The organism is Streptomyces sp. NPDC016469 (genome assembly GCF_040632905.1).
Taxonomy (GTDB): domain Bacteria; phylum Actinomycetota; class Actinomycetes; order Streptomycetales; family Streptomycetaceae; genus Streptomyces.
Genome location: NZ_JBEYCQ010000008.1, coordinates 167,342 through 273,911 on the forward strand (window position 1 = coordinate 167,342; position 106,570 = coordinate 273,911).

Sequence of the window (106,570 nt, forward strand, 5' to 3'; positions counted from 1 at the left end):
GGAGGGGTCGATCCCGGCGGACCGGTACTGCGCGGCGGCGTAGGCGCCGAGCACGTCGCGGGCGCTGTTGAGGCGCGCGGTCCTGCGGGCGGCCTCGTCGCGCAGGGCGTCGACCGACTCGGCGGCGGCGGTCGCCTCGGACTTCGCGCCGTTGTACTTCTCGGTGGCGACCTCCGCCTCCCGGTACAGCCGGTCCACCTGGGCCTTGACCTGCCGTGCGGTGGGCGCGGGGTCCGCGTGCGCGGCTCCCGGCAGCACGGCGGCCGTCGCGGCTCCGGCGACGGCGAGGGTCGCCGCGGTCCGGGCCGCGGAGGCGGTGGTGAGGCGCTGCCTGGGTTTGCGATGCGCTGCCACGGGGGCGGGCGTCCTTCCGTACGACGGCCCGGCGGGGTCTACCGGCGGGCTTCTCCGGTGGCCGGCGAGGACGGTTCCTGGTCCACGGCCACCGGGAAGGGACGCTAATCCCAGGTCACGGGAAGGTGTCGTCATGACGGTTATTGCCCGCTCTTGGCGTGGCATTGTCGCCGGATGACCGCCTATGAAGCGTGAGTGACCGGGAAAAGGGCCACAGAAGCAGGCAAAAAGTGCATTCATCATTCAAGCGGCCCGTAGGTCCCACCCTGCCCGGAGCGGTTCAGGGAGAGGGCTCTAGGGTGCGGAACCATGCGCGTACTCATCGATTTCGTCGTCGCCCTGCACATCATCGGCATCGCCGCCCTGCTCGGCGGCTTCCTCGGCCAGATGAAGGCGATGAAGGCCGGCACCGCCCGGTTCGTCCCCGGCATGCTGCACGGCGCGCTCACCATGCTCGTCACCGGCGTCGCCCTGGTCGGCCTGGACCAGGCCGACGACCACCCCGTGAACAACGTCAAGATCGGGATCAAGCTGCTGTTCCTGGTCGTGATCCTGGGGCTCGTCTACGTCAAGCGGGACGAGGAGAAGGTCGAGAAGGGGTTCTTCGCGGCGGTCGGCGCGCTGACCCTGGCGAACATCTTCATCGCCACGCTCTGGACCTGAGCGGCGGTACGCGGGAGAGCCGGCCCGCGCGGGCCGGCTCCCCTTCCGCGGTCAGGCGGGGCGCACACTCCCGTAGATCGGCATGTAGTAGATCGACTCCTCGCGCACGTTCGCCCCGGGCTTCGGCGCGTGGATCATCATTCCGTCGCCCTTGTAGATCCCGACGTGGCTGATGTCGTCGTAGAAGAACACCAGGTCACCGGGTTGCAGGTCGGCCGTGGCGATCCTGGTGCCGACATTCACCTGGTCCCAGGTGGTACGCGGGATGTCGACGCCCGCCGCCTTCCAGGCCGCCTGCGTCAGCCCCGAGCAGTCGTACGAGGAGGGGCCGGTCGCCCCCCAGACGTACGGCTTGCCGATCTGGGCGCGGGCGAACGCGAGGACCTTCTCCGCCTTCGTGGACGCGCTGCTGCCGGAGCCGGCGTCGGAGCCCGAGCCCGTCTCCGTACCGCTGCCGCCCGACTCCTCGGCCTTCCGCTCGGCCTCCTTCCTTGCGGCGGCCTGCTTCTTCGCCAGCTCCGCCGCCTTCCGCTTCGCCTCCGCCTCCTTCTTCCGCTCCAGCTCCGCCAGGCGCGCCTTCTCCTCGGCGGTCAGCTTCGAGAGCAGCGTCCGGGCCTCGGCCAGCTTCGTCCGGACGTTCTCCTTGCTGGTGCGCAGCGCGGCCTGCGACTCGGTCAGCGTCTCCAGGCTCTCCACGGCCTCGGCCCGCTGCTCGGACGCCTTCGCCTGCTGCGTACGGAACTCCGTGACCGCCTGCTGCTGGCGCTCGGCCATGCGGTCCATGAGGTGGGTCTGGTCGAAGAACGACTGCGGGTCGTCGGCGAGGAAGAAGGTGGCGGTCGGTGCGAGGCCGCCGTTGCGGTACTGGGCGGCGGCGTAGTTGCCCAGCGTTCTGCGGGCGTCGTTCAGCTTCTCGGTGCGCTTGGCCACGTCGTCGAGCAGCGTGTCGACCTTGGACCGCTGCTTGTCCGTGGCCTCCTTGGCCTGGTTGTACTTCTGGGTCGCGTTCCCGGCCTGCCGGTAGAGGTCGTCCACCTTCTTCTGGACTTCCTCGATGCTCGGCTTCGGCGTCGGCGCGGCCATCGCGCTCTGCGAGGACAGCAGGGTCACCGAGGCCAGCGCGGCCGAGGTCAGCCCGACGGCGGGGATGGTGGAGCGCACCCGGGGGCGCGGTTTGCGATGCGACGCCAAGGCCGGCATCTCCTTCCGTGGACCGCCTACCGGGTTAGCTGTCGGGTTCGGGCGGAACGGAAGGCTGCCCTACGGTCCGGTGGGGGAGGACCGATTCACCCCGGTGCTGCGTGTGGGTCCCCGGTTCCGGGCGGGCCCGGATTCGGCGTGGAGGCACGTTCGGCGTGGGTCGCCTCTGGGGGTACGGGCCGTCCGAACGTGCACGCTAGCCAACTCATGGGGCCGCTGTGAAGGTTGGTGTGCGATATGCCCGATACATTTTCGTGACCTTCTCGGAGCGGGCCGCGCTGTCAGTCGGGCGCCTTAGACTCGGACAGCGATGAGCAGCCTCTTTGACGACAGTTTCCTGGCCGGCCTCCAGCACGAGGAGGAAGGGCCCCCGCCGCCCCCCGAGGACTCCGCACCCGAAGCGGTGCCGGAGGACCTGTTCGCGGGCGTGTTCGACGGGCCCCCGCCGGTCCGTGACGCGTACTACCGCGACGGCGCGCACCGCCCCGTCATCGACCCCGAGGCGCTGCTCGACGGGCTGAACACCGAGCAGCGCGCCGCCGTCGTGCACGCCGGGTCGCCCCTGCTCATCGTCGCCGGTGCCGGCTCCGGCAAGACCAGGGTGCTCACCCACCGCATCGCGCACCTGCTGGCCGAGCGGGGCGTCCACCCCGGCCAGATCCTGGCGATCACCTTCACCAACAAGGCCGCCGGTGAGATGAAGGAGCGCGTCGAGCAGCTGGTCGGGCCCCGGGCCAACGCCATGTGGGTCATGACCTTCCACAGCGCCTGCGTCCGCATCCTGCGCCGCGAGTCGAAGAAGCTCGGCTTCACGTCCTCGTTCTCGATCTACGACGCGGCCGACTCCAAGCGGCTCATGGCCCTGGTCTGCCGCGACCTGGAGCTGGACCCGAAGCGCTACCCGCCGAAGTCCTTCACCGCCAAGGTCTCCAACCTCAAGAACGAGCTCATCGACGAGGAGACCTTCGCGGGCCAGGCTGCCGACGGCTTCGAGAAGACGCTCGCCCAGGCGTACGCGATGTACCAGGCCCGGCTGCGCGAGGCCAACGCGCTGGACTTCGACGACATCATCATGACGACGGTCCATCTGCTCCAGGCGTTCCCCGACGTCGCCGAGCACTACCGCCGCCGCTTCCGGCACGTCCTCGTGGACGAGTACCAGGACACCAACCACGCCCAGTACACGCTGGTACGCGAGCTGGTCGGCCCGGCCGGTCCCGAGAACGCCCCCGCCGAGCTGTGCGTCGTGGGGGACGCGGACCAGTCGATCTACGCCTTCCGGGGCGCGACCATCCGTAACATCCTCCAGTTCGAGGAGGACTACCCGGACGCGACGACGATCCTCCTGGAGCAGAACTACCGCTCCACCCAGACGATCCTGTCCGCCGCCAACGCGGTCATCGAGCGCAACGAGAGCCGCCGCCCCAAGAACCTCTGGACCAACGCCGGCACCGGCGCCCGCATCACGGGCTACGTCGCGGACACCGAGCACGACGAGGCGCAGTTCGTCGCCGAGGAGATCGACCGCCTCACCGACGCGGGCGACGCGAAGGCCGGCGACGTCGCCGTCTTCTACCGGACGAACGCGCAGTCCCGTGTGTTCGAGGAGATCTTCATCCGCGTCGGCCTGCCCTACAAGGTCGTCGGCGGCGTCCGCTTCTACGAGCGCAAGGAGGTCCGGGACGTCCTGGCCTACCTGCGGGTCCTCGCCAACCCCGAGGACACCGTCCCGCTCCGCCGCATCCTCAACGTCCCCAAGCGCGGCATCGGCGACCGCGCCGAGGCCATGATCGACGCGCTCTCGCTGCGGGAGAAGATCACCTTCCCGCAGGCGCTGCGCCGCGTGGACGAGGCGTACGGCATGGCCGCCCGCTCCGCCAACGCCGTGAAGCGGTTCAACACGCTGATGGAGGAGCTGCGCACGGTCGTGGAGTCCGGCGCCGGGCCCGCCGTGGTGCTGGAAGCGGTCCTGGAGCGTACGGGCTATCTCGCCGAGCTCCAGGCGTCCACCGACCCGCAGGACGAGACCCGCATCGAGAACCTCCAGGAGCTGGCCGCCGTCGCCCTGGAATTCGAGCAGGACCGGAGCGAGGAGGAGGGCGCGGGCACGCTCGCGGAGTTCCTGGAGCAGGTCGCGCTCGTCGCCGACTCCGACCAGATCCCCGACGAGGACACCGACGGCTCCGGCGTCATCACGCTGATGACCCTGCACACCGCGAAGGGCCTCGAATTCCCGGTCGTCTTCCTGACCGGCATGGAGGACGGCGTCTTCCCGCACATGCGGGCGCTCGGCCAGGTCAAGGAGCTGGAGGAGGAGCGCCGCCTCGCGTACGTCGGCATCACCCGCGCCCGCGAGCGGCTGTATCTGACCCGGGCCGCCATGCGCAGCGCCTGGGGCCAGCCCTCGTACAACCCGCCGTCGCGGTTCCTGGAGGAGATCCCGGACCAGCACCTGGACTGGAAGCGGAAGGGCCCGATGGCCGCCCCGGCGGGCCCCACCTCGGGCATCACCTCGTCGCTCTCCGCCTCCCGCGCCCGCTCCGGCCCCTCCGGCTTCGCGACCCGGCGGACCTCGGACAAGCCGACGATCACCCTGGTGGCGGGCGACCGGGTCACGCACGACCAGTTCGGCCTGGGCACGGTGACGGCCGTCGAGGGCGTCGGTGACCAGGCGAAGGCCACGGTCGACTTCGGCGACGACCGCCCCAAGAAGCTGCTCCTGCGGTACGCGCCGGTGCAGAAGCTCTGAGAACGCGGCGGCGGCCGGAGCCCCCGAGGCCCCGGCCGCCGCAGTCGTTCATCCCGCTCAGGTCGGGTTGACCCCGTGCCCGCGCAGCCACGGCAGCGGGTCGATCGCCGCGCCGCCGCCCGGCCGCACCTCGAAGTGCATGTGCGGACCGGTCGAGTTCCCGGAGCTCCCGGAGTACGCGATGACGTCACCGGCCTTGACCGGGCCCGAGCGGATACGGGTGCTGCTGAGGTGGCAGTACCAGGTCTCCGTGCCGTCGGCCATGGTCACGATGGCCATGTTGCCGTAGGCGCTGTTGTACTGCGTACGGACCGTGCCGTCGGTCGCCGCCATCACCGGGGTGCCGTACTGGACGGGGAAGTCGATGCCCGTGTGCACGGACATCCAGTTGACGCCCGCCTGCCCGAAGTAGGCGCTCAGCCCGTGCTGCTTGACCGGCAGCACGAACTTGGGGCGCAGGGCCTCCTTGCGGGCGGCCTCGTCCTCGCGCCTCTTCCTCTCGGCGGCCTGCCGCTCCTTCAGGTCGATGCGTTCCTGGGTGCGGCTGGCGCGGTCCGCGAAGTTCTCGGCGTCGGCGCTGAGGTTGGCGAGCTGGGTGTCCAGTTCGTTGTTGGCCGCGACCGGCTTGACCGTGCCGGGGTCGGCGGCGGCCATGGTGGTGGTCGCGTCCTTCTTCGTCTCGTCCCCGCCCATGCCGCTCACGGAGGCGGCGGCGATCCCGGCCACGCTCATCACGCAGGCGGAGGGAACGGCGACGGTGAGGAGTGCGGAACGCTTCGCGGGGGTACGCCTGCGGCTGCGGCCACCGCCGCGGCGGGGCTCGGCGGGGGCGAGATCGGGGTGCGGCTCGGCGGCGCCGACCGGCTCGTCGTCGTCGGCGGCGCGGCGGTGGGATTCGTACGGGTCGTAGTCGTGGGAGCCGTGCCCGTCGTACGACGCGTAGGTCTCGTACGTCTCCGAGGGGGCGGCCTGTTCGGCTTCGTTCGAGGCGGCCGGGCTTTGCACATTTTGCTCTTCGGGCCCGGGCGTGGCGCCGGTGTTCCAGGCGGTGGCGTCGTACACGCCGGTGTCGTAGGTCCCCGTGTCGTCGGAGGGCCACGCGGTCGCGGCTGCGGTCCAGGTGGTGGTGTCCCACTGGCCGGAGGAGTCCGGGGCGCCGCCCTGGGACGGGATGCCGGGGGCGTAGGCCTCCGTCGGCAGCCAGGCCGTGGCGGTGTCGTACTGCGGCGTTCCGTCGTACTGGGTGGCGTCGTACTGCGCGTGCGGCGGGGCCTGGTAGCCGTGGTGCGCGCCCGTGTCCCACTGGGTGGTGTCGTACGAGCCGCCGTACCCCGTCTCACCGCCGGTGTACGGGATGCCGTAGCCCTGCGAGGTGTCGTACGAGGCGTCATAGCCGCCGTCGTGGGTGATGCCGGTGCCGGGGAGGGAGCCGAAGAGCGGATCCGTCTCGAAGCTGCCTGTGGAGTAGCCGTCGTATCCGGCATACCCGGCGTGGGGGTGCTGGTCGTTCACCAACTTCTCTCTCGCCTCGGCAGCAGGACCAGGTTCCGGGGCCGTGGGGTACCCCGGGAGAACTGGCGGCGACTGTACCCGGCGGTATCCGCCGTCGACAATCTTCGACGGCGTCGGGGCGCCCGGGAAAACGGGCAATCGGCCGTCTTTCGACGGCGCCCGCACAGAGCCTTGGCTCTATGTTCGAAGTTTGTTCGGTTTAGGCGGCGGGGGTGGAAGGGGTGGTCCCGGGCGCGGTCCGGGGTGCCTCCCGGGCGGGCTCCGCGTCGTCCAGCGCCTGGCGCACGGCCGCCGCCACCGCCGGGTGCACCGGCAGCGCGAGGTGGCCGATGCCGGTGACGCGTACGTTGACCGCATCCAGGTCCGGGTGGTCGACGCAGGCCGCCTCGGCGGGGACGATCACCCGGTCGAGTTCGCTCCAGAAGCTGACGAACCGGGTGCGGCAGCCGGGCGCGGGCAGCCGCAGCTCCTCCACGGGGGCCGAGCCCTCGCGCATCTGCCGCACGATGGGCAGCGCCCCGGCCAGCGGGGCGACGGCGGTCCCGGCGTGCGGTGTGCCCAGCGTGACGAGGGTGCGCACCCGGCGGTCACCGGCCAGCCGCTGTACGTAATAGCGCGCGATGAGGCCGCCGAGGCTGTGGCCCACGATGTCCACCCGGTGGTGGCCGGTGCGGGCGCAGATCTCCTCGATGTGCCGGTCCAGCAGCTCGGCGGCCGTACGGATGTCGCTGGTCAGCGGGGAGTAGTTGAGCGACTCCAGATGGAGCCAGCCGTGCCGGGCCAGCGAGCGGCGCAGCAGGACGAAGACGGAGCGGTTGTCGATGAATCCGTGAAGAAAGACGACCGGTGGCCGCTCGGCCGTGCCGGCGGGCGCGATGTCGGCCGGCGCGATGTCGGCTCGGGCCGGCTCGGGGCCCTCGGCGGCGGGCGCCCGGCCGGGGTGGCGCTCACCGGTGATCCCCGTGGGATACAGCAAGGCGTGCCCGGCGAGCACGACGAACTCCAGGGCGGTCGCTCTCAGCAGTGCGGCCGGCGGGGCGGGGAACGGCAGGCTGGGGGTCTTCATGGTCGGCCTCCTGCTCCGGACGGGCGCCGCGCCGACGGAGGTCCGGGCGGGGCGCCGTGTCGGAGGCGGCCCGTGCGGACGGAGGCCCGTACCACCGTGCCGTGCGGCTGACGGCGCGGTGATACGGCGACCCGATGCGGCTCCCCGGGCGTCCGGTCCCACGCGGCGATATCACCGCGCCCTGGAACCGGTGCCCGTGAACAATGTCCCATGTGTGATTTCCCCCTCCCGGCCCACCGCGAAACGGCGGCTTGCGGGATGCTGTGGATAACGTTCGTTCACATCCCCGGCCCTTCAGGCACGGGAGACGCATGTGGAGGCAGTGATGGGTGTGACCGGTCCGATCCGTGTGGTGGTGGCCAAGCCGGGCCTCGACGGCCATGACCGCGGGGCGAAGGTGATCGCGCGGGCGCTGCGCGACGCGGGTATGGAGGTCATCTACACCGGCCTGCACCAGACGCCCGAGCAGATCGTGGACACGGCGATCCAGGAGGACGCCGACGCGATCGGCCTCTCGATCCTCTCCGGCGCGCACAACACGCTCTTCGCCAAGGTGATCGAACTCCTGAAGGACCGCGACGCGGCGGACATCAAGGTCTTCGGCGGCGGCATCATCCCCGAAGCGGACATCGCCCCCCTGAAGGACCAGGGCGTCGCGGAGATCTTCACCCCGGGCGCGACGACGACGGCGATCGTCGACTGGGTCAACGCGAACGTCCGCCACCCGGCGGAGGCGTAGGGCGCCGGGGGCGCCGGGGGCGCCGGGGCCCGGCCAGGGGCCCGGGGCACGGGTTTCCGGGCCGCGCGAGCGGGGGCCGGGCTTGCCGGGCGCGCGCTGGGCCGGCCGCGGGAGCTCCCCGAGCCGCGACCTGCGCGCATGGCGCTCGCGCGCGGGCAGTCCGCCGCCCGGCGGAGGCGTGGGGCGCCGGCCAGGGACCCCGGGGGCCGGGTTGCTGGGCCGTGCGAGCGGGGCCCGGCCTGCCGGGCGTGCGCCGGGGCCGCCGCGGGAGCGCCCCGTGCCGCGACCTGCGCGCATGGCGCTCGCGCGCGGGCGGGCCGCCGCCGAGGCGGGCCGGGCCCCTGGGGCGGCCGCAGGCACGGGTGCCGGGCGCTCACCTGCTCCCCGCCCTCGCGAGGTGCCTCCGTGCCCGGGCGGAGCCGGTGCGGGCGCGGGCGCCCGGGAAGCGGTGGTCCGCGCCGAGGGGGCGGGGGCCGGGGAGCGGGGTCACCGGACCGGAGACCCGGACAGCTCGCTGTCCATCGTGGCGCGTAGGCGCAGCGTGGAGACCAGGCGTTGGAACGCCTCCGTCCAGTAGCCATTCGCACCGGGGGAGGCGTCCTCCGGTTCGGCGGGGGTGGTGGTCAGGACCTCCAGGCGGGCCGCCTCGGCCGGGTCCAGGCAGCGTTCGGCCAGGCCCATGACGCCGCTGAAGCTCCACGGGTAGCTGCCCGCGTCCCTGGCGATGTCGAGCGCGTCGACCACGGCCCGGCCGAGCGGCGGTGCCCACGGGACCGGGCAGACCCCCAGCAGCTGGAACGCCTCCGACAAGCCGTGCGCGGCGACGAAATCCCCCACCCAGACGGCCCGTTCCGCCGGGGGCAGCACCGCCAGGAGCTTCGCCCGCTCGGCGAGCGACGCCGTACCGGGGCCGTTGGACGGGGGTGTCGACGGCGGGCCCAGCAACGCCCGCGCCCACGCGGCATCGCGCTGCCGGACGGCGGCCCGGCACCAGGCCGCGTGCAGCTCCTCGCCCCAGCCGTCCGCCACGGGCAGGCCCACGATCTCCTCCGCGCCACGCCCCCCGAACCGTGCCGGCCAGACGGCGAGCGGGGTCGCCTCCACCAACTGCCCCAGCCACCAGGACCGTTCGCCCCGGCCGGACGGCGGGAGCGGCACCACCCCGTCACGCTGCATCGCCTCGTCGCACTCGTGCGGCGCCTCCACCGCGACGAACGGCTCGTCGGCGGTGAGCCCCGGGCTCACGCAGGACAGCGCCCGGTCCGCCATCCGCCGGGCCAGCGCCGAACCGGGCAGCGCGGACAGCAACTCGGCTGCCGTCGCCCGGACGTTGCGGCTGCGGTCGGCGAGCGCCTGTTCCAGGAATTCCTCGTCCGCGGCGGACAGCCCGGTACGCAGCGAGTCCACGAACATCAGCCGGTCCTCGGCCCGTTCGGTCCGCCACGTGGTGGCCAGCAGCGCGCGGGCCGCCGCCGCGTCATGCGCCCGTACGGCCCCGAGCAACGCGATCCGCTCCGCGAACAGGCCCTCCTCCCACAGCCGCCGCACCGCCTCCGCGTCGTCCGGCGAGGGCAGCAGCGCGCTGCCGGACGCGCCGCGCAGCGCGAACTTCCACTCCGGATTCAGCCCGGCCAGCCACAGGCCGCGCGGCCCGGCGAACTCCAGGGTCTGCGGGCGCAGGTCGGTGCGGGCCCGGGCCGCGTCCAGCAGCGCGGGCAGCGCGGAGTCCGGCGCCCGGTAACCGTGCAGGTTGGCGCTGGCGAGCCACTGCGGGATCAGCTCCGTCAGGTCCGGGGCCGTGCCCCGTCTGCCGCCGGAGCCCGCAGCCCGGTCCGCCAGGAGCTGGGCCAGCCGGCCACGGGCGGCTTCCGGCAGCGGCGGCCGGGGGTCGTCGGGCGCCTCGGCGGGGCGCGGGGACGCGGCGGCGGGCAGCAGACCCGCCCGCCGCCGCACGGTGTGCAGCGCGGCGGCGTCCAGCAGCGCGGCGGCAGCACCGTCCGGGCCGGCGCCGGACGCAGCGCCGGGCGGCCGGCGGTCCGTGCCGAGCAGGGCCGAGGTGACCAGCTCCTCCCACGGCACGGAGGCGAGCGCGTCGGCGAGCCCGCCGCGCGTGGGGGCCGCGCCCGCTGTCGGGGTGGCGGCTGGTGAGGTCGTACGGGTCATCGCCCCTCCTGGGGAGCCGGACTACGGAGTCAGATGAGCGTGACGGTCTCGACGCCGCCGGAGGCGGTGGGCGCGTCCCCCGCCGACCACGCCGCCAGCGGATCGAAGCCCCGGTGGCCGCACTCGCCGAAGACCGTGAGCGGGGCCCCGCCCGAGACGGCGACGAGCTTCCAGAGCGAGGGCCGGTTCAGAGCGGCAGGGGTCACCGGCAGGGCCTCCCGGCCCTCCGCGTCCACCAGTTGCCAGCCGTCCGGGGACGGCACGGGTATGACATCGCGCAGGGTCACCGGCCAGGACTCCAGCCACGGGTCGTCGCCCAGGGACCGCCCGTACGCGGCGATCGCCCCGGTGACCGTGACACCCGGCGGGGGCGTGGCGGCGGGCTCGGGCACGCCGAAGCGGTCGCCCAGCTCGGCGCGGAGCCGGCCGGATCCCGGATGGGGCGTCAGCTCGGCGTCGATCGTCACGCCCACGGGCAGGGCCTGGGCGGGGGAGCGGCCGGCCGCCCCGAAGGACAGCAGCAGCGCCGTGCGCCCCGACTCCTCGCCGTACAGCCAGATGCGGCGGGTGACGATCTTGCCCTCGGGGGTGTCGTACTGGGCGAGGACCAGCCAGCGGTCGCGGACCGGCGGGCCCTCCGGGGAGGCCGGCAGCCCCACCCGCGTACGGACCGTGGCCGCGAGCGCGGGCGGCAGCCGGTCGCGGCCCAGCCACGCCGAGTCCAGCAGATGCAGCAGCGCGCACTCCTCCAGCAGCCGCACCGGCCAGCCCGGACCGGACGCCGGGACGGCACCCAACTCCCGCACCCGGCCCGCGAGACCGGGCGCCTGCGCGTCGACCATGCGGGCCGCCGTCTCCTCCCACAGCCCGTACCCCGACTGCTCGGCCGCCCCGAGACCGCCGCGCAGCAGGTCGGTGAGCCGCTGCTCCAACTCCCGCGCGCCACCCCCGATCCGCTCGGCGCGCTTCTCCGCCCGCTTGCGCGCGGCCTCCGGATCGGCGGGGCCGGCCGGCGCACCGTCACCCCCGGCGGGCCGCGCCTTCGCACCGGCCCGCGCGCGGCGGCCGTCCAGCCACTCCCGCGCCCAGTCCGGCGGCGTCCCGGCGGGCACCGCCGTGTCGTCGGACGCCCGGAGCAGCAGCAGCCCCAGCGCGTGCTTGCACGGGAACTTCCGGCTCGGGCAACTGCACTTGTACGCCGGGCCGGTGGTGTCGACCACCGTGCGGTACGGCTTGCTCCCACTGCCCTTGCACAGCCCCCACACCGCACCCGTCACGTCCCAACCGGTGTCCGACCAGGATCCGGCCGCACCGAGCTTGCTCCCCGCCTTGCGTGAGGCGTCGTCAGGAGCCAGGGACAGCACCTGCTCCATCGTCGGGCGCGCGGCCGAGGCAGCGGTGCCCAAGGGTTCTCCCCCGTCAGTCAGCAGCATGCCAACGACGTTAGGCGGCCCCACTGACAATCGTCCTGACCTGCGCAAAGGTCAATTGTCAGTGCCATGGTGCACGGTGGAACCACATCCGGCCGACCGACTCGGCGACCGATCCGGAGGGGGATCCATGACCGTGTCCGAAACCACCCAGGCAAGCACAGGCGAGGCCCTGCGCCCGCATGCCGAGGACGCCTTCGCCGACGAGCTGAAGGCACTCGCGGCGGCCGACGACCGGCCCAGGCCCGAGCGCTGGCGCCTGTCGCCCTGGGCCGTGGCGACGTATCTGCTCGGCGGCACCCTGCCCGACGGCACCGTCATCACACCCAAGTACGTGGGCCCGCGCCGCCTCGTCGAGGTCGCCGTCACCACGCTCGCCACCGACCGCGCCCTGCTGCTCCTCGGCGTCCCCGGCACCGCCAAGACCTGGGTCTCCGAGCACCTGGCGGCCGCCGTCAGCGGTGACTCGACCCTGCTCGTCCAGGGCACGGCGGGCACCCCGGAGGAAGCCGTCCGCTACGGGTGGAACTACGCGCAGCTGCTCGCCCACGGCCCCAGCCGCGACGCGCTCGTGCCCAGCCCCCTGATGCGCGCCATGGCCCAGGGCATGACCGCCCGCATCGAGGAACTGACCCGCATCCCCGCCGATGTGCAGGACTCGCTGATCACGATCCTCTCCGAGAAGACCCTGCCCCTGCCCGAGCTGGGCCAGGAGGTCCAGGCGGTGCGCGGGTTCAACGTCATCGCGACCGCCAACGACCGCGACCGGGGCGTCAACGAGCTGTCCGGCGCGCTGCGCCGCCGGTTCAACACCGTGGTCCTGCCGCTGCCCGCGACCCCGGAGGCGGAGGTCGACATCGTCTCCCGCCGAGTCGACCAGGTCGGCCGCTCGCTCGACCTGCCGCCCGCGCCCGACGGCCTCGCCGAGATCCGCCGCGTCGTCACGGTCTTCCGCGAACTGCGCGACGGAGTCACCACCGACGGCCGCACCAAGCTCAAGTCCCCCTCGGGGACGCTGTCCACGGCCGAGGCCATCTCCGTCGTCACCAACGGCCTCGCGCTCGCCGCCCACTTCGGGGACGGGGTACTGCGCCCGGGCGACGTCGCGGCCGGCATCCTCGGCGCGGTCGTCCGCGACCCGGCGGCGGACCGGGTGATCTGGCAGGAGTACCTGGAGACCGTGGTGCGCGAGCGGGACGGCTGGAAGGACTTCTACCGCGCCTGCCGGGAGGCGTCCGCATGACCGACACCCGTGGACCGGGGCCGCTGCTGCTGGGGGTGCGGCACCACGGCCCCGGCTCGGCCCGGGCCGTCCGCGCCGCCCTCGACACCGCGAACCCCCGGGCGGTCCTCATCGAGGGCCCGCCCGAGGGCGACGCGCTGCTGCCGCTCGCGGCCGACGAGGAGATGCGGCCCCCGGTCGCCCTGCTCGCCCACGCGGTGGAAGACCCCGGCCGGGCGGCGTTCTGGCCGTTCGCCGAGTTCTCCCCCGAGTGGGTCGCGATCCGCTGGGCCCTGGCGCGGGACGTGCCCGTCCGCTTCATCGACCTGCCCGCCGCGCACTCGCTGGCCATGGAGGCCGGCGCGGAGACGGACCGGGACGACACCGCCGGGGAACAGCCCGTCCCCGTCGACCCGATCCGGGTGCTCGCCGAGACCGCCGGGTACGACGACCCCGAGCGCTGGTGGGAGGACGTGGTCGAGCACCGCGTGCCCGGCAGCGGTGCGGCGGCCGGACCGCTCGCCGCGTTCGCCGCGCTCGGCGAGGCGATGACCGCGCTCCGCGAGGCGTACGGGGACGGCGGACATCCCCGGGACGCGGCGCGCGAGGCGTACATGCGCATCCAGCTGCGTTCGGCGAAGAAGGAGTTCGGCGACGAGTTCGCCGTGGTCTGCGGTGCCTGGCACGTTCCCGCCCTGCGTACGCGTACGACGCTCACCGCCGACCGGGCCCTGCTGAAGGGCCTGCCCAAGGCCAAGGCCGAACTGACCTGGGTGCCCTGGACCCACCGCAGACTCGCCCGGCACAGCGGATACGGCGCGGGCATCGAGTCGCCCGGCTGGTACGAGCACCTCTTCGCCGTCCCCGACCGCCCGATCGAGCGCTGGATGACGAAGGTCGCCGGACTCCTGCGCGACGAGGACCGGTTCGTGTCGTCCGCCCACGCCATCGAGGCCGTCCGGCTCGCCGAGACGCTCGCCGCGATGCGCGGCCGGCCGCTCGCCGGGCTGAGCGAGACGACCGACGCGATCCGGGCCGTCATGTGCGAGGGCTCCGACGTGCCGCTCGCGCTCGTCCATGACCGCCTCGTCGTCGGCACCACCCTCGGCGAGGTCCCCGACACCGCCCCCGCCGTCCCCCTCCAGCGCGACCTGACCCGGCAGCAGCGCACCCTGCGGCTCAAGCCGGAGGCCGACGAGCGGGAGACCGAGCTCGACCTGCGCAAGGACACCGACTCCTCCCGCAGCCGCCTGCTGCACCGGCTCCGCCTCCTCGGCATCGGCTGGGGCGAACCGGCCGCGGGCCGGGGGAGCACCGGCACCTTCCGGGAGAGCTGGCGGCTGCGCTGGGAGCCCGAGCTGTACGTGCGCGTCGCCGAGGCGGGCGTCTGGGGCACCACCGTGCTCTCCGCCGCCACCGCCCGCGCCGAGTCGGACGCCCTGGCCGCGACCGCGCTCGCCGACGTCACCGCGCTGGCCGAGCGCTGCCTGCTCGCCGACCTGCCGGACGCCCTGCCGGTCGTGATGCGGGCCCTCGCCGACTGCGCCGCGCTCGACGCCGACGTCGGCCACCTCGCGGACGCCCTCCCGGCCCTGGCCCGCACCCTGCGCTACGGGGACGTCCGCGCCACGGACACCACCGCACTCGGCGAGGTCGCGGCCGGGCTCGCGGAGCGGATCTGCGTCGGCCTGCCCCCCGCCTGCACCGGGCTCGACGCCGACGGGGCCGAGGCGCTGCGCCGCCAGGTGGACGGCGTCCACACCGCGATCGGCCTGCTCGCCGGCGCCGTCCCTTCGAGCGCGGACGGGCTGCGGACGCGCTGGCGCGCGGTGCTGCACAAGCTCACCGTCCGGGACACGGTCGCGGGCGTCATCCGGGGCCGGGCCGCCCGGCTGCTCCTGGACGACGGCCACCTCGACCAGGACGCCGCCGCCCGGCTGATGGGCCTCGCCCTCTCCCCGGGCACCCCGCCGGCCGACGCCGCCGCCTGGATCGAGGGCTTCGTCGGCGGGGCGGCGGGCGGCGGCATGCTCCTCGTCCACGACGAACGGCTGCTCGCCCTGGTCGACTCCTGGCTCACCGGAGTCCCCGCCGACACGTTCACCGACGTGCTGCCCCTGCTGCGGCGCACGTTCTCCGCGTACGAACCGGCCGTCCGGCGCACCCTGGGCGACCTCGTCCGGCGCGGCCCGGCCCCCGCCGGGGCGACGGGGGGCGGCTCCGCGGCGGGCGCGGGCGCCACGGCCCCGGGCTTCGGGCCGGTCCTGGACGCAGCCCGCGCGGACGCGGTGGTCCCGGTCCTGCGCCTGCTCCTCGGCCTGGACGAGCCGTCCGCGACAGCGGCGCCCACGGCGCCCGGCGCCCCCGCCCACCACGACGACCCGCACCTGGGGGAGACGGCATGACGACGACCACGGGACCCACGACCACGGGACCCACGACCACGGGCCCCACGACCACGGAGACCGCCCACGACGAGCGGCTGCGCCGCTGGCGCCTGGTGCTGGGCGCCGACAGTGAGCAGAGCACCGGCCGCGGGCTGACCGGGCGCGACGCCGCGATGGACCAGGCGCTCACCGCGCTCTACGAGAGCGGGGGACGCCCCGGCGGCCGGAGCGGCGGCGGGCGTTCGGCCGGGCTCGGCGCCTCTGCGCCCTCCGTGGCCCGCTGGCTCGGTGACATCCGGACGTACTTCCCCAGCTCCGTCGTCCAGGTCATGCAGCGCGACGCGATCGACCGCCTCGGCCTCTCCGCGCTCCTGCTCGAACCGGAGATGCTGGAGGCCGTCGAGGCCGACGTCCACCTCGTCGGCACGCTGCTCTCGCTCAACAAGGCCATGCCCGAGACGACGAAGGAGACCGCCCGCGCCGTGGTCCGCAAGGTGGTCGAGCAACTGGAGAAGCGGCTCACCACCCGCACCCGGGCCACTCTCACCGGCGCGCTCGACCGGTCGGCGAAGATCACCCGCCCCCGCCACCACGACATCGACTGGAACCGCACCATCCGGGCCAACCTCAAGAACTACCTGGAGCTCCCCGGCCAGGACGGCGCCGGCACGGTCGTCCCCGAACGGCTCATCGGCTACGGGCGGGCCGCCCAGTCCGTGAAGAAGGACGTCATCCTCTGCATCGACCAGTCGGGCTCGATGGCCGCCTCCGTGGTCTACGCGTCGGTCTTCGGCGCCGTGCTCGCCTCGATGCGCGCCCTGCGTACCCGGCTCGTCGTCTTCGACACGGCGGTGGCCGACCTCACCGACCAGCTGGACGACCCCGTCGACGTCCTGTTCGGCACCCAGCTCGGCGGCGGCACCGACATCAACCGCGCCCTGGCCTACTGCCAGTCCCGGATCACCCGGCCGGCCGACACCGTCGTCGTGCTCATCAGCGACCTGTACGAGGGCGGCATCCGCAACGAGATGCTGAAGCGGGTCGCCGCGATGAAGGCGTCGGGCGTGCAGTTCGTGACGTTGCTCGCGCTCTCCGACGAGGGCGCCCCGGCCTATGACCGCGACCACGCGGCGGCGCTGTCGGCCCTCGGCGCCCCCGCCTTCGCCTGTACGCCGGACCTCTTCCCGGACGTCATGGCCGCCGCGATCGAGAAGCGCCCGCTGCCGATACCGGACCCGGAGAACGCCCCCACCAGTGGGATTCTGTGACCGTAATCACCGCCCAGGTGTGATCTGCGATTTAGGGTCACACCGGCCTCGGGGATAACCTGCGAGATGGACATGCCGCGTATCCGGTCACCGTGTGCGCCTTCCTAGTGACACCGCAGTCACGTTGCCCCTCGCGGCACGCCCACGCAGAAAACCAACCGCGAGACCATTGATAAGGGACGGACGCGCGTGGACCTGTTCGAGTACCAGGCGAGGGACCTCTTCGCCAAGCACGGTGTACCGGTGCTGGCCGGTGAAGTCATCGACACGCCTGAGGCAGCCCGCGAGGCGACCGAGCGGCTGGGCGGCAAGTCGGTCGTCAAGGCGCAGGTGAAGGTCGGCGGCCGCGGCAAGGCCGGCGGCGTCAAGCTGGCGGCGAACGCCGACGAGGCGGTCGCCCGCGCGACCGACATCCTCGGCATGGACATCAAGGGCCACACGGTCCACAAGGTGATGATCGCCGAGCTGTCGCCGGAGATCGAGGCGGAGTACTACGTCTCGTACCTGCTCGACCGCACCAACCGCACCTTCCTGGCCATGGCCTCGGTGCAGGGTGGCATGGACATCGAGGAGGTCGCGGAGAAGACCCCCGAGGCCCTCGCGAAGGTCCCGGTCAACGCCGTCGACGGCGTCGACATCGTCAAGGCCCGCGAGATCGTGGCCCAGGCGAAGTTCCCGGCCGACGTGGCCGAGGGTGTCGCCGAGGCCCTGGTCACCCTGTGGGACACCTTCGTTGCCGAGGACGCGCTCCTCGTCGAGGTGAACCCGCTGGTGAAGACCAAGGACGGCCGCATCCTGGCCCTGGACGGCAAGGTCTCGCTCGACGAGAACGCCGACTTCCGCCAGCCGGAGCACGAGGCCCTCGAGGACAAGGCCGCGGCCAACCCGCTCGAGGCCGCGGCCAAGGCCAAGAACCTCAACTACGTCAAGCTCGACGGCGAGGTCGGCATCATCGGCAACGGCGCCGGTCTGGTCATGTCGACCCTGGACGTCGTCGCGTACGCCGGTGAGAAGCACGGCAACGTGAAGCCCGCCAACTTCCTCGACATCGGTGGCGGCGCCTCCGCCGAGGTCATGGCGAACGGCCTGGAGATCATCCTCGGCGACTCGGACGTCAAGTCCGTCTTCGTCAACGTCTTCGGTGGCATCACCGCCTGCGACGAGGTCGCCAATGGCATCGTCCAGGCCCTGGAGCTGCTCAAGTCGAAGGGCGAGGACGTCACCAAGCCCCTCGTCGTCCGTCTCGACGGCAACAACGCGGAGCTGGGTCGCAAGATCCTCTCCGACGCCAACCACCCGCTGGTCCAGCGCGTGGACACCATGGACGGCGCGGCCGACAAGGCCGCCGAGCTCGCCGCGGCTGCGAAGTAAGGAAGAGGGACTCAGACCACCATGGCTATCTTCCTCACCAAGGACAGCAAGGTCATCGTCCAGGGGATGACCGGCGCCACGGGCATGAAGCACACCAAGCTCATGCTCGGCGACGGCACCAACATCGTCGGCGGCGTCAACCCGCGCAAGGCCGGCACGACCGTCGACTTCGACGGCACCGAGGTCCCCGTGTTCGGCTCCGTCGCCGAGGCGATGGAGAAGACCGGCGCCGACGTGTCCGTCCTCTTCGTGCCGCCGGCCTTCGCGAAGGCCGCCGTCATCGAGGCGATCGACGCCGAGATCCCGCTCGCCGTCGTGATCACCGAGGGCATCGCCGTCCACGACTCGGCCGCCTTCTGGGCGTACGCCGGCTCGAAGGGCAACAAGACCCGGATCATCGGCCCGAACTGCCCCGGCCTGATCACCCCCGGCCAGTCCAACGCCGGCATCATCCCGGGCGACATCACCAAGCCCGGCCGCATCGGTCTCGTGTCCAAGTCCGGCACGCTGACCTACCAGATGATGTACGAGCTGCGCGACATCGGCTTCTCGTCCGCCGTCGGCATCGGTGGCGACCCGGTCATCGGTACCACGCACATCGACGCCCTCGCGGCGTTCGAGGCGGACCCCGAGACCGACCTGATCGTGATGATCGGCGAGATCGGCGGCGACGCCGAGGAGCGTGCGGCCGACTTCATCAAGGCCAACGTCACCAAGCCGGTCGTCGGTTACGTCGCGGGCTTCACCGCCCCCGAGGGCAAGACCATGGGCCACGCCGGCGCCATCGTCTCCGGCTCCTCCGGCACCGCGCAGGCCAAGAAGGAGGCCCTTGAGGCCGCCGGCGTGAAGGTCGGCAAGACGCCGACCGAGACCGCCAAGCTGGCGCGCGAGATCCTCGGCGCCTGACGCCGCGGCCGCGCTCGCGCGGCAGGGCGTCACCGTACGTACGACGCGGGCCCGTCCCCCTCACCGGGGGGACGGGCCCGCGTCGTCGTGTGCGCCGGACCGGTTCAGCCGGCCTCGGGCACCAGCCGGGACGGGCCGTGGAACAGCTCGTCGCCGAGTTTCTTCCGCAGCTCGACGTCCTGCGGCGTCAGCTTCTGCGGGCCCCCGACCGGCGGCACCCCGCCGACCTTCTGGGCGGGCGCCGGGGGTGTCTCGTACTTCCGGGGAGCCGTCGCCAGGGTGATCAGCGTGAGCCCGACGATCAGCACGGTGAACGCGATGGCCGTCCGGGCCCACAGCTGCGCCTTGCGTTCGCTGCCGGTACGGATCAGCTCCGGCACCGGCAGCGAGGGGGCGGACCGGCTGCGGGCGAGCGTGCCCAGCCGCTCGTGGATCAGCGCGGACTGCTCGGCCGGTGAGTCGCGCTCCCCGATCTCGGGCAGCCGCTCGGCGACGGCCGCCCGCGCGGTCACCAGCCGGCCGGCCGCCGCCCGGGTGCTCGCTTCGGTCTCCGCCGCGGTCTCCGGGAGCCCCAGCCCCACGCCGTCGTGCAGCACCAGTGTGCGGCGGTACGAGGGGGGCAGGGCCAGCAGCGCGTCGAGCAGCGCCCGCGAGGCCGGCGCCTCGGGCGGCGGGTCGGGGCGGCGGTGCTCCCGGTTCAGCCGGCGCCACGGGGACATCGCGTACTCGTACGCGGCGGCCCGCACCCAGCCGACCGGGTCCCGGTCCACCGCGACCTCCGGCCACCGCTCCCAGGCCAGCTCGAACGCCTTGGCCACGGCCGCGCGGGACAGGGCGCGCTGCCCGGTCAGCAGATAGGTCTGCTGGAAGAGGGCCACGGCGGCGTACCGGTACAACGCGTCGAACGCGGCAGCGGGCGCGCCGTCCGCGCGGCCGGCGTCCGGCTCGCTCCGGGGCACCTCGGGTGCCTCGGGTACCTCGGGTACCTCGGGCACCTCGGGCACCTCGGGCACCTCGGGCGCAACAGCTTCGACCGCCTCGACGGCCTCTCCCGGTTCGGTGGCGGCCACGGCGACGCTCCCGGGGGCTTCGTCAGGATCCGGCGGCGGGGGTGCCGGGGCGGCCGCGGCCGCCGTCCCCGCCCCGATCAGCCGGGCGTACGCCTCCCGCTTGCGGCCGCGCGGGGTGCTGCGGCCCGTCTCCCAGGCCCGCACCGTCGCCCGCGTCACGCCGACGGCCGACGCGACCTGCTCCTCCGTCAGCGACAGGGCCTCCCGCAGCCTGCGCCGCTCCTTCGGCGAGGGCAGCGGAGGGGCGGCGGCGGTCTCGGACGTGCTCTGCGTCATGAGGGCCGCCCACGCGGCCTGCACCGGGTGAAAAAGTACATAAACGTATATTGATCGACACCCCGGCTATTCGCCCGTTACACGAAATGAGCGCGTGTCGTTGGCAGCATGACCGCGTGACCCAAGTGACCGAACGCAGCTCCTCGTTGTCGCTGGACGAGCGGGGGCGGCCCGCCGTGCTGGTCTCCGCGGTGCTGCGCGGGGCCGTCGCGGCCGGGCTCGGCCTGGGCTCCGTCGCCGTCCTCGTCGCCGCGCTCTGGATCAGCTCACCGGCCCCGGACAGCGGTCCGGGCGAGGCGTTCCACGCGGCGGCCGGCCTCTGGCTCCTCGCGCACGGCGCCGAACTGGTCAGGACCGAGACGCTGACCGGGGCCCCGGCGCCCATGGGCGTCGTCCCGCTGCTGCTCTCCGTGCTGCCGGTCTGGCTGGTGCACCGGGCGGCCAGGGACGTGCTGGAGCCCGAGGAGGGGCACGGCGCCCCGTCGCCCGGGGCCGCGTTCGCCCTGGTGACGGGCGGCTATCTGCTGGTCGGCGGCGCGGTCGCCCTTTACGCGCGCGGCGCTTCGCTGTCCGCGCGCCCGCTCTCCCTGCTCCTTCCCGGCGCCCTGGTCGTGGCGGGCGCGGCGGCGGCCGGGGTGTGGACGGCCCTCGGGCGCCCGCTCGGGCCGCCGCCGGCCTGGGCACCGGTGCGGCTGCACGAGGCGATGGCGCGCACCCGGTTCCTGCGGGGGGCCGACGCGGTGGGCCGGGCGGCGCTGGCCGGGACGGCGGTGCTGCTGGGTGGCGGCGCGCTGCTCGTCGCGGCGGCCCTGGTGTGGCACGGCGCACCGGTCCAGGAGTCGTTCCTCCGGCTCTCCGGCGACTGGGGCGGCCGCATCGCCGTGCTCCTGCTGGCGCTGGGACTCGTGCCGAACGCGGCGGTGTGGGGCGCGGCGTACGGGCTGGGCCCCGGGTTCGCCCTCGGCACGGCGTCGACGGTCACCCCGCTGGCCTTCACCGGCCCCCCGGCCGTCCCCGACTTCCCGCTGCTGGCCGCGATGCCCGCCCACGGTCCGGGCGCGCCGCTGAACTGGGCGGCCGGGGCGGTCCCGGTGGCGGCGGCGCTGACGGTCGCCTGGTTCACCGTACGCAGGGCGGTGCCGGACGACGGCGAACGGGACGAGGCGTGGGGTCTCTGGGAGACCACGCTCACCACCGCACTGGGGGCGGCGGGCTGCGGGCTCGGCACGGCGCTGCTGGCGGCGGCCGCCGGAGGACCGCTGGGCACGCGCGCCCTGGCGGACTTCGGTCCGGTGTGGTGGCTCACCGGGGCGGCGGCGCTTGCGTGGACCACGGGCATCGGCGTCCCCGCGGCCCTGCTGCTACGGGCCTGGCGGCTGCGCGGGCGCAAGGCGGAGGAGGGTGAGGCGGCGGAGAAGGCGGAGCCGGGAAACACGGAGAACGCGGCGAAGGCGGGCAAGGCCCACAAGGCCGTCGCCCCCGCCCCCGAGCCGGCCGAACCCGCGAAGGACAAAGACAAGGACGAAGGCAAGGGCCGGGACGAGGGCGAAGACGAAGGCGGCGACGACGAGGCCGACCTCGACGCGTACGACTTCCTGCCCACCGACCCCTGGCACGCCCGGGAGACCGACGCGTCCCCCGGGTCGGCTAGCGCTTGACGCCGAAGATGGGCTCCAGCGGCTTCGGGAGCAGGTCGTTGCAGGTCAGCTGGCCCGACTTGGTCAGGGCGTCGTTCACGCACGTGTAGTAGTCGCGGTAGACCATCTGCACCGTGAACGTCGTCGCGACGATCGCCAGCGCGACCACGCCCGTCACCAGACCGCTCACCGCGGCCGTGGTCTGCTGCCGGCCCCCGCGCTGCGCCGCGAGCGTGTCCGGCGCCGGACCTGTCGCCTCCGGCGCATCCGGCGCTCCGGGGCTCGCCGCCCCGCCGGGCGCACCGGCACCCGCCGCGGGCGGCTTCGGCTTGGCGCGCAGCGCGCTGACCGCCCAGTACGTGGCGAGCGCGCCGAGCAGCAGGGCGATCTCCGAGAAGTCGAAGATCGCGAAGAAGAAGGCCCACATGCCGGAGAGCAGCGCGTAGCGGGCGCGGCGCTGGATGGGGTCGGTCGGGTCCCAGCGGGGGCCGGCCGGGGGCCTCTCCTGACCGCCCGGACCGGAGGGCCGTCCGCCGAAGGAGCCGTTCTGGCGGCCGGGCTGTTGGCTGCTCCACTGGCTGCCCCACGCGGGCCGGTCGTCGGACGGCCCGCCCTCGGGCCGGTCGCCGCTGTCACCGTTCGTGGAGCCGGACGGGTGACGCGGCTGCCAGGGCTGGTCGGGCCGGCCCTCCGGCGGCGGCGCGAAGGGGTTGTCGTCGTTCCGGCCCTCGGAAGAACCGGAAGAACCGGAGGAGCCGGACGAGGACGAGGACGAGGAGGAGCGCTCGCGCATCAGCAGGGTGGCCCGCTCGGGCAGCGGCTGGCGGAAGGCGGTGCGGCGGCGTCGGTCCGGCATGTGGTGAACGTCTTCCCCATCTCGTCGTTTCCGCCCGGCGGACGGTTCGCTGCCCCTGACGCTACCTTCCGGCGAGGAGGGGCCGAAAGCGGGGAGCGCGGGGGTCCGTCACCCCCGTCAGGCGGGGGCGCGGCGAGGTGCCGGTATCGTTGCTGACGGTCGGCCCGTTCGTAGAGTTCCCCGTATGGGGGAGCGCGTTTCTTTCGTACGACCGTACAAATCGCAGGCCGCCGCCCCGGTGCCGTGGTGGCGGGCCGGCCGCTCAGAACCGCTCGCACGCGAGAAAGGGCCCAGCCGTGGCCTCCCCGCCTCCCCCCGCCGCCCCGGCCCGTGTGGTCGTCCTGGTCTCCGGGTCCGGTACGAACCTCCAGGCCCTGCTCGACGCGATCGGTGACGATCCCGAGGGCTTCGGCGCCCGGATCGTCGCGGTCGGCGCCGACCGCGACGGCATCGCCGGCCTGGAACGGGCCGAGCGCGCCGGGCTCCCCACCTTCACGTGCCGCGTCAAGGAGCACGCCACCCGCGAGGAGTGGGACGCCGCGCTCGCCGAGGCGACGGACGCGCACCGGCCGGACCTCGTGGTGTCCGCCGGGTTCATGAAGATCGTGGGCAAGGCGTTCCTGGCCCGGTTCGGCGGCCGGTTCATCAACACCCACCCGGCCCTGCTCCCCAGCTTTCCCGGTGCCCACGGCGTGCGTGACGCGCTCGCGTACGGCGTGAAGGTCACCGGGTGCACCGTCCACTTCGTCGACGACGGCGTCGACACCGGTCCGATCATCGCGCAGGGCGTGGTCGAGGTGACCGAAGCGGACACCCCGGAGGGCGAAGCGGCCCTCCATGAACGCATCAAGGAAGTCGAGCGCAAGCTGCTCGTCGAGGCCGTGGGGCGGCTCGCCCGCGACGGCTATCGCATTGAGGGACGAAAGGTTCATCTCGGTCATGTCGGAGAATAAGCCCATCCGCCGCGCCCTGGTCAGCGTCTACGACAAGACGGGCCTCGAAGACCTCGCCCGCGGCCTGCACGAGGCGGGTGTCGAACTGGTCTCCACCGGGTCCACCGCCGGAAAGATCGCCGCCGCCGGTGTCCCGGTCACCAAGGTCGAGGAGCTGACCGGCTTCCCCGAGTGCCTCGACGGCCGCGTCAAGACGCTGCACCCCCGCGTCCACGCCGGCATCCTCGCCGACCTGCGCCTCGACGCGCACCGCGAGCAGCTGGCCGAGCTGGGCGTCGAGCCGTTCGACCTGGTGGTCGTCAACCTGTACCCGTTCAAGGAGACCGTCGCCTCCGGCGCCACCGCCGACGAGTGCGTCGAGCAGATCGACATCGGCGGCCCGTCCATGGTCCGCGCCGCCGCCAAGAACCACCCCTCCGTGGCCGTCGTGACCAGCCCGGAGCGTTACGCCGACGTGCTCGCCGCGGTCGAGGCGGGCGGCTTCGACCTGACCGCCCGCAAGCGGCTCGCCGCCGAGGCGTTCCAGCACACCGCCGCCTACGACGTGGCCGTCGCCGGCTGGTTCGCCGCCGACTACGCCGCCGCCGACGACTCCGGCTTCCCGGACTTCTTCGGTGCGACGTACGAGCGCCAGGACGTCCTGCGCTACGGCGAGAACCCGCACCAGCCCGCCGCGCTCTACACCTCGGGCACCGGCGGCCTGGCCGGCGCCGAGCAGCTGCACGGCAAGGCGATGTCGTACAACAACTACACGGACACCGACGCCGCCCGGCGTGCCGCGTACGACCACGCGGAGCCGTGCGTCGCGATCATCAAGCACGCCAACCCGTGCGGCATCGCCATCGCCGACGACATCGCCGAGGCGCACCGCAACGCCCACGCCTGCGACCCGCTGTCGGCGTACGGCGGTGTCATCGCCGTCAACCGCCCGGTGACCGTCGCCATGGCCGAGCAGGTCGCGGAGATCTTCACCGAGGTCATTGTCGCCCCGGCGTACGAGGACGGCGCGGTCGAGATCCTGTCCCGCAAGAAGAACATCCGCGTGCTCCGCTGCCCCGAGGCCCCGTCCGCCGAGGTCGAGGTCAAGCCGATCGACGGCGGCGCGCTGCTCCAGGTCACCGACCGCCTCCAGGCCGAGGGCGACGACCCGGCCAACTGGACGCTCGCCACGGGCGACGCGCTCTCCGCCGACGAGCTGAAGGAGCTGGCCTTCGCGTGGAAGGCGTGCCGGGCGGTCAAGTCCAACGCCATCCTGCTCGCCAAGGGCGGCGCCTCGGTCGGCGTCGGCATGGGCCAGGTCAACCGGGTCGACTCCGCGAAGCTGGCCGTCGAGCGCGCGGGCGAGGAGCGGGCCGCCGGCTCCTACGCGGCGTCCGACGCCTTCTTCCCCTTCCCGGACGGGCTGGAGATCCTGACCGCGGCCGGCGTCAAGGCCGTGGTCCAGCCGGGCGGTTCGGTCCGCGACGAGCTGGCGGTCGAGGCCGCGAAGAAGGCCGGCGTGACGATGTACTTCACGGGCACCCGGCACTTCTTCCACTGAGCCGGCCGGGGGGCCTGTCCGAGTCCCCGTACGACCGAGGGCCGTAACCCCACGCGATCCGCGTGCGGTTACGGCCCTCGGGCCTGTCCGACGGCCGGTCAGCCGACGCGCACCACGACGGTGGAGCAGACCTTGTCCGCGAACGTCTGGTTCTTGGAGTCCCACAGCGGCCACAGCCAGCCGAGGTAGCAGGCGATGCTGTCCAGGAAGTGGGCGATCTGACGGACGAACGCCATGCCGAAGCCGAGCGGCCGGCCGTCCGCCTCGCGCAGCAGGCTGATGCCGAGGGCCTTCTTGCCGATCCACTGACCGGTCGTGCCCTCCTTGTACAGCTTGAAGAGGAAGCCACCGACGAACAGGAGGATGCCGAGGCCCATGATCCCGGCGCCCGCGCCGCCGCCCACGGCACCGCCGATGCCCATGAGGATGCCGTAGGGGACACCGAGGACGAGGACGTCGAGCAGGTACGCGCCGACGCGGCGCCCCCAGCTCGCCAGCGGCGGGCGGGCACCGTAACCGGGCTGCTGGCCGTAGTCGCCGCCCGGCACCGGCGGGGCCGCCGGGTAGCCGTAGCCCTGCTGCGGCACGCCCTGCGGGGCCTGGGGGTAGCCGTAGCCCGGCTGCGGCTGACCGGGCTGCTGCCCGTAGGGGTTGTTCGGGTTCGGGTCGCCGAAGCTCATGGGCGTTCCTCCAACAGACGTACGGGGACGGTGCGGCCGCGCGGAGGAAGAGAAAACGTCAGCGGTCCAGCCCCCCGGTTACTGCTGCGGCACAGCGGCCCTCATCGTTATAAGCGGTTAGTACGTTTGTCCAGCCGCGGCCCAAGAAGTTGTCCAAGTGCAACCTTGCGTCCACGCCTGGTACCTGATTGGTCCGAGGGCGGGGTCATCCGGGAGTATGGGGACCATGACTGCCCAGATTCTCGATGGCAAGGCCACCGCAGCCGCGATCAAGTCCGATCTGACCGCCCGCGTGGCGGCCCTCAAGGCCCGGGGCGTCACGCCCGGCCTGGGAACCCTGCTGGTCGGGGACGACCCGGGCAGCAGGTGGTACGTGAACGGCAAGCACAAGGACTGCGCCCAGGTCGGCATCGGCTCCATCCAGCGCGAACTCCCCGACACCGCCACGCAGGAGGAGATCGAGGCCGTCGTCCGCGAGCTCAACGCCGACCCCGCCTGCACCGGCTACATCGTGCAGCTTCCCCTTCCCAAGGGGATCGACACCAACCGCGTCCTGGAACTGATGGATCCGGCCAAGGACGCCGACGGCCTCCACCCGACGAACCTCGGCCGCCTGGTGCTCAACGAGACGGGCCCGCTGCCGTGCACCCCGCAGGGCGTCGTCCAGCTGCTGCGCCACCACGGCGTCGAGATCAACGGCGCCCACGTCGTGGTCGTCGGACGCGGCGTCACCATCGGGCGGTCCATCCCACTGCTGCTCACCCGCAAGTCGGAGAACGCCACGGTGACCCAGTGCCACACCGGCACCCGGGACCTGGCCGCGCACCTGAAGCAGGCCGACATCATCGTCGCCGCCGCGGGCGTGCCGCACATCATCAAGCCCGAGCACGTGAAGCCGGGCGCAGCCGTCCTGGACGTCGGCGTCAGCCGCGACGAGAACGGCAAGATCGTCGGCGACGTCCACCCCGGCGTGGCCGAGGTCGCCGCCTGGATCTCGCCGAACCCGGGCGGTGTCGGCCCGATGACCCGCGCCCAGCTGCTCGTCAACGTGGTCGAGGCCGCCGAGCGCGACGCCGCGGCCGTCTCCGCCGGCTGACCCGTGGGTGCTGGTACGAGTCCGGACACCGGCTCCACGGAGGAGGCCGGCGCGACCGGGTCCACGGCGGTCTCCTCCGAGCCGCCCGACACCGGCGCCGCCACCACCCGGCGGTCCCGGCGGTTCTCGCTGACCCGGGACACCGCTCGGCCCGAGGGCGGCGGGCGGGCGGCCGGCGGGGACGCCCCGGCGCCGGCCCGGCAGTGGCCGCTGCTCGCGGTGCTCTGCACGGCGGGCGTCGGACTGCTGATCGTGGCGGCCAGTCCCTTCGAGGAAGCCTTCCGCGTCGGCACGATACTGATCGGCGTCGGCCTCGTCCTGGGCGCGGTCCTGCGCGTGACCGTCCGGTCGGTGGGCATGCTCGCGGTGCGGTCCCGCTTCACCGATCTGGTGACGTACGGCCTGCTCGGCGTCCTCATCGTGCTGCTCGCGCTGGTCGCGCAGCCGGAGCCGTGGCTCGACATCCCGTTCCTGGAGGACGCGGTCCACTTCACGGTCCGCTGACCCGGAGCCGAAGGACCGGTGGCCGTCCCCTCCCCCGAGAAGGGACGGACACCGGAGGCGGGGCAACCCGGAGCGCGAAGCTCCCGAAGCGGCGGTCGAGCGGCCTTGCCCCGTCCTGCGTCCAGCCTTGTTGACAGCCCTCACCCGTTCAAGGGATGGCTGTCCCCTGTGGCACGGAAGTGACCATTCCGCCATGGTGTGACCGACAGGCAACGGGGGCCGGGCGGCCGTGGGGTTCCGGGTCGGATAGCCTGGCCGACGGATATCTCTTCACATCAAGATTCAGGGAGATGTCCCGCACCAGGGGCCAGGAGCCCGGACCGCCAGCTGTCTAACGGAGATCGCCATGACCCGCACTCCCGTGAATGTCACCGTGACCGGCGCAGCCGGCCAGATCGGCTACGCGCTGCTCTTCCGCATCGCCTCCGGCCACCTGCTCGGCCCGGACGTGCCGGTCAACCTGCGCCTCCTGGAGATCCCCCAGGGGCTGAAGGCCGCCGAGGGCACCGCGATGGAGCTCGACGACTGCGCCTTCCCGCTGCTGCGCGGCATCGAGATCACCGACGACGCGAACGTCGGCTTCGACGGTGCGAACGTCGCCCTGCTCGTCGGCGCCCGCCCCCGCACCAAGGGCATGGAGCGCGGCGACCTGCTCTCCGCCAACGGCGGCATCTTCAAGCCGCAGGGCAAGGCGATCAACGACAACGCCGCGGACGACATCAAGGTCCTCGTCGTCGGCAACCCGGCCAACACCAACGCGCTCATCGCGCAGGCCGCCGCCCCGGACGTCCCGGCCGAGCGCTTCACCGCGATGACCCGCCTGGACCACAACCGCGCGATCTCGCAGCTGGCCGCCAAGACCGGTGCCGCCGTCTCCGACATCAAGAAGCTGACGATCTGGGGCAACCACTCGGCCACCCAGTACCCGGACATCTTCCACGCCGAGGTCGCCGGCAAGAACGCCGCCGAGCTGGTCGACGACGAGGCGTGGCTGGCCGACTCCTTCATCCCGACCGTCGCCAAGCGCGGCGCCGCGATCATCGAGGCCCGTGGCGCGTCCTCCGCCGCCTCCGCCGCCAACGCCGCCATCGACCACGTGTACACCTGGGTCAACGGCACCGCCGAGGGCGACTGGACCTCGATGGGTATCCCGTCGGACGGCTCCTACGGCGTGCCCGAGGGCATCATCTCGTCCTTCCCGGTCACCACGAAGAACGGCACGTACGAGATCGTCCAGGGCCTGGACATCAACGAGTTCTCCCGGGCGCGCATCGACGCCTCGGTGAAGGAGCTCACCGAGGAGCGCGACGCGGTCCGCGAGCTCGGCCTGATCTGAGACCCCCCAGGGTCACGCACACGCCCCCGGCAGCCGCAGAGCTGCCGGGGGCGTGGTGTTCGTTACGCGGTCAGAGTCCGGCCGCGATCTCCCGCAGCGCGGCCATGGCCCGGCGCTGGAGGCCCGGCCCGAAGGTGATCCGGGTCGCGCCCAGCTCACCGAGGCGGCCCGGCCCCGGCCCGTCCGGGCGGGCCAGCGCGTTCAGCGGCAGCCCCGGCAGGGCGCCGGCCAGCGGCCCGAACACCTCGGGCGGGGCCATGATCGGGTACAGGCAGTCCGCGCCCGCCGCCGCGTAGAGCCGCGCCCGGCGCAAGGTCTCCGCCGCAGGGTCCACCCCGTCCGGGACGCCCGTGACGTACGTGTCGATCCGGGCGTTCACGAAGAGCGCGTCCCCGGCCGCCGCCCGCACCCCGGCCAGCCGGTCCGCCTGCCGGCCGGCGTCCAGCAGGACCCCGTCCACCGTGTCCTCCAGGTTGCAGCCGACGGCCCCGGCCGCGAGCAGCCGCTCCACCAGCTCGCCGGGCGCCAGCCCGTAGCCCGCCTCGACATCGGCGGAGACCGGTACGGGGACGGACCGGGCGATCCGCGCCACCGCCGCGAACATCTCGGCGGCGGGCGTCGAGCCGTCCTCGTATCCCAGGGACGCGGCGACCCCCGCGCTCGGCGTGGCGAGCGCGGGGAATCCGGCGTCCGCGAAGACACGGGCGCTCGCGGCGTCCCACGGGCCGGGGAGGACCAGCGGGTCGCCTGGGGCGCGGCCGTGGTGCAGGGCCCGCAGGCCCGAAGCGGTCACCGGGCCGCTCAGCCGTGGTCGCCGGGCGTGTAGTGGCCCGGCACCATGCGGGTGGACACGGCGAACCGGTTCCACGCGTTGATCGTGATGATCGCGGCGATGAGGTGGGCCAGCTCCTCCTCGCCGAAGTGCTTCGCGGCCCGCGCGTACACCTCGTCGGGCACGAAGCCGTCGGTCAGCACGGTCACCGCCTCGGTCAGCTCGATCGCGGCGATCTCCTTCGGCGTGTAGAAGTGCTGCGACTCCTCCCACGCGCTGAGCTGGATGATCCGCTCCAGCGACTCGCCCGCCGCGAGCGCGTCCTTGGTGTGCATGTCCAGGCAGAACGCGCAGTGGTTGATCTGCGAGGCGCGGATCTTCACCAGCTCGGCGATCACCGGGTCGACGCCCTTGCGGGCGACGGCGTCCAGACGGGCCATCGCCTTGTAGACGTCGGGGGCGTGCTGGGACCAGGCCAGGCGCGGGGTGTGCTCGGGGCAGTATCCGGAGGTGTTCGCGCTGTTCTCGTTCGTCGTCATGCCCTCAACGCTACGGGGGGAGTGGCGCAGCGGTATGGTCCATTTCCATGACAGATGCCTGGGCCACTTTCGGTGCCGACCTCCATATCGACCCGACCGGCTCGACCGGTCTGCGGGCCGGCCTGATGGACGCCCTCCGCGAAGCCGTCCGCACCGGCAGGCTGACCCCCGGCACCCGCCTGCCGTCCTCCCGCACCCTCGCCGCCGACCTGGGCATCGCCCGCAACACCGTTGCCGACGCCTACGCGGAGCTCGTCGCCGAGGGCTGGCTCACCGCCCGCCAGGGCTCCGGCACCCGGGTGGCCCGCCGCGCCGATCCCCGGCCCCCGGCGGCGGCCGCGCCTCCCCGCGCCAGGCCGCCGCGCGGCGCACCGGCGTACAGCCTGAAGCCGGGCACCCCGGACCTGGCCACCTTCCCGCGCGCCGAGTGGCTGAAGGCCGCCCGGCGCGCCCTGTCCGCCGCGCCGAACGACGCCTTCGGCTACGGAGACCCGCGCGGCCGGATCGAGCTGCGCACCGTCCTCGCCGAATATCTGGCCCGGGCGCGCGGGGTGTACGCCGACCCGGACCGGATCATCGTCTGCTCCGGCTTCGTGCACGGCCTGATGCTGCTCGGCAAGGTGCTGCGCGGGCGCCGGGTGCGGGAGGTGGCCGTCGAGTCGTACGGTCTGGGCGTCCACACCCGCCTGCTCACCGATGCCGGGCTGCGCATCCCCTGCCTGCCGCTCGACGAGCACGGCACCCGGACCGGCGAGCTGCACACCCTGCGCCACGCGGGCGCGGTCCTGCTGACCCCGGCGCACCAGTTCCCCACCGGGGTCCCGCTCCACCCGGACCGCCGGGCGGCGGCCGTCGACTGGGCACGGGCCACCGGCGGGCTGATCCTGGAGGACGACTACGACGGCGAGTTCCGCTACGACCGCCAGCCGGTCGGCGCCCTCCAGGGCCTGGACCCGGAACGCGTCGTCTACCTGGGCACCGCCAGCAAGTCGCTGGCCCCGGGGCTGCGGCTCGGCTGGATGGTGGTGCCGCGCGCCCTGGCTGCCGAGATCGCCGGGGCGAAGGGGGCGAGCGACTGGGCGCCGGGCGCGCTGGACCAGCTGACGCTCGCGGAGTTCATGGCCTCGGGGGCGTACGACCGGCATGTGCGGTCCATGCGGCTGCGCTACCGCAACCGCCGCGACCAGCTCGTCGCGGCGCTGGCCGAGCGGGCGCCGCGGATCCGGGTGAGCGGGATCGCCGCCGGGCTGCACGCCGTCCTCGAACTCCCGGAGGGCGGCGAGGCCGAGGCGATCCGGGCGGCGGCCTGGCAGGGCCTCGCGGTCGAGGGCCTGGCCTTCTACCGCCACCCGGACGCCGACCTGAAGCGCGAGGCGCTGGTCATCGGCTACGGCACCCCGACGGACAGCGCGTGGACGGGCGCGCTGGAGGCACTGCTGCGGGTGCTCGGCTGAGGGGCCGGGCGGCCCCGGCCGGCCCCGCGGGCGACGGGCCCGGCCCTCCGCATCAGCCCCGCAGGACCTCCCGCAGCTGCTCCAGACCCCAGTCCAGGTCCTCCTTGCCGATCACCAGCGGCGGGGCGATCCGGATCGTGGAGCCGTGGGTGTCCTTCGCCAGGACCCGGCGCTCCATCAGCCGTTCGGAGATCTCCCGGCCCGTGCCCAGCTCCGGCTCGATGTCCACGCCCGCCCACAGCCCGCGTCCCCGTACGGCCCGCACCGCGCCCCCGCCCGCCAGGAGCCCCAGCTCGTGGTGGAGGTGGTCGCCCAGCTCGGCGGCGCGCTGCTGGTACTCGCCGGTGCCCAGCATGTCGATGACCTCCAGCGCCACCGCGCAGGCCAGCGGGTTGCCGCCGAACGTCGAGCCGTGCTCCCCGGGGCGGTACACGCCGAGCACCGCCGCCGACGACACCACGGCCGCCACCGGCACCACTCCGCCGCCCAGCGCCTTGCCCAGCAGGTACACGTCCGGCACGACGCCCTCGTGCTCGCAGGCGAAGGTCTTCCCGGTCCGGCCCAGACCGGACTGGATCTCGTCCGCGATGAACAGCACGTCCCGCTCGCGGGTCAGCTCCCGCACCCCGGCGAGATAGCCGGGCGGCGGCACCAGCACGCCCGCCTCGCCCTGGATCGGCTCGATCAGCACGGCCACGGTGTTCTCCGTCATGGCCTCGCGCATCGCGGTGAGATCCCCGTACGGCACGATCTCGAACCCCGGTGTGTACGGGCCGAAGTCGGCGCGGGCCTCCGGGTCCGTGGAGAAGCTGATGACCGTGGTCGTGCGGCCGTGGAAGTTGTCGGCGGCGACGATGATCTTCGCCATGCCGTCCGGGACGCCCTTGACCCGGTAGCCCCATTTGCGGGCGGTCTTCACCGCCGTCTCGACGGCCTCGGCGCCGGTGTTCATCGGGAGCACCATCTCCATGCCGCACAGCTCCGCCAGGCGTGTGCAGAAGTCGGCGAACCGGTCGTGGTGGAAGGCCCGGGAGGTGAGCGTCACCCGCTCCAGCTGCGCCCGCGCCGCGTCGATCAGCCGGCGGTTGTTGTGGCCGAAATTGAGTGCCGAGTATCCGGCCAGCATGTCGAGGTAACGGCGGCCCTCGACATCGGTCATCCAGGCCCCGTCCGCCGTGGCGACGACGACGGGCAGCGGGTGGTAGTTGTGCGCGCTGTGCGCCTCGGCGGAGGCGATGGCGTTTTCCGTGGTCGACACGGGATCTCCGATCGTCGTGCGGCGTGGGCCGGTGTTGGGCCCACTTTGTATCGTCGGTCGGTTCGTCCGCGAGGAAACCTTCGGTTCACGGCGCGCCCGCGATTTCCGCCGCGGCAGCCCGCCGGGCGATTCCTCCACCGGCTGCCCGGGAAGGGCCGCACACCTGAGACAATGAGCCCATGGCCTCTGAACGTCCCCGCGTGCTCTCCGGAATCCAGCCCACCTCCGGCTCGTTCCACCTCGGCAACTACCTCGGCGCGGTCCGCCAGTGGGTGGCCCTGCAGGAGTCCCACGACGCCTTCTACATGGTGGTCGACCTGCACGCGATCACCGTCGCCCAGGACCCGGCGCAGCTGCGGGCCAACACCCGGTTCGCCGTCGCCCAGCTGCTGGCCGCCGGGCTCGACCCCGAGCGCTGCACGCTGTTCATCCAGAGCCATGTGCCCGAGCACGCCCAGCTGGGCTGGGTCATGAACTGCCTGGCCGGGTTCGGCGAGGCGTCCCGCATGACGCAGTTCAAGGACAAGTCCGCCCGGCACAGCGCCGACCGTACCTCGGTCGGCCTGTTCACCTACCCGATGCTCATGGTCGCCGACATCCTGCTCTACCAGGCCGACCAGGTCCCGGTGGGCGAGGACCAGCGCCAGCACCTGGAGCTGACCCGTAATCTCGCCGAGCGCTTCAACAGCGCCTACGGCGAGACCTTCACCGTCCCGGACCCGTACATCCTCAAGGAGACGGCGAAGATCTACGACCTCCAGGACCCGTCCTCGAAGATGAGCAAGTCGACGGCGAACCCGAAGGGCCTGATCAACCTCCTGGACGAGCCGAAGGCCACCGCCAAGAAGGTGAAGAGCGCCGTCACCGACACCGACACGGTGATCCGCTTCGACCTGGCCGAGAAGCCCGGCGTCAGCAACCTGCTGACCATCTACTCGGCGCTCACCGAGGTGCCGGTGCCCGAGCTGGAGCAGAAGTACGAGGGCAAGGGCTACGGCGCGCTGAAGACGGACCTCGCCGAGGTCGTGGTCGACTTCGTCACACCGTTCCGCACGCGCACGCAGGAATATCTGGACGACCCCGAGACGCTGGACTCCATCCTGGCCGAGGGCGCCGAGAAGGCGCGGGCCGTGGCCGCCGAGACCCTGGCGCTCACCTACGACCGGATGGGCCTTCTGCCCGCCAAGCACTGAGTCCAAGGACCCTGGCGGCGGAGGGCTCACAGGCGGCACACTTGCGGCGTGAAGCCTGTGGCCGTCAGTGGCTGAAAACAGACCACCGAGGATTGAGGAGAACGACGTGGGGACCGTAACGCTCGGCGTTTCGATCGCGGTCCCGGAGCCCTACGGCAGCCTGCTCCAGGAGCGCCGCGCGAGCTTCGGGGACCCTGCCGCACACGGCATTCCCACCCACGTCACCCTCCTGCCGCCGACCGAGGCCGAGGCGGCCGACCTGCCCGCGATCGAGGCGCACCTCGCCTCGATCGCGACCGGCGGCCGCCCCTTCCCGATGCGGCTGTCCGGCACGGGCACCTTCCGCCCGCTGTCCCCGGTCGTCTTCGTCCAGGTGGTCGAGGGCGCCTCGGCCTGCGCCTGGCTCCAGAAGCGGGTACGGGACGCCTCCGGGCCCCTGGTGCGCGAGCTCCAGTTCCCGTACCACCCGCACGTGACCGTCGCCCACGACATCCCCGAAGCGGCGATGGACCGGGCGTACGAGGAGCTCGCCGACTACGAGGCGTCCTGGATCTGCGGCTCCTTCGCGCTGTACGAGCAGGGCCGCCTGGACCGCGTCTGGCGCAAGATCAACGAGTTCCCGTTCGGCGCGGGCGGCACCGGCCCCGCCGTCCCCGCGCAGAGCGGCAGCACCCTGGACGCCCCGTCCCTGCACCCGTAGCGGGCTTCACACCGGCAGCCGCCGGAACAGCGGCCGGGGCATGTGCCGCAGCGCGGACATCACCCCGCGCAGCGCCCCCGGCACCCACACCGTCTCCGAGCGCCTCCGCAGCCCCGTCACGATCGCGTCCGCCACCGCGCCCGGCGTCGTCACCAGCGGCGTCCGGGTGAACGGGATCGCCGCCAGTGGCCCCCCGGCCCCCCGCACCGCCGCCGCGTCCGGGACCACGAGCCCCGGGCGGACCACCATGACGTGCACCCCCGTGCCGTGCAGCGCGTCGCCGAGGCCCTGCGTGAAGACGTCCAGGCCCGCCTTGCTCGACCCGTAGATGAAGTCCGCGCGGCGGGCCCGCTCACCGGCCACCGAGGACAGCACCACCAGCGAGCCGTGCCCCTGCGCCTGGAGCGCGCCCGCGCACACCAGACCGGCGGAGACCGCGCCGGTGTAGTTCGTCTGCGCCACCCGGACCGCCGCGAGCGGTTCCTCCTCGTCGCGCTCCTGGTCGCCCGGGATGCCGAAGGCGAGGAGCACCATGTCGATGTCGCCCTCGGTGAAGATCTTGCCCAGGACCGTCTCGTGGGACTCGGTGTCCAGCGCGTCGAACGCCACGGTCTGCACGTACGCCCCCCGGTGGCGCAGGTCCTCCGCCGCCGCCTCCAGGGCGGGTGAGGGCCGGCCGGCCAGCCAGACCGTGCGGGTGCGGTGGGCGATCAGCCGGCGTGCGGTGGCGAGCCCGATCTCCGACGTGCCGCCGAGGACGAGCAGGGACTGCGGGGCACCGAAGGCATCCTTCACGGGAACGCTCCTTGCAGGGGAAGAGGGTCTACAGCGACAGCCGGCGGGACAGGTCCGAGCGGAACGCCCCGTTCGGGTCCAGTTCGGCCCGCAGCGCCCGGAAGTCGGGCAGTCGCGGGTACATCGCGGCGAGCGCGCCGGGGCGCAGCCGGGCGTCCTCGGTCAGGGAGACCCGGCCGCCCGCCGCCGCCACCTCCTCGTCCAGCGAGTCGAGGAAGCGGGCGAGCCCTGGCAGGCCGGCCGGCAGATCGAGGGAGAGGTGCCAGCCCGGCGCCGGGAAGGACAGCCAGCCGGGGCCGCCGTCACCGCACCGCCTGAGCACCGCCCGGAAGGACGGGCAGCGGCTGCGGGCGATGCGCCCGACGATCCGGCGCAGCGTCTCCTCCTGCCCGTGCCCGACGAGGAACGCGTAGTGGATGCGGCCGCCGGTGGGGGAGACGCGATTGCTGTGCGGCCGGGCGTCCAGGGCGCGGAAGAAGGCGTCGAGCGGCTGGAGTTCACCGGTGCGCGACCGGGGCGCGGAGCGGTAGCCGATCTCGTTCAGCGCGGTGGCGGACAGCCGGCCGAAGAGGCGGGGCAGCAGCGGCAGTGCGAGCGGGCGGCGCGCCGGACCGAGCGCGAGGGCCGTGCGCCGGGCGTGCGCCGGGAGCGCCTGTACCGGGACGTGGTCCGCGCGGACCAGGACGCCGCGGCCGGTGGCCCGGCCCCGGGCGGTGAGGTCGATCCGGGCGTACTCGTAGGGCCGGTGGCCACCCGTCATCCGGGCCAGCAGGTCGTCCAGGCCGGCCGCCCGCTCCGTGTCGACCGCCATCAGGGCCGTGGTGACGGGCCGGAACCGGAGCGTGGCCGAGAGGATGACCCCGGTCAGGCCGAGACCGCCGGCGGTCGCGTCGAAGAGCGGGGTGCCCGGGCGCACCGTACGCACCTCGCCGTCCGCCGTGAGCAGCGCGAACTCCGTGACGTGGCGGGAGAAGGAGCCGGCCGCGCGGTGGTTGTCGCCGTGCGCGTCCGAACCGATCGCGCCGCCCACCGTGACGTAGCGCCCGCCGGGCACCACCGGCGGGAACCAGCCGAGCGGCAGCATCACCTCGCGCAGCCGGTGCAGGGTCGTGCCCGCGTCGCAGACCACCAGGCCGGCCGCCGCGTCGATCGTCCGGACGCGGTCGAGCCCCGTCATGTCGAGGACCGAACCCCCGGCGTTCTGCGCCGCGTCGCCGTGCGTCCGGCCCAGGCCCCGGGCGATCGAGCCGCGCGGCCCGCAGCCCAGCACGGTCGCCGCGGCCTCCTCGTGACTACGGGGGCGGAAACGCAGCGCGGTCGTCGGGGCGGTGCGGCCCCAGCCGGTCAGGGACACGGTGTCGACAGACATGAGGGTGACCGTATCGCCCGGGATAACACCTTTGAGGGATTTGTTACAACACTCACCGAAATGGGTGATTGAGGCCCCGTCATCTCCCGTACCTCCCACCGGGCTTCGGTTTTCGCGCGCCGGAGGGGTAGTCGTGGTCCATGGACTGGCTGAAGAAACTCCCCGTCATCGGGCCACTCGTCTCCCGGCTGATGGAGACGCACGCCTGGCGCAGTTACGAGACGCTGGTGCGGGTCCACTGGACCCGGCTGGCCGCGGCCATCACGTTCATCAGCTTCCTGGCGCTCTTCCCGCTGATCGCGGTCGGCGCGGCGATCGGTGCGGCACTGCTGACCGACAAGCAGCTGAACACGATCGAGAACAAGATCGCCGAGCAGGTGCCCGGCATCTCCGACCAGCTCGGCATCGACAACCTGGTCGCCCACGCGGGGACGGTCGGTCTGGTGGCCGGTGCGCTGCTGCTCTTCACCGGTATCGGCTGGATCGGCTCGATGCGGGACTGCCTGCGCGCCGTCTGGGAGAGGGACGACCTGGACGAGGGCAATCCGGTCCTGCGCAAACTCAAGGACGCCGGGCTGCTGTGCGGTCTCGGTGGTGCGGCGCTGGTGACGCTCGCCATCTCCTCGGTCGGCTCCGTGGCCGTGGGCTGGGTCGCCGACCTGCTCCACATCCCCGAGAACGGGGCGGGCGGGGTGCTGCTGCGGATCGCCGCCCTGCTGGTGGCCGTCGTCGCCGACTTCCTGCTGCTGCTCTATCTGCTGACGCTGCTGCCCGGCGTCGAGCCGCCGCGCCGCCGGCTGATGGTGGCCGCACTGCTCGGCGCGGTCGGGTTCGAACTGCTCAAGCTGCTGCTCGGCAGCTATATGAAGGGCGTCGCGTCGAAGAGCATGTACGGCGCCTTCGGGGTGCCGATCGCCCTGCTGCTGTGGATCAACTTCACGGCCAAGCTGCTGCTGTTCTGCGCCGCCTGGACGGCGACGCCGGGCAAGGAGGACGACCCGGCGGTGGACGCGGAGGAGGACCCCGCGCCCGCCGCCCGGCGCGTCACGGGCGGGGGCGGCGACGCATCAGGTCCGGCAGCGGCCAGCGCCGGTTGACCAGGAACACCCCGCCCGCCAGCAGGACCAGCACCCCGCCGACGATGCCCAGCGCGATGCCGGCCCCGCTGGAGCCGTCGGTCGTGGCCGCGGCCCGCGCCGCCTTGTCCGGTCCGTGGCCGCCCTTGTCCGTGGCCGCCTTGTCCGCCTCGGCGCCCTTGCCCGCGCCCTCGGTGTCCGCGCCGTCGCCGGTGACCGCGGACTTCGGCGGGACCAGCTCACCGACCGGGGTGACCTTGCCGGTCGCGGCGAACCCCCAGTCCAGGAGCCGGGCCGCCTCCTTGTACACCGAGTGCGTCTCCTCGGACGACGGGTGCATGACGGTGACCAGGAGGACCTTGCCGTTGCGCTCGGCGACGCCGGTGAACGTGTTGCCGGCGTGCGTGGTGTAGCCGTTCTTGACGCCCGCGATGCCCTTGTACGCGGTGACGCCGTCGGCCCCGGTGAGCAGGCGGTTGGTGTTCTGGATGCCGAAGGTCTCGCGCTTCTTGCCCTTCTTCTTCTCGCCGGGGAACTGCGCGGTGGCGGTCGAGCAGTACTCCCGGAAGTCCGGGTTCTGGAGCCCGTCACGGGCGAAGAGCGAGAGGTCGTACGCGCTGGAGACCTGCTCGGGCGCGTCGTACCCGTCGGGCGACACCACGTGCGTGTCCAGCGCCTGGAGCTCCACCGCGCGGTCCTGCATGGCCTGGACGGTCTTCGGCACACCGCCGTACATCGAGGCCAGTACGTGCACCGCGTCGTTCCCCGAACGCAGGAAGACCCCGAGCCACAGGTCGTGCACCGTGTAGCTGAGGTCCTCCTTGATGCCGACGAGGCTGCTGCCCTCGCCCATGCCGGCGAGGTCCTCGTCCTTCACCGTGTACTCCCGCGTCTTCGGCAGGAGGGCCGGATCGTCGAGCAGGGTGTCCGCGAAGAGCATCTTCAGCGTGGAGGCCGGGGGCAGCCGCCAGTGCGCGTTGTGCGCGGCGAGCACCTCGCCGGTCTCCGCGTCCGAGACCATCCACGACCGGCCCGTCAGCTCCTTGGGCAGCACCGGGGCGCCGGGCCCGAGGTTGACCTGGGTGCCGGTCCGCCCCAGCTGCGCGCCACCGACCTGCGACATGGTCGCGGGAGGCTTGGGGGCGTCGTCGTCCCCGTCGGCCGCCGAGGCGGGTGTGACGGCGAAAGCGGACAGCAGGGCGGCAGAGGTGACCGCCAACGCGGCCTTCTTGAGAGCTGGCACGGTCGAAAACGTACATGCAGTTGATGTGAATATATGTACTGGCGGTGTGACCCGCCGGGCGGACCGCCGGGACGGACCACCCCGCCCGAGCCACCCGGAACGCGGCGGCGATACTGAATCCATGAAGCTCAGCCGCCCGGTCTCCTGGTTCCTGCTCGCCTTCGGGGTGTGGTCTTGGATCATCTGGGTCACCTTCGCCAAGAATTTGTGGAAGGACGGCAGCGGCCTCGCCTTCGACGACGCCGGTGACCCGACCGCGTACTTCTGGGTGCATCTGCTGCTCGCCATCACGTCCTTTCTTCTGGGGACGGCCGTGGGCTGGATCGGGTTCCGGGGCGTCAGGGCCCTGCGCACCGAAAAGGCTTGAAACCACTGGTCCCGGCCGGGACCTGAATCGGGCGGTACGGGGACGAACGGGGCGGGGGAGCAGGTATGCGGGTCGTGGGGGCCGTGCTGGCGGTGCTCGCTGTGCTCGCCCTGCTCGTGGCCGTGCACCGCTATGTGTGGCGGCGGTTCGTCGGTGACACGACGGCTCAGGGCAGCCCGTGGCGGAGGGTCGGCACCGTCGCCGCGTACGTGCTGCCGCTGCTCAGCGTCGGCGCCCTGGCCGCCGGGCCCGCGGGCGCGCCCTTCCCGGTCCAGCGGGCGCTGGCCTGGCCCGGGTACCTCTGGCTCGCCGCGCTCCTCTACCTGACGCTCGCCCTGCTCGTCGGCGAGGCCGTACGGCCCCTGCTGCGCCGGTGGCTCGCGCGCCGGGCGGTGGCCGGGGCGGCGCCCGTACGGGAACCGGTGCCCGTCCCCGTACCGGCGTCGGCTCCGGAGGCCGCGCCCGGGCCGGAGGCCACCGCGCCCTCCCCGTCGCGGCGGCTGTTCGTGGCGCGGGCGGTCGGGGGCGCCGCCGCCGTGGCCGGGCTGGGGACCGTGGGCTACGGGACGTACGGCGTGCTGCGCGGGCCCCGGGTGAAGCGGGTCACCGTTCCGCTCGCCCGGCTGCCGAGGGCCGCGCACGGTTTCCGCATCGCCGTCGTCAGCGATATTCACCTGGGCCCGATCCTGGGCCGCTCCCATACGCAACGGATCGTGGACGCGGTCAACCGGACCCAGCCCGATCTCATCGCGGTCGTCGGTGATCTGGTCGACGGATCGGTCGCGGATCTCGGCCCGGCCGCCGAACCGCTCGCCGGCCTCCGCGCCCGGCACGGCGCGTTCTTTGTCACCGGCAATCACGAGTACTACTCCGGCGCGGCCCAATGGGTTGATCATGTACGGGAATTGGGGCTGCACCCGCTGGAGAACGCCCGGGTGGAGACCGGTGGTTTCGATCTGGCCGGGGTCAATGACATCGCCGGTGAGAGCGAGGGCCAGGGCCCGGATTTCGCCCGCGCCCTCGGGGACCGCAACCCCGCCCGCGCAGTCGTGCTCATGGCCCACCAGCCCGTGGTGATCGACGAGGCCGTCGAGCACGGCGTGGACCTGCAACTGTCCGGACACACCCACGGCGGCCAGCTGTGGCCCGGCAACTACGTGGCGGAGCTGTCCAACCCGACGGTCGCCGGGCTCGAACGCTACGGCGACACCCAGCTCTACGTCACCCGGGGCGCCGGCGCCTGGGGACCGCCCGTGCGGGTCGGCGCGCCGTCCGACATCACCGTGGTCGAGCTCGCCTCCCGGCAGGCGTAATCCCCCTCGTGCGAGCGAGAAATGGCGGGACGGGTGACCGGCCGGGAACCCTCTGTATTCGGCGTAAGCGTCAAAGGTTTCGACTGACAAACAATTGGCTATGAGCCTCTGATCTCCCCTTCCAGATGTGAAAATCGTGTGATTTGCTGAGCGTGAACGTGCGGTGATCTGCGTATCTGAGCGCGACACCGAGGTGGGGCTGTTAAGGGAGAGCACGTCAATGCGGTCGATCCGGCTACGGATTCTCGCGATTTTCGCGGTATTGGTCATCGCAGGCGTGGTCGCCTGGCAACTCCTTCCCTCGGACGAGGGGGACTCCGATCCGGTCGTCGTCGGTACGACCGACGCGGTGACCTCGCTCGACCCGGCGGGCGCCTACGACGCCGGTTCCTGGGCGATGTACAGCAACGTCTACCAGTCCCTGATGACGTTCAAGTCCGGCGGGATCGTCCCCGAGCCGGACGCGGCCGAGAGCTGTGGCTTCATCGGCGGCAAGCTGCAGACGTACCAGTGCAAGCTCCGTGACGACCTGACGTTCTCGGACGGCAAGGAGATGACCGCCGAGGACGTCAAGTACTCGTTCGACCGCATGCTGGAGATCAAGACGGACGTCGGTCCCTCGGTCCTCTTCCCCAGCCTGAAGAACGTGGTCACCGAGGGCCGGACCATCACCTTCAACCTCTCCTCGCGCGACGCGACCTTCCCGCAGAAGATCGCCACGGGTGCCGGCGCGATCGTGGAGAAGGACGCCTACTCGGAGCACAAGCTGCGCAACGACGGCAAGGTGACGGGCTCGGGGCCGTACGTCCTGAAGTCCTACGAGGCCGGCGTGAAGGCCGAACTCGTGCCCAACTCGCGGTACAAGGGCGCGATCAGCGAGACCGGCGGTCCGGTCACCGTGCGGTACTACAAGGAGTCCGACGACCTCCTCTCGGCCTGGAAGTCCGGCCAGGTCGACGTGACGCACCGTCAGTTGCCGCCGTCCACGCTGGCCGAGCTGAACCCGGGTGACACCGACAAGCGCGTCACCGAGGCGGACAGCGCCGAGATCCGCAACCTCGTCTTCAACGTCCGCAAGGACTCCCCGCTCGCCGACCGCAAGGTCCGCCAGGCGATCGCGGCGGTCATCGACCGCGGCCCGCTGGTGAGCAAGATCTACCAGGGCACCGTCGAACCGCTCTACTCGCTGATCCCGCAGGGCACCATCGGGCACAGCACCCCGTTCTTCGACGCCTACCCCTCGCCGGACGCCAAGCGCGCGAAGGCGCTCATGGACGAGGCCGGCGTCCAGACGCCGCTGGCCGTCACCTTCGCCTACCGCGAGGGCGACCAGTACACCGACGAGACCAAGGAGATCCAGCGTCAGCTGAACGCCACCGGGCTCTTCAAGGTGACGATCAAGGCCGTCGAATGGACCCGGTTCCAGAAGGGCTACGCCGCCGGTGAGTACGACATGTACACCGTCGGCTGGCTCCCGGACTACCCGGACCCCGACACCTTCAGCCAGCCGCTCGTCGGCCGCGACAGCAGTCTTCACAACGGCTACACCAGCAAGAAGATGGACCAGCTGATCAGCGCCACGCTGCAGTACAGCGACCGCAGCCGCGCAGCGGGGGACTTCAAGGAGCTCCAGAAGCTGGTCGGCGAGGACGTGCCGTTGGTGCCGCTGTGGCAGAAGAAGGACTACGTCATCGCCAAGGCGGACGTCTCCGGCTCGCAGTACCTCTCCGACGGCACGGGCGTGTGGCGCCTGTGGGAGCTCGGCTGGATCTGATCGCCGGCTCCGACCGGTGCGCGGGCGGCTAGGACTTCACCGGTCCGGCCGCCCGCGCCGTCGTTTCCGGCAGGAACTCCTCCAGCACCTCGTGCACCTGCCGCACCAGCGGCCGCACCACCCGGAACCGGGACAGGGACAGGGCGCGGGCGGCGATCGGGACCGTACGCGTGACCAGCCGGCGGCTGCGGGCGGCGCCGTCCGTCCGGTCGTACACCCAGAACAGCACCAGGCCCATGTGCGCGAGCCACATCAATCGCGGGAGCAGCGGGGTCAGTTCGGGGTCCGTCCGGGTGGTGGAGCCGGTCAGGCAGCGCTCGTGGATGGCGATGACCGCCTCGCGCGCGGTGACCGATTCCGGCGAGAACGGGCTGAGCGGGCTCTCCGGATCGGCGGCGTTCTTGAAGAACTGCGTGGCGAAGGGGCGGTACGGCTCCGCCACGTCCAGCCAGGCCAGAAGCACCCCGCGCAGACGCGCCGCGAGGTCCTTCTCGGCGTCCAGGACCGGCCGCACCGCCTCCGCGTGCTCGGCGGCGAGCCGGTCGTAGAACCCCTGGACCAGGTGCTCCTTGGACGAGAAGTAGTAGTAGGCGTTCCCCACCGAGACGCCCGCCTCCTGGGCGATGGCCCGCATGGTCGTCCGGTCGTAACCGCGTTCCTGGAAGAGCCGGAGCGCGGTTTCGAGGATCAGCGCACGGGTCTGCTCGCTCCGGGGGGCCTTGACGGCCTTCGCGTCCTTCTCTTCCTTCACCACGGCCCGAGCGTATCCGGGCCGCGTCCGCTACCCTGCCGCGGGCGTCGTCCCGGCCGCTGCCCCTGCCTCCCGCCCCGCGCCGGCGGCGGGCGCCCCGAAGCGCCGTACGCCCGGCACGGCGGCGGTGGCCGCGCAGGCGGCGCCCGCCAGCACCCCGGCCACGGCGAGCGGGGCCTCCGTGTTCCAGGCCGAGGCGGCGAGCGGGGCGAGGGTGTAGCCGAGCGGCATCGCGGCGAAGGAGAGCAGCCAGTCGTACGAGGTCACCCGGGCCAGGGTGTGCGCGGGTATGGCGGACTGGACGGCGGTCTCCCAGACCGGGTTGAGGAATCCGAGACCGGCCATGGCGATCCCGTACGCGGTGAGCGAGACGGCCACCGGGGCGTGCGCGGCCAGCAGGCAGAGCGGCAGCACGTACAGCGAGCCGGCGAGGTTGGCGGCCAGGACCGGCCGCCGGGGCCGGACGCGGCTCGCCACCAGCGAGCCGATCAGCAGGCCCACCGCGCCGGTCTGGAGCAGGACGACCCAGCTCCCCTTGCCGCCGGGGCCGTGCAGGAAGAGGGCCGGGCCGAGCGTGGTCAGCATGGCCGCCGCCCCGTTCCAGAGGGCGTGCGCGATCAGGCTCGTCCAGTACCAGTCGCGGCTGCGGACCTCGGTCCAGCCGCCCTTCAGGTCGCCGAGCAGGGAGCGGCGGGGGATCGGGACATGGCGGACCCGGATCACATACAGCAGGGCGGCGCTGACCGCGAAGCTGGCGCCGTCCAGCACGAACGCCCAGCCCGGTCCGGCGGTGAGGATCAGGGCCCCGGCGACGGCCGGCCCGCCGATCCGCGCGGTCCCGGAGGCCACCGCCATCAGCGAGTTGGCGCGCAGCAGCCCCGACTCGTCCACGGTGCCCCGGATCAGCGAGGCCGAGGTCGGCATCGCGAAGGCTCCGGCGGCGCCGCCGACCGCCTCGGCGAGGGCGATCTGCCAGAGGGCCGGGGTGCCGGAGAGCAGTTCGGCGCCGACGAAGAGCTGGGTCGCGCACCGCACGAGGTCGGTGGTCAGGGCCACCGTGCGGGCGTTGAAGCGGTCACCGACGACACCGCCCAGCGGGAGCAGCAGCAGTTTGGGCACCATCGCGCATCCGAGCACCAGGGCGAGGGCGCCGGTCGAGCCGGTGGCCAGATAGACGGCGAGGGTGAGCGCGGCGGGGATCGCGGCGTCGCCCAGCATCGACAGGGAGCGTCCGATGAAGAGCAGCCGGAACGAGCGTGTCCTTAAGGGGTGGGCCATGGGCCGCAATCTATTTCGGTACCGAAGTACCCGTCAACGAGAATTACGGTTCCGAAGGACCTCGTCCGCCGGAGGCGTCCGCGTAGGCTGAGCGCCATGGAGCTACGCGACTGGACCGACGGGCACGTGGAGCGGTGGAGACCCGTGCTCCCCGAGCTCGATCCGGATGTCGAGGGCGCGGTGACCCGGATGAAGAAGCTCTCCGTCCATCTGCGCCGGGTGCGCGAGCAGTCCCTCATCGATTTCGACCTGGACCGGCAGGAGTTCGACACCCTGCACAAGCTGGCCGGACGCGGCGGCACGGCGGCCCCGTCCGAACTGGCCGCCGACCTCGACCTCGCCCCCGCGTCCGTCACCGGCCGGCTGGACGCGGTGGAACGACGCGGCTTCGTCCGGCGCACCCCGTCCACCACGGACCGGCGCCGCGTGGACGTGGTGCTGACGGACGAGGGCCGGTCGACCTGGCTCGGCGCGATGGCCTTCCTCGGGCACGAGGAGGAACGGCTCCTCGGCGTCCTGGACGCGGACGAGCGGGCGCTGCTCAACGACATGCTGCGGCGCATCATGGTGGTCGCGGAGGACCGGGGCGGGGCGGCCTGGGACTGAGTGCCGCCGCACGGTCACCGGGGTGCCCGCACTGACCCGTACTCAGACGCTCATCGAGCGGGCGGTGTTGACCTGGGACATCACCATCGGGAAGGTCTCCGGCTGCATGGCCGGGATCATCGTGGAGTGGTGACGGCCCCCGCTGGTCACCGTCACCTGCACGAAGCCGGTCGTCCGCTTCTGCTTCATCAGCAGGAAGAGCAGGCCGATCAGGCAGAACAGGGCGAAGATGATCGCCAGCACGATCGCGACCGGCGGGATCTTCTCCTCGGTGCGCGACATGTCCGTCGCCGTCCACACCGCGCCCCTGAGGGGCATCGTCCCGGACGGGGTCACGATCGAAGCGCTCATCACCGTGATGTCCCCGATGGACAGCACGGGCGTCCCGCCGCCCGCCGGAGCCGCGCCCGGATATCCGTATCCAGGGGGCTGCTGCCCCGGATACCCGTAGCCCGGCGGCTGCGTGGGCGGGCCGGAGAGCGGCTGCGGGTAGCCGTAGACCGGGTTGCCGCCCGCCGGGTAGCCGTAGCCCTGGCCGTTCTGGGCGCCCGGTGGGGTTCCCGGCTGCTGGGAAGGTCCCCACTTGTATGAGTCGTCCGCATACGGATTCGGCTCGCTCAACGTTCCCCCGCTCTCGTTCCCCCGCGCATCCCCGTGCGGCGGTGGGTGAACCGACCACCGGTTCCGCACGACCGTACCGTCCGGGACCGCAGGGGCGCAGCAAGAGGCCCGGTCCCCCGCGGGGGACCGGGCCTCTTCAGGTGCTCGGGGGGTCAGAAGCGACGCGTGATCAGCGCGCGCTTGACCTCCTGGATCGCCTTGGTGACCTCGATGCCGCGCGGGCAGGCGTCCGTGCAGTTGAAGGTGGTGCGGCAACGCCACACACCGTCACGGTCGTTGAGGATCTCCAGGCGCTGCTCGCCGCCCTCGTCGCGCGAGTCGAAGATGAAGCGGTGCGCGTTGACGATCGCCGCCGGGCCGAAGTACTGGCCGTCGTTCCAGAACACCGGGCACGAGGACGTGCACGCGGCGCACAGGATGCACTTGGTGGTGTCGTCGAAGCGCTCGCGGTCCTCGGGGGACTGCAGACGCTCGCGGGTCGGCTCGTTCCCCTTGGTGACGAGGAAGGGCATGACGTCGCGGTACGCCTGGAAGAACGGGTCCATGTCGACCACGAGGTCCTTGAGGACCGTGAGGCCCTTGATGGCCTCGATCGTGATCGGCTTCTCCGGGCTCAGGTCCTTGATCAGCGTCTTGCAGGCGAGCCTGTTCTTGCCGTTGATCCGCATGGCGTCCGAACCGCAGATGCCGTGCGCGCAGGACCGGCGGAACGTGAGCGTCCCGTCCTGGTCCCACTTGATCTTGTGAAGGGCGTCGAGGACACGCTCCTTCGGGTCGATCTCGATCTGGAAGTCCTGCCACTGGGCCTCGGCGGAGACCTCCGGGTTGAACCGCCGGATGCGGAACGTGGCCGTGATGTACGGCGAGTCGGCGAAGCCGGGCTCGGGCTCGGGAGCCTTGTCGGCCTTGTCCAGGGTGGGTGTAGCCATCAGTACTTACGCTCCATCGGCTGGTAGCGGGTCTGGACGACCGGCTTGTAGTCCAGCCGGATCGACTCGGTGCCGTCCTCGGCGACCTCGCGGTACGCCATGGTGTGGCGCATGAAGTTGACGTCGTCGCGGTTGGGGTAGTCCTCGCGGTAGTGACCGCCGCGGGACTCCTTGCGCGCCAGCGCCGACGTCGCCATGACCTCGGCGAGGTCGAGCAGGTTGCCCAGCTCGATGGCCTCCAGCAGGTCCGTGTTGAACCGCTTGCCCTTGTCCTGGACGGACACGTCCAGGTAGCGCTTGCGCAGCTCCGCGATCTTGTCGACCGCGGTCTTGATCGTCTGCTCGGTGCGGAACACCATCACGTTGGCGTCCATGCACTCCTGGAGCTCCTGGCGGATCGTCGCGACCCGCTCGGTGCCCGTGGAGTTGCGCAGCCGCTCGACCTGGTCGATCACCTGCTGGGCCGGGTTCTCGGGAAGCTCGACGAAGTCGTTCTTCGCGGAGTACTCGGCTGCGGCGATGCCCGCGCGGCGTCCGAAGACGTTGATGTCGAGCAGCGAGTTGGTGCCGAGGCGGTTGGCGCCGTGCACCGACACGCAGGCGACCTCGCCGGCGGCGTACAGGCCCGGGACGACGGTGGTGTTGTCGGCCAGCACCTCGCCCTCGACGTTGGTCGGGATGCCGCCCATGGCGTAGTGCGCGGTCGGCTGGATCGGGATCGGGTCCGTGTAGGGCTCGATGCCGAGGTACGTACGCGCGAACTCGGTGATGTCCGGGAGCTTGGCGTCCAGCTGCTCCGGCGGCAGGTGCGTCAGGTCGAGGTAGACGTGGTCGCCCTCGGGCCCGCAGCCGCGGCCCTCGCGGATCTCCGTGTAGATGGAGCGGGACACGACGTCACGGGACGCGAGGTCCTTCATGACCGGCGCGTACTTCTCCATGAAGCGCTCGCCGTCCTTGTTGCGGAGGATGCCGCCCTCACCGCGGGCGCCCTCCGTCAGCAGGATGCCCATCCGCCAGATGCCGGTCGGGTGGAACTGGAAGAACTCCATGTCCTCCAGCGGCAGACCCCGGCGGTAGCAGGCGGCCTGGCCGTCACCGGTCAGGGTGTGCGCGTTCGACGTCACCTTGAAGAACTTGCCGGTACCGCCCGAGGCGTAGATGACCGACTTCGCGCGGAAGACGTGGATCTCGCCGGTGGCCAGCTCGTAGGCGACGACGCCGGCGGACTTCTTGACGCCGTCCTCCTCGACGACCAGCTGGTCCAGGACGTAGAACTCGTTGAAGAACTCCACGCCCTCCTTGACGCAGTTCTGGTAGAGCGTCTGGAGGATCATGTGGCCGGTGCGGTCGCCCGAGTAGCAGGCGCGGCGGACCGGGGCCTCGCCGTGGTTGCGGGAGTGACCGCCGAACCGGCGCTGGTCGATCCGGCCCTCGGGCGTACGGCCGAACGGCAGGCCCATCTTCTCCAGGTCGAGAACGGCGTCGATGGCCTCCTTCGCCAGGATCTCGGCGGCGTCCTGGTCGACCAGGTAGTCACCGCCCTTGATCGTGTCGAAGGTGTGCCACTCCCAGTTGTCCTCCTCCACGTTGGCCAGCGCGGCGGCCATGCCGCCCTGCGCGGCGCCCGTGTGGGAGCGGGTGGGGTAGAGCTTGGTCAGCACGGCGGTGCGGCTGCGCTTGGTCGACTCGATGGCCGCGCGCATGCCGGCGCCGCCGGCGCCGACGATGACGGTGTCGTACGTGTGGATCTGCATGGTTTACCTCTGGTCCTTCGGGCCCGGCGCCTAGCGGATGTTCGGGTCGAAGGTGAAGATCACCAGCGTGCCCAGCAGGACGGTGAACACCGTGGCGGTGTACAGCAGCATCTTCAGCCAGAAACGGGTGTTGTCCCGTTCGGCGTAGTCGTTGATGACCGTACGCAGACCGTTGGCGCCGTGCAGCATGGCGAGCCACAGCATCGCCAGGTCCCAGACCTGCCAGAACGGCGAGGCCCAGCGGCCCGCCACGAAGGCGAAGCCGATCTTGGAGACGCCGCCGTCCAGCACCAGCTGGATCAGCAGGTGGCCGATGACCAGGACGACCAGCACGATGCCCGACAGGCGCATGAAGAGCCAGGCGTACATCTCGAAGTTGGTGCGCGAGCCCTTGGGGGTCTTGCCGGTCCGCTTGCGCGGCGGCTCGATGACGGGGGCCGGATTGTCGACGTCGTAGAGAGAGACGCCTTCGACGGCGCCGATCGCGGAAGTCTCGGTGGACATGGGCCTCAGCTCCCGAAGAGTTCGCGTACGGCGTGGCCGAGCACGGGGTACAGGGCACCCAGCATCAGCACGATCCAGATGCCCAGCACGGCCCAGAGCATCTGCTTCTGAACGCGCGGGCCCTTGGCCCAGAAGTCCACGGCGACGATGCGCAGACCGTTCAGCGCGTGGAAGAGAATCGCGGCCACCAGGCCGTATTCCAGCAGCGCGACGATCGGCGTCTTGTACGTGGACACGACGTCGTCGTACGCCTCGGGGGAGACGCGGACGAGGGCGGTGTCCAGGACATGCACGAACAGGAAGAAGAAAATGAGGACACCGGTGACTCGATGAGCCACCCAGGACCACATGCCTTCCCGGCCGCGGTACAGCGTTCCAGCCGGCACGGAAGAACCCTCCGGGAGCGGGGATTGGGGTCGGCCGGCTTGACTGTCGGTCTGACCCGGCCGGGTACGGTCCACCGGCCCCGGCCATCGTAGCGACGGATTGTCGGTTCGATCGCGCGGGGCCCTCCGGTGTGATCAAAGTGGCAACGAAACAGGCACGGACGGGCTATGGACAGCCCTCCGCGACCCTGCTCGGCCCCTCCATGCCGGGGAATCCGGCCCGCGCACCCCGCCCCCAACCCGTTATCGACTCGATACCAACGCGGCCAGGCGGCCCCGGGCGAGTCGCCGCATCTCGTCCGCCGTGACCGCCCGCTCCCGGTCCTCCTCGTGTGCCAGCCGGGTCCGGATGCCGGCCAGCACCTGGTCGGGGTGCTCGTCGGGCGGATAGCCGTCCAGGCAGATCACGAAGACATGGCCGAACCTGCGTTCGTACTCGGCGTGGGCGGCGGCCAGCGCGAGATGGGCGGAGCGCGGCGCGTCCGGCCGCAGTCCCGGGGACACCTCCGCCGTCAGCGCCTCGGCGTGCTCGCGCGGGGAGAGGTCGTAGGCCGCCTCGTCGGCCGCGGCGAGCAGCGCCTCCGTGTCCGGGTAGGGGCGGTGCTCGGCGAGGCGCCGCGCCCAGGCGGCGCTGCCGAAGCACCCCAGCAGGGCCGCCTCGGCCTCGGGTGCGGGCGCGGCGTTGAACCGGGGGAGGTCCCAGGCGGGTGCGGCGCCGCGGCTCTGCACAGGCACGGCGGTGCGCAGGGCGGGCCCGGGCGGCTGCTCGGGAAGGCCGGCGTGGGACTCGCTGGACCTGGACAGCGTGAGCTCCCGAAATGGAGAGATTAAGGGGGATCAACGCTAGCGAGGCGGGGATAAGGGCGGGCGAAGGATGCGCGAATTTCACCCGGACGGGAGAGTTTCGGGATGCCTGACGAGCGGATGTGTGAGGAGAATGCCCGGTTACCTCCCTACATCTGTGCTGATTTCTGGCAGTTCTGCTTCCTTTCTGCTCCCTTTCCCCCGAACCGGAGGTTTCTGACTGATGGCATCCTCACGCGGCGCCCTCCTGGCCGTGACGGCGGCGGCCGCGGCGGGCGTCGTCCTCGTCGGCTGCGGCGGCTCCGGAACCGAGCACGGCAACGGCCCCGAGACGTCCCGTGCGGCGTCGTCCCCTTCCCCCGCCCCGTCACCGACCCGGAGCTACCCGCTCTCCAAGGCGCCCCGCACCATCCCCGCCGTACGGGAGCACACCCCCGCCCACGGGCCCGGCTGGAAGCCCGGCAAGGACAGCGGGGTGGTCATCGCGAAGGGCGGCGGCAAGCTGGCCGACGAGGGGAAGCTGCTGGCCGGCGAGCTGAAGATCCACTACCGGGGCGAGGTGCCCGCCCGCGCCGGTGACGTCGAGCTCGCCCTCACCCCGAAGGCGTCCGGCGGCCCGGAGTCGTACACCCTGCGCACCGCCGACGGGCGGGTGAGGATCAGCGGACCCGGCGAGGCGGGCGTCTTCTACGGCACCCGCACCCTCAAGCAGTCCGTGCGCGCCGACGGCTCCATGCCCGAGGGCGTGGTGCGCGACCGCCCGGACAAGCCGCAGCGCGGCCTCAACCTCGACATCGCCCGCAAGCACTACACCGCGTCCTGGATCGAGGACCGGATGCGTGAGCTGGCCGACCTCAAGCTCAACCAGCTCGGCCTGCACTTCTCCGACGACCAGGCGTTCCGCATCGAGTCCGACACGCACCCCGAGGTGGTCTCCCCGGACCACCTGACCAAGAAGCAGGTGCGGCACATCGTCGCCCTGGCCGGCCGGCTGCACATCCAGGTCGTCCCGGAGATCGACTCGCCGGGCCACCTCGGCGCGGTGCTGCGCGCCCACCCCGACCTCCAGCTGCACAACGTCTCCGGCGTCGCCTCGACCGGCTCGCTGGACATCTCCGAGCCGGGCGCGGCCAAGCTGATCGACGAGCTGCTGGGCGAGTACGCGGAGCTGTTCGGCGGCGCGTACTGGCACCTGGGCGGCGACGAGTACCGGGCGCTGATGGCGAGCAACCCGGCCGCCTCCTACCCGCAGCTCCAGCGCGCGGCCGTGGCGAAGTACGGCTCCGGGGCCGGTATCGCCGACCTCGCCACCGGCTGGCTCAACGACCGGGCGGAGGTGGTCCGCAAGCGCGGCATGCGGCCGAAGGCGTGGAACGACGGCCAGTTCCGCGACAGCGAGGTGCGCGCCGACAAGGACATCGAGGTCGAGTACTGGACGGGCAAGGAGTACGGGGCCCGGTCGCCGGAGGAGTACCTGCACGAGGGCCGCAAGGTCCTCAACCTCAACGACGAGTTCATGTACTACGTGCTCGGCCAGCCCAACGCCTTCGTCTATCCGACCGGCAAGCGGATCTACGAGCAGTGGACTCCGCTCGTGCTGCGCGGCACCACCCCGGTCCCGAAGCGCTACTCGGACCAGATCCTGGGCGGCCGGTTCGCCGTCTGGGGCGACTTCCCGAACGCCCAGACCGCCGAGCAGGTCGCCGCCGGCATCCGGATGCCGCTGCGGGCGACGGCCCAGAAGCTGTGGGTCCCGGGCAAGCCGAAGTCGAGCTATGCGGAGTTCCAGTCGCTGGCGAAGGAGATCGACGCGGGCTGAGGTGCCGGGGCAGGGCCCCTGACCATGGACAACGCGGCCCGCGGAGCACTACGGTCCGGTGGCCGCGTCGTCCGGGGAGGGACGCGCGCGCTTCTCGCGTCGACGTCCGAATCCCGGGGGGGGGGGGGTCCGTTTCCATGCTCTGTTCACTCTGCGGTACGAGACCGGCCGGCACCGCGGACGGGCGGTGCGCCGTGTGCGCCGGTACGCACCGGGCCCGGGCCGGCGGTCTGATGCCGACGCCGTCCCGGCTGGACGAGCTGCGCTCGCCGGTGGGCCTCGGCAAGGCGGTGTGCGTGCTGCTCGGCGCCGTGGCCGTCGCGGACGTGCTGTCGATCGCCGCCGGTGTCCACTTCCGCATGCTGTTCGCGGACGGGATGGACGGCGGCTTCCTGGCGGTCGACGACGAGGCGTGGACTCTCGCCGACAACATGTACGGGTCCGCCGGCATGCTCCAGGTGCTCACCTTCCTGGCGGCGACCGTCGTCTTCCTGGTGTGGTTGCGCCGGGTGCGGCGCAACGCGGAGGTCTTCGACCCGTATGCACACGCCATGCGGCCCGGCTGGGCGATCGGCTCCTGGTTCGTGCCCGTCGGCAACCTCTGGCTGCCGTACCGGGTGGCGAGCGGCATCTGGACGGCGAGCGCGCCGATCGGCACCCCCGGAGGCCGGGCCGCAGCCTCGCGCGGGCTGCTGAACGCCTGGTGGGCGGCGCTGGTCGCGGCGCAGCTCCTGGCCCGGGGCGCCGGCCGCTACTACGGCAACGCGGAGACCGGGGACGAGATCGTGCGCGGGCTCGATCTGGTCGCGGTCGGCGACGCGCTGGACGTCGTGGCGGCGGTCCTGGCGATCCTGTTCGTCCGCAGGCTGACGGCGATGCAGGCCGCGCGGGCGGCGAGCGGCACCTTGACGGTGCCGGAGGCGCTCAGGGGGCAGTGAGGCCGGGATGGCGGTAATCAGCCATCGGCAGTGACGCTTTTCGGCCATGGGGCGCTGAATGCGATAACAGGAAGCGCTGCGCCCCCTCCCTGTCCCGGCACGGGGTACGTAGGGGAGGGCTGACAGGAGACGCCGATGAGCCTGCTCGACCTGATCGCCGCCGCCGACGAACGCGGGCTCGCCGCCGGAGCGGTCGCCTGCCTCGAACGCTGTCTGCCCCAGCCCGCCCCGGGCGCCGGCCCCGACCCGCTGCGCCCGCTCTGGGCCGCCTGCGCCGAGCCCCGCCTCTGGCCCGCCCGCCTCGCCGAGGCCCGCGCCGCCCTGGACACCCCCGCGGACCCCGGCGCACCGGCCGCCCGCGTCCGGGACCTGCTCGCCGCCGCCCCGGACGACCGGGCGGGCCCGGAGCTGCGCGCCTGGGCCGACGCCTGCTCGGTGCTGGCCCTGGAGGTCCACCTCGGCCACGACACGACCGCTCCCGCGACCCCGGACCCGGTGGCCCGCTGCCGGGCGGGCGACCCCTCGGGCGCGGGCCCGCTGCTGGCCGGCGAGGCGGGCCGCCAGACCGCGATCCTGGAGATGCTGGCCGCCATGGACGAGGCCGCGCCCGCCGCGGCGGGCCTGCGCCAGGTGCGCGACGTCTCCACGGAGGGCCGACGGATACTCCGCGCGGCGGCGGCCCGACGGGGGCGGGTGCGCTCCTGAGGCCGGGGCCCCTACCGCCAGGCGTACGTCCCATCGGTGACCGGGGGGAGCAGCACGTCTCCGGCGACCCCGGCCAACTCGATGAGCGCGGGTCCGGCCGCCGGATAGAGGTGGAGCCCGGCGGCCTCCGCGAGGGGCACCCAGACCACCCGTGTCAGGTCCTCGGCGTCCAGCTCGGCGGCCGGGAGGACGGCGCGCACCTCGCGGGGCACGGTCAGCAGATGGATGAGGTGGAGGCGGCGGAACGTGCCGGACCGGCCGGGCCGTGTCGTGACCTGGTCCTGCACCCGGAGCAGCCGGGGCGGCCCGGGCAGGGCGGCGACATCGAGGCCCAGCTCCTCGCGCAGCTCCCGGGCCAGCCCGGCGGGCACCTGTTCGTCCGGGTGGAGGAGCCCGCCCGGCAACGAGTACTGGGGTCCGGCGAGCCGCTCCCGGCGGATGAGACAGATCTCGCCGTCGCCCGCGGGCCCGCCTTCGACCAGGGCCGCGCAGACGCGGACCGGGACGGCGGGCACACCTTCGGTCGCCATCACGAGGGCATTCTCGTACGTACGGGACAGGGCACCGCGTGGCGGGAAGAACGAGGACGACCGGGGCCGCCACCCCCCACAGGAGAGGCCCCGGCCGTCTTCCGCGGGGCCGCAGGACGACCCCGTACTCATCTCTGCGCCGTGGATGCGTTTTCTGTCACACCGGGGTGGGGTGATGGAATGTTGCGGGTTGTACAAGTCATGGACGCGGTGCACGCCAAGGACGTAGCGTGCTGAGTCGCGCAGGGTGGCGCGGCAGTGGTGACCAGCTGCGATTCGGACAGCAGGGCAGGGTTGAGGTAGTGCTGGGGGACGACGCGGGGCTTACTGCCGCGGTGCTCGCGGCACAGCGCGGGGACGAGGACGCCTTCCGTACTGTGTACCGCGCTGTGCAGCCGCGGCTGCTTGGCTACATAAGGACGCTGGTGGGGGAGCCGGACGCCGAGGACGTGGCGTCCGAGTCGTGGCTTCAGATAGCCCGTGACCTCGACCGTTTCAGCGGGGACGCCGACCGCTTCCGGGGCTGGGCGGCGCGCATAGCCCGCAACCGGGCCCTGGACCATCTGAGGATGCGTGGCAGGCGCCCGGCCATCGGCGGCGACGAGACCGAGCTGTCCGACAAGCCGGCCGTCTCCGACACGGCCGACGAGGCGATCGAGGCACTGGCGACCGGGCGCACCATGTCGCTCATCGCCCAGCTGCCGCAGGACCAGGCCGAGGCGGTGGTGCTCCGCGTGGTGGTCGGCCTCGACGCGAAGAGCGCGGCGCAGACGCTCGGCAAGCGGCCGGGTGCGGTGCGCACCGCCGCCCACCGGGGGCTGAAGCGGCTCGCCGAACTCCTCCGGGCGGACGCGGTCGGAACGGCGGCCCAGCGCCCGGGCGGCGGGGACGGACAGCCCGGCCCCGCTCCCGTCCCCGGCGCGGCGGACAGCGGCCGGCGGTACGGGCGAGAGCCGGAGGGCACCGGCGGTGTCTCGGCGTCCTTCCGGGAGAATGAGGAGGACGCGCCGGGACGGACCGGAGGGCTCGGTGCCGTATCCGTACAACGCCCCCCACGCACCGGCCTGGTGGCTCCCGCCGGTGTGACGCATTCGCGTCTGTGGACGCAGAAGGACATGTGATGGCCGACGAGCAGTACGCATGGCTTGACAAGGAAGCGGCGGAGAAGTTGCTCCGCGGCGAACCGGTCGACCCTGCCGAAGGCCGTCCCCGCCAGGACGCCGAACGCCTGGCCACCGCCCTCGACGCCGTCGCCCGCACCGCCCGTCCCGCCACCGGTGAACTGCCCGGCGAGGCCGCCGCGCTCGCCGCCTTCCGCGCCGTCCCCCGCCGCCCCCGCACCGCCGGGGCCGCTGCCGCGCACGGCGACGACGCCGACGCCGAGACGGCGGTGCTCCCCCCGGTCCACATAGGCAGGGCGGCCGGTCCTCGCGCCGACCGCCCGTTCCGCTGGAGCCGGCCCCTGCGCTTCGGTCTCGCCGCCTCCCTGGCCTGCTGCGCCATAGGAGGGGTGGCCGTGGCCGCCGGGTCCGGGATGCTGCCCGCCCCCTTCGGCCGGCACACCCCCTCACCGGCGACCTCGGTCTCGGCCGCCGAGTCCCCCGGGGAGCTGGGCACCGACGTCCTCCCCGACGAGGAGACCTCCGCGCCCTCGCCGCCCGGCACCCCCACCCCGGACGCCCCGGCCCCCGGCGGCCGTACCGACACCGACGACGACGAGGACACCGCGCGCCCCGGCGCCGGCGCGTCCCACGACGACCGGAAGGGCAAGGACGACACGGCCGGCGCCGGCCGGACGGGCGGCAGCCGGACCGGCGGCGGGACGGACTCCGGCGACGACGCCTCCCGCGACCACGGGAACGAGGACCCAGGGAAGGGGAACGGCCATTCCGGCGGCGACGCCTCCGGCCCCTGGTACGCCAAGACCCTCCAGGCGTGCCGCGACTACCGCGACGGCACGCTCGACGCCGACCGCCGTACCCGCCTCGAAGCCCTGGCCAAGGGCGCCCGCAACCTGGACCGGTTCTGCGACCGGCTGCTCGCCGCCGAGGAGGACAAGCACGGCGGCGGCGCGGGCGACGCCGAGCAGGGCGGCGACGCCTCCGCGCCGCTCCCCTCCATCCGGTTCACCGAGTCGCCCAACCCCTCCACGGCGGTCGTCGCCCCGGGTCCGGACCCGGCGGACTCCGCCACGGAGGACCCCCGGCCGGCCGCCTCCGCGGCGGCACGCTGACCTTTGCTACCGGCCGGTGTGACGTTTTCCGGCCTGCTGACGCTGTACGGAATGAGCCGACTGGTCATCGGCAGCGCCCGGAGCCGGGGTTCCCCCCGTACCTGCGGCTCGGCGCACATGGCGCGGGCGGGACACGTTCCCCCGGTCCCGCCCGCGCCCCTCACTTGTAGACGACGACCTTGTCGCCGGTGCGCACCTGCGCGAACAGGGACGCGATCTTCCCCTCGTCCCGGACGTTCACACAGCCGTGCGAGGCACCGTTGTAGCCCCGGGCCGCGAAGTCCGAGGAGTAGTGCACCGCCTGGCCGCCGCTGAAGAACATCGCGTACGGCATGGCCGTGTGGTAGATCGAGGACACGTGGTGGCGCGACTTCCAGTACACGGAGAACGTGCCCTCGCGGGTCGGCGTGTACTGCGAGCCGAACCGCACGTCCATGGACGAGACGACCTTGCCGTCGATCATCCAGGACAGCGTGCGGCTGTTCTTGCTGATGCAGAGCACCCGCCCCGTCAGACACCGCTTGTCGGGCTTCGCGACCGGCCGGGTGGCCGGCGGGTTCAGCTCGGCGGCCGTCGGCTCGTGCGTCATGCCGAGCAGTTTCTGCCAGGTGACGGTGTCCGTCTTCCCGGTCCGCGCCAGGCCGCGCTTGCCCTGGAAGGACTGCACGGCGGCCACCGTGACGGTCCCGTAGTAGCCCGTGGGGCTGCGGTCGAAATGCCCGATCTGCCGCAGCCGCGCCTGGAGTTCGCGCACCTGCTCGCCCCGCGCCCCGCTCGCCATCAGCACCTTGCCCTGCGGATCGGCCGTCGGCGTCGTGCGGGTCGCGGTCGGCTTCGGCGACGCCTCGACCGGCTCCTTCGGCTCCGGCTCCGCGCTCTCCGACGGGCTTGCGGAACCGCCCGGCTTCGCGTCGTCGGCGGGGGAGCTGCTGCCCGCCGGCGCCGAGGGCGCGGCCGACGCACCGGCCGCGGGCTGCTCCTTGCACCCGGCGGTCACCCCGGCCATCGCCACCACGGCCACGACAGCGGCCCCTCGGAGCGCGTAACCGCGCCCGGTCCTGCCCGTGCGTATCATCCCAGCCCCCTGCGTCCTCGGCCCGGCGTCCTCGGCCCCTGAACCCGTGTATCTCATGGGACGGGTTCCCGCTCCACCCGGTTGCCGAATCCTGCACCGCTCCTACCGTCGCGTGTCTGTGACGGAGAACGCACTCTTCCGTGCCCATACCCCCGGAATACCCGCTTCCGCACGGTCGTGGCCGCGTGCGAGACTCCGTCCCATGCTGGGTGTCACCGACCTTCCGACCTATCTCGCCGGCCTCGTGCTGATCGTTCTGCTGCCGGGGCCGAATTCGCTGTACGTGCTGTCCGTCGCCGCGCGGCGCGGGGTGCGGACCGGATACGTGGCGGCGGCCGGGGTGTGGACCGGGGACACCGTGCTGATGACGTTGTCCGCGCTCGGCGCCTCGTCGTTGCTGCAGACGACGCCCGTGCTGTTCGCCGTCGTCAAGTACGCCGGTGCGGGCTATCTGACCTGGATGGCGATCGGGATGCTGCGGGCCGCCCGGTCGATGTGGCGCGAGCGGCACCGGCGGGTCGCCGAGATCACGGACGAGAGGCGGGCCGAGGCGCAGGCCCCGGGGGCCATGGAGCGGCCGTACCGGCGGGCGCTGGTGGTCAGCCTGTTCAACCCGAAGGCGATCCTCTTCCTGATCTCGTTCTTCGTGCAGTTCGTGGACCCCGGATACGCCTACCCGGCCCTGTCGTTCCTGGTGCTGGGCACCCTGCTCCAGCTCGCCAGCTTCCTCTACCTGTCGGCGCTGATCTTCGGCGGCACCCGGCTGTCCGCCGCGTTCCGCCGGCGCCGGCGGCTCTCGGCCGGGGCCACCTCGGCGGCCGGGGTGCTGTTCCTCGGCTTCGCCGCGAAGCTGTCCCTCAGCAGCGTCTGACGGCGGCTCACTCCGCCCGCAGGTACGCCGACGTCGACACGCGCCCCAGCAGCCGCAGCCGCGAGCCGCCGTCCGCCAGATGCTTGTCCAGGGCCTCCTGGACGCCCGGCCACGCCGCGTCCCCGTAGTCGTCGAGCACCACGACCCCGCCGGGGGCCACGATCTCCTCGGCCCATTCCAGGTCGGCGGCCACCCCCGCCATGGAGTGGTCGCCGTCCACCACGATCACCCCGTACGTCCGGTCGCCCGCCTCCGCCCGCACCTCCGGCGCGCTGGAGAAGCCCTGGACGATCCGGGGGTGGTGCGTCGTGCCGCCCCCGGTCAGCGCCAGGTTGGCCCGCACCACGTCCTCGCGCACGGGGGTGCCCGTGGGGTCGGCGGGCTGCGAGGTGCCCGGCTGGAGCTGGGAACCGGCCAGCGGGTCGACGATCGTCAGCTCCGGCTCGGCCCCCGCCCGGTGCGTCATCCGGGTCAGCGCGGCGGCGAACAGCCCGTACAGCGTGCCGATCTCCAGGATGCGCCCGTTCGGCGGGGCCAGCAGCGGTACGGTCGCCAGCTTGCCGCACACGTTGGACGTCGAGCCCGCGAGGCGGCCCACGCCCAGTGCCTCCAGCGCGACCACCGTGCGGTAGGCGGACACCACGCTCCGCCGCGCCGCCGCCCCGTTCCCGGCCAGCGCCCCCACCTCGCGGACCAGCAGGTCGATCTCATGGGGCGGGGGCATCCGGTGCGCGCCGCGCCCGGTCCCGTCGAGCAGCAGCTCCAGGGCGTGGCGGCCCCGCCGCTCCTCCTCGTACTCCCGCCGCAGGGTGGCGAGTTCGCCGCGCAACGGCTCGGCGGCGCGCTCCACGCGCTGCTGGATGCGGCGGTCGACCAGAGCGGCGGCGGGGCGCAGGGCGCGCCGTGCCAGGCGGTTGTTCAGAAGGGAGACCATGGCTGGGAACGTACGCGCGGGCGCCGGACCGCTCCCACCACGCGCAGATGAAGTCTCGGTGTCGTCGCGGGTGCGCGGGTTTACGGCGCCCTCCTGCGCCGCCGCCCGATCACCCCCACCGCCACCAGCCCCAGCAGCGCGCCCGCCCCCGCGAGGCTCCCCGCCTTCAGCCCCGGCGGCCGGTACGAGCAGTCGAGGACCGGCCGGTCGCCGCTCACCGGGGCCGCGACCAGCCCGAGGTACGAGTCGGCCGGGCGGCCCCCGCAGCTCCAGCCGGCGATCCGGGGCGCGGCGAGGACCGCCAGACCCCGGGTCCCCGCCGGGAGTTCGGCGTGTACACCGCTCCCGGTGACCGTCACCCGCGTGGCCCCCGTCCGCTTCAGCCCGTCCACCGCGTCGGCCAGCCGGTCCCGGTCCAGGCAGCCCACGGCCTCGTGCGGCACGGTCCCGGGCCGGGCCACCCGCAACGCCACGTCGAGCGCGCCGCCCCCGTCGCCCAGCTTCCGCAGCTCGGCCCGGCGCCCGGGCAACTCTCCACGAAAATCGGCCTCTTCGCCCGGACCCAGCCGGGCACGGCCGAACAGGTCCGGCGCCCACAGATACACCTCGCTGCCCGCCGGGCACGCCGCACGGAGGGTGTACGTGCCGGGCCGCACCGCGTAGTCGTGGGCGCCCGCGTCCGGCGCGTCGGTCCCGTCCGCCGCGCGCAGGGAGGTCGCCGGCACGGTGTAGACGGAGGCGCCGAGCAGCTTCTCCTGGTTGCGGAAGGGTGAACGCCCGTAGCGTTCCTGTCTGTTGTCGGCCCGGACCGTCACCAGCGGCGGTACCTCCGCCCGCGTCACCGTGACCGGGCGGGTGTCCGGGCGGTTCCAGCCCTGGTGCGGGTCGCGTGGCATGTGCACCCGGGCGCCCACGGAGAACACCGCGTCCGTCACCGGGCTGTCCGGGTCGTGCAGAGCCCGGCCGTTGGACGTCCACCCGGCGCCCAGGGCGAGGAAGGTGCGGGTCAGCACGTCCGGGGTGTGGCTGCTGTAGTACGCCCCGCCCTGGCCGCCGACCAGCAGCGGATCGTTCGCCGTGCTCTGCTCCAGGCCCGGGTCGGTCCGGTAGCGCGGCCAGCCGTCCGCCTCGGCGACCGCCGCGGCCTGAAGGCGCTGGCGCTCACCCCAGGGGGCGTAGTCGTCCAGCCCGCCCAGCCGCTGCCGGTCGGCGTAAGCGGTCGTCGCGGCGGCCTGCCCGGCCTGCGCCCCGACCAGCAGCAGCGCCGCCAGCACGGCGTACCGGCCGCGCCGGGCCAGCACCAGGGCGCCCGCCACGGCCACCAGCCCCGCCGCGAACAGCGGGTAGGTCCACGCGGTGACCAGGGCGCTGGACGCGGCCCCGGCGGCGATCAGCGCGAGCACCCCGGCCCCGCCGAGCAGCGCCCGCCGGTCCGGCCAGGCGGAGGCGACCGACAGCCAGGCGGCGATCACCAGGAGCCCGGACAGCACGAACGTCTGGCGGTACGGGCTGCCGTTGGGCGTCGCGAAGGCGTGCCACAGCAGATGCGTCGGCCCCCACTGCAACGACAGCGCCACCCCCGCCACGAGCCCCGCCCACACCAGGCGTTCGGTGCGCGGGACGGCCCGGTGGAAGGCCAGGGCGCCCGCCAGGAGCAGGGAGCCGGTGCCCAGGAACACCGCAGGCGTGAAGAAGCTGTACGTGGCCGGCAGCAACCGGGCCGCGACATCGGGCCAGGCGGCCGGGGCGAACGCGCGCGTCCAGCCCGGGTAGGCGTGCCGCGTCCCGAGGAACACCGGCACCAGGACGGGCGCGGCGAGCCCGACCCCGAGCAGGACCGTGCGCACCGCCCGCCCCAGCCCCCGTACCCGCTCCCGGCGCGTCCCGTCCTCCAGCAGCAGCCGCACCACCAGCACCAGCGCCGCACCGAGCGTCGCCATGTACGCGGTGTAGAAGTTCGACACCCAGGCGAGCGTCACCAGCAGCGTGCCCAGGACCGGCCGACGGCCCGTGCGGGCCCACTCGGCGGCCAGGCACAGCAGCGGGAACGCGATCAGCCCGTCCAGCCACATCGGGTTGTACACGGCCTCGATCACCGACCACCCGCACAGCGCGTACGAGGCCCCGAGCACCACGGCCGCCCACTCCCGGCCCCGCCCCCGCCGCAACGCGGTCAGCAGCCAGGTCATCGCGGCCGCCGCCGCCCCGGTCTTGACCAGCGTCACCGCGTACACGGCCAGGTCGATGCGGTCCCGGGGGAAGACCCCGACGAGCAGGGCGAACGGGCTGCTCAGATACGTACCGAAGTCGGGCAGGAAGCCCGTGCCGAAGCCGGACTGCCAGTTCAGCAGCAGACCGCCGTCGGCGCGGCCGTGCAGCAGGTCCCAGAGGCGGGCGTGGAACGGGACGAACTGGTTGCCCAGGTCGTTGACGCTGCGGGTGTGCGGGCCGAAGGGGTAGCCGCGGGCCACCGCGTCCCCGGCGCAGACGGTGAGGGCGGCGAGCACGGCGGCCAGGGCGGCGGCACGGCCGCGCGGCGACCGGAGTATCGGGAGTTTCCTCATGGCTCAGCCGGCCGCAGCCCTCTTCAGCGTGCGGGCCCGGCGCGCGATGCGGCGGACCGTCGCGTTGCGCGGGATGAACGTGAGCTGCGCGGGGATGGCCCCGGGCAGCCCGAGCGCGGTGAGCCGCCGCCGCTTGAAGTACCGCCGCACGCTGTCCCGGTGGCCGCTCAGATAGCGCTCGGCGGCCGGGCGCAGGGGGGCCTGGAGCTGCGGCTGCATCGCGTAGCCGACCGCGCCGACCAGCCCGGCGGCGTCGCGCGCGATCTCGTCGGGCGAGGGCATCGACCAGCCGGTCACCGTTCCCGGGTCCTCCAGGTCGGGGAGCAGCGCGTCCACGATGGTCACGGGGATGCGGTTGCTGTTCTGGTACGGGCTGAGCTGTTGCAGCAGCGGGCCTGTGCCCAGGCGGGCGACCGGCAGTCCGTAGAACGAGGCGGCCGTCAGCAGCGCGGTGGAGAAGCAGCCGACGACGAGGGCGGGGCGCATCGACTCGAACAGCGTCTCGGCCAGGACCGGGCTGTCCGCCACGGTGAGCGTGGCGCCGAGCCGTACCGCCTCCTCCTCCAGGGCGCGCGTCCAGTGCGCGGGCGCGCTGGGGTGCGGTTTGAAGACGATACGGGTGTGGCCGAGGGCGACCGCGCCGCGCACCATCCCCGCGTGCAGCTCCTCCTCCTGGCGGGGCGTCAGGATGCCCAGCGTGGAGAGGTACTGGCCGAGCAGGAGGGCAGGCGCCGGTCCGTCTCCGGGGACGACGGGAGCGGCGACCGGATCGGCCAGCTCGCCCAGCACCTTGAGGAACGCGTCGGTCGGGACGACCTCCGGCTCCACCCCGAACTCCGTGAGCAGCAGCGGCTTCAGGCCCGGCACCAGGTCCAGGTGGAGGAGCCGGCGGATGCGGGTGCCGACCAACTGGTCGAGCCGGCTGCGGGTCGGTCCGTAGCTCATCAGCCCGTCCGCGTACACGTGCAGCGGGCTGTCCCCGAAGACCGTCGCCAGGGCCTGCGCCGGGTTGGCCTGGATGGACTCGCAGGCGAGCTCGACCGGCCCGTCGCCGAGGTCCCAGGCCGCGCGCACGGCCCGCTCCCACAGCGGGGCGTCCTGTTCCCGGGGCGACCAGCCGCCCGGGTGGAAGGGGCTGATGAAGTCGTTCCAGGACCGCACCGCGTCGAACTCGGCAGCCAGCGCCCCGAATCCGGGGCGGTGGTGCAGCGGGGTACCCAGCTCCGGGGCGGGCGAGGTGTCGCTCACGACGAGGACGCGCCGGTGCTCGGAGCGCGGCCCGAACATGCCGGAGCGCAGGGCCGCGACGAGCGTGGCGGCGGCGTACTGCGTGCACGCCGAGAAGATCTGGATGGTGGACCGGCCGGCCGGCGCGGTGTCCGTGCTGCCGGGCATCAGGCCGCGACCTCCCGCGATACGGAGCGGCGGCGCACCCGGCGCAGCCGGTCCGCACGGCGCTCACCCAGCGAATTCAGCGTTTCCGCGAGAATGTCCTGGGGCATGCGCCGCAGCGAAGCCGCACTCATCGAGCGCAATTTCCTGGCCACTGCTGGTTCGAACCTTTCGATGGATTCCAAATGGTGCGCCATGACCGCGCAGTACGTACGCACGGCCTTCGGCATCAGCCGGTCCGCCTCCGGATCCCGGGCCGTTTCCTCCAGCACCTGGTCGAACGCGCGGATGAAGTCCAGCTGGCGCACATCGCCGATCTGGGTCAGCGAGGAGGCGACCCCGCGCCGGTAGAAGATCCCGGGCAGCCCGACCGCCGCGAACGACTCCGCCTCCCGGTGCAGCCGCCAGATCCACGGCCGGTCCTCCGCCGTGCGCAGCCCGTCCCGGAACCGCAGCAGCCCCGAATCCGCGAGCCTGCGGTGATAGGCCCCGGCCCAGGCGTACGCGTAGTCCACGGGCGTCGACCGGTCGGCCGGCAGGATCACCTCGCGCGGGCTGACCACGGTGTTCCGCAGCCCGAACGGGACGCGGTGGACCGTACGCACCCGGTCGGTGAACTGCACATGGTCCGTACGGACGAAGTCGCAGCCCAGGGCCGTGATCGCGGCGAGCAGCCGCTCGTAGTGCCCGGGCGCGGCCCAGTCGTCGCCGTCCAGGAACGTGAGGTATGCGCCGCGCGCCGCGTCGATTCCCGTGTTGCGCGCGGTGGCCAGGCCCCCGTTCCGCTCGTGCGGGACCAGGACGGCGCCCGGGAGCTCGCGCTCGGCGCGCCGGAGGATGTCCAGCGTCCCGTCGGTCGAACAGTCGTCGACGAGAATGAATTCGACACCGTCGCGGGCATTGGCCCGCAGACTTCTCAGGGTGTCGGGGGCGTAGGCCCGAACGTTGTAGAACGGCACGATGACGGAGAGCTTGACCACGCGGACCACGCTAGGCGCCGGTCCGGCATTTACCCTTGCCCCGACGGGTACACCAGGTGAACGAAGAATGTCGGGACAATGAACCGGCCCGTTTCCCCGCCCCGGAACGCCTTTTCCATCAGCTGATTCTCCCGGTGTCGGCGGGCTGTTAACCCGCTGTTGCCGTCACGTTGGGCCGCCAATCCGAATGCCTTCCTAAATTCGGAGACGTGCCACGACGTACCGAAAAGACGACCGCCCTCAGGGCCGCCGTGATCGCCGACTCCGACACCCGGTGGAAATGGGGCGCGCTCACCGCGCACCGCCTCACCGCCTCCGTGTCCGGGGTGCCCGCCCAGCGGGTGGAGATCAGCGGGCTGCTGCTGCGCGGCCGGGCGACCCCGACCCCCCGCCAGCTCGCCGAGGTCGGCGACGTGGGGATCCCCGCCGACCGGGTGCGCGAGGTCACCGCCGTCGAATTCCTGCACGCCGTACGGGACGAGGGGTACGACATCGTCGTCCTCGCCCTCGTCGGCGGCGCGGTCCAGGCCATGCTGCACGGCATCGCCGCGCTCCGGCTGCCCACGAGGCCCGTCCTCGTCACCGGCTACGTCGGCGTCGTCTACGAGAAGCTCACCGACGGGCTCCTGCTGCGCCACGGCGCGGACGTCGTCCTCGCCAACTCCCGCCACGACGCGCAGCGTTTCCGTGCGGTGTACGAAGGAGTGGGCGCCGACGCCTCGGCCGTCACCGAGGCCGCCCTCCCGTTCCTCGGCGGCGACTCGTACCGCCCCGAACCGGGCCGCGACACCCTGGTGTTCGCCGCCCAGCCCTCCGTACCGGAGAACCGCGCCGACCGGACGTACCTGCTGCGGCGCCTCGTCGAGCACGCCCGGCTGCACCCCGGCCGCGAGGTCCTGCTGAAGCTGCGTTCCAAGCCCGGCGAGCACACCACGCACATCGAGGAGCACCCGTACCAGCGGCTCGCCGAGCGGCTGCCCGACGGCCTCCCGCCCAACTTCCGGCTGGTGTACGGGCACATGGGCGAGGTCCTGGACCGTACCGACCTCCTCGTCACCGTCTCGTCCACGGCCGCCCTGGAAGCCCTGCACCGCCGCATCCCCACCGCCGTCCTGACCGACCTCGGGGTGCGCGAAGCCCTCGGCAACCACCACTTCACCGGCTCCGGGCTGCTCACCTCCTTCGACCACCTCGACGGCGGCGGGCGCCCGGAACCCGACGCGGACTGGCTGGCCGGCCAGGGCGTCGCCGCCGACGGCAGCTACCCCACGGCGTACGACACCGCCCGGGCCAGGGTCACCGCCCTGCTGGCCCGGGGCCGCCTTCCCGACCCGGCGCCCTACTACACGCCCGCCACCGCCCCCGGCTACCTCCCGGGCATCCTCGCCCGCCACCACCTGGCCCCCGACGGCCACCCGCTGCCCGGCGCCGCCGCGCCCCGCGAGGCCGGCCGGGTCAGGACGGCGGTGCGCGAGGCGGTCCGGGACGCGGCCCGGGGCGCGTACCGGCACGGCGTCCAGCGCGTCGCCCCGGTCGTCCGGCGGATGGGGGAGCTGTGAACACCACCGACACCACACTCACCGGAGCACCGATGAACCGACCCACCGTGCTCGCCGTCATCCCCGCGCGCGGCGGCTCCAAGGGCGTCCCCGCCAAGAACCTCGCCCGGGTCGGCGGCGTCCCGCTCGTCGCCCGCGCCGTCAACGCCTGCCTGGCCTCCGGCGAGGTCACCGACGTCGTGGTGACGACCGACGCCCCCGCCGTGGCCGAGGCGGCCCGCGCGGCGGCCGAAGCCCTCGGCGAGAGCGGCCGGCTGCACTGCGTACAGCGCCCCGAGGAGATCGCCGGCGACACCGCGACCAGCGAGGCCGCCGTCCTGCACGCCCTCGACGCCTACGAGGCGCTCCGGGGACGTACCGCCGACGTCGTCCTGCTCGTCCAGTGCACCAGCCCCTTCGTCACCCGCGAGGACATCGACGGGGTCGCCGCCGCCGTCGCCCGCGAGGGCGCCGACACCGCCGTCACCGTCGCCCCGTTCCACGGCTTCCTGTGGCGCGACGGCACCGCGGTCGAGGACCACAACTACGGCGTCAACCACGACAAGCGGGTCCGCCCGCGCCGCCAGGACCGCCCCGAGGACCTCCTGGAGACGGGCGCCGCCTACGCGATGGACGCCGCCGGCTTCCGCGCCCACCACCACCGCTTCTTCGGCCACACCGCCCTGGTCCGCACCGACCCGGCCCGCGTCCTGGAGATCGACGACCCGCACGACCTGGCCCGCGCCCGCGCGCTCGCCCCGCTCCTGGCCCCGGCCCCGCTGCCGACCCTGGACGACATCGACGCCGTGGTCCTCGACTTCGACGGCACCCAGACCGACGACCGGGTCCTCGTCGACGCCGACGGCCGCGAGACCGTCGCCGTGCACCGGGGCGACGGGCTCGGCATCGCCGCCCTCCGCAAGGCGGGCGTACCGCTGCTGATCCTGTCCACCGAACAGAACCCCGTCGTCGCCGCCCGCGCCCACAAGCTGCGCGTGCCCGTCCTGCACGGCGTCGACCGCAAGGACCTCGCGCTCAAGCAGTGGTGCGACGAGCAGTCCCTCGCACCCGAACGCGTCATGTACGTCGGCAACGACGTCAACGACCTCCCCTGCTTCGCGCTCGCCGGCTGGCCCGTGGCCGTCGCGAGCGCCCACGACTCGGTGCGCGCAGCGGCGCGCGCCGTGACGACCACCCCGGGCGGCTCCGGCGCCATCCGCGAGATCGCGGCCTGGCTCCTGGGCCCCACCCTCACCGCAGCCCCCACCGAGTAAGGAACACCCTCATGAGCACCTCCCGCCTGCGCACCCTCGGCAACCGCACCGCCGGACCCGGCAACCCCGTCTACATCACCGGCGAGATCGGCATCAACCACAACGGCGACCTCGACAACGCCCTCGCGCTCATCGACGTGGCCGCCGAAGCCGGCTGCGACGCCGTCAAGTTCCAGAAGCGCACCCCGGAGATCTGCACCCCGCGCGACCAGTGGGACATCGAGCGCGACACCCCCTGGGGCCGCATGACGTACATCGACTACCGCCACCGCGTCGAGTTCGGCGAGGACGAGTACCGGGCGATCTCCGAGCACTGCGCCGAGCGCGGCATCGACTGGTTCGCCTCCCCGTGGGACACCGAGGCCGTCGCCTTCCTGGAGAAGTTCGACGTCCCCGCCCACAAGGTGGCCTCCGCCTCGCTCACCGACGACGAGCTGCTGCGCACCCTGCGCGCCACCGGCCGCACGGTGATCCTCTCCACCGGCATGTCGACCCCGCGCCAGATCCGGCACGCCGTCGAGGTGCTGGGCTCCGACAACATCCTGCTCTGCCACGCCACCTCCACGTACCCGGCGAAGGCCGAGGAGCTGAACCTGCGGGTCATCCACACCCTCCAGCAGGAGTACCCGAACGTCCCGATCGGCTACAGCGGCCACGAGACGGGCCTGCAGACCACCCTCGCCGCCGTCGCCCTCGGCGCCGCGTTCGTGGAGCGCCACATCACCCTGGACCGTGCCATGTGGGGCTCCGACCAGGCCGCGTCCGTCGAGCCGCAGGGCCTGACCCGGCTCGTCCGCGACATCCGCACCATCGAGGCGTCCCTCGGCGACGGTGTCAAGAAGGTGTACGAGTCCGAGCTCGGCCCGATGAAGAAGCTCCGCCGGGTCCCGGGCGTCGTGGCGGAGAGCGACGCGGCGGCCCCGGCCGCCGAGCCGGTCGCGGTCTGACGGGCCGGCCGGTGAACCTCGCCTTCGTCGAGAGCCCGGTCCAGCTCCTGAACGTCCTGGAGTGGGCCGTCACCGAGGGAGGCGGCGGGCGCGTCCTCACGGACGTCACCGTCGTCGTCCTCCCCCCGGTCGACCCGATGTCGCGCGGCCAGCTGCGCCGGATGGCGGAGCTGGCCCGCGACGAGGGCATGACCGTGCGCTGGCAGGAGGCGCGCGGCGACTCGGGCACCCCACTGAAGTCGCTGCGCGCCCTCACCCGGCTCGTCCGCAACGCCGACCACATCGTCATCGGCGACCCCTTCTCGCGCTACGTGCAGCTGCTGCTCACGCTCGTACGTCCCCGCCGCCTCACCGTGGTGGACGACGGCACCGCCACCATGGAGTTCGTCGCCCAGCTCACCCGGGGCGAGCGCCTGGTGCGCTGGCACCGGCGCGGCGGCCTCAGCCCGCGCGAGCTGGTCCTCGCCCCGGTGACCTCCACCGCGCGGCGCCGGTTCACGCCGTCGGCGGCGCGCGAGGTCGAGCTGTTCACCGCCATGCCCGTGGTCCCGCCGCCGGGCGTCACCCTCATCCCGAACACCTTCTCCTGGACCCGGTCCCGCTTCGGTCCGCCGTCGCTCACCAAGGGCGCGGACCTGGTCGGCACCTCGCTGGTCGAGACCGGGGTGGTGGACCGGGCCCGCTATCTCGAGGCGGTCGCCGCCCTCGCCCGTACGCACGGCGCCACCCGCTATTTCGCGCACCGCCGTGAGAGCACCGAGAAGCTGCACGCACTGGAGGCGGCCACCGGCCTGGAGATCGTCCGGCCCGACCTCCCCCTGGAGCTCATCGCCCGCCGCGGCCCCATCGGCCGTACGGTGCTGAGCTTCCCGTCCACCGTGGTGCACACGCTGCCCCTCGCGCTGGCCGGCACCGAGGTGAAGGTCGCGGTCTGCGACATCGCCCCGGAATGGCTCCACGAAACGGCGTCCCCGCGCGCCCAGGGCTTCCTGGCGGGGGTCACCGAGACCGCGCGCGACGTGCAGCGACTGGCGTCGTGGCGGGCTACGGCGGTGACGGGGGAGGCGTGAAGCGGTTTCCGGAAGGCGGAACTACCCGCCGTGCAGGATGCGGCGCGCCACGAGGTCCCGGTCCACATTCCAGTCGCAGGCGGCACACCACGCCACGAACCTGTGGTCCGTCCGGATCTCCACCCCGCACTCCGGGCATGGCTGAACGCTTTCCTCCACCGTGCCGAGCACTGCTGAGCCCCCTCGTCCCACGGCTCCCCCCGGAGACCGCTCATGTGTATGTCGAACGTACATCCGTGTTCGATGGCAGCGACGCGGCGTAAGCCGTGATTCCGTGACGTGTACAGGAAGTCCGCCCCGCGAGGAGCGTGCCGACCGGCCCCGCGGCCGACCGGGCGGTGGCCGTCACGGGCGCCGACCCCGAGCCCGGCCCCAGTGGTGTGCGCACCCTGATCAGGGTCGGCCGAGGGTCATCCCCGATAGCCGGACGGTTGCGCCGAGCCGATGATCGACTCATGCGAACCATGGACATGACGCGACGTCAGAACGTCCTCGACACAAGGGTGTTCCTGCTTGCCCCGGCCCTCATGGCCGGCTACGGGCTGGTGCGGGCGGCCGGGCGGGCCATGGGGGACTACGGGCCCGGTCCGTGGTGGACGGCGGCGCACGTGCTGTTCCTGGCCGGCGTGCTCGCGTTCGTCCCCGTCCTCCTCGGCCTGAGATCGCCGGACGGCGTACGCGGGGGCAGGCGCGCCGGCCTCCGGATGGCCGCCGGGGCCGGGGTGCTGGGGGCGGCCGTGGTGGCGGTCCAGGCGGTGATCGACCTGGCGGTGGGGTTCCTCGCGGCGGACGATCAGTCGATGAGTGACATGTTCGAGAAGGTGCAGGACGTACCCGGGGTGATGCCGGCCGTCTACACGGTGCTGCCGATGCTGTTCTGGCTGGGGCTGCTGGCGCTCGTCACCCTGCTCGCGTTCTTCCGCCGGGGCGCGGTCCCGGGATGGTCCCCGCTGCTGGTGCCGGCCGGGATCGTGATGATGGCCCTCAGCCTGGACCTGCTGGCGCCCGGGGCCCTGTGCATCGGACTGGGGCTCTTCCCGATGCGCCGGGGGCTGACCGGCTGACGATCACCCGGCGGGTGGGGCGAGCGCGGGAGTTTACCCATCCCGCGCGCGTCCCACACGCCGAGACGCGGCCAAACATTCGCCTGTGTGGCTGAAGTTTTCTTGTTTCATGGTCAGTTGAGGAGGGAACAGGCTTACCCTTCAAAAGGTGAGCCAGTTGATCTGTCCCGAGTCCGAAGCCGGTCCCTCCCAGGGCGAGAACCTGCCCGGCGCCCTGCCCGACGCCCTGCGCGCCGAGCTGATCGCCTTCCGCAGGGACCTCCACATGCACCCCGAGCTGGGCAACCAGGAGTTCCGCACCACCGCGGCGATCAAGGCCCGGCTGGAGCAGGCCGGGCTCGCGCCGAAGGTGCTGGCCTCCGGGACCGGGCTCATGTGCGACGTCGGGACACGCGGGGAGGACACGCGGCCGATGCTCGCCCTCCGGGCCGACATCGACGCGCTGCCCATCCCGGACACCAAGAACGGCGTGCCGTACCGCTCCACCGTGCCCGACCGCGCCCACGCCTGCGGGCACGACATCCACACCACCACCGTGCTCGGCGCCGGCCTCGTGCTCGCCGAGCTGGACCGGCAGGGGCTGCTGCCCAACCCGGTGCGGCTGATCTTCCAGCCGGCCGAGGAGGTGCTGCCCGGCGGGGCGCCCGACGCGATCGAGTCCGGGGTCCTGGAAGGCGTCGGCCGGATCATCGGCGTCCACTGCGACCCGAAGGTGGACGTCGGCCGGATCGGGCTCCGGGCCGGCGCGATCACCTCCGCCTGCGACCGCCTCGAACTGTCCCTGGACGGACCCGGCGGCCACACCGCCCGCCCCCACCTGACCACGGACCTGGTCACCGCCGCCGCCAAGGTCGCCACCGAGGTGCCCGCCCTGCTGGCCCGCCGGGTCGACGCGCGGGCCGGGCTCGCCCTGACCTGGGGGCGGCTGGAGACCGGCCACGCCTGCAACGTCATCCCGCAGCACGCGGAGCTCTCCGGCACGGTCCGCTGCCTGGACCTCAAGGCGTGGCGCGAGGCGCCGGACCTGGTGCACGCCGCGATCGACGAGGTCGCCGGGATGCACCGCGCCAAGACGGTGATCAACTACATCCGGGGCGTCCCGCCCGTCGTCAACGAGCCCGCCTCGATCGACCTCCTCGCCGGTGCCATGTCCGCGCGCCGGGGGCCGTACGCCATCGAGGACACCGAGCAGAGCCTCGGCGGCGAGGACTTCTCCTGGTACCTGGAGCACGTCCCGGGGGCCATGGCGCGCCTCGGGGTCCGTACCCCCGGCGACACTCGCGGTCTCGACCTCCACCGGGGCAACTTCGACGCCGACGAGGAAGCGATCACGGTCGGCGTCGAACTCTTCACCGCCTCCGCGTTGCTCCACGTCAACCATCCGTAACCGGACACGTCGCCGCGGGTTCGCGACGATCCGATAACGGCTTCCGTACAGGGCTTTATCTGACATCTACGCGCGTTACGATCGCGGCGAAACCAGCGCCGGAAGAGGCGCTTCGGTCAGGTTTGAAGGAGCCTTCCCTTGCGCCGCGTATCCAAGATCAGCGCCGCGATCGCCGTCACCGCGGCCCTCGCCCTCACCGCCACCGCGTGCGGCGAGTCGTCCGACGAGAGCAGCGGCTCGGACGACGGCAAGATGAAGATCGGCATGGCCTACGACGTCGGCGGCCGTGGCGACAACTCGTTCAACGACTCCGCCGCGCGCGGCCTGGACAAGGCCAAGGCGGAGTTCGGCGCCGAGACGAAGGAGCTCACCGCCAAGACCGGTGAGAGCTCGGCCGACCGCGACCAGCGCCTCCAGTCGCTCGCCGAGGGCGGCTACAACCCGGTCATCGCGATCGGCTTCGCGTACAAGGAGGCGGTCGACAAGATCGCGCCCAAGTACCCGAAGATCACCTTCGGCCTGGTCGACTCGGTCTCCGACGCGAAGAACGTCAACAACATCGTCTTCACCGAGGAGCAGGGCTCGTACCTCGCCGGTGTCGCGGCGGCGCTGAAGTCCAAGGACGACAAGGTCGGCTTCATCGGCGGCGTGGACCTCCCGCTGATCAAGAAGTTCGCGGCCGGCTTCCGCCAGGGCGTCCTGGACACCAAGCCGAAGGCCACGGTGCAGATCCAGTACCTGTCCACCGGCTCGGACCTCTCCGGCTTCGGCAGCCCCGACAAGGGCAAGGCCGCCGCCAAGGGCATGCTCGACAAGGGCATCGACGTCATCTTCGCCGCCGCCGGCGGCTCGGGCGCCGGTTCGATCGAGGCCGTGGCCGGCAAGAAGGGCGCCTGGTCCATCGGCGTCGACTCCGACCAGGCCAAGGACCCGGCCCTGGCGAAGTACAAGGACACGATCCTGACCTCGGTCGTCAAGAACGTCGACGCCGGCGTCTTCGACCTGGTCAAGTCGGTCAAGGACGGCAAGCCGATCACCGGCACCCAGACCTACTCGCTGGCCAAGGGCGGCGTCAGCCTGACCCCCACGGGTGACCACCTCAAGGACATCCAGACCCAGCTCGACGAGGCGAAGAAGAAGATCGTCGACGGCACGATCACGGTCAAGACCACGACCTGATCCACCGTTGATCGGGGCCCAGGCGGACGGCCGGAGCCGCCCGCCTGGGCCCCGATTCACGTACTCCCCGGCGGGACGCGGGCCACCTGTGATCGGGTGGCCAACGATTCGGCGACGCTACGCGCGTAGCGTCGGGACCGGAGCCGGTCGGGCGCGATACGTTTTCCGGCGCGCCCCGTACGCCCTCCCACGCCCCATGAGCCGTACACCGCCCCATCCGCCGTCCACCGCCTTCCCGTCCTCACCGCCCCCGCCCTCCGCTCCTGCCAAGGAGAGTGCGCCATCAACGCGTCCAGCAGTCCCAACGCCGTGGAGCTCCGCGGTATCACCAAGCGGTTCCCCGGGGTCGTGGCCAACCACGACATCGACATCACCGTGCGCCGCGGCACCGTCCACGCCCTCGTCGGCGAGAACGGCGCCGGCAAGTCCACTCTGATGAAGATCCTTTACGGCATGCAGAAGCCGGACGAGGGCACCATCGCGGTGGACGGCGAACAGGCCGTGTTCTCCAACCCGGGCGACGCCATCGACCGCGGCATCGGCATGGTGCACCAGCACTTCATGCTCGCCGACTACCTCACCGTCCTGGAGAACGTGGTCCTGGGCTCCGAGAAGCTCTACGGCATCGGCGACCGGGCCCGCGCCAAGATCCGGGAGATCTCCGACGCCTACGGTCTCGGCGTCCGCCCGGACGCCATGGTCGAGGACCTCGGGGTCGCCGACCGCCAGCGCGTGGAGATCCTCAAGGTCCTCTACCGGGGCGCCCGCACCCTGATCCTCGACGAGCCGACCGCCGTCCTCGTGCCCCAGGAGGTCGACGCCCTCTTCGACAACCTGCGGGAGCTCAAGGCCGAGGGCCTGACCGTCATCTTCATCTCGCACAAGCTGGGCGAGGTCCTGTCGGTCGCCGACGAGATCACGGTCATCCGGCGCGGCACCACCGTGGGCACCGCCGACCCCCGGAACACCACGACCAAGCAGCTCGCCGAACTCATGGTCGGCAGCGAGCTGCCGTCCCCGGAGACCCGCGAGTCCACGGTCACCGACACGCCCATGCTCACCGTGGACGGCCTGCGGCTCACCGCGACGGACCCGGACGGCGCCGTGCGCGCCGTGCTCGACGGCATCACCTTCACCATCCACAAGGGCGAGGTCCTGGGCATCGCCGGCGTGGAGGGCAACGGCCAGTCCGAACTGGTCGACGCGATCATGGGCATGCGCTCCCCGGACGCGGGCACCCTCACGCTGGACGGCGCGGACATCTCCCGTACGCCGACCCGCAAGCGCCGCGAGGGCGGCATGGCCGTCATCCCCGAGGACCGCCACCGGCACGGCCTCCTCCTGGAGGCCCCGCTCTGGGAGAACCGCATCCTCGGCCACGTCACGGAGCGCCCCAACAGCCGGGGCGCCTTCCTCGACATCAAGGCCGCCCGCACCGACACCGAGCGCATCGTGCGCGACTACGACGTCCGCACCCCCGGTATCGACGTCACCGCGGCCTCCCTCTCCGGCGGCAACCAGCAGAAGCTGATCGTCGGCCGCGAGATGAGCCACGCGCCCAAGCTCCTGATCGCCGCGCACCCCACCCGGGGCGTGGACGTCGGCGCCCAGGCCCAGATCTGGGACCAGATCCGCGAGGCGCGGAGCGAGGGCCTGGCGGTCCTGCTGATCTCCGCCGACCTGGACGAGCTGATCGGGCTCTCCGACACCCTGCGCGTCATGTACCGCGGCCGCCTGGTCGCGGACGCCGACCCCGCGGCCATCACCCCCGAGGAGCTGGGCTCGGCGATGACCGGCGCGGCCAGCGGCCACCTGGAAGCGCCGGAGGAGGGCGAGGCGTCCGCCGCGCCCGCCACGGACGACGACACCGACCCCCGCGAAGGGGGAGAGGACCGATGAAGAAGATCGACAAGGAGCGGCTGCTCCTGGGGATCGCGGCCCCCGTACTCGCGATCGTGGTCGCCTTCCTGGTGACGGCACTCGTGCTCGCCGCCACCGGCAAGGAGCCGTTCAACGCCTTCGGCATCATGTTCGACTACGGCCTGAAGTCGGACAGCCAGGTCTACATCCTCAACAAGGCCACGACGTACTACCTCGCGGGTCTCGCGGTGGCCGTCGGCTTCCGGATGAACCTCTTCAACATCGGCGTCGACGGGCAGTACCGCCTCGCCGCCTTCTTCGCCGCCGCGCTCGGCGGCGCGCTGACCCTGCCCGGCGCCCTGCAGATCCCGCTGATCATCCTCACCGCGATGATCGTCGGCGCCATGTGGGCCGGCATCGCCGGTCTGCTCAAGGTCACCCGGGGCGTCAGCGAGGTCGTCTCGACCATCATGCTGAACTCCATCGCGACCGCGGTCATCGGCTACCTGCTCCAGCAGAACCGCCTCGGCCACCTCGACGAGGCCGGCACCAAGATCTCCACCAAGCCGCTCCCGGAGTCCTCGCACTTCTTCGAGTTCCCGACGACGCCGACGCCCGTCTGGGGCTTCATCGTCGTCGCCGTCGCGGCCGGCATCGCGTACTGGTTCACGCTCTCCCGCACCCGCTTCGGCTTCGACCTGCGCACCGTCGGCCAGTCCGGCTCCGCCGCCGAGGCCAGCGGTGTCAACGTCCGCCGCATGGTCATCACCTCGATGCTCATCTCGGGCGCCGTCGCCGGCCTCATCGGCATGCCGACGCTGCTCAACGACAGCCACGAGTTCAGCGGCGACTTCCCCATCGGCATCGGCTTCACCGGCATCGCCATCGCCCTCCTCGGCCGCAACCACCCCGTCGGCATCGCGCTCGGCGCGCTGCTCTGGGGCTTCCTGGAACGCGGCACCGGAAAGCTGGAGTTCGAGGGGTACGACAAGGAGATCGTCGGCGTGATCCAGGGCGTCATCGTCCTGTGCGTCGTCATCGCGTACGAAGTCGTCCGCCGCTACGGACTCAAGCGCCAGCAGAGCAAGGTCGGCGCGGAACTCGCCGCACAGGCCGCCCGTAACTCCGACCAGCAGGAGGTGTCGGCGTGAGCGCCACGGCGACTTCCACCCCGCCCCCGGCGGCCCCCGAGGTCTCCGGCGGCAAGAGCGGGCGTTCCCGCCTCTCCTTCCCCGTCATCCTGCTGATCGTCGCGGGCGTCCTGCTCGCGCTGTCCGCCGTGCGCGCCATCACCGGCGCCCAGGACGTCACCTCGGCGGGCCAGATCAGCGCCGCGCTCGCCATGGCCGTGCCGATCGGCCTCGCCGGTCTCGGCGGTCTGTGGTCCGAACGCGCCGGCGTGGTCAACATCGGCCTCGAAGGCATGATGATCCTCGGCACCTTCTTCGGCGCCTGGGCCGGCTGGCAGACCAGCCCCTGGCTGGGCGTCCTCGCCGGTGTCATCGGCGGCATGCTCGGCGGCCTGCTGCACGCGGTCGCGACCATCACCTTCGGCGTCGACCACATCATCTCCGGCATCGCGATCAACATCCTGGCGCTCGGCTTCACCACCTACTTCGCCAAGCTGTGGTTCAACACCGGCGAGGCGGCGGCCAAGGGCGGCTCCCCGAAGCAGTCCCCGCCGGCCGACGAGATCACCTCGGTGACGATCCCCGGCCTCTCCGACGGACTGCACTCCATCGAGAAGCACCACTGGTTCTTCGTCTCCGACCTGGCCGGCATCCTCGGCGGCCTCGTCACCAACCTGTCGCTGCTGACGATCCTGGCCGTCGTCCTGTTCATCGGGACCTTCTTCGTCCTGTGGAAGACCGCGTTCGGCCTGCGGCTGCGCTCCTGCGGCGAGAACCCGGTCGCCGCCGAATCGCTGGGCGTCAACGTCTACACGTACAAGTACGTCGCGGTGATCGTCTCCGGCGGGCTCGCCGGGCTCGGCGGCGCCTTCCTCTCCCTGGTCACCTCGCACATCTACAACGAGGGCCAGACCGGCGGACGCGGTTACATCGGTCTCGCCGCGATGATCTTCGGCAACTGGCGCCCCGGCGGACTCGCCATGGGTGCGGGCCTGTTCGGCTTCGCCGACGCGCTCCAGCTGCGCAACGGCGGCGAGTCCGTCCACGCGCTGCTCCTGCTGCTGTTCGTGGTGCTCGCCGGCCTCGCCGTGTGGAAGCTCTACCGCAAGAGCTACGTCCAGGGCGTCGTCAGCGCGGTCATCGCGGCCGCCGTCCTGGTCTGGTACCTCGGTACGGACAGCGTGCCCACCGAGTTCGTCAGCGCCACGCCGTACATCGTCACGCTGCTCGTCCTCTCGCTCTCCGCGCAGCGCCTGCGGATGCCGAAGGCGGACGGCATGCGCTACCGCAAGGGCCAGGGCAAGTGACGCCCCCGCCCTTCACCGAGGCCGACTGGGAGGCCCTGCGGGCCGCGGCCCGGGACGCCATGTCCCGGGCGTACGCCCCGTACTCCGGCTACCCGGTCGGCGTCGCCGCCCGCGTGGACGACGGCCGTACGATCACCGGCTGCAACGTCGAGAACGCCTCGTACGGGATCGGGCTGTGCGCCGAGTGCGGCCTGGTCTCCCAGCTGCACGCCACGGGCGGCGGCCGGCTGACCCACTTCACCTGCGTGGACGGGGCCGGCGAGAGCCTGGTCCCGTGCGGCCGGTGCCGTCAGCTGCTGTACGAGTTCGGCGGCCCGGAGCTGATCCTGGAGACCCCGGACGGCTTCCGCACCCTCGACGAGATGCTGCCCCAGGCGTTCGGCCCGTCGCACCTCGGCTGACGCCTTCCGCCGGGTGGGCCCGTTCCGCGGGCCCACCCGGCGTCTCTTTTCCCCTCTATGCGCGTAGAGTCAACAGGGCCCACGCGCACCGTACGTACCGGCCGGAAGGACGCCAGACCATGGACGCCATCTCCGTCATCCGCACCAAGCGGGACCGAGGCGAGCTGACCCCCGAGCAGATCGACTGGGTCATCGACGCGTACACCCGCGGCGAGGTCGCCGACGAGCAGATGTCCGCGCTGGCCATGGCGATCCTGCTGAACGGCATGAACCGTACGGAGATCGCCCGCTGGACCGCCGCGATGATCGCCTCCGGCGAGCGGATGAACTTCGACGCCCTCTCCCGCCCCACCACGGACAAGCACTCCACCGGTGGCGTCGGCGACAAGATCACCCTGCCGCTCGCCCCGCTGGTCGCCGCCTGCGGCGCGGCCGTGCCCCAGCTCAGCGGCCGGGGCCTCGGCCACACCGGCGGCACGCTCGACAAGCTGGAGTCCATCCCCGGCTGGCGCGCCCACCTCTCCAACGCCGAGATGCTGGACGTCCTCGACACCACCGGCGCGGTCATCTGCGCGGCGGGCGACGGCCTCGCCCCCGCCGACAAGAAGCTGTACGCGCTGCGCGACGTCACCGGCACGGTCGAGGCGATCCCGCTCATCGCCAGCTCGATCATGTCCAAGAAGATCGCCGAGGGCACGGGCGCCCTGGTCCTCGACGTCAAGGTCGGCTCCGGCGCCTTCATGAAGACCCTGGACGACGCCCGCGAGCTGGCCTCCACGATGGTCGCCCTCGGCACCGACAGCGGCGTCCGCACGGTCGCCCTGCTCACCGACATGTCCACCCCGCTGGGCCTCACCGCCGGCAACGCCCTGGAGGTCCGCGAGTCCGTCGAGGTCCTGGCCGGCGGCGGCCCGAAGGACGTCGTCGACCTCACCCTGGCCCTCGCCCGCGAGATGCTGGACGCGGCGGGCCTCAAGGACGCCGACCCGGAGAAGGCCCTCCGGGACGGCTCCGCGATGGACGTCTGGCGCCGCATGATCTCCGCCCAGGGCGGCGACCCCGACGCCGCGCTCCCGGTCGCCCGCGAGCAGCACGTCATCAAGGCGTCCTCCTCCGGCATCCTGACCCGCCTGGACGCCTACGACATCGGCGTCGCCGCCTGGCGCCTCGGCGCGGGCCGCGCCCGCAAGGAGGACCCGGTCCAGGCCGGCGCGGGCATCGAGCTCCACGCCAAGCCCGGCGACGAGATCACCGACGGCCAGCCGCTGCTGACGCTGCACACGGACACCCCGGAGAAGTTCGACTACGCCCTGAAGGCGCTCCCGGACGCGTACGACATCGAGCCCGCGGGCACGGCCTTCGCGGCGACCCCGGTGGTGCGGGAGCGGATCGCCTGACCTGCGGCTTCCCTGTGAGGGTGAACGGGACCGGTGGACCGCCGCCGGTCCCGTTCGGCATGCCGGCCACGGTACGCACCGGGAAGAGAGGACCGCCGACGCGGTGAGTTCCGGCGCGGCCCCGGGTCTGTCAGGGTATGGAAGCCCCGCCCCCGGCCGCGTTCGTCCTCTCCGGCCACATCACGCGCGACGCCGTCCCCCGCCTGTGCGCCGACCTGGAATCGCTCATGGCCGCGTCGCCGGACGCCACCACGGTGGACTGCGACCTGAGCGGCGTCGTCCGGCCGGACCTGACCACGGTGGACGCGATCGCCCGCCTCACCCTGATAGCCCGCAGAACGGGCACCCGCGCCCTGCGCCTGCACGGCACCACACCGGAACTGCGGGCGCTGCTGGAGCTGGTGGGGCTGGGGGAGGCGGTGGGGGACGTCAGTGCCCCTCCACCGCGTAGTCGCAGATCACCGCGGTGACGCGGTGCTGGACGCCCTCGCCGCCGAACGGTGTGCCCGACGGCGACGGTATCGGCGACCGCTTCGCCGCCCGCATCGCCTCCGCGCAGTCGAACTCCGGCTGCGGTCCCGGCTCGGCTGCCGACGAAGGCGGGGTCACCGGGGCCGGCCCCGACGTCGCCGCCGGCTCACCGAGCCACTGCGCGGCCGCCCATCCGGCCCCCGCGAGCACCACCCAGCCCGCCACCAGCCCCCGCACCACCCGCCGCCTCACACCGCATCCGCCTCCAGCCGGTCCGGCAGCCCGAACAGCGGGAACCACCGCGGCGCGTCCAGGAAGCAGTGCAGGCCCGTGATCTCGCCGTCCCGGATGTCGATGACCTGGACCGCCCACGGGGCGAAGCCCGGGCCCTCCGGGTCCGGCTTGTAGTGGGCGAAGGCCGGGGTGCCGTTGGCGGAGGTCGCGAGCAGGCGGGAGCCGGCGCAGCCCGCGCCCAGGGACGTCATGAAGCCGGTGATGTCCTCGTGGCCCCGGAGCCACAGGTCGAAGGGCGGCATCGTCATCACCGCGTCCTCGTGGAGGAGGGCGGTCAGCGCCTGCATGTCGTAGCCCTCGAACGCCGCCACGTACCGTTCGAGCAGGGCCGTCTGCTTCTCGTCCAGGGGGTCCGCCGCGTCGGCGGCCACGGACTCGTGGTCGGTCAGGGTCGCCCGGGCCCGCTGGAGGGCGCTGTTGACCGAGGCGACCGAGGTGCCGAGCAGCTCCGCGACCTCCGCGGCCTTCCACGCCAGCACCTCGCGCAGGATGAGCACGGCGCGCTGCTTCGGCGGCAGGTGCTGGAGCGCCGCGACGAACGCCAGGCGCACCGACTCGCGCGCCACCGCCGCCTCCGCCGGATCGTCGGTCGTCGGGATGATCCGGCCGTCCGGCATCGGCTCCAGCCAGGCGTTCTCCGGCAGTGGATTGAGCGCGGCCTGCGCGAGTGGCGTCGGCCCGGTCAGATCGACCGGCCGGGCCCGCCTCTTCCCCGCGTTCAGCATGTCGAGGCAGACGTTGGTCGCGATGCGGTACAGCCAGGACCGCAGGGAGGACCGGCCCTCGAACTTGTCGAAGCTGCGCCAGGCCCGTACCAGCGTATTCTGGACCGCGTCCTCCGCCTCGAACGCCGAGCCGAGCATCCGGTAGCAGTAACCGGTCAGCTCGACCCGGTGCCCTTCCAGGCGGCTGCCGATGTCGCCCGACGCGCCGGTCCCGGCGCCGGGACCCGCTGCCGCCGCTGTCAGTTCAGTCATCGCCGATCCACCCTGTCGTGCCGTGACACCGCTCGGTTCATCCAGCACTTCGGAAGCTACAGCGGGGCACTGACAACGGGCGGGCGAGCGGCAGCCGTCAGGTCCCCGGCTTGCGGCCGTACACGTAGACGTCGTCGCCGTTCTTCAACAGGTTCCAGTATGACTTCGCGTCCGAGGTGCGCATGTTGACGCACCCGTGCGACCCCGGCGGATTCCACATCTTCACGCCGACCGCGTGGAACGCCTGGCCGCCGTCGAAGAACTGCGAGTACGGCATGGACACGTGGTAGATCGAGGACACGTGGTTCTTGTGGCGCCAGTAGATCTTCTTGGCGCCCGTCCGCGTCTCGTACTTGTCCCGCCCCGTCCGCACCGGCACCGGCCCGAACTTCAGCTTCTTGCCGTCCTGGATCCAGCTGATCTGCCGCGTCAGGTCGACGCAGGCGATGCGCCCCTTGTTGGTCGGGCACTTGCCGGCCTTGTTCGGGTTCTTGCCGGCCGCCTTCTGCGCGGTGAGCGTCTGCATCGTGCGCCAGGTGACCGGTCCCGCGTAACCGATGGTCGGAGTCACCCCGTAGGTGCTCTGGAACGACCGGATCTTCTTGCAGTCGGCCGCCGACTGCTTGCCGTCCACCTTCAGGTGCAGGTACTTCTCGACCTGCTTCTGGTACGGGCCCGTGGACGTCGTGCAGGACGCCGCCTGCGCGGCGGTGCCCGTACCGAGGACGAACGCGGGTATCGCGGTCAGACCCGCGACGGACAGGACGAGCCCCCTCCGCGCCCGTACGCCCGTAATGCCCCGTATGTTCCTCATGTTCTTCCTGACTCCCATGTACGCCAACTCCCCTTCGCGCGCACTGCGGTGATTCCGCCTGCTAGACGCGCGAAGGGGAGCGACAGGTTGTGCGCCGAATGTCTCAGTTCTGTACGGGCGCCACGGCGGCGGGCCGCAGCCGTTCGGCGCGGGCGGCCCGCGTCCCGTACAGCGTGATGGATACGACCCCGAGGACCGCGAGCAGGCCCAGCGCGACCGTGCCCGCCCAGCCGCCGGCGTGGAAGGCCACCGCGCCGAGCGTGCCGCCCGCGCTGGAGCCCAGGTAGTACGCCGACTGGTACAGCGCCGACGCCTGGGCGCGGCCCGTCGTCGCCGTACGGCTCACCGAGGACGAGGCGACCGCGTGCCCGGCGAAGAAGCCGGCCGTGATCAGCACCAGGCCGAGGAGCACGGCGGCCAGCTGGTCGCCCAGCGAGAGCAGCAGACCGGCGGCGGTGGTGGAGACGGCCAGGTACAGCGCGCCCCGCCGCCCCAGCCGGCCGACCAGCCGTCCGGCGGCGGCGGAGGAGACCGTGCCGACCAGGTACACCAGGAAGATCGAGCCCACGATGCCCTGCGGCAGGTTGAACGGCGCCTCCACGAGCCGGTATCCGATGACCGTGTACACGGCACCGAACACCGTCATGAACAGCGCGCCGATCGCGTACAGCCGCCGCAGCAGCGGGTTGGCGAGGTGCGAGCCGACCGTACGCGCGAGCGCCTTCGGGTTGAGCGTGCCCGGGGTGAAGTGCCGGGCGCGCGGGATCATGAAGTGGAAGACGACCGCGCAGGCCACGGCCAGCAGCCCGACCGCGCCGAGCGCCGCCCGCCAGCCCCACAGCTGCGCGATCCAGCCGGTGAGGATGCGGCCGCTCATCCCGCCGATGCTGTTACCGGCCACGAACAGCCCGATCGCGGCGACGAGTGCCTTGGGCCGGACCTCTTCCGCCAGGTACGCCATCGCGGACGCGGGCAGTCCGGCGAGCGCGGCGCCCTGCAGGGCGCGCAGCGCGATCAGCCAGCCCAGCGAGGGGGCGAACGGCACGAAGAGGCCGACCGTCACCGCGACCACCAGCGAGGCGGTCATCATCTGCCGCCGCCCGAACCGCTCGGACAGCGCGCTCATCGGCAGCACGCACAGCGCCAGGGCCCCGGTCGCGGCGGACACCGTCCAGCTCGCCTGCCCGGCCGTCGCGCCGAAGGACGCGGAGACGGCGGGCAGCAGCGCCTGCGTGGAGTAGAGGAGCGCGAAGGTCGCGACACCGGCGGCGAAGAGGGCGAAGCTCATCCGGCCGTAGCCGGGGCGCCCGGGTTCGAGCCGGTCGGTGGTGTCGGTGACGGGGGACGACTGGGTCGAGGCGGCCACGGTGAGGGTGGACGCCCCGGTACTGGCGGGAGGCATGCGACGACGGTAGGACGCGCGGGATTCATGCGTCCAATGCACAAACAGCGAATAATCAATCCCATGGCGCATCAACACAGCTCACAGCCCCGGCTGTCACCGAGCAGTTACGAAGAAGACATCCGCGCGGTCCTCGCACCGCGCCTCGCGTACTTCGAGGCGGTCGCCCGCCACGAGCACGTCACGCGCGCCGCGCAGGAACTGGGCGTCCCGCAGTCCACGCTCTCGCGGGCGATGGTGCGGCTGGAGGGCGACCTGGGCGTCGCCCTGTTCGCGCGCAAGGGCCGCACGGTCTCCCTGACCCCCGCCGGACGCACTTTCCTCGGCTCGGCCGAGCGCGCCCTCGCCGAGGTGGAGAAGGCCGCCGACTCGGTACGCGCCGACGCCGACCCCACCGCGGGCAAGGTGGCCTTCGGCTTTCTCCACACCATGGGCTCCGAAACCGTCCCCGCCCTCATCCGCGCCTTCCGGGCCGACCACCCCCGGGTCCGCTTCCAACTCGTCCAGAACTACGGCGAGGCCATGATCGAACGCCTCCGGGCCGGCGGCCTCGACCTCTGCCTCACTTCCCCGGTCCCGGACGCCCCCGACCTGGTCACCCGCCGCCTCGACGAACAACGCCTCCGCCTGGTCGTCCCCGAGGACCACCGCCTCGCCACCCGCCGCCGCATCCGCCTCGCCGAAGCCGCCGACGAAACCTTCGTCACCCTGGAACCCGGCTACGGCCTCCGCCGCATCACGGACGACCTCTGCGCGGAGGCGGGCTTCGTCCCCCGCGTCGCCTTCGAGGGCGAGGAGGCGGAGACCCTGCGCGGCCTGGTAGCGGCGGGCCTGGGCGTCGCCCTGCTCCCGCCCCCGGCGGTGGCCCGCCCGGGCGTGGTGGAGCTGACGGTGACGGCTCCGAGGGCGGTGCGCGAGATCGGCGTGGCCTGGCTGGACGGCCACCCCGACACGGCCCCGGTGGCGGCGTTCAAGAAGTTCCTGCTGGGGCGGCGGGGGAGTCTGCTGCCGGGGTGAGGGCCGGAGCGAAGCGGTGTCACGAGCCGGACCCCCAGCGGGATCTCCCCGCCCGCGAGATGGCCATGACCTGGTTCGACCCGCGCCACCCGGCCGTACTCGCCCGCGGGCCGGCGACCTCCTGCGCGCACTCGACCACTGGCGCCGCCTCCGGGCCGAAGCCCGCCCGCTGTCCAGTTGCCGAGGCGGATACCCGCCTCACCGCCTGGCTCGCCGATCACAGCGTTGCCTGAGGAAGGGGCACCGGATCAGTCGATTAAAGTGATGGGGGCAGGAGGGGCAGGCCGGTCTCGCAGAGGTGTGCGTCTCCTGGTGAGTGGCGTGGTCTGCCGGCCCGCGATGAGCAGGCTGATCATTCGTCATCGGACCCGGGAGGCCGACGTGGACTATGGCGACAAGCTCTTCTGGCTCTCGGTCGTGATTCAACGCAAGTACGCGCAGATCTGCGAGGAGTTCGACCTGACCCCCTCGCAGGCCACGCTGCTCTGCGCAGTCAGGAACGAGCCGCGGCAGATGGCCGACCTCGCCGCGGCGTTGGGTATGACCAAGAACGCGTTGAGCCAGTTGGTCGATCGCACCGCGCGGCGCGAGTTGGTCGGCCGGACAAGCTCGGCGCAGGACCGGCGGGTCGTCATGCTCAGTGCGACGCCCACGGGGAAGGTGCTCGCCGAGGCCGTTTACGCCGAGATCGCCAAGCGCCTGCCCGAGATCGCGAGGAACCTCGATGTCGACGACCAGCGCGACTTCGAGCGCGTGGCCACCGCCATCGTGGACACCTCGGACCTCTCTCCGCCCACCTCGAACCAGCCCATCGGACCGTGAGCTCCCGCTGCACACACACCTTGACGTAGTTCATGCCGTGAACTAATTTTGTTCACGGCATGAACTAGTGAGGGGTGGAAGCGATGAGCACGCAGACGACCGGCACGATCGCAGTCTTCGGCGCGACGGGGCAGCAGGGCGGGGCGGTGGTCGACGCGCTGCTGGACCACAAGGCGCGGGTGCGGGCCTTGGTTCGCAACCCGCAGTCCGACCGGGCTCGGGCGCTGGCCGCCCGCGGCGTCGAGCCGGCGGCCATCCGGGCCGACGACCCGGCGTCGCTGGCCGCCGCGCTGGCGACGGTCGAGGGGTTCTACTTCATGACCCCGGAGGCGAACAGCCTCGAAGACGTCGAGGCGGAGATCCGCATCGGCACCGCGCTCGTCGACGCGGCGGTCGAGGCGGGCGTCCCGCACGTCGTGTTCAACTCGGTCTTCGGAGCGGACCGGGAGTCGGGTGTGCCGCACCACGACTCGAAGCACTGGATCGAGGAGCACCTGCGCAGGTCCGGCCTGAGGGCCACGATGGTTCGAGCGACCGCCTTCATGGAGAACTTCGCGGGCGTGATGGCACCGAGCCTGGAGCACGGTGAAATCGTGCTGAGGCTGCCGCTGCCGGAGGACGTCGCCCTGAAGATGATCTCGGTCAGGGACATCGGCCGGGTCGCCGCCGCGCTCCTGCTCGACATCGCGGAGGCACCCGGCGGAGCCGTCGAGCTCATCGGCGACGAGCTGACGGGCCCCCGGATCGCCGCGGCGTTCGGCGCGCGGGCCGGGCTCCCGGCACGGTACGAGGCCCTCCCCTTGAGCGTGCTTCCCAACGACCTCGACAAGGCGATGTTCCGCGAGTTCGCGAAGGGGGCGGACCACCCTTCGGACCTCGCGGTGGTGCGCTCGATCGAGCCGGCCACCCTGGACCTGGCCGAGTGGATCCGAGCTACCGGCTGGACCGCGCCCGCGAACGCGGCCGGTTCCTGAGCCTCCTGCCGCGGTGAACGCCCCGCGATCCCCGTCGACGTGGATGCTCGGCGAGCCCGAGGGGTGGCCCTGGGGCCGATGGGGCATGGACGCCGCCTGCCCCCGCAGGCCCCCTCACCCCACCCCCAACGACTCCCCGAACCCCACCGCCAGTGGCATCCGCAGTCCCAGCGGTGGAGGCGCCGCCAGCGCGTCCGTCACCGGGCGGGCGTACGCGTGGCCGAACAGCGTGCCGCGGACGAAGTCGGCGGCCAGGGCCGTGACCTCGGACCGGTGTTGGCGTAGCGCGTGGCCGTCCGAGTGGACCTCGAAGCGGCAGGTGTCGCGGTTGGCCTTCTTGGCGCGTTCGGCCAGGCGGAAGGAGAGCTCCGGGGCGCAGCGCGTGTCGTTGGTGCCGTGGACCAGCAGGACCGGGCGGCCGACCAGGTGTTTGACCGGTTCGGGGCCGGCGGACGGATCGCCGGGGAGCCAGGGTGCGATGGCCAGGACCGCGCCGACCGCCGGGTGGCCGCCCGCGCGGAGGGCCGCCCGGGCGCCCATGCCGTGGCCGGCCAGGCAGAGGGGGACGTCGCCGTAGCGGCGTACGGCCTCGTCCACCGCCCACTCCGCGTCCGCCGCGAGGTGGGCGTCGTCCTCGTTCCAGCCGCGGCAGCGGTAGCGCACCACATGGGCGGCGAGGCCGTCGGTGCGGCCCGCGTGGGTCAGGGCGCGGGCCAGCGGGAGCAGGCGGGCGTGGGAGAGGGCGGAGGGGCGGCGGTGCGAGTGGGGTTCGCCGTCCGGGAGCAGCAGGACCACGCCGCCGACCGTTGTTGCTCCGGCCGCCGCTCCGACGGCCCGTCCCAGCCGTGCCGCCGGCTGGGGGAGTGCGCGCTGTGCCATGGCGTAACAGTGTCAGACGCGCGCGGGTACGCCACCCCCGTTCGCGGCGTCTGTTACGCAGGGCGGTGCGCGAGGGCTCGACCGTACCGTTATGCAACGACAAGCCCGCTCTACGCGCGTAGGCGCTACAGTGCCTGGATGATGAGCCCGACCCTCCATGTGCCCGGCCCGGACCAGATCCGGCGTGCCCCCAAGGTCCTTCTGCACGACCACCTCGACGGCGGCCTGCGCCCCGGAACGATCGTCGATCTCGCGGCGGCGATCGGCTACGACGCGCTTCCCGAGAGCGAGCCCGACAAACTCGGCGTCTGGTTCCGGGAGGCGGCGGACTCCGGTTCGCTGGAGCGGTATCTGGAGACGTTCGCCCACACCTGCGCCGTCATGCAGACCCGTGACGCGCTGGTCCGGGTCGCCGCCGAGTGCGCCGAGGACCTGGCGGCCGACGGTGTCGTCTACGCCGAGGTGCGGTACGCCCCCGAGCAGCACCTGGAGGCCGGGCTGACCCTCGAAGAGGTGGTCGAGGCCGTCAACGAGGGGTTCCGCGAGGGCGAGCGGCGGGCCCGGCAGGACGGCAACCGCATCCGCGTCGGCGCCCTGCTCACCGCCATGCGGCACGCCGCGCGCTCCCTGGAGATCGCCGAACTCGCCAACCGCTACCGGGACCAGGGCGTCGTCGGCTTCGACATCGCGGGCGCCGAGGCCGGGTTCCCGCCCACCCGGCACCTGGACGCGTTCGAGTACCTCAAGCGCGAGAACAACCACTTCACGATCCACGCGGGCGAGGCGTTCGGGCTGCCCTCGATCTGGCAGGCCATCCAGTGGTGCGGCGCCGACCGGCTCGGGCACGGCGTCCGCATCATCGACGACATCGAGGTCGCGGAGGACGGCTCCGTGAAGCTGGGCCGGCTCGCCTCCTACGTACGGGACAAGCGCATCCCGCTGGAGATGTGCCCGACGTCCAACCTCCAGACCGGGGCCGCTTCCTCGTACGCGGAGCACCCCATCGGGCTGCTCCGCAAGCTGCACTTCCGGGCCACCGTCAACACGGACAACCGGCTGATGAGCGGCACGAGCATGAGCCAGGAATTCGAGAAGCTGACCGAGGCTTTCGGATACACGCTCGACGACATGCAGTGGTTCACCGTCAATGGAATGAAGTCGGCATTCATTCCTTTCGATGAACGTCTGGCGATGATCAATGACGTCATCAAGCCCGGGTACGCCGAGCTGAAGTCCGAATGGCTTTTCGAGCAGACCGCTGCGACCAGTGTGTCTTCCTCGTTGGCCGGCTGACGGAGGCGTACGGAGAACGGCCGGGAAGTGGTTTTCCCGGCCGTTTTCCGTGGCGGCGGATGTTTGCGGAGCGGGGCGGCGGATGACTACGTTGCATAGCCGCTCACATCCCCTTCCCCAAGGATGAATGTCATATGAAGCAGTCTGCCGCCAGGACTCTCGGCGTCGCCGCTCTCGGTGCCGCTTTCGCCGCTGCCGCCGCAGGCACCGCGGCCGCCTCCGCACTGCCGCTGGAGACCGCGACCAGCGTCCTGCCCGTCGCCGGTGCGGTGGCCGACGCCACCTCGACGCTGCCGGTCCAGGACACCGCCGACCAGCTCCTCGGCACCAGCCAGACCAAGGTCCTCGGCGACGCCACCACCCCCGTCAAGGGCCTCCTCGGCGGCATGCCGGCCGGCGGTCTGACCACCAGCGGCCTGTCCGCCAACGGTCTGCCGCTCGGCCGCTGAGCCGAAGCCGGAACACGCCAGTGGGCGGACACCCCGACCGGGTGCCCGCCCACAGGCATGCGTACGGGAACGGGAACGGCTACCAGGCGGCCGAGGACGACGGCCTCTCCTGGGGCAGCAGCAGCCACAGCGCCAGATAGAGCAGGAACTGCGGTCCCGGCAGCAGGCACGAGACCAGGAAGATGATGCGCATGGTCCTCGCCGACGTGCCGAAACGCCGCGCCAGCGCTGCGCACACTCCGCCGATCATGCGTCCGTCACGGGGGCGGGCAAGTGCGGCCATGGTGGGCTCCTTCGCGAACCGTTGCGGGGAGCATTCCGTCGTGCTCCCGGTACGTCCATGGTCGCGCGACGAACCGGACGAAGCGTCGCTCTACGGGGCCATCCCGACCCCGGAAATCGTCGGGGTCGAACCCTGAGGGGCCTCGTGCCCGCTCCGTGGCACCACCCGCGGCTCCGGTCCGCCGCGCCGGCGCAGGCGCGCCCGGCACGCGGGCACCACCAGGGCGTGGGCCAGGGCGACGCCCGCCGTGTTCAGGAACAGCGAGTCCACGTCCACCACCTGGCCGGGCACCCCGGTCTGCCCCAGCTCGATGGCCAGCGAGATCAGCGAACCGGCCGCGACCGTACGGGCCAGCGAGAGCCACGGGGACACGTACAGCCGGCCTCCGGCCATCGGCAGCAGGACGCCCAGCGGCGCCAGCAGCAGCAGCCCACCGCCGATCCGGCGGAACGCGGCGGCCGGGCCGAGCGACAGATCGGCCCTGATGCCGGCGAACGGCGAGAGGTTGGCGGCGTCCATCCACGGCACGTCCAGCGGACGCAGGGTGAGCCACCCGACGAGCAGCAGATGCGCGAGGAGCAGCGACACCCCGACCGCGCGGAAGCGGATGACGGCCCGGCCGTCCGTACCTTGACGCACGAAGCCCTAGACGCGGGCGGCGGCAGGATCGGTTCCGCAGGACCCGGGGAGACCTGCCTCACGACGGCCCCCAAGGCCCCTGGACAGGGCCTACGGCACCCCCACCGTGCTTGGTATCGCCTTCGGGCTGGCCTTCGTCTCCGCCGTGCAGAGGTAGCCCCGGGCCGGGTAGTCGCCCGGGCCGCCCAGCGTCACCGTGTCGCCGGGGGTCAGGGACTCGCTGTCCGCGAAGGTGCAGACGACCTGGGCCAGGGCCTCGGCCGACAGGTCCTCCGGCTGCTCGTTGAGCCGCAGCGCGTCCTTCGCGTCGCCCAGGCGGGGTCCGAAGACGCGGAGCGACCCGGGCACATCGGTGGAGAAACCCGCCTGCCGCTCCTCCTCCGCGGGCTGTCTGCGCAACTCGCCCAGCAGCTCCGTGGCGACGGCCAGCCGGTCCGACTCGGCCTCCTGGACCTGCACCGCCCGGTCCACCGTCACCAGCTGCGAGGCGCAGATCAGGTACACCTGCACAGGGATGCCCCGCCTGGCCTGGGACGCGGCGTCCTCGGCGGGCATCGCGCACGGCACCCGGGACGGGGCGGCACCCGCGTCCACCGGTACCGACGTCGTACGGATGCCGCAGCCCGTCGCCAGCACGGCACAGAGTGCGGCACCTGCCAGGGCGGCGGCGGTTCGGTTTCCCCGGCGTTCGCTGCGCCTCACGTCGCGTCGTCCTCCTGGTGGTCCGGTATCGGTGCGTCGTGGTCCCCGGCGGTACGGCTCGGCGCCCCGGGGTCGCGCGGCAGGCGCAGCACGAAGACCGCGCCGTCGCCGTCGGGAAAGTTGCGCGCGGTGATGTCGCCGTTGTGGATGTGCGCGTTCTCCATGGCGATGGAGAGCCCGAGCCCGCTGCCGTCCGAACGCGGCCTGGAGGCGCTCGCCTTGTAGAACCGGTCGAAGACGTGCGGCAGGACGTCCTCGGGGATGCCGGGGCCGTGGTCCCGGACCTCGATGACCAGCTCCTCGCCCTCGATTCGCACCGAGACCCGTACCGGCGAACCGCCGTGCTTGAGCGCGTTGCCGATCAGGTTCGCCAGGATCACGTCGAGCCGGCGCGGGTCGAGGCGGACCATCATCCCGCGCTCGGCGTCCAGTTCGACCGCGTCGAGCCAGGCGCGGGCGTCGATGCAGGCGGTCACCTGGTCGGCGACGTCCACGTCGTCCAGGACCAGGCGGGCGGTGCCCGCGTCGAAGCGGGTCACCTCCATCAGGTTCTCCACGAGGTTGTTCAGCCGGCGGGTCTCGCTGACCACCAGGTTCACCGCGGGGGCGATCATCGGATCGAGGCTGTCGACCTCGTCCTCCAGCACCTCCGTGACCGCGGTGAGCGCCGTCAGCGGCGTACGCAGCTCGTGCGACATGTCGGCGACGAAGCGGCGGCTGGCCTCCTCGCGGGCGCTCATGTCCGCGACCTTCTTCTCCAGCGCGCCGGCGGTCCGGTTGAACGTCCGGGACAAATCGGCCAGTTCATCGGTGCCGGACACCGCGAGCCGGGTGTCGAGCTTGCCCTCGCCGAGCTTGCGGGCCGCGTCCCCGAGCCGCTGCACCGGCCGCAGCACGGTCGTCGCCGCCGCCTGCGCGAGCAGCGCCGAGCCCACCAGGGCGAGCGCCGTGGCGATCCCCAGCGACCAGGCGAGCGAGCTGAGGTCCTGCCGCTCCTGGTCGAGCGACTTCAGCATGTAGCCGGTCGGCCCGCCGCCGATGATCTTCGTACCGGCGACGAGATACGGCGTGCCGCGTATCGAGGTGCGCTGCCAGAACAGGTGGTACTCGTACTTGTTGCCCGCCTTGACCGGCTGCTTGCGGTCCACCTGCTCCTGCAACGACGGCGGTACGTTGTCGCGGGTGAAGGTGTCCAGGTCGCTGTTGCCGACGATGGGCTTGCCCGGATCGCGCTCGTCGATCAGGAGCACGCTGTAGCCCGGGCTGCTGCTCGCCATCTGCACGGCGGCCGTCTGCAGGTCCTCCTTGGTGGGACGCAGCGGCAGCGAGGCCGCCCGGGACTGCATCTCCTGGCGGAAGTCCCCGAGCGCCGCGTCCTGCGTACGCGTCAGCACGGCCTCGCGGTTGAGCCAGTACGCGATGCCGGAGGCCGACACGGCGGCGGTCAGCGCGACGAGACCGAAGACGATGACGAGCCGCAGTCGCAGGCTGGTCCAGCGGAGCCCGGCACGCAGGCCCCGCCGCACAGCCGTGCTCACTGCGGCGAGTCCAGCCGGTAGCCCACGCCCCGGACCGTACGGATCAGGGTCGGCGACGACGGGACGTCCTCCACCTTGGCGCGCAGCCGCTGGACACAGGCGTCCACCAGCCGTGAGTCGCCCAGGTAGTCGTGCTCCCAGACCAGGCGCAGGAGCTGCTGCCGGGACAGGGCCTGGCCGGGCCGGCGGCTCAGTTCGAGCAGGAGGCGCAGCTCGGTCGGCGTGAGCTGAAGGTCCTCCCCGTTCTTGGTGACGGTCATGGCGGAGCGGTCGATCACCACGTTCCCGAACGTCGCGGAGTCGGTCGACTCCCGTTCGCCGCGGCGCAGCACCGCGCGGATACGGGCGTCGAGCACCCGGCCCTGCACAGGCTTGACCACGTAGTCGTCGGCGCCGGACTCCAGACCCACCACGACGTCGATGTCGTCGCTTCGGGCGGTCAGCAGGATGATCGGCAGCTGGTCGGTGCGGCGGATGCGCCGGCACACCTCGAAACCGTCGATCCCGGGCAGCATCACATCCAGCACGACCAGGTCGGGGCGCTGCTCGCGCAGCAGGTTGAGGCCGTCCTCTCCCGTCGCCGCGGTGGCCACACGGTGGCCCTGGCGTGACAGCGAGAGTTCGAGGGCCGTGCGGATGGCGTCGTCGTCCTCGATCAGCAACAGGAAAGGCACTTGGTCATTCTGACCCATGGGGCGTCCCAGTTCGACAGTTGGTCCCCCCTGATGCGTGCCCCATACGTCCCTCATGCATCCGGAAGCACGGATTCGTGCCGCCGCCGGGCCCTGTGACAGCCCTGTGACAGTCGGCGGACAGGGCCATGAAACTGCCCCGGCAAGCTCGTTGACACAAGGAACGGACGGACTCCACCGATGGGGGGCGCGAGATGAACGCAACTCACAGCATCAACGCAAGCGCAGTTGTCACGCGTCTCCACGATGTCGGGCGGAGCACCGAGAAGTCCGGCGCCGCAGTGAACGGACGGGGGTGCGTTCGAGGCGCCGGGCGTCAGCACACGTCATTCATGACGGTGGTTGACGCGGGGGGCAACGGGGGAAGCGCGTACGGGGAGGACTCGGGGGAGCGGAAGTCACCGGAGCGGTCCGGGGACGCCGAAGCGGCGTTCACGGCCTACGTCCGGGAGCGCCGCGCCTCCCTGTACGCCACCGCCTACCACCTGACCGGTGACCGGTTCGAGGCCGAGGACCTGCTCCAGAGCGCCCTCTTCTCGACGTACCGGGCCTGGGACCGCATCAGCGACAAGGCCGCTGTGGGCGGTTACCTGCGCCGCACGATGACCAATCTGCACATCAGCGCCTGGCGCAGGCGCAAGCTGAACGAATACCCGACCGAGGAGCTGCCGGAGACGGCGGGCGACACGGACGCGATGCGCGGTACGGAGCTGCGCGCCGTTCTCTGGCAGGCGCTGGCGCGCCTTCCCGAGCTGCAGCGCACGATGCTCGTCCTGCGGTACTACGAGGGCCGTACGGACCCCGAGATCGCGTCCATCCTCGACATCAGTGTCGGCACGGTGAAGTCGAGCATCTGGCGGTCGCTCCGCCGGCTGCGCGAGGACGAGGTCCTGAGCTTCGGCCGTGACGAGGAGGAGTCCTTCGGCGAGCTGGTGGCCTGAAGGCTGGGGGAACGGGGGCGCTGCCGCGTCGGGGGACGCGGTGGTGTTGTCACGGGGGTGACACGGGGGCCCGAGGGATACGGGGGTGTCTCGGGGGCACGGGGATACGGGGAAGCTGCGGGGTCGGACGGGCCGGGGGGTCCTGTCCGGCCCCGCGGCGCGTTCCGGGGCCTCTGCCCCCGGACCCCGCTCCTCAATCGCCGGAGGGGCTCGAAATCGCCGGTGTCCGGCATCGGCCCGCCGCCGCGGCCGCCAGGCGGCCCAGCGCTTCCTGCTTCGCGCACGCGTGCGCGCCCAGCGCGACATGGCGGGCCACGATGCGGCGTTCCGTACGCATCAGACGCCACCCGCGCCGCAGCAGGAACGGCACCGACTTGCGGCCCTCGCGCAGGTCCCGCAGCAGGCGGCGGCGGAAGGTTGTGGAGGGGTGGCCGCGCAGGCAGAGGGCGTCGGCCAGCAGACCCAGGGACTGGCAGCGGTCGATGACATCGGCCGCGAAGATGCCCTCGGCCACGAAGAGCGGGGTGCGCCCGATGTGCAGGACCTCGTGCCCGGTGCGGGAGCTGGTGGATATGTCGTACACCGGGACGTCGGTGCGGCCGGTCCGGCAGAGTTCCGCGATCGCGGCGACCGCGGCGGCGGCGTCCCAGGAGTCCGGGGAGTCCCAGTCGATGTCCGTACTGCCCTCGACCAGCGGCAGGGTGGGGTCACCGGCCTCCTTGTAGAAGTCGTCGAGCCGCAGGACCGGAAGGCCGGTGCGGGCGGCGAGGGACGACTTGCCGGAGCCGGAGGGGCCCGTCAACAGGACGACGCGGGTCGAAAGCGCTTGGGAACTCACAGGACACGAGTGTGCGGCATTGACCCGAACAAGGGACCCCCCGGAGGTCCTGTTGGTATCGCGCATCACACCTCAACTACTCTGTGCATTCGGTCGATTACCCGACCGATGGTCCGATCATCCCGATCAGGTGGGAAATCCATGGCACGTCACGCACTTTCCAGGTCCCGGCGCCGCACCCTGCTGCGCGCAGGGCTGACCGTCACCGCGGTCGGCGCCGCGCTCGGCGCGGGGGGTGCGGCGGCGCAGGCCGCCCCGCTGCCCGTCGTCCAGGAGACCGGGGCCGACGTCGGCCTCGCGGAGGCCACCGAGGCGGCCGGCGGCGCGGTCACCGGGGCGCTCGGGCAGTCGCTGGAGCACAGCGTCGCGCCCGTCACCCACCTGCGGCTCGACCCGCTGGCCGGCACCGGCACGGACCCGCTGGACAACGCGGTGGGCACCCAGGTCGCCGACTTCAAGCCGCTCTCCACCGCGCTGGTCACCGATCCGCTGACGAGCGGTGGCGCCATCAAGGACCTGCCCGTCGTGGGCCCGGTCGTGGAGGGGCTGCGCGGCTGACCGCGGGACGGCCCGTTTCCCGGAGGTCTCTCCGGGAAACGGGCCGTCGCCGTGTGCGGTCAGTACGAGGAGCCGGACGCGCCCAGCGCGCCCGTCGGGTGCCAGACCGTCTTGGTCTCCAGGAAGGCCGTCAGGCGGTGCGTACCGGGGTCGGCGGTCCAGTCGTCACCGTCCACAGCCTGTTGATGAGCAGCGCTCTGCTCTTCCTTCTCGGGGCAGCGGCGGGAGACGGGTGGGCGCGAAACGCGCTTCAGGTTGTCCGCCGCCGCGATCTCCAGCTCCTTCGCGAGCGCCGCGTCCGCCCCCGTGAGGTCGATGCCGTTCACGTCCTGGTGGGCGGCGAGCGGCGCGGCGATCTCCGCGGTCTTCCCCGACAGGATGTTGACCACACCGCCCGGCAGGTCCGAGGTGGCCAGCACCTCACCCAGCGACAGGGCGGGCAGCGGGGACTTCGCGGAGGCCACCACGACCACGGTGTTGCCGGCGGCGATCACCGGGGCGATGACCGAGACCAGGCCGAGGAACGAGGACTCCTGCGGTGCCAGGACCGTGACCACACCGGTCGGTTCGGGCGTCGACAGGTTGAAGAACGGGCCCGCGACCGGGTTCGCGCCGCCCACGATCTGGGCGATCTTGTCCGTCCAGCCCGCGTACCAGACCCAGCGGTCCACCGCCGCGTCCACGACCGCAGCCGCCTTGGACTTGGACAGGCCCTCCGCCTCGGCCACCTCGCGTACGAACTGCTCGCGGCGGCCCTCCAGCATCTCCGCGACGCGGTAGAGGATCTGGCCGCGGTTGTACGCGGTCGCGCCGGACCAGCCGCCGAACGCCTTGCGGGCGGCCACGACCGCGTCGCGGGCGTCCTTGCGGGAGGACTGGGGCGCGTTCGCCAGCCACTTGCCCTTCGAGTCCGTCACCTCGTACACCCGGCCGCTCTCGGAGCGGGGGAACTTGCCCCCGACGTACAGCTTGTAGGTCTTGAAGACGCTCAGACGGTTATCGGACATCGAGGTACGCCTCCAGGCCGTGACGGCCGCCTTCGCGGCCGTAGCCCGACTCCTTGTAACCGCCGAACGGCGAGGTCGGGTCGAACTTGTTGAACGTGTTGGCCCAGACGACGCCCGCCCGGAGCTTGTTCGCCACCGCGAGGATGCGGGAGCCCTTCTCCGTCCAGATGCCGGCCGACAGGCCGTACTGGCTGTTGTTCGCCTTGGCGACGGCCTCGTCCGGCGTACGGAACGACAGCACCGACAGCACCGGGCCGAAGATCTCGTCGCGGGCGATGGTGTGGGCCTGGGTGACGTTGGTGAACAGCGTCGGGGCGAACCAGTAACCGGCCGAGGGCAGTTCGCACGGGGCGCTCCAGCGCTCCGCGCCCTCCGCCTCGCCGGTCTCCGTGAGCGCGGTGATCCGGGCCAGCTGCTCGGCGGAGTTGATCGCGCCGATGTCCGTGTTCTTGTCCAGCGGGTCGCCGAGGCGCAGCGTGGACAGGCGGCGCTTCAGGGCGTCGAGCAGTTCGTCCTGGATCGACTCCTGGACCAGGAGGCGGGAGCCGGCGCAGCAGACCTGGCCCTGGTTGAAGAAGATGCCGGTGACGATGCCCTCGACGGCCTGGTCGATCGGGGCGTCGTCGAAGACGATGTTGGCGCCCTTGCCGCCCAGCTCCAGCGTGACCTTCTTGTCCGTCCCCGCGACGCTCCGGGCGATGGCCTTGCCGACGGCGGTCGAACCGGTGAAGGCGACCTTGTTCACGTCCGCGTGCTCCACGAGCGCCTGGCCCGCGTCGCCATACCCCGTGAGGATGTTGACGACACCCTTGGGCAGGCCCGCCTGGCGGCAGATGTCCGCGAAGAACAGCGCGGACAGCGGCGTCGTCTCGGCGGGCTTCAGGACCACGGTGTTGCCCGTGGCGAGCGCCGGGGCGATCTTCCACGCGAGCATCAGCAGCGGGAAGTTCCACGGGATGACCTGTCCCGCGACGCCCAGCGGGCGCGGATTCGGGCCGTAGCCCGCGTGGTCCAGCTTGTCGGCCCAGCCCGCGTAGTAGAAGAAGTGCGCGGCGACCAGCGGGAGGTCCGCGTCGCGGGTCTCCTTGATCGGCTTGCCGTTGTCCAGGGTCTCCAGGACGGCCAGCTCGCGGCTGCGCTCCTGGATGATCCGGGCGATCCGGAACAGGTACTTGGCGCGCTCGGAGCCGGGCAGCGCCGACCACTTCTCGAACGCGCGGCGGGCCGCCTTCACGGCCCGGTCCACGTCGTCGGCGCCGGCCCGCGCGACCTCGGACAGCACCTCCTCGGAGGACGGGCTGACCGTCTTGAAGACCTTGCCGTCGGCCGCGTCGGTGAACTCACCGTCGATGAACAGGCCGTACGACGGGGCGATGTCGACGACGGAGCGGGACTCCGGCGCCGGTGCGTACTCGAATGCGGATGCCATGGGTATCAGTCCACCGTCACGTAATCGGGGCCGGAGTAACGGCCGGTGCTGAGCTTCTGGCGCTGCATCAGCAGGTCGTTCAGCAGGCTGGAGGCGCCGAAGCGGAACCAGTGGTTGTCCAGCCAGTCCTCGCCCGCGGTCTCGTTGACCAGCACGAGGAACTTGATCGCATCCTTCGAGGTGCGGATGCCGCCGGCCGGCTTCACGCCGATCTGTACGCCGGTCTGCGCGCGGAAGTCGCGCACCGCCTCCAGCATCAGCAGGGTGTTCGCGGGCGTGGCGTTCGTCGCCACCTTGCCGGTCGAGGTCTTGATGAAGTCCGCGCCCGCCAGCATCCCGAGCCAGGAGGCCCGCCGGATGTTGTCGTACGTGGACAGCTCGCCGGTCTCGAAGATCACCTTGAGCCGGGCGGACCCGCACTCCGCCTTCACGGCGACGATCTCCTCGTACACCTTCAGATAGCGGCCGGCCAGGAACGCGCCCCGGTCGATCACCATGTCGATCTCGTCGGCCCCGGCCGCCACGGCGTCCCGGACGTCCGCGAGCTTCACGTCGAGCGCGGCGCGCCCGGCGGGGAAGGCCGTCGCCACGGACGCCACCTTGACGCCGGAGCCGGCCAGGGCGGCGGCAGCGGTGGCCGCCATGTCGGGGTAGACGCAGACCGCGGCGGTGCGCGGGGTCGTGCGGTCGGTGGGGTCGGGGTTGACGGCCTTGGCGGCGAGCGCCCGGACCTTGCCGGGGGTGTCCGCGCCTTCCAGCGTCGTCAGGTCGATCATCGAGATCGCGAGGTCGATGGCGTACGCCTTGGCCGTCGTCTTGACCGACCTGGTTCCGAGGGCTGCGGCGCGCGCTTCGAGGCCGACCGGGTCGACGCCGGGCAGCCCGTGCAGGAAGCGGCGCAGCGCACTGTCGGACGCCGTCGCGTCGGCGAATGCGGGGAGGGTGGTGGGCATGGTCACCACATGAGCATATCTACGCGCGTAGCGACCTGTACAGGGACCCAGGTCATCGAGGGTTCCCGCACCGGGCCCCCGCTGCGGGCGAAGCCGCCACCGCGCCCCCGCGCCGCGTCAGGCACAATCGGGCTCATGACGAGCCCCACGCCTGCCGACGAGCCCACCTACGCCGACCGGACCTTCCGGTCGCCCGCCGGGCTGGCCGGCGGCATCCTGCTCCTCGTGCTCGCCTGCGGGATCGGCGCCGACGCCGCGTTCCGGGGCGACGGCCGGGTGCCGTGGATGGCGCTCGCCGGGATGCTGACCGCCGTACCGCTGATCGTCGCCTTCACGCTGCGCCCGGTGGTCGCCGCGAACGAGAGGCGCATCCGCGTCCGCAACCCGTTCCGCACGATCACGCTGCCGTGGAGCGACGTGGCCGACGTGCGGGCCGGGTATTCGAGCGAGCTCTTCACGCACGACGGTACGAAGTACCAGCTCTGGGCCGTCCCCGTGTCGCTGCGGCAGCGCAAGAAGGCCGCCCGCCAGCAGTCCCGGCAGGCGGTGGACGACCCGTACCGGCGTACGTCCACGATCGCCGACGTACGCAACACCAAGGCCCGCACCGCGGCCGCCGACCAGGCCGTCGCGGACCTGCGCGAGCTGTCCGAGCGCGCCGGCGACAAGCCCGTGGCCGACGCGCCCGCCGCCTCGGTGCGCTGGGCGTACGAGGTCATCGCCCCGGCCGTCGTCGGCGCGGTGCTGCTCGTGGTCCTCGGCGCGATGGGCTGACGTCCCGGGCGCTCACGCGGCCGGCTGACGTCCGAGGCGCTCACAGCCGGCCCCGGCGCTGCGCCTGCAGCGCCGGCTGGAAGCGGTTCGCGGCGCCCAGCCCGGCCATCAGGACCCGCAACCGGCGGAACAGCGTGCGGCGGCTGATGCCCAGCTCGCGCGCGATGACCTCGTCGCTCGTCCCGCCCGCCGGCAGCCACAGCAGCCGCCGGTCCGCCGGCGGCAGCCCGCCCGGGCGCGTGGTCCGGCCGCTGAACGGCAGCGCGCTCTGCTTCATCGAGGGCCCGGCCGAGCGGGCGTGCGCACTCGGCCTCCAGCGCCGCTTCACCATGGCGGGCACCGGGCACATGCTCGGACCCGACGTCCACGACTGCGCGCGGGCGCGCAACGAGGCGTACGTCGACGGGGTGCTGGAGCCGGGCATGGTGCTGACCGTCGAGCCCGGGCTGTACTTCCAGCCGGACGACCTGACGGTCCCGGAGGAGTGGCGCGGCATCGGCGTCCGCATCGAGGACGACCTCGTCGTGACGGAGTCCGGTCACGAGAACCTGTCGGCGGGGCTGCCGCGCTCGGCGGACGAGGGCGAGGCGTGAATGGCGCGGGTGGCCCGCTGAGAGGGGGTGGCCGGGGCTTCCCGGCCACCCCGCTCCCTCAGATGCCCGCCGCTGCCGCCAGGTCGCGCTTGATGCCGGTCAGCAGCTCCGTGGCCCGGGCGCGGGCCGCCGGCAGCGCGTCGGCGGAGCCGACCGGTACGACGACCTCCAGGTAGCACTTCAGCTTCGGCTCGGTGCCGCTCGGGCGGACGATCACCCGGGCGCCGTCGAGCGTGTAGCGCAGCCCGTCGGTCGGCGGCAGCCGGTCCGTGCCCCGCGACAGGTCCTCGGCCGAGGTCACGGGCAGCCCCGCCAGGGCGGCCGGCGGCTGCTCGCGCAGGCGGCGCATCGCGTCCGCGATGACGGACAGGTCCTCCACCCGCACCGACAGCTGGTCGGTCGCGTGCAGCCCGTGTTCGAGCGCGAGGTCGTCCAGCAGGTCCAGGAGCGTGCGGCCCCGCTCCTTGAGTACGGAGGCCAGCTCGGCGACGAGCAGCGCGGCCGTGATGCCGTCCTTGTCGCGGACGCCGTCCGGGTCCACGCAGTAGCCGAGCGCCTCCTCGTACCCGTAACGCAGCCCCTCGACGCGGGCGATCCACTTGAAGCCCGTCAGGGTCTCCTCGTAGCCCAGGCCCGCCTTCTCGGCGATCCGGCCGAGCAGCGAGGACGAGACGATCGACTCCGCGAACACGCCGGTGGCGCCCCTGCGCACCAGGTGCGCGGCGAGCAGCGCGCCGACCTCGTCGCCCCGCAGCATCCGCCAGCCGCCGTCCGCCGCCGGGTCCGGCACGGCGACGGCGCAGCGGTCCGCGTCCGGGTCGTTGGCGATGACGAGATCCGGTTTCACCCTGCGTGCGGTGGTGAACGCGAGGTCCATCGCACCGGGCTCCTCCGGATTGGGGAAGGCCACGGTGGGGAACGCGGGGTCCGGCTCGGCCTGCTCCGCGACGAGCACGGGCGCGGGGAAGCCGGCCCGGGCGAAGGCGGCGGTGAGCACGGAGGCGCCGACGCCGTGCATCGCGGTGTACACGGTGCGGGCGGTGCGCGGCGAGCCGGCGTCGAGCACGGCGTCCGTACGGGTCAGGTACGCGTCCAGGACCTCGTCGCCCAGGGTCTCCCAGCCGGTGTCCGGGCGGGGCACGGCGTCCAGCGGGCCGACCGCCGCGATGGCCGCGGCGATCTCGCCGTCCGCCGGCGGCACGATCTGCGAGCCGTCGCCGAGGTAGACCTTGTAACCGTTGTCGCGGGGCGGGTTGTGGCTGGCGGTCACCTCGACGCCGGCGACGGCGCCCAGGTGCCTTATGGCGTACGCCAGCACGGGGGTGGGCAGCGGGCGGGGGAGGACCGCCGCGCGGAGGCCGGCCCCGGTCATCACGGCGGCGGTGTCCCGCGCGAAGTCGGCGGACTTGTAGCGGGCGTCGTAGCCGATGACGACGAGACCGCCGGTCCGCCCCTGGTCCTTCAGGTACGCGGCGAGGCCGGCGGCGGCGCGGATGACCACGGAGCGGTTCATGCGCATGGGGCCGGCGCCGAGTTCGCCCCTCAGCCCGGCGGTGCCGAACTGGAGCGTGCCCGCGAAGCGGGTGGTGAGCTCGGCGGTGTCCTCGGCGGCGATGAGCTTGGCGAGCTCTTCGCGGGTGTCGGGGTCGGGGTCCTCGGCGAGCCAGGCGCCGGCGCGGGCGAGGAGGTCCGGGGGTGTCGTCACGGGGTGCCTTTCGGGTGGGGCCGGTGGGTGTACGGGTGCGGGTGGGGCGCCTGCGGCGGGCCTGTCCCCCTACCCATCCCCAAGCTCTCAACTTCGTTCGAGCAGGGGAGACCCCACACTCCCCGAAACCGGGGCTCCGCCCCGGACCCCGCGCCTCAAACGCCGACGGGGCTGAGCTTTGCCGCGGGTGTGCGACGGCGGTGGCAGAATCAAGCCCCTGCGGCGATTGAGCAGCGGGGATACGGGGGCAGCGCCCCCGGAACGGTGCGGCTCAGATCCGGTCCAGCAGCCGCGCCAGCAGGGACCCCATCCGCGTCGCGGAATCCCGCCCCGCCTGAAGGACCTCCTCGTGGTTCAGCGGCTCCCCGCTGAGCCCCGCCGCCAGGTTCGTCACCAGGGACAGGCCCAGCACCTCGGCCCCCGCCTCGCGGGCGGCGATCGCCTCCAGGACCGTGGACATGCCGACGAGGTCGCCGCCCATGACGCGGACCATGTTGATCTCGGCCGGAGTCTCGTAGTGCGGGCCGGGGAACTGCACGTACACGCCCTCTTCGAGCGTCTCGTCCACCTCCTTGCACAGCGCGCGCAGCCGCGGCGAGTACAGGTCGGTGAGGTCCACGAAGTTCGCGCCGACGATCGGCGACGCCGCCGTGAGGTTGATGTGGTCGCTGATCAGGACCGGCTGCCCGGGGCGCATGCCCTCCCGCAGACCGCCGCAGCCGTTCGTCAGGACGACCGTCCGGCACCCCGCGGCGACCGCGGTGCGGACCCCGTGCGCGACGGCGGCGACGCCGCGGCCCTCGTAATAGTGCGTGCGGCCCAGGAACACCAGGGCGCGCTTGTCGCCGATCACGTGCGAGCGGATCGTGCCGCCGTGGCCCTCGACGGCGGGCGCCGGGAAGCCGGGCAGGGCGGTCACCGGGAACTCGGCCGCCGGAACGCCGAGCGCGGCAGCGGCCGGCGCCCAGCCGGAGCCCATCACGAGGGCGACGTCGTGAGTCTCGGCACCGGTCAGCTCGCGCAGGCGGGCGGCGGCGTCGGCGGCGGCGGCGTACGGGTCGCCCTGGATGTGGTCCGGAATAACTGATGCGTTCACGCGGATGAGCGTAACCGCTGAATCCCTACGCGCGTAGATGCCCCTGTACAGAGTCTGGCGGGATTCGTTCGTGTGTTCCGACAATCGGACTGGCGCCGGGGGTGAAAGGGGCAGGTCGCCGCCCCTCGCGCCCTCCGCCGTCAGCAGGGGCGCTTGCGCAGTTCCATCACATAGTCGTGCGGCGCGCCCGCCGATTCGGCCGCGTCCGCGATCTCGCCCAGATAACGGGCGGACGGCAGGCCGCCCTCGTAGCCGTTCAGCACATAGATCCAGGCCGGCTCCTCGCCGTCCAGGGTGTGCACCCGGATCCGCATGCGCCGGTATATGTCCAGGCCGACACCCTCCCAGCGGTCCATGGAGTCCTCGTCCATGGGTGCCAGGTCGTACAGGGCGACGAACACCTGCGAGCGGGGCGCCTCCGCCACGGTGGCCAGCGCTCCCTCCCAGCCCATCTGCTCCCCGCCGAAGGTCAGCCGCCAGCCGTTCAGCCAGCCGGTGCCGCGCAGCGGTGAGTGCGGGGCGCGGCGCGTCATCAGCCGCGCGTCGAGGTTGCCGGCGTACGCGGCGTAGAGCGACATGTGATCGAGGGTACGGGAGGTGGCGGCGGGCACGTCGGTTCCTGTGAGGAACGCCCCCTGAGGGGAGGCTCGAACGGGGTGGACGCGTCCGCCTCGTCCGTGCGCCGTGCGCCCCGGCGCACGTATGGAGGGCCCCGGGGAGAAGCACCTTGGCGCGTGCGGGACAATGAAGTACGTACTGCATTCCCCCGGGGCGATCCCCCGGACCCCCGGCCGGGGCAGCAGACGGCCGTGGGACGAGAAACGCGAGGCGGACTTTTCGTGACCCGGATCGTGATCATCGGCGGCGGACCCGGCGGGTACGAGGCGGCGCTCGTGGGCGCCCAGCTCGGCGCGGAGGTGACCGTCGTCGACTGTGACGGCCTCGGCGGCGCGTCCGTCCTCACCGACTGCGTGCCCTCGAAGACCCTGATCGCGACGGCCGAGGTGATGACCACCTTCGACTCCTCCTACGAGGAGCTGGGCATCATCGTCGCCGACGACACCCCGCACATAGAGCAGGCCGCACGTGTGGTCGGCGTCGATCTGGGGAAGGTCAACCGCCGCGTCAAGCGCCTGGCGCTCGCGCAGTCCCACGACATCACCGCCTCCGTCACCCGCGCCGGCGCCCGCGTCATGCGCGGCCGCGGCCGTCTGGAGGGCCTCCAGGCCGCCGACGGCTCCCGCCAGGTCGTCGTCACGGCCGCCGACGGTACGGAGGAGACGCTCACCGCCGACGCCGTGCTGATAGCGACCGGTGGGCACCCCCGCGAGATCCCGGACGCGCAGCCCGACGGCGAGCGCATCCTGAACTGGACCCAGGTCTACGACCTCGACGAGCTGCCGCAGGAGCTCATCGTCGTCGGTTCCGGTGTGACCGGCGCCGAGTTCGCCGGCGCCTACCAGGCCCTCGGCTCCCGCGTCACCCTCGTCTCCTCCCGCGACCGGGTGCTGCCCGGCGAGGACCCCGACGCGGCCGCCGTCCTGGAGGACGTGTTCCGGCGGCGCGGCATGAACGTCATGGCCCGCTCCCGCGCGCAGTCCGCCAAGCGCGTCGGCGACCGGGTCGAGGTGACCCTCGCCGACGGCCGGGTCATCTCCGGCACGCACTGCCTGATGGCCGTCGGCGCCATCCCGAACACCGCGGGCATGGGCCTGGAGGAGGCCGGCGTCCAACTCAAGGACTCCGGGCACATCCGGACCGACAAGGTCTCCCGTACCAGCGCGCCCGGCGTCTACGCGGCCGGCGACGTCACCGGCATCTTCGCGCTCGCCTCCGTCGCCGCCATGCAGGGCCGCATCGCGATGTACCACTTCCTCGGCGACGCGGTGGCCCCGCTGAACCTCAAGACGGTGTCCTCGAACGTCTTCACCGACCCGGAGATCGCCACCGTCGGCTACAGCCAGGCGGACGTCGACGCGGGCAAGATCGAGGCGCTGGTCGTCAAGCTGCCACTGCTGCGCAACCCGCGCGCCAAGATGCAGGGGATCCGGGACGGCTTCGTCAAGATCTTCTGCCGCCCCGGCACCGGCATCGTGGTCGGCGGCTGCGTCGTCGCCCCCCGGGCGAGCGAGCTGATCCACCCGATCTCGATCGCCGTCGACAACAATCTGACGGTCGAGCAGATCGCAAACGCCTTCACTGTGTACCCGTCCCTGTCGGGATCGATCGCCGAAGTGGCCCGCCAGTTGCACAGCCGTAAGCGCACGGGCGAGGCGTAAGAGGGCCGGGGACCCCGGGCCACGGCCCGGCATTCCCCGGCAACTCCCACCAAGTCGGGCGGCCCGAGGCCGCCGTTCGATCAGGAGACGACAACAAGGCGGTCGCCTATACCACTTGGTGACCGCCTGTATGTACAACTTCTGCTATTCGGCGCAAACTGCTGAAAAGTCTCGCGCGGTCACGTTACTGTCAGTTTTGTGTTCGCTGCAGAACGTCGTCAGTTGATCCTCGAAATGGTGCGTGCCAACGGGGCGGTATCGCTCCGTGAGCTCGCCCGCGTCGTCCAGACCTCCGAAGTGACCGTACGGCGGGACGTGCGGGCACTGGAGGCAGAAGGACTCCTCGACCGCCGGCACGGCGGTGCGGTCTTGCCGGGCGGTTTTACGCGGGAGTCCGGCTTTCCGCAGAAATCCCATCTCGCCACCGCGGAGAAGACGGCCATCGCCGACCTGGCCGCCGGCCTGGTCGAAGAGGGCGAGGCCATCGTCGTCGGTGCCGGTACGACCACGCAGGAGCTGGCCCGCCGGCTCGCGCGCGTCCCCGGCCTGACCGTCGTCACCAACTCGCTGCTCGTCGCCCAGGCGCTGGCCCATGCCAACAGGGTGGAGGTGGTGATGACCGGGGGCACCCTGCGCGGCTCCAACTACGCCCTTGTGGGCAGCGGGGCCGAGCAGTCCCTCCAGGGGCTGCGGGTCTCCCGGGCGTTCCTGTCCGGGAGCGGGCTCACCGCCGAGCGCGGGCTCTCCACGTCCAACATGCTCTCCGCGAGTGTGGACCGGGCGCTGGTGCAGGCCGCGGCGGAGGTGGTGGTCCTCGCGGACCACACGAAGCTGGGCTCCGACACGATGTTCCAGACCGTGCCGACGGATCTCATCACCCATCTGGTGACGGACGAGCCTGCCGCGCATGACGATCGGTCGGCGGCGGAGTTGCAGGCGCTGGCGGATCAGGGCGTACGGATCGCTGTCGCTGGTGGGGGTGCGGCCTCGTCGGCCGCGGACCCGGGCGCGGCGGGCGGGCGGCCCGCCGCGCGGCGCGAGATGCCGTTGCCCGGGCAGCGGCGTACGCAGGGGCAGCCGTTGCGTGGGCTGGGGGAGGCCGTCGAGCGGGACCGGGCGCGGGTGGCGGACCTGCGGCGGCGGTAGCTCGGAGGCGCTGCCCCGGGCCCCCGCTCCTCAATCGCCGGAAGGGCTCGATGCGCTCAGCCCGCGCAGGGTCAGCTTCAGCAGGCGGTCCGCCAGTCCCGGATCGTCCGGGGATTGTTCCGCTGCCAGGGCGATCGCGTTCGTCAGCTGCATCAGGTCGTCTATCGAGACGTCCGGCCGGACCGTGCCCGAGGACTGGGCGCGGGCCAGGAGCGTCGAACCCGCCTCGCGCAGCGGAGTGTTGCACCGGGCCAGGGCCGAACTCTCGTCGCGGCAGGTGGACATGAGGGCCTGGGCCAGGCCGCGGTACTCGCCCGCGTGGGTGACGATCGCGCCCAGCCACTCCACCAGCGCGGCGCACGGCCGGTCCGAGCCCGCCAGCTCGCGGGAGCGGGTGATCAGGGAGGTCACCGCCTCCTGGAAGACCGCGCTCATCAAAGCGTGCCGGGTCGGGAAGTGGCGGTACAGCGTGCCGATGCCGACCCCCGCGCGCCGGGCGACGTCCTCCAGGGAGGCGTCGGTGCCGTGTTCCGCGAAAGCGGTACGGGCTTCCGCCAGCAGCCGGCCGTAGTTGCGGCGCGCGTCGGCACGCATGGGCCGGGCCGGTGCCCCTGCCTGGCTCGTCGCCATGGTGCGGTCCCTCCTGTCTTCCCGGCCTGTCTCCCCGGTCTCCAGGATGCCATCGCGCGGGCGGTCGCCGTTCCCCGAATGCGCCGGTGCCCCGGTCACGTCCGACGACATGACCGGGGCACCGCCGGGGAAGAGGCGGGTCAGTCCTTGATCTCGCAGATGACGGCGCCGGAGGAGATCGAGCTGCCGACCTCGGCGGCCAGGCCCTTGACCGTGCCGGAGCGGTGCGCGTTGAGGGGCTGCTCCATCTTCATGGCTTCCAGGACGACGATCAGGTCGCCTTCCTTGACCTCCTGGCCTTCTTCCACGGCGATCT

At 72.5% G+C, this 106,570-nt stretch carries 99 protein-coding genes, 2 pseudogenes and 1 riboswitch (1 of these 102 only partly in view); of the genes and pseudogenes, 52 read left to right on the forward strand and 49 right to left on the reverse strand.

Features of this window, described 5'->3' with window-relative positions:
• Window positions 1-354, reverse strand: partial view of an NlpC/P60 family protein gene (locus ABZ565_RS11740; protein ID WP_361023812.1) — the 5' end (the start) only. It extends 693 nt beyond the left edge of the window; only the first 354 of its 1,047 coding nucleotides appear in the window; its start codon is at window positions 352-354; the stop codon falls past the left edge of the window.
• A 309-nt stretch (window positions 355-663) separates the two neighbouring features.
• On the opposite strand from ABZ565_RS11740, the gene ABZ565_RS11745 reads away from it, so the two are divergent.
• On the forward strand, window positions 664-1,017 hold the full coding sequence (locus ABZ565_RS11745) for a hypothetical protein (RefSeq protein ID WP_361023816.1): 354 nt from the start codon (window positions 664-666) through the stop codon (window positions 1,015-1,017).
• A 51-nt stretch (window positions 1,018-1,068) separates the two neighbouring features.
• Here the strand turns inward: ABZ565_RS11745 and ABZ565_RS11750 are convergent, their stop codons facing one another.
• Complete coding sequence (locus tag ABZ565_RS11750; protein WP_361023819.1) at window positions 1,069-2,217, reverse strand: NlpC/P60 family protein; 1,149 nt, start codon at window positions 2,215-2,217, stop codon at window positions 1,069-1,071.
• A riboswitch (cyclic di-AMP (ydaO/yuaA leader) is annotated at window positions 2,216-2,366 on the reverse strand. Its footprint overlaps the gene before it by 2 nt.
• A 161-nt stretch (window positions 2,367-2,527) precedes the next feature.
• Between ABZ565_RS11750 and pcrA the strand changes: the two genes are divergently transcribed.
• Window positions 2,528-4,966 (forward strand): DNA helicase PcrA, encoded by a 2,439-nt coding sequence (gene pcrA / locus ABZ565_RS11755; RefSeq protein WP_361023822.1) that lies wholly within the window; start codon window positions 2,528-2,530, stop codon window positions 4,964-4,966.
• A gap of 57 nt (window positions 4,967-5,023) precedes the next feature.
• On the opposite strand, the gene ABZ565_RS11760 is transcribed toward pcrA, so the two are convergent.
• Entirely contained in the window at window positions 5,024-6,478 is a 1,455-nt protein-coding gene (locus ABZ565_RS11760) for a peptidoglycan DD-metalloendopeptidase family protein (RefSeq protein WP_361023825.1), read from the reverse strand.
• Between the two features lie 199 nt (window positions 6,479-6,677).
• Complete coding sequence (locus ABZ565_RS11765) at window positions 6,678-7,544, reverse strand: alpha/beta fold hydrolase (protein WP_361023828.1); 867 nt, start codon at window positions 7,542-7,544, stop codon at window positions 6,678-6,680.
• Between the two features lie 325 nt (window positions 7,545-7,869).
• On the opposite strand from ABZ565_RS11765, the gene ABZ565_RS11770 reads away from it, so the two are divergent.
• Entirely contained in the window at window positions 7,870-8,283 is a 414-nt protein-coding gene (locus ABZ565_RS11770; protein ID WP_361023831.1) for a cobalamin B12-binding domain-containing protein, read from the forward strand.
• A 486-nt stretch (window positions 8,284-8,769) separates the two neighbouring features.
• Here the strand turns inward: ABZ565_RS11770 and ABZ565_RS11775 are convergent, their stop codons facing one another.
• Together ABZ565_RS11775 and ABZ565_RS11780 are read right to left on the reverse strand one after the other, a co-directional pair.
• The gene (locus ABZ565_RS11775) at window positions 8,770-10,446 is read right to left on the reverse strand and encodes a DUF5691 domain-containing protein (protein WP_361023834.1); all 1,677 of its coding nucleotides are present in this window, start codon (window positions 10,444-10,446) and stop codon (window positions 8,770-8,772) included.
• A gap of 29 nt (window positions 10,447-10,475) precedes the next feature.
• Window positions 10,476-11,879, reverse strand: a complete 1,404-nt coding sequence (locus ABZ565_RS11780; RefSeq protein WP_361023838.1) for an SWIM zinc finger family protein — start codon at window positions 11,877-11,879, stop codon at window positions 10,476-10,478.
• 127 nt (window positions 11,880-12,006) lie between these two features.
• Here ABZ565_RS11780 and ABZ565_RS11785 point away from each other — a divergent pair, with 127 nt between their 5' ends.
• From ABZ565_RS11785 to sucD, 5 genes are all read left to right on the forward strand, one after another.
• Window positions 12,007-13,119, forward strand: a complete 1,113-nt coding sequence (locus ABZ565_RS11785) for an AAA family ATPase (protein ID WP_361023842.1) — start codon at window positions 12,007-12,009, stop codon at window positions 13,117-13,119.
• A complete protein-coding gene (locus tag ABZ565_RS11790) occupies window positions 13,116-15,503 on the forward strand; it encodes a DUF5682 family protein (protein ID WP_361023844.1) in 2,388 nt (795 codons plus the stop codon). Before ABZ565_RS11785 ends, ABZ565_RS11790 begins: the two co-directional genes overlap by 4 nt.
• On the forward strand, window positions 15,500-16,753 hold the full coding sequence (locus tag ABZ565_RS11795) for a VWA domain-containing protein (protein WP_361023847.1): 1,254 nt from the start codon (window positions 15,500-15,502) through the stop codon (window positions 16,751-16,753). Before ABZ565_RS11790 ends, ABZ565_RS11795 begins: the two co-directional genes overlap by 4 nt.
• Window positions 16,754-16,942: 189 nt before the next feature.
• Complete coding sequence (sucC, locus tag ABZ565_RS11800) at window positions 16,943-18,124, forward strand: ADP-forming succinate--CoA ligase subunit beta (RefSeq protein WP_361023851.1); 1,182 nt, start codon at window positions 16,943-16,945, stop codon at window positions 18,122-18,124.
• A 21-nt stretch (window positions 18,125-18,145) separates the two neighbouring features.
• Window positions 18,146-19,030 (forward strand): succinate--CoA ligase subunit alpha, encoded by an 885-nt coding sequence (gene sucD / locus ABZ565_RS11805; RefSeq protein WP_164404328.1) that lies wholly within the window; start codon window positions 18,146-18,148, stop codon window positions 19,028-19,030.
• Window positions 19,031-19,134: 104 nt separating this feature from the next.
• Here the strand turns inward: sucD and ABZ565_RS11810 are convergent, their stop codons facing one another.
• Window positions 19,135-20,376, reverse strand: a complete 1,242-nt coding sequence (locus tag ABZ565_RS11810) for a helix-turn-helix domain-containing protein (protein ID WP_361023855.1) — start codon at window positions 20,374-20,376, stop codon at window positions 19,135-19,137.
• Between the two features lie 125 nt (window positions 20,377-20,501).
• Here ABZ565_RS11810 and ABZ565_RS11815 point away from each other — a divergent pair, with 125 nt between their 5' ends.
• Window positions 20,502-22,034, forward strand: coding sequence for a DUF6350 family protein (locus tag ABZ565_RS11815; RefSeq protein WP_361024098.1), 1,533 nt, complete (start codon window positions 20,502-20,504; stop codon window positions 22,032-22,034).
• Here ABZ565_RS11815 and ABZ565_RS11820 read toward each other — a convergent pair.
• Window positions 22,024-22,869 (reverse strand): hypothetical protein, encoded by an 846-nt coding sequence (locus tag ABZ565_RS11820; protein ID WP_361023858.1) that lies wholly within the window; start codon window positions 22,867-22,869, stop codon window positions 22,024-22,026. The genes ABZ565_RS11815 and ABZ565_RS11820 overlap by 11 nt on opposite strands.
• A gap of 296 nt (window positions 22,870-23,165) precedes the next feature.
• On the opposite strand from ABZ565_RS11820, the gene purN reads away from it, so the two are divergent.
• Window positions 23,166-23,822, forward strand: a complete 657-nt coding sequence (gene purN, locus ABZ565_RS11825) for a phosphoribosylglycinamide formyltransferase (protein ID WP_361023861.1) — start codon at window positions 23,166-23,168, stop codon at window positions 23,820-23,822.
• Window positions 23,809-25,362: a bifunctional phosphoribosylaminoimidazolecarboxamide formyltransferase/IMP cyclohydrolase gene (gene purH / locus ABZ565_RS11830; protein WP_361023864.1), complete on the forward strand. Its 1,554-nt coding sequence runs from the start codon at window positions 23,809-23,811 to the stop codon at window positions 25,360-25,362. The genes purN and purH overlap by 14 nt, the downstream gene beginning before the upstream one ends.
• A gap of 98 nt (window positions 25,363-25,460) precedes the next feature.
• Here purH and ABZ565_RS11835 read toward each other — a convergent pair whose 3' ends face one another.
• Window positions 25,461-26,042, reverse strand: coding sequence for an RDD family protein (locus ABZ565_RS11835; RefSeq protein ID WP_361023867.1), 582 nt, complete (start codon window positions 26,040-26,042; stop codon window positions 25,461-25,463).
• Window positions 26,043-26,268: 226 nt separating this feature from the next.
• On the opposite strand from ABZ565_RS11835, the gene ABZ565_RS11840 reads away from it, so the two are divergent.
• From ABZ565_RS11840 to ABZ565_RS11850, 3 genes are all read left to right on the forward strand, one after another.
• Window positions 26,269-27,138: a bifunctional methylenetetrahydrofolate dehydrogenase/methenyltetrahydrofolate cyclohydrolase gene (locus ABZ565_RS11840; RefSeq protein ID WP_361023870.1), complete on the forward strand. Its 870-nt coding sequence runs from the start codon at window positions 26,269-26,271 to the stop codon at window positions 27,136-27,138.
• Window positions 27,139-27,141: 3 nt separating this feature from the next.
• The gene (locus ABZ565_RS11845) at window positions 27,142-27,642 is read left to right on the forward strand and encodes a DUF3017 domain-containing protein (protein WP_361023873.1); all 501 of its coding nucleotides are present in this window, start codon (window positions 27,142-27,144) and stop codon (window positions 27,640-27,642) included.
• A gap of 346 nt (window positions 27,643-27,988) precedes the next feature.
• Window positions 27,989-28,978 (forward strand): malate dehydrogenase, encoded by a 990-nt coding sequence (locus tag ABZ565_RS11850; protein ID WP_361023876.1) that lies wholly within the window; start codon window positions 27,989-27,991, stop codon window positions 28,976-28,978.
• A gap of 70 nt (window positions 28,979-29,048) precedes the next feature.
• Here the strand turns inward: ABZ565_RS11850 and ABZ565_RS11855 are convergent, their stop codons facing one another.
• On the reverse strand, window positions 29,049-29,771 hold the full coding sequence (locus tag ABZ565_RS11855; RefSeq protein ID WP_361023879.1) for an isocitrate lyase/phosphoenolpyruvate mutase family protein: 723 nt from the start codon (window positions 29,769-29,771) through the stop codon (window positions 29,049-29,051).
• 8 nt (window positions 29,772-29,779) lie between these two features.
• Entirely contained in the window at window positions 29,780-30,289 is a 510-nt protein-coding gene (locus ABZ565_RS11860; RefSeq protein ID WP_361023882.1) for a carboxymuconolactone decarboxylase family protein, read from the reverse strand.
• 47 nt (window positions 30,290-30,336) lie between these two features.
• On the opposite strand from ABZ565_RS11860, the gene ABZ565_RS11865 reads away from it, so the two are divergent.
• Entirely contained in the window at window positions 30,337-31,743 is a 1,407-nt protein-coding gene (locus ABZ565_RS11865; RefSeq protein WP_361023885.1) for a PLP-dependent aminotransferase family protein, read from the forward strand.
• A gap of 52 nt (window positions 31,744-31,795) precedes the next feature.
• Here the strand turns inward: ABZ565_RS11865 and rocD are convergent, their stop codons facing one another.
• Window positions 31,796-33,001 carry an ornithine--oxo-acid transaminase gene (gene rocD / locus ABZ565_RS11870; protein ID WP_361023888.1) on the reverse strand — a complete coding sequence of 402 codons (1,206 nt, stop codon included), beginning with the start codon at window positions 32,999-33,001 and terminating at the stop codon, window positions 31,796-31,798.
• 179 nt (window positions 33,002-33,180) lie between these two features.
• On the opposite strand from rocD, the gene trpS reads away from it, so the two are divergent.
• Window positions 33,181-34,194, forward strand: coding sequence for a tryptophan--tRNA ligase (trpS, locus tag ABZ565_RS11875; RefSeq protein ID WP_361023891.1), 1,014 nt, complete (start codon window positions 33,181-33,183; stop codon window positions 34,192-34,194).
• 106 nt (window positions 34,195-34,300) lie between these two features.
• A complete protein-coding gene (locus ABZ565_RS11880) occupies window positions 34,301-34,894 on the forward strand; it encodes a 2'-5' RNA ligase family protein (RefSeq protein WP_361023894.1) in 594 nt (197 codons plus the stop codon).
• 6 nt (window positions 34,895-34,900) lie between these two features.
• Here the strand turns inward: ABZ565_RS11880 and ABZ565_RS11885 are convergent, their stop codons facing one another.
• Window positions 34,901-35,689, reverse strand: coding sequence for a decaprenylphospho-beta-D-erythro-pentofuranosid-2-ulose 2-reductase (locus ABZ565_RS11885; RefSeq protein WP_361023897.1), 789 nt, complete (start codon window positions 35,687-35,689; stop codon window positions 34,901-34,903).
• Between the two features lie 28 nt (window positions 35,690-35,717).
• Window positions 35,718-37,058 carry an FAD-binding oxidoreductase gene (locus tag ABZ565_RS11890; RefSeq protein ID WP_361023900.1) on the reverse strand — a complete coding sequence of 447 codons (1,341 nt, stop codon included), beginning with the start codon at window positions 37,056-37,058 and terminating at the stop codon, window positions 35,718-35,720.
• A gap of 140 nt (window positions 37,059-37,198) precedes the next feature.
• Between ABZ565_RS11890 and ABZ565_RS11895 the strand changes: the two genes are divergently transcribed.
• Window positions 37,199-38,155 (forward strand): YihY/virulence factor BrkB family protein, encoded by a 957-nt coding sequence (locus ABZ565_RS11895; protein WP_361023903.1) that lies wholly within the window; start codon window positions 37,199-37,201, stop codon window positions 38,153-38,155.
• Here the strand turns inward: ABZ565_RS11895 and ABZ565_RS11900 are convergent.
• Window positions 38,103-39,377 carry a D-alanyl-D-alanine carboxypeptidase gene (locus tag ABZ565_RS11900; RefSeq protein WP_361023906.1) on the reverse strand — a complete coding sequence of 425 codons (1,275 nt, stop codon included), beginning with the start codon at window positions 39,375-39,377 and terminating at the stop codon, window positions 38,103-38,105. The two genes, ABZ565_RS11895 and ABZ565_RS11900, sit on opposite strands and share 53 nt — an antisense overlap.
• A gap of 121 nt (window positions 39,378-39,498) precedes the next feature.
• Between ABZ565_RS11900 and ABZ565_RS11905 the strand changes: the two genes are divergently transcribed.
• The 3 genes from ABZ565_RS11905 (at window position 39,499) to ABZ565_RS11915 (ending at window position 42,831) form a co-directional block, all read left to right on the forward strand.
• Entirely contained in the window at window positions 39,499-39,744 is a 246-nt protein-coding gene (locus ABZ565_RS11905) for an SCO4848 family membrane protein (RefSeq protein ID WP_018101105.1), read from the forward strand.
• Window positions 39,745-39,809: 65 nt separating this feature from the next.
• Window positions 39,810-41,057 carry a metallophosphoesterase gene (locus ABZ565_RS11910; RefSeq protein ID WP_361023910.1) on the forward strand — a complete coding sequence of 416 codons (1,248 nt, stop codon included), beginning with the start codon at window positions 39,810-39,812 and terminating at the stop codon, window positions 41,055-41,057.
• A 220-nt stretch (window positions 41,058-41,277) separates the two neighbouring features.
• Window positions 41,278-42,831 carry an ABC transporter substrate-binding protein gene (locus tag ABZ565_RS11915; RefSeq protein WP_361023913.1) on the forward strand — a complete coding sequence of 518 codons (1,554 nt, stop codon included), beginning with the start codon at window positions 41,278-41,280 and terminating at the stop codon, window positions 42,829-42,831.
• Window positions 42,832-42,859: 28 nt separating this feature from the next.
• Here the strand turns inward: ABZ565_RS11915 and ABZ565_RS11920 are convergent, their stop codons facing one another.
• Window positions 42,860-43,585, reverse strand: coding sequence for a TetR family transcriptional regulator (locus ABZ565_RS11920; protein WP_361023914.1), 726 nt, complete (start codon window positions 43,583-43,585; stop codon window positions 42,860-42,862).
• A 27-nt stretch (window positions 43,586-43,612) separates the two neighbouring features.
• A complete protein-coding gene (locus ABZ565_RS11925) occupies window positions 43,613-44,860 on the reverse strand; it encodes an MFS transporter (protein WP_361023916.1) in 1,248 nt (415 codons plus the stop codon).
• Window positions 44,861-44,956: 96 nt separating this feature from the next.
• Between ABZ565_RS11925 and ABZ565_RS11930 the strand changes: the two genes are divergently transcribed.
• The gene (locus ABZ565_RS11930) at window positions 44,957-45,466 is read left to right on the forward strand and encodes a MarR family transcriptional regulator (protein WP_361023918.1); all 510 of its coding nucleotides are present in this window, start codon (window positions 44,957-44,959) and stop codon (window positions 45,464-45,466) included.
• Between the two features lie 42 nt (window positions 45,467-45,508).
• Here ABZ565_RS11930 and ABZ565_RS11935 read toward each other — a convergent pair whose 3' ends face one another.
• The 6 genes from ABZ565_RS11935 to ABZ565_RS11960 form a co-directional block, all read right to left on the reverse strand.
• On the reverse strand, window positions 45,509-46,087 hold the full coding sequence (locus ABZ565_RS11935) for a hypothetical protein (protein ID WP_361023921.1): 579 nt from the start codon (window positions 46,085-46,087) through the stop codon (window positions 45,509-45,511).
• A gap of 152 nt (window positions 46,088-46,239) precedes the next feature.
• The gene (locus ABZ565_RS11940; protein ID WP_361023924.1) at window positions 46,240-47,016 is read right to left on the reverse strand and encodes a succinate dehydrogenase iron-sulfur subunit; all 777 of its coding nucleotides are present in this window, start codon (window positions 47,014-47,016) and stop codon (window positions 46,240-46,242) included.
• The gene (gene sdhA, locus ABZ565_RS11945) at window positions 47,016-48,770 is read right to left on the reverse strand and encodes a succinate dehydrogenase flavoprotein subunit (protein ID WP_361023927.1); all 1,755 of its coding nucleotides are present in this window, start codon (window positions 48,768-48,770) and stop codon (window positions 47,016-47,018) included. The genes ABZ565_RS11940 and sdhA overlap by 1 nt, the downstream gene beginning before the upstream one ends.
• Before the next feature lie 30 nt (window positions 48,771-48,800).
• Window positions 48,801-49,274 (reverse strand): succinate dehydrogenase hydrophobic membrane anchor subunit, encoded by a 474-nt coding sequence (locus ABZ565_RS11950; protein ID WP_073964328.1) that lies wholly within the window; start codon window positions 49,272-49,274, stop codon window positions 48,801-48,803.
• Between the two features lie 5 nt (window positions 49,275-49,279).
• The gene (gene sdhC, locus ABZ565_RS11955; RefSeq protein ID WP_026242571.1) at window positions 49,280-49,660 is read right to left on the reverse strand and encodes a succinate dehydrogenase, cytochrome b556 subunit; all 381 of its coding nucleotides are present in this window, start codon (window positions 49,658-49,660) and stop codon (window positions 49,280-49,282) included.
• Window positions 49,661-49,903: 243 nt separating this feature from the next.
• Entirely contained in the window at window positions 49,904-50,395 is a 492-nt protein-coding gene (locus tag ABZ565_RS11960) for a 2-oxo-4-hydroxy-4-carboxy-5-ureidoimidazoline decarboxylase (RefSeq protein ID WP_361023931.1), read from the reverse strand.
• A 292-nt stretch (window positions 50,396-50,687) separates the two neighbouring features.
• On the opposite strand from ABZ565_RS11960, the gene ABZ565_RS11965 reads away from it, so the two are divergent.
• The 3 genes from ABZ565_RS11965 (at window position 50,688) to ABZ565_RS11975 (ending at window position 53,926) form a co-directional block, all read left to right on the forward strand.
• Window positions 50,688-52,283: a glycoside hydrolase family 20 protein gene (locus tag ABZ565_RS11965; RefSeq protein WP_361023934.1), complete on the forward strand. Its 1,596-nt coding sequence runs from the start codon at window positions 50,688-50,690 to the stop codon at window positions 52,281-52,283.
• Between the two features lie 137 nt (window positions 52,284-52,420).
• Window positions 52,421-53,221 carry a DUF4328 domain-containing protein gene (locus tag ABZ565_RS11970; protein ID WP_361023937.1) on the forward strand — a complete coding sequence of 267 codons (801 nt, stop codon included), beginning with the start codon at window positions 52,421-52,423 and terminating at the stop codon, window positions 53,219-53,221.
• A 135-nt stretch (window positions 53,222-53,356) separates the two neighbouring features.
• Window positions 53,357-53,926, forward strand: a complete 570-nt coding sequence (locus ABZ565_RS11975; protein ID WP_361023940.1) for a hypothetical protein — start codon at window positions 53,357-53,359, stop codon at window positions 53,924-53,926.
• An 11-nt stretch (window positions 53,927-53,937) separates the two neighbouring features.
• On the opposite strand, the gene ABZ565_RS11980 is transcribed toward ABZ565_RS11975, so the two are convergent.
• Complete coding sequence (locus ABZ565_RS11980) at window positions 53,938-54,456, reverse strand: NUDIX hydrolase (RefSeq protein WP_361024101.1); 519 nt, start codon at window positions 54,454-54,456, stop codon at window positions 53,938-53,940.
• Window positions 54,457-54,758: 302 nt separating this feature from the next.
• Between ABZ565_RS11980 and ABZ565_RS11985 the strand changes: the two genes are divergently transcribed.
• Together ABZ565_RS11985 and ABZ565_RS11990 are read left to right on the forward strand one after the other, a co-directional pair.
• Window positions 54,759-55,577, forward strand: a complete 819-nt coding sequence (locus tag ABZ565_RS11985; protein ID WP_361024104.1) for an RNA polymerase sigma factor — start codon at window positions 54,759-54,761, stop codon at window positions 55,575-55,577.
• Complete coding sequence (locus ABZ565_RS11990) at window positions 55,577-56,689, forward strand: hypothetical protein (RefSeq protein WP_361023943.1); 1,113 nt, start codon at window positions 55,577-55,579, stop codon at window positions 56,687-56,689. The genes ABZ565_RS11985 and ABZ565_RS11990 overlap by 1 nt, the downstream gene beginning before the upstream one ends.
• Window positions 56,690-56,849: 160 nt before the next feature.
• Here ABZ565_RS11990 and ABZ565_RS11995 read toward each other — a convergent pair whose 3' ends face one another.
• Entirely contained in the window at window positions 56,850-57,764 is a 915-nt protein-coding gene (locus ABZ565_RS11995) for a L,D-transpeptidase family protein (protein WP_361023946.1), read from the reverse strand.
• Window positions 57,765-57,966: 202 nt separating this feature from the next.
• Here ABZ565_RS11995 and leuE point away from each other — a divergent pair, with 202 nt between their 5' ends.
• Window positions 57,967-58,635, forward strand: a complete 669-nt coding sequence (gene leuE / locus ABZ565_RS12000; protein ID WP_361023949.1) for a leucine efflux protein LeuE — start codon at window positions 57,967-57,969, stop codon at window positions 58,633-58,635.
• A gap of 7 nt (window positions 58,636-58,642) precedes the next feature.
• Here the strand turns inward: leuE and ABZ565_RS12005 are convergent, their stop codons facing one another.
• The 4 genes from ABZ565_RS12005 to ABZ565_RS12020 form a co-directional block, all read right to left on the reverse strand.
• A complete protein-coding gene (locus tag ABZ565_RS12005; RefSeq protein WP_361023952.1) occupies window positions 58,643-59,569 on the reverse strand; it encodes a class I SAM-dependent methyltransferase in 927 nt (308 codons plus the stop codon).
• Between the two features lie 80 nt (window positions 59,570-59,649).
• Window positions 59,650-62,133: a YfhO family protein gene (locus ABZ565_RS12010; protein WP_361023955.1), complete on the reverse strand. Its 2,484-nt coding sequence runs from the start codon at window positions 62,131-62,133 to the stop codon at window positions 59,650-59,652.
• Window positions 62,134-62,136: 3 nt separating this feature from the next.
• Entirely contained in the window at window positions 62,137-63,528 is a 1,392-nt protein-coding gene (locus ABZ565_RS12015) for a polysialyltransferase family glycosyltransferase (protein ID WP_361023958.1), read from the reverse strand.
• Window positions 63,528-64,505 (reverse strand): glycosyltransferase family 2 protein, encoded by a 978-nt coding sequence (locus tag ABZ565_RS12020; RefSeq protein ID WP_361023961.1) that lies wholly within the window; start codon window positions 64,503-64,505, stop codon window positions 63,528-63,530. The genes ABZ565_RS12015 and ABZ565_RS12020 overlap by 1 nt, the downstream gene beginning before the upstream one ends.
• Window positions 64,506-64,714: 209 nt before the next feature.
• Here ABZ565_RS12020 and ABZ565_RS12025 point away from each other — a divergent pair, with 209 nt between their 5' ends.
• The 13 genes from ABZ565_RS12025 to ABZ565_RS12085 all read left to right on the forward strand — a co-directional run bounded on the left by ABZ565_RS12025 (window position 64,715) and on the right by ABZ565_RS12085 (window position 79,529).
• Window positions 64,715-66,064, forward strand: coding sequence for a DUF6716 putative glycosyltransferase (locus tag ABZ565_RS12025; protein ID WP_361023964.1), 1,350 nt, complete (start codon window positions 64,715-64,717; stop codon window positions 66,062-66,064).
• Window positions 66,065-66,096: 32 nt separating this feature from the next.
• Window positions 66,097-67,317 (forward strand): acylneuraminate cytidylyltransferase, encoded by a 1,221-nt coding sequence (locus ABZ565_RS12030; RefSeq protein WP_361023967.1) that lies wholly within the window; start codon window positions 66,097-66,099, stop codon window positions 67,315-67,317.
• Between the two features lie 11 nt (window positions 67,318-67,328).
• On the forward strand, window positions 67,329-68,264 hold the full coding sequence (locus ABZ565_RS12035; protein ID WP_361023970.1) for an N-acetylneuraminate synthase family protein: 936 nt from the start codon (window positions 67,329-67,331) through the stop codon (window positions 68,262-68,264).
• An 11-nt stretch (window positions 68,265-68,275) separates the two neighbouring features.
• Window positions 68,276-69,334: a hypothetical protein gene (locus ABZ565_RS12040; protein ID WP_361023973.1), complete on the forward strand. Its 1,059-nt coding sequence runs from the start codon at window positions 68,276-68,278 to the stop codon at window positions 69,332-69,334.
• A gap of 455 nt (window positions 69,335-69,789) precedes the next feature.
• Window positions 69,790-70,398: a hypothetical protein gene (locus ABZ565_RS12045; RefSeq protein WP_361023976.1), complete on the forward strand. Its 609-nt coding sequence runs from the start codon at window positions 69,790-69,792 to the stop codon at window positions 70,396-70,398.
• 157 nt (window positions 70,399-70,555) lie between these two features.
• The gene (locus tag ABZ565_RS12050) at window positions 70,556-71,785 is read left to right on the forward strand and encodes an amidohydrolase (protein WP_361024107.1); all 1,230 of its coding nucleotides are present in this window, start codon (window positions 70,556-70,558) and stop codon (window positions 71,783-71,785) included.
• A 138-nt stretch (window positions 71,786-71,923) separates the two neighbouring features.
• Window positions 71,924-72,964 carry a BMP family ABC transporter substrate-binding protein gene (locus ABZ565_RS12055; protein ID WP_361023979.1) on the forward strand — a complete coding sequence of 347 codons (1,041 nt, stop codon included), beginning with the start codon at window positions 71,924-71,926 and terminating at the stop codon, window positions 72,962-72,964.
• A gap of 309 nt (window positions 72,965-73,273) precedes the next feature.
• Complete coding sequence (locus ABZ565_RS12060; protein WP_361023982.1) at window positions 73,274-74,863, forward strand: ABC transporter ATP-binding protein; 1,590 nt, start codon at window positions 73,274-73,276, stop codon at window positions 74,861-74,863.
• Window positions 74,860-75,975, forward strand: coding sequence for an ABC transporter permease (locus ABZ565_RS12065; RefSeq protein WP_164403058.1), 1,116 nt, complete (start codon window positions 74,860-74,862; stop codon window positions 75,973-75,975). The genes ABZ565_RS12060 and ABZ565_RS12065 overlap by 4 nt, the downstream gene beginning before the upstream one ends.
• A complete protein-coding gene (locus ABZ565_RS12070; protein WP_361023987.1) occupies window positions 75,972-77,261 on the forward strand; it encodes an ABC transporter permease in 1,290 nt (429 codons plus the stop codon). Before ABZ565_RS12065 ends, ABZ565_RS12070 begins: the two co-directional genes overlap by 4 nt.
• The gene (locus tag ABZ565_RS12075; protein WP_073964308.1) at window positions 77,258-77,662 is read left to right on the forward strand and encodes a cytidine deaminase; all 405 of its coding nucleotides are present in this window, start codon (window positions 77,258-77,260) and stop codon (window positions 77,660-77,662) included. The genes ABZ565_RS12070 and ABZ565_RS12075 overlap by 4 nt, the downstream gene beginning before the upstream one ends.
• Window positions 77,663-77,781: 119 nt before the next feature.
• Complete coding sequence (locus tag ABZ565_RS12080) at window positions 77,782-79,059, forward strand: thymidine phosphorylase (protein ID WP_361023990.1); 1,278 nt, start codon at window positions 77,782-77,784, stop codon at window positions 79,057-79,059.
• A gap of 137 nt (window positions 79,060-79,196) precedes the next feature.
• Complete coding sequence (locus ABZ565_RS12085; protein ID WP_361023993.1) at window positions 79,197-79,529, forward strand: STAS domain-containing protein; 333 nt, start codon at window positions 79,197-79,199, stop codon at window positions 79,527-79,529.
• Here ABZ565_RS12085 and ABZ565_RS12090 read toward each other — a convergent pair.
• From ABZ565_RS12090 to ABZ565_RS12105, 4 genes are all read right to left on the reverse strand, one after another.
• Window positions 79,489-79,782, reverse strand: a complete 294-nt coding sequence (locus tag ABZ565_RS12090) for a hypothetical protein (protein ID WP_361023996.1) — start codon at window positions 79,780-79,782, stop codon at window positions 79,489-79,491. The two genes, ABZ565_RS12085 and ABZ565_RS12090, sit on opposite strands and share 41 nt — an antisense overlap.
• Entirely contained in the window at window positions 79,779-80,801 is a 1,023-nt protein-coding gene (locus ABZ565_RS12095; RefSeq protein WP_361023999.1) for a sigma-70 family RNA polymerase sigma factor, read from the reverse strand. Before ABZ565_RS12095 ends, ABZ565_RS12090 begins: the two co-directional genes overlap by 4 nt.
• Window positions 80,802-80,898: 97 nt before the next feature.
• Entirely contained in the window at window positions 80,899-81,615 is a 717-nt protein-coding gene (locus ABZ565_RS12100; protein WP_361024002.1) for a L,D-transpeptidase, read from the reverse strand.
• 103 nt (window positions 81,616-81,718) lie between these two features.
• A complete protein-coding gene (locus ABZ565_RS12105; RefSeq protein ID WP_361024005.1) occupies window positions 81,719-83,017 on the reverse strand; it encodes an MFS transporter in 1,299 nt (432 codons plus the stop codon).
• 63 nt (window positions 83,018-83,080) lie between these two features.
• Here ABZ565_RS12105 and ABZ565_RS12110 point away from each other — a divergent pair, with 63 nt between their 5' ends.
• The 3 genes from ABZ565_RS12110 to ABZ565_RS12120 all read left to right on the forward strand — a co-directional run bounded on the left by ABZ565_RS12110 (window position 83,081) and on the right by ABZ565_RS12120 (window position 85,830).
• Entirely contained in the window at window positions 83,081-84,034 is a 954-nt protein-coding gene (locus ABZ565_RS12110; protein ID WP_361024008.1) for a LysR family transcriptional regulator, read from the forward strand.
• Window positions 84,035-84,415: 381 nt separating this feature from the next.
• The gene (locus tag ABZ565_RS12115) at window positions 84,416-84,856 is read left to right on the forward strand and encodes a MarR family transcriptional regulator (RefSeq protein ID WP_361024110.1); all 441 of its coding nucleotides are present in this window, start codon (window positions 84,416-84,418) and stop codon (window positions 84,854-84,856) included.
• 83 nt (window positions 84,857-84,939) lie between these two features.
• The gene (locus ABZ565_RS12120) at window positions 84,940-85,830 is read left to right on the forward strand and encodes an NmrA/HSCARG family protein (RefSeq protein ID WP_361024011.1); all 891 of its coding nucleotides are present in this window, start codon (window positions 84,940-84,942) and stop codon (window positions 85,828-85,830) included.
• A 114-nt stretch (window positions 85,831-85,944) separates the two neighbouring features.
• Here ABZ565_RS12120 and ABZ565_RS12125 read toward each other — a convergent pair whose 3' ends face one another.
• Window positions 85,945-86,625 carry a prolyl oligopeptidase family serine peptidase gene (locus tag ABZ565_RS12125; protein WP_361024113.1) on the reverse strand — a complete coding sequence of 227 codons (681 nt, stop codon included), beginning with the start codon at window positions 86,623-86,625 and terminating at the stop codon, window positions 85,945-85,947.
• 222 nt (window positions 86,626-86,847) lie between these two features.
• Between ABZ565_RS12125 and ABZ565_RS12130 the strand changes: the two genes are divergently transcribed.
• Entirely contained in the window at window positions 86,848-88,002 is a 1,155-nt protein-coding gene (locus tag ABZ565_RS12130; RefSeq protein WP_361024014.1) for an adenosine deaminase, read from the forward strand.
• Between the two features lie 134 nt (window positions 88,003-88,136).
• The gene (locus ABZ565_RS12135) at window positions 88,137-88,451 is read left to right on the forward strand and encodes a hypothetical protein (protein ID WP_361024017.1); all 315 of its coding nucleotides are present in this window, start codon (window positions 88,137-88,139) and stop codon (window positions 88,449-88,451) included.
• Window positions 88,452-88,530: 79 nt separating this feature from the next.
• On the opposite strand, the gene ABZ565_RS12140 is transcribed toward ABZ565_RS12135, so the two are convergent.
• From ABZ565_RS12140 to afsQ1, 5 genes are all read right to left on the reverse strand, one after another.
• Entirely contained in the window at window positions 88,531-88,734 is a 204-nt protein-coding gene (locus ABZ565_RS12140) for a PspC domain-containing protein (protein ID WP_164403039.1), read from the reverse strand.
• A gap of 90 nt (window positions 88,735-88,824) precedes the next feature.
• A complete protein-coding gene (locus ABZ565_RS12145; RefSeq protein WP_361024021.1) occupies window positions 88,825-89,373 on the reverse strand; it encodes a VanZ family protein in 549 nt (182 codons plus the stop codon).
• A 90-nt stretch (window positions 89,374-89,463) separates the two neighbouring features.
• Complete coding sequence (locus tag ABZ565_RS12150; protein ID WP_361024024.1) at window positions 89,464-90,075, reverse strand: hypothetical protein; 612 nt, start codon at window positions 90,073-90,075, stop codon at window positions 89,464-89,466.
• On the reverse strand, window positions 90,072-91,613 hold the full coding sequence (locus ABZ565_RS12155) for a HAMP domain-containing sensor histidine kinase (protein WP_361024031.1): 1,542 nt from the start codon (window positions 91,611-91,613) through the stop codon (window positions 90,072-90,074). Before ABZ565_RS12155 ends, ABZ565_RS12150 begins: the two co-directional genes overlap by 4 nt.
• Window positions 91,610-92,287, reverse strand: coding sequence for a two-component system response regulator AfsQ1 (gene afsQ1 / locus ABZ565_RS12160; protein ID WP_026171255.1), 678 nt, complete (start codon window positions 92,285-92,287; stop codon window positions 91,610-91,612). Before afsQ1 ends, ABZ565_RS12155 begins: the two co-directional genes overlap by 4 nt.
• A 212-nt stretch (window positions 92,288-92,499) precedes the next feature.
• Between afsQ1 and ABZ565_RS12165 the strand changes: the two genes are divergently transcribed.
• Window positions 92,500-93,246: a SigE family RNA polymerase sigma factor gene (locus ABZ565_RS12165; protein WP_073964294.1), complete on the forward strand. Its 747-nt coding sequence runs from the start codon at window positions 92,500-92,502 to the stop codon at window positions 93,244-93,246.
• A gap of 193 nt (window positions 93,247-93,439) precedes the next feature.
• Here the strand turns inward: ABZ565_RS12165 and ABZ565_RS12170 are convergent, their stop codons facing one another.
• The gene (locus ABZ565_RS12170) at window positions 93,440-94,048 is read right to left on the reverse strand and encodes an ATP-binding protein (RefSeq protein ID WP_361024116.1); all 609 of its coding nucleotides are present in this window, start codon (window positions 94,046-94,048) and stop codon (window positions 93,440-93,442) included.
• Between the two features lie 177 nt (window positions 94,049-94,225).
• Between ABZ565_RS12170 and ABZ565_RS12175 the strand changes: the two genes are divergently transcribed.
• Window positions 94,226-94,642, forward strand: coding sequence for a hypothetical protein (locus tag ABZ565_RS12175; protein ID WP_361024034.1), 417 nt, complete (start codon window positions 94,226-94,228; stop codon window positions 94,640-94,642).
• Between the two features lie 59 nt (window positions 94,643-94,701).
• Here the strand turns inward: ABZ565_RS12175 and ABZ565_RS12180 are convergent, their stop codons facing one another.
• The 3 genes from ABZ565_RS12180 to deoC are packed head-to-tail and all read right to left on the reverse strand — an operon-like array spanning window position 94,702 to window position 98,031.
• Entirely contained in the window at window positions 94,702-95,649 is a 948-nt protein-coding gene (locus ABZ565_RS12180; RefSeq protein ID WP_361024037.1) for an aldehyde dehydrogenase family protein, read from the reverse strand.
• On the reverse strand, window positions 95,639-97,078 hold the full coding sequence (locus ABZ565_RS12185; protein ID WP_361024040.1) for an aldehyde dehydrogenase family protein: 1,440 nt from the start codon (window positions 97,076-97,078) through the stop codon (window positions 95,639-95,641). Before ABZ565_RS12185 ends, ABZ565_RS12180 begins: the two co-directional genes overlap by 11 nt.
• 5 nt (window positions 97,079-97,083) lie before the next feature.
• Window positions 97,084-98,031: a deoxyribose-phosphate aldolase gene (deoC, locus tag ABZ565_RS12190; protein WP_361024119.1), complete on the reverse strand. Its 948-nt coding sequence runs from the start codon at window positions 98,029-98,031 to the stop codon at window positions 97,084-97,086.
• A gap of 135 nt (window positions 98,032-98,166) precedes the next feature.
• Here deoC and ABZ565_RS12195 point away from each other — a divergent pair, with 135 nt between their 5' ends.
• Window positions 98,167-98,805, forward strand: a complete 639-nt coding sequence (locus tag ABZ565_RS12195) for a PH domain-containing protein (protein ID WP_361024043.1) — start codon at window positions 98,167-98,169, stop codon at window positions 98,803-98,805.
• 40 nt (window positions 98,806-98,845) lie between these two features.
• Here ABZ565_RS12195 and ABZ565_RS12200 read toward each other — a convergent pair.
• Window positions 98,846-99,076, reverse strand: a pseudogene (locus tag ABZ565_RS12200) (LuxR family transcriptional regulator); the annotation flags it as partial.
• Between the two features lies 1 nt (window position 99,077).
• On the opposite strand from ABZ565_RS12200, the pseudogene ABZ565_RS12205 reads away from it, so the two are divergent.
• Window positions 99,078-99,398, forward strand: a pseudogene (locus ABZ565_RS12205) (M24 family metallopeptidase); the annotation flags it as partial.
• A gap of 58 nt (window positions 99,399-99,456) precedes the next feature.
• On the opposite strand, the gene ABZ565_RS12210 reads toward ABZ565_RS12205, so the two are convergent.
• The 3 genes from ABZ565_RS12210 to ABZ565_RS12220 all read right to left on the reverse strand — a co-directional run bounded on the left by ABZ565_RS12210 (window position 99,457) and on the right by ABZ565_RS12220 (window position 102,777).
• Entirely contained in the window at window positions 99,457-101,103 is a 1,647-nt protein-coding gene (locus ABZ565_RS12210) for a phospho-sugar mutase (RefSeq protein WP_361024046.1), read from the reverse strand.
• 271 nt (window positions 101,104-101,374) lie between these two features.
• Complete coding sequence (locus ABZ565_RS12215; protein ID WP_361024049.1) at window positions 101,375-102,199, reverse strand: purine-nucleoside phosphorylase; 825 nt, start codon at window positions 102,197-102,199, stop codon at window positions 101,375-101,377.
• A 140-nt stretch (window positions 102,200-102,339) separates the two neighbouring features.
• Complete coding sequence (locus ABZ565_RS12220) at window positions 102,340-102,777, reverse strand: gamma-glutamylcyclotransferase (protein WP_361024052.1); 438 nt, start codon at window positions 102,775-102,777, stop codon at window positions 102,340-102,342.
• 261 nt (window positions 102,778-103,038) lie between these two features.
• Here ABZ565_RS12220 and ABZ565_RS12225 point away from each other — a divergent pair, with 261 nt between their 5' ends.
• Entirely contained in the window at window positions 103,039-104,478 is a 1,440-nt protein-coding gene (locus tag ABZ565_RS12225) for an NAD(P)H-quinone dehydrogenase (RefSeq protein WP_361024055.1), read from the forward strand.
• A gap of 198 nt (window positions 104,479-104,676) precedes the next feature.
• Window positions 104,677-105,624 (forward strand): DeoR/GlpR family DNA-binding transcription regulator, encoded by a 948-nt coding sequence (locus ABZ565_RS12230; RefSeq protein WP_361024058.1) that lies wholly within the window; start codon window positions 104,677-104,679, stop codon window positions 105,622-105,624.
• 30 nt (window positions 105,625-105,654) lie between these two features.
• Here ABZ565_RS12230 and ABZ565_RS12235 read toward each other — a convergent pair whose 3' ends face one another.
• Both ABZ565_RS12235 and ABZ565_RS12240 read right to left on the reverse strand, forming a co-directional pair.
• Entirely contained in the window at window positions 105,655-106,254 is a 600-nt protein-coding gene (locus ABZ565_RS12235) for a helix-turn-helix domain-containing protein (protein ID WP_361024062.1), read from the reverse strand.
• Between the two features lie 140 nt (window positions 106,255-106,394).
• The coding region (locus tag ABZ565_RS12240) for a biotin/lipoyl-containing protein (RefSeq protein ID WP_361024122.1) at window positions 106,395-106,570 on the reverse strand (176 nt) is incomplete at its 5' end.

Coding starts and splice junctions, on each gene's coding strand:
- ABZ565_RS11780 (WP_361023838.1), bottom strand. CDS start 11,879: ATGCTGCTGACTGACGGGGGAGAACCCTTGGGCACCGCTGCCTCGGCC.
- sucD (WP_164404328.1), top strand. CDS start 18,146: ATGGCTATCTTCCTCACCAAGGACAGCAAGGTCATCGTCCAGGGGATG.
- ABZ565_RS12005 (WP_361023952.1), bottom strand. CDS start 59,569: ATGGTCTCCCTTCTGAACAACCGCCTGGCACGGCGCGCCCTGCGCCCC.
- ABZ565_RS11890 (WP_361023900.1), bottom strand. CDS start 37,058: ATGTCTGTCGACACCGTGTCCCTGACCGGCTGGGGCCGCACCGCCCCG.
- pcrA (WP_361023822.1), top strand. CDS start 2,528: ATGAGCAGCCTCTTTGACGACAGTTTCCTGGCCGGCCTCCAGCACGAG.
- ABZ565_RS12130 (WP_361024014.1), top strand. CDS start 86,848: ATGATGAGCCCGACCCTCCATGTGCCCGGCCCGGACCAGATCCGGCGT.
- ABZ565_RS11770 (WP_361023831.1), top strand. CDS start 7,870: ATGGGTGTGACCGGTCCGATCCGTGTGGTGGTGGCCAAGCCGGGCCTC.
- ABZ565_RS11990 (WP_361023943.1), top strand. CDS start 55,577: ATGGCCGACGAGCAGTACGCATGGCTTGACAAGGAAGCGGCGGAGAAG.
- deoC (WP_361024119.1), bottom strand. CDS start 98,031: ATGCCCACCACCCTCCCCGCATTCGCCGACGCGACGGCGTCCGACAGT.
- ABZ565_RS12175 (WP_361024034.1), top strand. CDS start 94,226: ATGGCACGTCACGCACTTTCCAGGTCCCGGCGCCGCACCCTGCTGCGC.
- trpS (WP_361023891.1), top strand. CDS start 33,181: ATGGCCTCTGAACGTCCCCGCGTGCTCTCCGGAATCCAGCCCACCTCC.
- ABZ565_RS12110 (WP_361024008.1), top strand. CDS start 83,081: ATGGCGCATCAACACAGCTCACAGCCCCGGCTGTCACCGAGCAGTTAC.
- ABZ565_RS12035 (WP_361023970.1), top strand. CDS start 67,329: ATGAGCACCTCCCGCCTGCGCACCCTCGGCAACCGCACCGCCGGACCC.
- ABZ565_RS12195 (WP_361024043.1), top strand. CDS start 98,167: ATGACGAGCCCCACGCCTGCCGACGAGCCCACCTACGCCGACCGGACC.
- ABZ565_RS12180 (WP_361024037.1), bottom strand. CDS start 95,649: ATGTCCGATAACCGTCTGAGCGTCTTCAAGACCTACAAGCTGTACGTC.
- ABZ565_RS11820 (WP_361023858.1), bottom strand. CDS start 22,869: ATGCCGGACCGACGCCGCCGCACCGCCTTCCGCCAGCCGCTGCCCGAG.
- ABZ565_RS11765 (WP_361023828.1), bottom strand. CDS start 7,544: ATGAAGACCCCCAGCCTGCCGTTCCCCGCCCCGCCGGCCGCACTGCTG.
- ABZ565_RS11810 (WP_361023855.1), bottom strand. CDS start 20,376: ATGACGCAGAGCACGTCCGAGACCGCCGCCGCCCCTCCGCTGCCCTCG.
- purH (WP_361023864.1), top strand. CDS start 23,809: ATGTCGGAGAATAAGCCCATCCGCCGCGCCCTGGTCAGCGTCTACGAC.
- ABZ565_RS12045 (WP_361023976.1), top strand. CDS start 69,790: ATGCGAACCATGGACATGACGCGACGTCAGAACGTCCTCGACACAAGG.
- ABZ565_RS11940 (WP_361023924.1), bottom strand. CDS start 47,016: ATGGCTACACCCACCCTGGACAAGGCCGACAAGGCTCCCGAGCCCGAG.
- ABZ565_RS12030 (WP_361023967.1), top strand. CDS start 66,097: ATGAACCGACCCACCGTGCTCGCCGTCATCCCCGCGCGCGGCGGCTCC.
- ABZ565_RS12105 (WP_361024005.1), bottom strand. CDS start 83,017: ATGCCTCCCGCCAGTACCGGGGCGTCCACCCTCACCGTGGCCGCCTCG.
- ABZ565_RS12015 (WP_361023958.1), bottom strand. CDS start 63,528: ATGCCCGGCAGCACGGACACCGCGCCGGCCGGCCGGTCCACCATCCAG.
- ABZ565_RS11930 (WP_361023918.1), top strand. CDS start 44,957: ATGGAGCTACGCGACTGGACCGACGGGCACGTGGAGCGGTGGAGACCC.
- ABZ565_RS12065 (WP_164403058.1), top strand. CDS start 74,860: ATGAAGAAGATCGACAAGGAGCGGCTGCTCCTGGGGATCGCGGCCCCC.
- ABZ565_RS11775 (WP_361023834.1), bottom strand. CDS start 10,446: ATGACCCGTACGACCTCACCAGCCGCCACCCCGACAGCGGGCGCGGCC.
- ABZ565_RS11910 (WP_361023910.1), top strand. CDS start 39,810: ATGCGGGTCGTGGGGGCCGTGCTGGCGGTGCTCGCTGTGCTCGCCCTG.
- ABZ565_RS11750 (WP_361023819.1), bottom strand. CDS start 2,217: ATGCCGGCCTTGGCGTCGCATCGCAAACCGCGCCCCCGGGTGCGCTCC.
- leuE (WP_361023949.1), top strand. CDS start 57,967: ATGCTGGGTGTCACCGACCTTCCGACCTATCTCGCCGGCCTCGTGCTG.
- ABZ565_RS11785 (WP_361023842.1), top strand. CDS start 12,007: ATGACCGTGTCCGAAACCACCCAGGCAAGCACAGGCGAGGCCCTGCGC.
- ABZ565_RS12165 (WP_073964294.1), top strand. CDS start 92,500: ATGAACGCAACTCACAGCATCAACGCAAGCGCAGTTGTCACGCGTCTC.
- ABZ565_RS11975 (WP_361023940.1), top strand. CDS start 53,357: ATGAGCCTGCTCGACCTGATCGCCGCCGCCGACGAACGCGGGCTCGCC.
- ABZ565_RS12095 (WP_361023999.1), bottom strand. CDS start 80,801: ATGACTGAACTGACAGCGGCGGCAGCGGGTCCCGGCGCCGGGACCGGC.
- ABZ565_RS11865 (WP_361023885.1), top strand. CDS start 30,337: ATGACAGATGCCTGGGCCACTTTCGGTGCCGACCTCCATATCGACCCG.
- ABZ565_RS11860 (WP_361023882.1), bottom strand. CDS start 30,289: ATGACGACGAACGAGAACAGCGCGAACACCTCCGGATACTGCCCCGAG.
- ABZ565_RS12185 (WP_361024040.1), bottom strand. CDS start 97,078: ATGGCATCCGCATTCGAGTACGCACCGGCGCCGGAGTCCCGCTCCGTC.
- ABZ565_RS12220 (WP_361024052.1), bottom strand. CDS start 102,777: ATGTCGCTCTACGCCGCGTACGCCGGCAACCTCGACGCGCGGCTGATG.
- ABZ565_RS12010 (WP_361023955.1), bottom strand. CDS start 62,133: ATGAGGAAACTCCCGATACTCCGGTCGCCGCGCGGCCGTGCCGCCGCC.
- ABZ565_RS11795 (WP_361023847.1), top strand. CDS start 15,500: ATGACGACGACCACGGGACCCACGACCACGGGACCCACGACCACGGGC.
- ABZ565_RS12140 (WP_164403039.1), bottom strand. CDS start 88,734: ATGGCCGCACTTGCCCGCCCCCGTGACGGACGCATGATCGGCGGAGTG.
- ABZ565_RS11745 (WP_361023816.1), top strand. CDS start 664: ATGCGCGTACTCATCGATTTCGTCGTCGCCCTGCACATCATCGGCATC.
- ABZ565_RS12080 (WP_361023990.1), top strand. CDS start 77,782: ATGGACGCCATCTCCGTCATCCGCACCAAGCGGGACCGAGGCGAGCTG.
- ABZ565_RS11950 (WP_073964328.1), bottom strand. CDS start 49,274: ATGTCCACCGAGACTTCCGCGATCGGCGCCGTCGAAGGCGTCTCTCTC.
- sdhA (WP_361023927.1), bottom strand. CDS start 48,770: ATGCAGATCCACACGTACGACACCGTCATCGTCGGCGCCGGCGGCGCC.
- ABZ565_RS11980 (WP_361024101.1), bottom strand. CDS start 54,456: ATGGCGACCGAAGGTGTGCCCGCCGTCCCGGTCCGCGTCTGCGCGGCC.
- ABZ565_RS11970 (WP_361023937.1), top strand. CDS start 52,421: ATGCTCTGTTCACTCTGCGGTACGAGACCGGCCGGCACCGCGGACGGG.
- ABZ565_RS11905 (WP_018101105.1), top strand. CDS start 39,499: ATGAAGCTCAGCCGCCCGGTCTCCTGGTTCCTGCTCGCCTTCGGGGTG.
- ABZ565_RS12120 (WP_361024011.1), top strand. CDS start 84,940: ATGAGCACGCAGACGACCGGCACGATCGCAGTCTTCGGCGCGACGGGG.
- ABZ565_RS11995 (WP_361023946.1), bottom strand. CDS start 57,764: ATGATACGCACGGGCAGGACCGGGCGCGGTTACGCGCTCCGAGGGGCC.
- ABZ565_RS11965 (WP_361023934.1), top strand. CDS start 50,688: ATGGCATCCTCACGCGGCGCCCTCCTGGCCGTGACGGCGGCGGCCGCG.
- ABZ565_RS11790 (WP_361023844.1), top strand. CDS start 13,116: ATGACCGACACCCGTGGACCGGGGCCGCTGCTGCTGGGGGTGCGGCAC.
- ABZ565_RS12100 (WP_361024002.1), bottom strand. CDS start 81,615: ATGAGGAACATACGGGGCATTACGGGCGTACGGGCGCGGAGGGGGCTC.
- ABZ565_RS12135 (WP_361024017.1), top strand. CDS start 88,137: ATGAAGCAGTCTGCCGCCAGGACTCTCGGCGTCGCCGCTCTCGGTGCC.
- ABZ565_RS11895 (WP_361023903.1), top strand. CDS start 37,199: ATGGACTGGCTGAAGAAACTCCCCGTCATCGGGCCACTCGTCTCCCGG.
- ABZ565_RS11850 (WP_361023876.1), top strand. CDS start 27,989: ATGACCCGCACTCCCGTGAATGTCACCGTGACCGGCGCAGCCGGCCAG.
- ABZ565_RS11840 (WP_361023870.1), top strand. CDS start 26,269: ATGACTGCCCAGATTCTCGATGGCAAGGCCACCGCAGCCGCGATCAAG.
- ABZ565_RS12235 (WP_361024062.1), bottom strand. CDS start 106,254: ATGGCGACGAGCCAGGCAGGGGCACCGGCCCGGCCCATGCGTGCCGAC.
- ABZ565_RS12085 (WP_361023993.1), top strand. CDS start 79,197: ATGGAAGCCCCGCCCCCGGCCGCGTTCGTCCTCTCCGGCCACATCACG.
- ABZ565_RS11835 (WP_361023867.1), bottom strand. CDS start 26,042: ATGAGCTTCGGCGACCCGAACCCGAACAACCCCTACGGGCAGCAGCCC.
- ABZ565_RS11925 (WP_361023916.1), bottom strand. CDS start 44,860: ATGGCCCACCCCTTAAGGACACGCTCGTTCCGGCTGCTCTTCATCGGA.
- ABZ565_RS11915 (WP_361023913.1), top strand. CDS start 41,278: ATGCGGTCGATCCGGCTACGGATTCTCGCGATTTTCGCGGTATTGGTC.